General features: G+C 69.6%; 78 protein-coding genes, 4 tRNA genes and 1 pseudogene. 27 read left to right on the plus strand and 56 right to left on the minus strand.

Features of this window, described 5'->3' with window-relative positions:
- Positions 1-41: 41 nt before the first annotated feature.
- The 11 genes from N788_RS04550 to N788_RS04600 all read right to left on the minus strand — a co-directional run bounded on the left by N788_RS04550 (position 42) and on the right by N788_RS04600 (position 7,201).
- Positions 42-117: transfer RNA gene (locus N788_RS04550), tRNA-Thr, on the minus strand.
- 35 nt (positions 118-152) lie between these two features.
- Positions 153-226: transfer RNA gene (locus tag N788_RS04555), tRNA-Gly, on the minus strand.
- Between the two features lie 31 nt (positions 227-257).
- Positions 258-343: transfer RNA gene (locus tag N788_RS04560), tRNA-Tyr, on the minus strand.
- Positions 344-415: 72 nt separating this feature from the next.
- Positions 416-1,507 (minus strand): redox-regulated ATPase YchF, encoded by a 1,092-nt coding sequence (gene ychF / locus N788_RS04565; RefSeq protein ID WP_034221593.1) that lies wholly within the window; start codon positions 1,505-1,507, stop codon positions 416-418.
- Positions 1,508-1,522: 15 nt separating this feature from the next.
- Positions 1,523-2,104, minus strand: coding sequence for an aminoacyl-tRNA hydrolase (gene pth, locus N788_RS04570; RefSeq protein WP_034221595.1), 582 nt, complete (start codon positions 2,102-2,104; stop codon positions 1,523-1,525).
- 51 nt (positions 2,105-2,155) lie between these two features.
- Positions 2,156-2,842 (minus strand): 50S ribosomal protein L25/general stress protein Ctc, encoded by a 687-nt coding sequence (locus N788_RS04575; protein ID WP_034221597.1) that lies wholly within the window; start codon positions 2,840-2,842, stop codon positions 2,156-2,158.
- 133 nt (positions 2,843-2,975) lie between these two features.
- Positions 2,976-3,932: a ribose-phosphate diphosphokinase gene (locus tag N788_RS04580; protein WP_034221599.1), complete on the minus strand. Its 957-nt coding sequence runs from the start codon at positions 3,930-3,932 to the stop codon at positions 2,976-2,978.
- 48 nt (positions 3,933-3,980) lie between these two features.
- A tRNA-Gln gene (locus N788_RS04585) sits at positions 3,981-4,058 on the minus strand.
- Positions 4,059-4,083: 25 nt separating this feature from the next.
- Positions 4,084-4,944, minus strand: a complete 861-nt coding sequence (ispE, locus tag N788_RS04590) for a 4-(cytidine 5'-diphospho)-2-C-methyl-D-erythritol kinase (protein WP_244444087.1) — start codon at positions 4,942-4,944, stop codon at positions 4,084-4,086.
- Positions 4,941-5,552, minus strand: coding sequence for a lipoprotein insertase outer membrane protein LolB (gene lolB, locus N788_RS04595; protein WP_034221602.1), 612 nt, complete (start codon positions 5,550-5,552; stop codon positions 4,941-4,943). Before lolB ends, ispE begins: the two co-directional genes overlap by 4 nt.
- Positions 5,549-7,201, minus strand: a complete 1,653-nt coding sequence (locus N788_RS04600) for a tetratricopeptide repeat protein (protein WP_034221605.1) — start codon at positions 7,199-7,201, stop codon at positions 5,549-5,551. The genes lolB and N788_RS04600 overlap by 4 nt, the downstream gene beginning before the upstream one ends.
- Before the next feature lie 104 nt (positions 7,202-7,305).
- Here N788_RS04600 and hemA point away from each other — a divergent pair, with 104 nt between their 5' ends.
- Genes hemA through ppk2 form a run of 4 tightly spaced genes read left to right on the plus strand, consistent with a single transcriptional unit; the run spans position 7,306 to position 10,926 of the window.
- Entirely contained in the window at positions 7,306-8,577 is a 1,272-nt protein-coding gene (gene hemA / locus N788_RS04605; protein WP_034221732.1) for a glutamyl-tRNA reductase, read from the plus strand.
- Positions 8,555-9,640 (plus strand): peptide chain release factor 1, encoded by a 1,086-nt coding sequence (gene prfA / locus N788_RS04610; protein ID WP_034221607.1) that lies wholly within the window; start codon positions 8,555-8,557, stop codon positions 9,638-9,640. The genes hemA and prfA overlap by 23 nt, the downstream gene beginning before the upstream one ends.
- Entirely contained in the window at positions 9,637-10,158 is a 522-nt protein-coding gene (moaB, locus tag N788_RS04615; RefSeq protein ID WP_034221609.1) for a molybdenum cofactor biosynthesis protein B, read from the plus strand. Before prfA ends, moaB begins: the two co-directional genes overlap by 4 nt.
- Positions 10,159-10,926: a polyphosphate kinase 2 gene (ppk2, locus tag N788_RS04620; RefSeq protein ID WP_034221612.1), complete on the plus strand. Its 768-nt coding sequence runs from the start codon at positions 10,159-10,161 to the stop codon at positions 10,924-10,926.
- Here ppk2 and N788_RS04625 read toward each other — a convergent pair.
- The 6 genes from N788_RS04625 to N788_RS04650 form a co-directional block, all read right to left on the minus strand.
- Complete coding sequence (locus N788_RS04625) at positions 10,920-12,074, minus strand: efflux RND transporter periplasmic adaptor subunit (protein WP_034221615.1); 1,155 nt, start codon at positions 12,072-12,074, stop codon at positions 10,920-10,922. The two genes, ppk2 and N788_RS04625, sit on opposite strands and share 7 nt — an antisense overlap.
- A gap of 19 nt (positions 12,075-12,093) precedes the next feature.
- Positions 12,094-15,195 carry an efflux RND transporter permease subunit gene (locus N788_RS04630; RefSeq protein WP_034221618.1) on the minus strand — a complete coding sequence of 1,034 codons (3,102 nt, stop codon included), beginning with the start codon at positions 15,193-15,195 and terminating at the stop codon, positions 12,094-12,096.
- A 119-nt stretch (positions 15,196-15,314) separates the two neighbouring features.
- The gene (locus tag N788_RS04635) at positions 15,315-16,124 is read right to left on the minus strand and encodes a LytR/AlgR family response regulator transcription factor (protein ID WP_034221621.1); all 810 of its coding nucleotides are present in this window, start codon (positions 16,122-16,124) and stop codon (positions 15,315-15,317) included.
- Positions 16,121-17,203, minus strand: coding sequence for a sensor histidine kinase (locus N788_RS04640; RefSeq protein ID WP_034221623.1), 1,083 nt, complete (start codon positions 17,201-17,203; stop codon positions 16,121-16,123). The genes N788_RS04635 and N788_RS04640 overlap by 4 nt, the downstream gene beginning before the upstream one ends.
- A 97-nt stretch (positions 17,204-17,300) precedes the next feature.
- Positions 17,301-17,843 (minus strand): TlpA family protein disulfide reductase, encoded by a 543-nt coding sequence (locus N788_RS04645; RefSeq protein WP_034221625.1) that lies wholly within the window; start codon positions 17,841-17,843, stop codon positions 17,301-17,303.
- On the minus strand, positions 17,840-19,123 hold the full coding sequence (locus tag N788_RS04650) for a YihY family inner membrane protein (RefSeq protein WP_034221626.1): 1,284 nt from the start codon (positions 19,121-19,123) through the stop codon (positions 17,840-17,842). The genes N788_RS04645 and N788_RS04650 overlap by 4 nt, the downstream gene beginning before the upstream one ends.
- Positions 19,124-19,199: 76 nt before the next feature.
- Between N788_RS04650 and wrbA the strand changes: the two genes are divergently transcribed.
- The 4 genes from wrbA to N788_RS04670 all read left to right on the plus strand — a co-directional run bounded on the left by wrbA (position 19,200) and on the right by N788_RS04670 (position 22,006).
- Positions 19,200-19,793 carry an NAD(P)H:quinone oxidoreductase gene (gene wrbA / locus N788_RS04655; RefSeq protein ID WP_034221628.1) on the plus strand — a complete coding sequence of 198 codons (594 nt, stop codon included), beginning with the start codon at positions 19,200-19,202 and terminating at the stop codon, positions 19,791-19,793.
- Complete coding sequence (locus tag N788_RS13770) at positions 19,790-20,155, plus strand: DUF2069 domain-containing protein (RefSeq protein WP_051924362.1); 366 nt, start codon at positions 19,790-19,792, stop codon at positions 20,153-20,155. Before wrbA ends, N788_RS13770 begins: the two co-directional genes overlap by 4 nt.
- A 23-nt stretch (positions 20,156-20,178) precedes the next feature.
- Positions 20,179-20,667, plus strand: a complete 489-nt coding sequence (locus N788_RS04665) for an asparaginase domain-containing protein (protein WP_034221630.1) — start codon at positions 20,179-20,181, stop codon at positions 20,665-20,667.
- A gap of 67 nt (positions 20,668-20,734) precedes the next feature.
- Positions 20,735-22,006, plus strand: a complete 1,272-nt coding sequence (locus N788_RS04670; RefSeq protein ID WP_034221633.1) for an amidohydrolase family protein — start codon at positions 20,735-20,737, stop codon at positions 22,004-22,006.
- Positions 22,007-22,068: 62 nt separating this feature from the next.
- Here the strand turns inward: N788_RS04670 and N788_RS15050 are convergent, their stop codons facing one another.
- From N788_RS15050 to sufT, 3 genes and pseudogenes are all read right to left on the minus strand, one after another.
- Positions 22,069-22,341, minus strand: coding sequence for a proprotein convertase P-domain-containing protein (locus N788_RS15050; protein ID WP_244444088.1), 273 nt, complete (start codon positions 22,339-22,341; stop codon positions 22,069-22,071).
- 90 nt (positions 22,342-22,431) lie between these two features.
- Positions 22,432-24,201 (minus strand): annotated as a pseudogene (locus tag N788_RS04675) (S8 family peptidase); the annotation flags it as partial.
- Positions 24,202-24,525: 324 nt separating this feature from the next.
- Positions 24,526-25,080: a putative Fe-S cluster assembly protein SufT gene (gene sufT / locus N788_RS04680; RefSeq protein WP_034221634.1), complete on the minus strand. Its 555-nt coding sequence runs from the start codon at positions 25,078-25,080 to the stop codon at positions 24,526-24,528.
- Positions 25,081-25,141: 61 nt separating this feature from the next.
- On the opposite strand from sufT, the gene N788_RS04685 reads away from it, so the two are divergent.
- Positions 25,142-25,576, plus strand: a complete 435-nt coding sequence (locus N788_RS04685; RefSeq protein ID WP_051924363.1) for a hypothetical protein — start codon at positions 25,142-25,144, stop codon at positions 25,574-25,576.
- Positions 25,577-25,635: 59 nt separating this feature from the next.
- Here N788_RS04685 and secF read toward each other — a convergent pair whose 3' ends face one another.
- The 10 genes from secF to N788_RS04735 all read right to left on the minus strand — a co-directional run bounded on the left by secF (position 25,636) and on the right by N788_RS04735 (position 35,671).
- On the minus strand, positions 25,636-26,568 hold the full coding sequence (gene secF, locus N788_RS04690; RefSeq protein WP_051924374.1) for a protein translocase subunit SecF: 933 nt from the start codon (positions 26,566-26,568) through the stop codon (positions 25,636-25,638).
- Positions 26,569-26,625: 57 nt separating this feature from the next.
- Complete coding sequence (secD, locus tag N788_RS04695; RefSeq protein WP_034221638.1) at positions 26,626-28,503, minus strand: protein translocase subunit SecD; 1,878 nt, start codon at positions 28,501-28,503, stop codon at positions 26,626-26,628.
- Positions 28,504-28,559: 56 nt separating this feature from the next.
- The gene (yajC, locus tag N788_RS04700; RefSeq protein WP_152560376.1) at positions 28,560-28,898 is read right to left on the minus strand and encodes a preprotein translocase subunit YajC; all 339 of its coding nucleotides are present in this window, start codon (positions 28,896-28,898) and stop codon (positions 28,560-28,562) included.
- 554 nt (positions 28,899-29,452) lie between these two features.
- Positions 29,453-30,565, minus strand: coding sequence for a tRNA guanosine(34) transglycosylase Tgt (tgt, locus tag N788_RS04705; RefSeq protein WP_034221640.1), 1,113 nt, complete (start codon positions 30,563-30,565; stop codon positions 29,453-29,455).
- Positions 30,562-31,626, minus strand: coding sequence for a tRNA preQ1(34) S-adenosylmethionine ribosyltransferase-isomerase QueA (queA, locus tag N788_RS04710; protein WP_034221642.1), 1,065 nt, complete (start codon positions 31,624-31,626; stop codon positions 30,562-30,564). The genes tgt and queA overlap by 4 nt, the downstream gene beginning before the upstream one ends.
- A 30-nt stretch (positions 31,627-31,656) precedes the next feature.
- Entirely contained in the window at positions 31,657-32,208 is a 552-nt protein-coding gene (locus N788_RS04715) for a DUF7010 family protein (protein ID WP_051924364.1), read from the minus strand.
- Positions 32,209-32,210: 2 nt separating this feature from the next.
- Complete coding sequence (locus tag N788_RS04720) at positions 32,211-32,813, minus strand: response regulator transcription factor (protein ID WP_034221645.1); 603 nt, start codon at positions 32,811-32,813, stop codon at positions 32,211-32,213.
- Entirely contained in the window at positions 32,810-33,943 is a 1,134-nt protein-coding gene (locus N788_RS04725; protein WP_051924365.1) for a sensor histidine kinase, read from the minus strand. Before N788_RS04725 ends, N788_RS04720 begins: the two co-directional genes overlap by 4 nt.
- 46 nt (positions 33,944-33,989) lie before the next feature.
- A complete protein-coding gene (locus N788_RS04730) occupies positions 33,990-34,754 on the minus strand; it encodes an ABC transporter permease (protein WP_034221652.1) in 765 nt (254 codons plus the stop codon).
- Entirely contained in the window at positions 34,751-35,671 is a 921-nt protein-coding gene (locus N788_RS04735; protein ID WP_034221752.1) for an ABC transporter ATP-binding protein, read from the minus strand. Before N788_RS04735 ends, N788_RS04730 begins: the two co-directional genes overlap by 4 nt.
- Before the next feature lie 233 nt (positions 35,672-35,904).
- Between N788_RS04735 and N788_RS04740 the strand changes: the two genes are divergently transcribed.
- On the plus strand, positions 35,905-37,407 hold the full coding sequence (locus N788_RS04740) for an aminotransferase class III-fold pyridoxal phosphate-dependent enzyme (protein WP_034221656.1): 1,503 nt from the start codon (positions 35,905-35,907) through the stop codon (positions 37,405-37,407).
- A gap of 25 nt (positions 37,408-37,432) precedes the next feature.
- Here N788_RS04740 and N788_RS04745 read toward each other — a convergent pair whose 3' ends face one another.
- On the minus strand, positions 37,433-38,614 hold the full coding sequence (locus tag N788_RS04745; protein ID WP_034221658.1) for an FAD-dependent oxidoreductase: 1,182 nt from the start codon (positions 38,612-38,614) through the stop codon (positions 37,433-37,435).
- Complete coding sequence (ubiH, locus tag N788_RS04750; protein ID WP_034221660.1) at positions 38,611-39,822, minus strand: 2-octaprenyl-6-methoxyphenyl hydroxylase; 1,212 nt, start codon at positions 39,820-39,822, stop codon at positions 38,611-38,613. The genes N788_RS04745 and ubiH overlap by 4 nt, the downstream gene beginning before the upstream one ends.
- Before the next feature lie 98 nt (positions 39,823-39,920).
- Between ubiH and N788_RS04755 the strand changes: the two genes are divergently transcribed.
- The 10 genes from N788_RS04755 (at position 39,921) to N788_RS04800 (ending at position 49,151) form a co-directional block, all read left to right on the plus strand.
- Positions 39,921-40,511 carry a hypothetical protein gene (locus N788_RS04755; protein WP_034221754.1) on the plus strand — a complete coding sequence of 197 codons (591 nt, stop codon included), beginning with the start codon at positions 39,921-39,923 and terminating at the stop codon, positions 40,509-40,511.
- A gap of 7 nt (positions 40,512-40,518) precedes the next feature.
- A complete protein-coding gene (locus tag N788_RS04760; RefSeq protein WP_034221662.1) occupies positions 40,519-41,073 on the plus strand; it encodes a cob(I)yrinic acid a,c-diamide adenosyltransferase in 555 nt (184 codons plus the stop codon).
- Positions 41,074-41,075: 2 nt separating this feature from the next.
- Positions 41,076-41,993, plus strand: coding sequence for a histone deacetylase family protein (locus tag N788_RS04765; RefSeq protein WP_034221664.1), 918 nt, complete (start codon positions 41,076-41,078; stop codon positions 41,991-41,993).
- A 75-nt stretch (positions 41,994-42,068) separates the two neighbouring features.
- The gene (gene lptD / locus N788_RS04770) at positions 42,069-44,282 is read left to right on the plus strand and encodes an LPS assembly protein LptD (RefSeq protein ID WP_034221756.1); all 2,214 of its coding nucleotides are present in this window, start codon (positions 42,069-42,071) and stop codon (positions 44,280-44,282) included.
- A 28-nt stretch (positions 44,283-44,310) separates the two neighbouring features.
- On the plus strand, positions 44,311-45,612 hold the full coding sequence (locus N788_RS04775) for a peptidylprolyl isomerase (protein ID WP_034221667.1): 1,302 nt from the start codon (positions 44,311-44,313) through the stop codon (positions 45,610-45,612).
- Positions 45,613-45,615: 3 nt separating this feature from the next.
- Positions 45,616-46,587 (plus strand): 4-hydroxythreonine-4-phosphate dehydrogenase PdxA, encoded by a 972-nt coding sequence (gene pdxA / locus N788_RS04780; RefSeq protein ID WP_034221669.1) that lies wholly within the window; start codon positions 45,616-45,618, stop codon positions 46,585-46,587.
- Positions 46,584-47,408 (plus strand): 16S rRNA (adenine(1518)-N(6)/adenine(1519)-N(6))-dimethyltransferase RsmA, encoded by an 825-nt coding sequence (gene rsmA, locus N788_RS04785; protein WP_051924366.1) that lies wholly within the window; start codon positions 46,584-46,586, stop codon positions 47,406-47,408. Before pdxA ends, rsmA begins: the two co-directional genes overlap by 4 nt.
- Positions 47,409-47,417: 9 nt before the next feature.
- A complete protein-coding gene (apaG, locus tag N788_RS04790; RefSeq protein WP_034221671.1) occupies positions 47,418-47,798 on the plus strand; it encodes a Co2+/Mg2+ efflux protein ApaG in 381 nt (126 codons plus the stop codon).
- The gene (locus N788_RS04795) at positions 47,798-48,643 is read left to right on the plus strand and encodes a symmetrical bis(5'-nucleosyl)-tetraphosphatase (protein WP_034221673.1); all 846 of its coding nucleotides are present in this window, start codon (positions 47,798-47,800) and stop codon (positions 48,641-48,643) included. The genes apaG and N788_RS04795 overlap by 1 nt, the downstream gene beginning before the upstream one ends.
- A 16-nt stretch (positions 48,644-48,659) precedes the next feature.
- A complete protein-coding gene (locus N788_RS04800) occupies positions 48,660-49,151 on the plus strand; it encodes a hypothetical protein (RefSeq protein WP_034221675.1) in 492 nt (163 codons plus the stop codon).
- Here the strand turns inward: N788_RS04800 and N788_RS04805 are convergent.
- Genes N788_RS04805 through N788_RS04830 form a run of 6 tightly spaced genes read right to left on the minus strand, consistent with a single transcriptional unit; the run spans position 49,144 to position 54,359 of the window.
- Entirely contained in the window at positions 49,144-49,632 is a 489-nt protein-coding gene (locus tag N788_RS04805; RefSeq protein ID WP_034221762.1) for a dihydrofolate reductase, read from the minus strand. The two genes, N788_RS04800 and N788_RS04805, sit on opposite strands and share 8 nt — an antisense overlap.
- 14 nt (positions 49,633-49,646) lie before the next feature.
- Positions 49,647-50,441 (minus strand): thymidylate synthase, encoded by a 795-nt coding sequence (locus N788_RS04810; protein WP_034221678.1) that lies wholly within the window; start codon positions 50,439-50,441, stop codon positions 49,647-49,649.
- A complete protein-coding gene (gene lgt / locus N788_RS04815) occupies positions 50,441-51,337 on the minus strand; it encodes a prolipoprotein diacylglyceryl transferase (protein ID WP_034221680.1) in 897 nt (298 codons plus the stop codon). The genes N788_RS04810 and lgt overlap by 1 nt, the downstream gene beginning before the upstream one ends.
- The gene (locus N788_RS04820; protein WP_084695891.1) at positions 51,334-53,199 is read right to left on the minus strand and encodes a cation:proton antiporter; all 1,866 of its coding nucleotides are present in this window, start codon (positions 53,197-53,199) and stop codon (positions 51,334-51,336) included. Before N788_RS04820 ends, lgt begins: the two co-directional genes overlap by 4 nt.
- Before the next feature lie 36 nt (positions 53,200-53,235).
- Positions 53,236-53,958 (minus strand): TerC family protein, encoded by a 723-nt coding sequence (locus N788_RS04825; protein ID WP_034221682.1) that lies wholly within the window; start codon positions 53,956-53,958, stop codon positions 53,236-53,238.
- Positions 53,959-53,975: 17 nt separating this feature from the next.
- Complete coding sequence (locus N788_RS04830) at positions 53,976-54,359, minus strand: diacylglycerol kinase (protein ID WP_034221685.1); 384 nt, start codon at positions 54,357-54,359, stop codon at positions 53,976-53,978.
- Between the two features lie 113 nt (positions 54,360-54,472).
- Between N788_RS04830 and N788_RS13775 the strand changes: the two genes are divergently transcribed.
- Both N788_RS13775 and N788_RS04840 read left to right on the plus strand, forming a co-directional pair.
- Positions 54,473-55,123 (plus strand): DUF533 domain-containing protein, encoded by a 651-nt coding sequence (locus N788_RS13775; RefSeq protein WP_051924367.1) that lies wholly within the window; start codon positions 54,473-54,475, stop codon positions 55,121-55,123.
- A gap of 27 nt (positions 55,124-55,150) precedes the next feature.
- The gene (locus N788_RS04840) at positions 55,151-56,179 is read left to right on the plus strand and encodes a TIGR00266 family protein (protein ID WP_034221688.1); all 1,029 of its coding nucleotides are present in this window, start codon (positions 55,151-55,153) and stop codon (positions 56,177-56,179) included.
- Positions 56,180-56,224: 45 nt separating this feature from the next.
- Here the strand turns inward: N788_RS04840 and N788_RS04845 are convergent, their stop codons facing one another.
- Together N788_RS04845 and N788_RS04850 are read right to left on the minus strand one after the other, a co-directional pair.
- A complete protein-coding gene (locus N788_RS04845; protein ID WP_034221691.1) occupies positions 56,225-56,602 on the minus strand; it encodes a VOC family protein in 378 nt (125 codons plus the stop codon).
- 27 nt (positions 56,603-56,629) lie between these two features.
- Entirely contained in the window at positions 56,630-57,253 is a 624-nt protein-coding gene (locus N788_RS04850) for an RNA polymerase sigma factor (protein WP_051924368.1), read from the minus strand.
- Between the two features lie 67 nt (positions 57,254-57,320).
- On the opposite strand from N788_RS04850, the gene N788_RS04855 reads away from it, so the two are divergent.
- Positions 57,321-57,737 carry a hypothetical protein gene (locus tag N788_RS04855; protein ID WP_034221694.1) on the plus strand — a complete coding sequence of 139 codons (417 nt, stop codon included), beginning with the start codon at positions 57,321-57,323 and terminating at the stop codon, positions 57,735-57,737.
- Here the strand turns inward: N788_RS04855 and N788_RS04860 are convergent, their stop codons facing one another.
- The 10 genes from N788_RS04860 to nudE all read right to left on the minus strand — a co-directional run bounded on the left by N788_RS04860 (position 57,738) and on the right by nudE (position 66,921).
- Positions 57,738-58,724 (minus strand): isoaspartyl peptidase/L-asparaginase family protein, encoded by a 987-nt coding sequence (locus tag N788_RS04860; protein ID WP_034221695.1) that lies wholly within the window; start codon positions 58,722-58,724, stop codon positions 57,738-57,740.
- A gap of 35 nt (positions 58,725-58,759) precedes the next feature.
- The gene (locus N788_RS04865; protein ID WP_034221698.1) at positions 58,760-60,031 is read right to left on the minus strand and encodes an ABC transporter permease; all 1,272 of its coding nucleotides are present in this window, start codon (positions 60,029-60,031) and stop codon (positions 58,760-58,762) included.
- Positions 60,028-60,741: an ABC transporter ATP-binding protein gene (locus tag N788_RS04870; RefSeq protein WP_034221700.1), complete on the minus strand. Its 714-nt coding sequence runs from the start codon at positions 60,739-60,741 to the stop codon at positions 60,028-60,030. Before N788_RS04870 ends, N788_RS04865 begins: the two co-directional genes overlap by 4 nt.
- The gene (locus tag N788_RS04875; RefSeq protein WP_051924369.1) at positions 60,738-62,204 is read right to left on the minus strand and encodes an efflux RND transporter periplasmic adaptor subunit; all 1,467 of its coding nucleotides are present in this window, start codon (positions 62,202-62,204) and stop codon (positions 60,738-60,740) included. Before N788_RS04875 ends, N788_RS04870 begins: the two co-directional genes overlap by 4 nt.
- A gap of 79 nt (positions 62,205-62,283) precedes the next feature.
- Positions 62,284-63,588 (minus strand): sensor histidine kinase, encoded by a 1,305-nt coding sequence (locus N788_RS04880; protein ID WP_034221702.1) that lies wholly within the window; start codon positions 63,586-63,588, stop codon positions 62,284-62,286.
- 4 nt (positions 63,589-63,592) lie between these two features.
- Positions 63,593-64,306 carry a response regulator transcription factor gene (locus tag N788_RS04885; protein WP_034221704.1) on the minus strand — a complete coding sequence of 238 codons (714 nt, stop codon included), beginning with the start codon at positions 64,304-64,306 and terminating at the stop codon, positions 63,593-63,595.
- A 114-nt stretch (positions 64,307-64,420) separates the two neighbouring features.
- Entirely contained in the window at positions 64,421-64,729 is a 309-nt protein-coding gene (locus N788_RS04890; protein WP_034221707.1) for an Mpo1-like protein, read from the minus strand.
- Between the two features lie 26 nt (positions 64,730-64,755).
- On the minus strand, positions 64,756-65,571 hold the full coding sequence (gene mazG / locus N788_RS04895; RefSeq protein WP_034221709.1) for a nucleoside triphosphate pyrophosphohydrolase: 816 nt from the start codon (positions 65,569-65,571) through the stop codon (positions 64,756-64,758).
- Complete coding sequence (gene cysQ / locus N788_RS04900) at positions 65,564-66,379, minus strand: 3'(2'),5'-bisphosphate nucleotidase CysQ (protein ID WP_051924370.1); 816 nt, start codon at positions 66,377-66,379, stop codon at positions 65,564-65,566. The genes mazG and cysQ overlap by 8 nt, the downstream gene beginning before the upstream one ends.
- Positions 66,376-66,921 carry an ADP compounds hydrolase NudE gene (nudE, locus tag N788_RS04905; RefSeq protein ID WP_034221712.1) on the minus strand — a complete coding sequence of 182 codons (546 nt, stop codon included), beginning with the start codon at positions 66,919-66,921 and terminating at the stop codon, positions 66,376-66,378. The genes cysQ and nudE overlap by 4 nt, the downstream gene beginning before the upstream one ends.
- 60 nt (positions 66,922-66,981) lie before the next feature.
- Here nudE and bioA point away from each other — a divergent pair, with 60 nt between their 5' ends.
- Complete coding sequence (gene bioA, locus N788_RS04910; RefSeq protein WP_034221714.1) at positions 66,982-68,358, plus strand: adenosylmethionine--8-amino-7-oxononanoate transaminase; 1,377 nt, start codon at positions 66,982-66,984, stop codon at positions 68,356-68,358.
- Complete coding sequence (locus N788_RS04915; RefSeq protein ID WP_034221716.1) at positions 68,355-69,089, plus strand: 16S rRNA (uracil(1498)-N(3))-methyltransferase; 735 nt, start codon at positions 68,355-68,357, stop codon at positions 69,087-69,089. The genes bioA and N788_RS04915 overlap by 4 nt, the downstream gene beginning before the upstream one ends.
- Positions 69,090-69,139: 50 nt before the next feature.
- On the opposite strand, the gene N788_RS04920 is transcribed toward N788_RS04915, so the two are convergent.
- From N788_RS04920 to pilG, 6 genes are all read right to left on the minus strand, one after another.
- Positions 69,140-69,613: a chemotaxis protein CheW gene (locus N788_RS04920; RefSeq protein ID WP_034221719.1), complete on the minus strand. Its 474-nt coding sequence runs from the start codon at positions 69,611-69,613 to the stop codon at positions 69,140-69,142.
- Positions 69,614-69,635: 22 nt separating this feature from the next.
- On the minus strand, positions 69,636-71,363 hold the full coding sequence (locus tag N788_RS13780) for a chemotaxis protein CheB (protein WP_051924371.1): 1,728 nt from the start codon (positions 71,361-71,363) through the stop codon (positions 69,636-69,638).
- On the minus strand, positions 71,356-77,964 hold the full coding sequence (locus N788_RS04935) for a FimL-related protein (RefSeq protein WP_034221721.1): 6,609 nt from the start codon (positions 77,962-77,964) through the stop codon (positions 71,356-71,358). The genes N788_RS13780 and N788_RS04935 overlap by 8 nt, the downstream gene beginning before the upstream one ends.
- Positions 77,965-78,043: 79 nt before the next feature.
- The gene (locus tag N788_RS04940; protein ID WP_034221723.1) at positions 78,044-80,089 is read right to left on the minus strand and encodes a methyl-accepting chemotaxis protein; all 2,046 of its coding nucleotides are present in this window, start codon (positions 80,087-80,089) and stop codon (positions 78,044-78,046) included.
- Between the two features lie 61 nt (positions 80,090-80,150).
- Positions 80,151-80,711: a chemotaxis protein CheW gene (locus N788_RS04945; RefSeq protein ID WP_051924372.1), complete on the minus strand. Its 561-nt coding sequence runs from the start codon at positions 80,709-80,711 to the stop codon at positions 80,151-80,153.
- A 7-nt stretch (positions 80,712-80,718) separates the two neighbouring features.
- A complete protein-coding gene (gene pilG, locus N788_RS04950; protein ID WP_034221726.1) occupies positions 80,719-81,108 on the minus strand; it encodes a twitching motility response regulator PilG in 390 nt (129 codons plus the stop codon).
- 174 nt (positions 81,109-81,282) lie between these two features.
- Between pilG and gshB the strand changes: the two genes are divergently transcribed.
- The gene (gene gshB, locus N788_RS04955; RefSeq protein WP_034221812.1) at positions 81,283-82,242 is read left to right on the plus strand and encodes a glutathione synthase; all 960 of its coding nucleotides are present in this window, start codon (positions 81,283-81,285) and stop codon (positions 82,240-82,242) included.
- Position 82,243: 1 nt separating this feature from the next.
- A complete protein-coding gene (locus tag N788_RS04960; RefSeq protein ID WP_034221729.1) occupies positions 82,244-83,107 on the plus strand; it encodes an energy transducer TonB in 864 nt (287 codons plus the stop codon).
- Positions 83,108-83,212: the final 105 nt, after the last annotated feature.

Below are 83,212 nucleotides of genomic sequence, written 5' to 3' on the forward strand. Positions count from 1 at the left end.
CCCTTGGACATTAGCGTGTACCCGGTGGATTCAAGGAAAGGTGGTGCTCATGACTGGAATCGAACCAGCGACCTCTTCCTTACCAAGGAAGTGCTCTACCGACTGAGCTACATGAGCGGAATTTTGGGTCGAACGGTGGAACTTCAATCCAATGGAGCGGGAGACGGGAATCGAACCCGCATGATCAGCTTGGAAGGCTGAGGTTCTACCATTGAACTACTCCCGCCCTGCGAAACCGATCTACTGGCCTTGCCGGATGGTGGAGGGAGGTGGATTCGAACCACCGAAGGCGTAAGCCAGCAGATTTACAGTCTGCCCCCGTTGGCCGCTTGGGTATCCCTCCGTCAGGGAGCCCGTAATTTTCATCGCCAAGGACCCAAATGTCAACGCCCTTGGCACACTAATTTCCGGGCGGTCACACGTTGAAGCGGAAATGCAGGACGTCGCCTTCCTGCACCAGGTAGTCCTTGCCCTCCAGGCGCAGGCGCCCGGCGTCGCGGGCCCCGGACTCGCCCCGGTACTTGATGAAGTCGTCGAAAGCGATGGTTTCGGCCCGGATGAAGCCCTTTTCGAAGTCGGTATGGATCACGGCGGCCGCCTGGGGCGCCGTGGCGCCCTTGCGGACCTGCCAGGCGCGGACCTCCTTCACGCCGGCGGTGAAGTAGGTCTGCATGCCCAAAAGCGCGTAACCGGCCCGGATGACGCGGTTCAGGCCCGGCTCGTCCAGGCCCATTTCGGCCAGGAATTCGGCCCGGTCGGCGTCCTCGAGCTGGGACATTTCCTCTTCGATGGCGGCGCTGACCGGCACCACCTGGGCGCCTTCGCGCTCGGCGCGGGCCCTGACCAGGTCGAGCATCGGGTTGTTCTCGAAGCCGTCCTCGAGCACGTTGGCCACGTACATCACCGGCTTGAGGGTCAGCAGGAACAGGTCGCGCACGACCGCCTTGTCCTCGTCCGACAGCGCCAGCGCCCGGGCCGGGGTGCCCTCGTCGAGGCCGGCGCGCAGCCGCGCCAGGACCTCCTTGCGGGCGATCGCGTCCTTGTTTCCGGTCTTGGCCTCGCGTTCGGCCCGGTTGAGCGCCTTTTCGACCGAATCCAGGTCAGCCAGGGCCAGTTCGGTGTCGATGGTCTCGATGTCCGAGATCGGATCCACCTTGCCGGCCACATGCACGATGTCGGCGTGGTCGAAGCAGCGCACCACGTGGGCGATGGCGTCCACCTCGCGGATGTGGGCCAGGAACTTGTTGCCCAGGCCCTCGCCCTTGGAGGCGCCCGCCACCAGGCCGGCGATGTCGACGAACTCGAAGGAGGTCGGGATGACCTTCTGCGGCTTGACGATCCCGGCCAGCTGGGCAAGGCGCGGGTCCGGCACCGGCACCACGCCCGTGTTGGGCTCGATGGTGCAGAACGGGAAGTTGGCCGCGGCGATGCCCGCCTTGGTGAGCGCGTTGAAAAGGGTGGACTTGCCGACGTTGGGCAGGCCGACGATGCCGCATTTGATGCCCATGTGGGGTCTTCTTCCTCAGGAATTGGGGGTGTGCAGGCGCTTCATGGCTTCGGGCAGGCGACCGTCGATCGCCAGCGGCAGCACCGCCAGGGCGTCGTCGATGGCGTGGCGGATGGCCGTTTCGTCGTCCTTGCCGGGTTTGCCCAGCACCCAGGACGTCACCCGGTCCTTGTGGCCGGGGTGGCCGATGCCGATGCGCAGGCGATGGAACTTGCCGTGGCCCAGGTGCTGCATGGTGTCGCGCAGGCCGTTCTGGCCGCCGTGGCCGCCGTCGAACTTGAGCCTGGCCACGCCGGGCGGCAGGTCCAGGTCGTCGTGGGCGACCAGCATCTGCTCGGGTTCGATCTTCCAGTAGCGCAAGGCCGCGGAAAGGGACCGTCCCGACAGGTTCATGAAGGTGGCCGGGCGCAGCAGCCACAGCGTGTGGCCACCCAGGTCGATGCGCGCGGTCTCGCCGTGCAGCTTCGATTCCAGGCCAAAACGCGCACCGGCCTGTTCAGCCAGGGCGTCCAGAAACCAGAACCCGGCGTTGTGCCGGGTTCGGGCGTGTTCGGCACCGGGATTGCCCAGGCCGACGATGAGTCGTAGCGATGACACGGGCGCTGTCCTCTTCCGCCGCCCCGGCCAGGGCCGGGGCGGCGGCAGGGATTACTTCTTCTTCGCCGCGTCGCCGGCTTCGGGCTTGGCGACCTTGGCGGCCGGCACTTCGGCCGAGGCCTCCGGCGCGGCTTCGGCTTCTTCCTCGACCTCGACGCGGGCATGGCGGGCGATCACGATCGCCAGGTCATGTTCCTTGCCGCCGTGGGCCAGGGCCGGGATGGTGACGCCCTTGGGCAGCTTGATCTGCGAAAGGTGCACGATGTCGCCGACGACCAGCTCGGCCAGGTCGATTTCCAGGAACTCGGGCAGGTCCTTGGGCAGGCAGCTGACTTCGACTTCGTTGAGCTCGTGGGTGACCACGACGCCCGCGGACTTGCCGGCCGGGGACTTTTCCTGGTTCACGAAGTGCAGCGGCACCTTGGCGCGCAGGGCTTCGTTCTCGGAAACGCGCAGGAAGTCCAGGTGCAGGATCTGCTGCTTGAACGGATGGCGCTGCATGTCACGCAGCAGGACCTTCTGGACCTTGCCGTCGACGTCGAGGTCGAGGATGGCCGAGTAGAACCACTCGTGCTGGCTGGTCAGCCACAGGTGGTTGTGCTCGATCTGGATGCTCATGGGGTCCTGGTGACCGCCATAAACGATGGCCGGCACGTGACCGCTGCGACGGAGACGGCGGCTCGCACCCTTGCCCTCGTCCTTGCGGCCGGTGGCCGTGAGATTGTGATTGGTAGCCATGTTGGTGTTGCCTTCTTCAGGTGATGCGCCGTGATGGCGCGTTCCGCGATGCCCGCGACCAGGCCCCGCGTCGTTCCCGTTCCGGGAATCGGGCATTGGCGCGAAACGCCGATGCCCGATGCCCCGCCCGGGGTCAATCCACGTACAGCGAGCTCACCGATTCGCCGAAGGCGATGCGGCGAATGGTTTCGGCCAACAGCTCGGCGACGCTGAGCTGGCGGATGCGCGGGCAGGCCCGTGCGGCTTCCGAGAGCGGAATGGTGTCGGTGACCACCAGCTCGTCGAGCTGGGAATTGGTGACGTTGGCTATCGCCGCGCCCGAAAGCACCGGGTGGGTGCAGTAGGCCAGCACCTGCTTGGCGCCATTGGCCTTGAGCGCGGCGGCGGCGGCGCACAGGGTGCCGGCGGTGTCGACGATGTCGTCCACCAGCACGCAGGTCTTGCCTTCGACGTCGCCGATGATGTTCATCACCGTGGCCACGCCGGCCTTCGGGCGGCGCTTGTCGATGATCGCCAGGTCGGCGTCGTCCAGGCGCTTGGCGATGGCACGGGCGCGCACCACGCCGCCGACGTCGGGCGAGACCACGATGAGGTTGTCGGTGCCGTGGCTGCGCCAGATGTCGGCAAGCAGCAGCGGCGAGGCGTAGACGTTGTCGACCGGGATGTCGAAGAAACCCTGGATCTGGTCGGCGTGCAGGTCGACGGTGAGCACCCGGTCGGCGCCGACCGCGGTGAACATCTTGGCGGCGACCTTGGCGGTGATCGGCACGCGCGCCGAACGCATGCGACGGTCCTGGCGGGCGTAGCCGAAGTACGGGACGACCGCGGTGACGCTGGCGACCGATGCGCGCTTGAGCGCGTCGATCAGCACCAGCAGTTCCATGAAGTTCTCGGCGGTCGGCGCGCAGGTCGACTGGATGACGAAGACCTCCTGCCGGCGCACGTTTTCCTCGATCTCGACCTGGCATTCGCCGTCGGAGAACTGCCCCACCTGCGCCTTGCCCAGCGGAATGCCCAGCTGGCGACACACCGCCAGCGCGAGCGGCCGGTTGGCGTTGCCGGTGAAAACGAGCAGGTTTTGCTTGCTCATGGTGGCTGGCTTCCGCGTTGAGGGTGGCAGGACCGGCGATGCGTCGGATGGCTGGGGCGGTAGGATTCGAACCTACGAAATGCCGGGATCAAAACCCGGTGCCTTAGGCCACTTGGCGACGCCCCACCGCTGGATCGTTTCGCTGCAGTCCCTAGGACGAGGACAGCGCCCGGTGCAAGGGCGACACATCCACGCCGCCGGCCACCCAGGCGCGCATTCCCGCGGGAAGGCTTGCCAGTGCGGCCTCGGCGTCGGCACGCGCGTCGAAACGCACGAAACAGCCGCCGCCGGTCCCGGTGAGGGCCGCCGCACCGAAGCGCGCCAGGGTGTCCAGGGCCATGGAAACGGCCTGGAAACGACGACGCAGCACCGGCTCGAAGGCATTCCCGAGGCTAGGGCCCGAAGCGAAGTCGGATATTGTCGCTGCCGGCGCATCCCGGGTCAAATCAGGCGCTTGGAACAGCTCCGCGGTGGGCACGCTGACCCCGGTATCGACCAGCAGGTAGCTGGCCGGCCCCAGGTCCAGCGGGGTCAGCAGCTCGCCCACCCCTTCGGCCCAGGCGCTTCGACCGCGCACGAACACCGGCACGTCGGCACCCAGCGCCAGCCCCAGCACGGCCAGCCGGGCTTCGCCCAGGCCCGTGCCCCACAGGTGGTCGAGCGCCACCAGCACGGTCGCCGCATCGGAAGACCCACCGCCGAAGCCGCCACCGAGCGGTATTTTCTTTTCGACGACGATGTCGACACCAAGGGTGGTTTTCGCCTCTGATTTGAGCAATTTGGCGGCACGAACCACCAGATCCTCGACTTCGGGGACGGCGTAACCTTCGGTCGCCTCGCGACGGACCTGGCCGTCCTCGCGGACCCGCAGCCTGACGATGTCGCCCCAGTCGAGCAGCTGGAAGACGGTCTGGAGCCGGTGATAACCGTCCGGCCGCCGGCCGACGATGCGCAGGAAGAGGTTGAGCTTGGCCGGTGCCGGCCAGGCGCTCCAGTCCCCGCGGGGGGTCACGGAACCTCCCAGGCGTCCACCGCCAGGCGCACCGACGCCTCGTCCCGGCGGGCGAACACCCGGCGCGGACGCGGTGCCGCGTCCGTGGTCCAGTCCCGGTATTCGACGGTCCAGCCCTGCTGCACGATCAGCGCCGGCCGCCCCTCGGGCCCGAACTCGATCTGCGCCGGACCCGGGGCGCGACTGCCGCGCACCCAGTACGCCAGCGCCTGCACCGGGATGTCCCAGCCGGTGGCCTGGGCCAGCAGCTCCCGGGCATCGGAGCCGGCCAGCGGGCCACCGTCCAGGCCCTCGAGCCGGGCCTGGCCGGGCCCGCCCTGCAGGCGCCAGCTGGCCCGGGTGACCGGGGCCGACAGGCGGATGTCGAAGTCCTCGCCGTGCTGGACCCAGTCGATGCGGCCACTGCCGCCCTCGCCCGCCGCGCTGACCGCCAGCCGGCCCTGCAGCTGCCAGTCCGGCTGCGCCAGCAGCGCCGCCTCGTGCGCCGCCTGCGCCGCCAGCAGGCCGGCGTCAACACGGGTTCGGACGGGCGCCGGCGCGCACGCCGCCACCGCCACGACCAGGGCCGCCGGAATGCACCAGCGCCATCGGGAATCCAGGAACCTCATTCACCAGCCTCCAGCGCGCGCTTGAGCGCAGGGTTGTCCGGGTCCAGGCGCAGGCCGCTGCGCCAGATGTCGCGGGCCTGGGCTTTTTCGCCGGCCTGCCAGAGTACCTCGCCCAGGTGGGCGGCTATCTCGGGGTCGCGACGCGCCTCCCAGGCCCGGCGCAGCAGGTCCAGGGCGCTGTCATGCCGCCCCAGCTTGAAATGTACCCAGCCGACGCTGTCGAGGATGGCCCCGGAGCCCGGGGACAGTTCGAGCGCGCGTTCGAGGTAGGGCAATGCCTCCGCCCAGGCCTCGCGGTGCACGGCCAGCGCGTAACCATAGGCATTGAGCGCCTGGTGGCTGTCGGGGTTGTCGTCGAGGATGAGTTTCAGGTCGGCCAGAGAGTCGTCGATGCGCCCTGCCCGCTCGTGCAGCATGGCGCGGGCATAAAGCAGCGCCGGGTCGGCCTCGAATACCTCGAGCGCCCGGCCCAGGGCGGCGAGCGCGTCGTCGCCGCGCCCCCGGCGCTCGAGCAGCTCGGCCTCGAGCAGGTAGGCATCGCGGATGTACTCGCCGTCGGCGGCCTGGTCCACCTGCAGTTCGTGCAGGGTCGCCAGCGCCTGCCCGATGCGGCCGAGCCGGCCTTCGGCACCGGCCCGGCGCAGCATCGCCTGGTCGTGGCCCGGACCGCGCGGCACCGACCGGTACCAGGCGTGGGCTTCATCCCAGCGCAGCAGGCTTTCGGCGAGCAGGCCCAGCAGCAGGCGGCGCTCCGGAGGCGGTGCGGCGTCGAAACCGACGATTTCCGCATACAGCCCGGCGATGGCCGGCCGGCTGCCGTCGGCAATCAGCCAGCGGGCGCGCTGGCGAAGGCTGGCCTCGTCCTGCGGGCCATGCCCCAGGGTGGCGGCGGCGGCGATGCGGTCGCCCAGCAGGGCGTACTGGCGCGCCGCGGCCCGGCGCAGCCCGGGGTCGAGCTCCGCCGGATCGCCCAGGGCGGCCAGGCGTTCGCGGGCAGCCTCGTCCAGGCCCTGCTCGCGCAGCCGCGCCGACTCAAGAAGCAAGGCGCGCGGGTCGTCGGGAAAACGTTCAACGCCCTCGACCACCAGGCGCTCGGCCAGCGGACGGTCCTCGAGCCGGCGGGCCAGGCCGGCCACGGCCAGCCAGCCGCCCAGGGTGGCCGGCATCCGGTCGTTTTCGTAAAGGGCACGCAGCACCTGGCGCGCCGCCGCGGCGCGACCGTCGCGGGCGTCGCCGAGCGCCGAGAGCAGGGCCGGGAAGCCTCCCGGTTTCGACGGGTCCATCAGCACGCTTGCTTCGGCGGTGGCGGCCGCCACGTCCCCCTGGCCCAGTGCCAGCTGGATGGCCGCCGCCGCGGCCTGGTGCGACCCGGGCGCCAGCTCGCGCCAGCGCGCGATCGCCGCCGCAGCCGGCTCGGCCAAGCCGGCCATCAGCGCGATGCGCGCGGCGCGCTCGGCCAGGCCGGGATCCTGCGATCCCTGCGCGGCCACCAGGTAGTGCCGGGCCGCCTGGGCCAGGTCGCCGGCCTGCAGGGCGAATTCCCCCGCCATCACCGGTTCGAGCACCTGGCTGGTGCGCCCAGCCGCCGGCAGCGCTCCGGCCAGGGCCAGGGCAAGGACGGCGATTGAACGGGATTTGCTCCAGGTCATGGGGTTTTGTCGGGCACCGGCTAGACTATGCGCCGGAATCCACGAGAGCCCAGCCCGCCAGAGCTTAGCGCATGGCGGGCCGCCAACGACCCAGCCGACCGCCCATGCCCCTGCTCGCCCTTGGCCTCAACCACCAGACCGCGCCGCTGACCCTGCGCGAACGGGTGGCGCTGGACGCCGGGCAGTTGCCGGCGGCCCTGGACGGGCTGGGCGCGGTGGCCGGCGTCGCCGAAGCGGCGCTGCTCTCGACCTGCAACCGCACCGAAATCTATGCCCAGGTCGACGACGGCCAGGAGGGCGCCGTGGCCGACTGGCTGGCGCACTACCACGGGCTGGCGCCCTCGACGCTGTCGGACTACCTGTACCTGCACCGGGACGACGAGGCCGTGCGCCACCTGTTCCGGGTCGCCACCGGTCTGGACTCGCTGGTCCTGGGCGAACCGCAGATCCTGGGCCAGGTGAAGGACGCCTGGCAGGCCGCGCGCGGCCAGCAGCGCCTGCGCACCCCGCTCGACCGCCTGTTCCAGCAAAGCTTCCAGGTCGCCAAGCGCGTGCGCACCGACACCCGCATCGGTGCGCACCCGGTGTCGGTCGCCTACGCGGCGGTGCGGCTGGCGCGCCAGGTATTCAGCGAACTCGACCGCGCCACCGTGCTGCTGGTCGGCGCCGGCGACACCATCGAACTCGCCGCCCGCCACCTGGTGGATGCCCGGGCCAAGCGCCTGCTGGTCGCCAACCGCACGCTCGAGCACGCCCAGGCCCTGGCCAGCCGGCACGGCGGTTACGCGCTGCCGCTGTCCGAGCTTTCGCGCCACCTGCCCGAGGCCGACATCATCATCACCGCCACCGCCGCGCGCGAGCCGGTGCTGCGCCACGACAGCGTCAAGGCCGCGCTCAAGGCGCGCCGCCACCGCCCGGTGTTCATGCTCGACCTGGCGGTGCCGCGCGACATCGAAGCCAGCGTCGCCGGCCTGCCCGACGTCTACCTCTACACCGTCGACGACCTCGAGCAGGTCATCGAGGAAAACCGCGCCTCGCGCCGCGAGGCCGCCGAACAGGCCCAGGCCATCATCGACCTGCAGGTCGAGCACTACATGGCCTGGTGGCGGGCCCAGGGGCGGCAGGATGCGCTCAAGGCGCTGCGCAATCGCGGTGAACTGGCGCGCGAAGATGCCTTGGCGCGCGCCCGCGAGCAACTCGCCGCCGGCCGTCCGGTCGAAGAAGTGCTGGGCCTGCTGGCACACCAGCTGACCAACAAGCTCCTTCACGGGCCCAGCAGCGCCCTGCGCCAGGCCGCGCTCGACGGCGACCTCGACCTGCTGCGGGCCGCCGAACGCCTCTACAAGGACGACGATGACACCCGGCCTGCGCCGTAAGCTCGAAGCCCTGGCCGAGCGCCACGAGGAAGTCGGCCGCCTGCTCGCCGACCCCGGCGTGCACGCCGACAACGCGCGGTTTCGCAACCTGTCGAAGGAATACGCCCAGCTCGAGCCGGTGGTGGCCGGCCTGGCGGCCTGGGCCCAGGCCCAGCGCGACCTGCAGGCCGCCGAGGCCATGCGCGCCGACCCGGAACTGCGCGAACTGGCCGAAGAGGAAATCCCCGCCGCGCAGCGACGCCTTGCCGAGCTGGACGAATCCCTGGCCCTGCTGCTGGTGCCACGCGATCCGCGCGACGAGGCCAACCTGTTCCTGGAGATCCGCGCCGGCACCGGCGGCGACGAGGCGGCGATCTTCGCCGGCGACCTGTTCCGCATGTACGCACACTACGCCGAGCGCCGGGGCTGGAACGTCGAAGTGGTGTCGGCCAGCGACGGCGAACACGGCGGCTACAAGGAAATCGTCGCCCGCGTCGAGGGCCGCGGCGCCTATTCCCGGCTCAAGTTCGAGTCCGGCACCCACCGCGTGCAGCGCGTTCCGGCCACTGAATCGCAGGGTCGCATCCACACTTCGGCGGCGACCGTCGCCATCCTTCCCGAACTCGACGAAGTGGACGAGGTCGAGGTGCGCGACGGCGACATCCGCGTCGACACCTTCCGCGCGTCCGGCGCCGGCGGCCAGCACGTGAACAAGACCGACTCGGCCATCCGCATCACCCACCTGCCCTCGGGCATCGTGGTCGAATGCCAGGACGAGCGCAGCCAGCACAAGAACCGCGCGCGGGCGATGTCGCTGCTCAAGGCGCGGCTGCTGGACGAGGAACGCTCCCGGCAGGCGGCCGTGCAGGCGCAATCGCGCCGCCTGCAGGTCGGCAGCGGCGACCGCAGCCAGCGCATCCGCACCTACAACTTCCCGCAGGGCCGCATCACCGACCACCGCGTCGAGGGCCTGACGCTGTACGCGTTGCCGCAGGTGATGCAAGGCGACCTGGACGAACTGGTCGACCGCCTCACGCGCGAACACCAGGCCGACGAACTCAAGCTCCTGACGGAGGCCGCATGAGCGCCGGCGCCGACTTCCAGCCACTGTCGCTGTGCGTGCTGACGGTCTCCGACACCCGCGGCCCGGCGCAGGACAGTTCGGGCGATTTCCTGTGCGAGGCGCTGGCCGGGGCCGGCCACCGGCTGCATGAGCGCGCGATCGTGCGCGACGACAAATACGCGCTGCGCGCCATCGTGTCGCGCTGGATCGCCGACGACGAGGTGCACGGCATCCTGGTCACGGGCGGCACCGGTTTCACCGGCCGCGACTCCACGCCCGAGGCCATCGAGCCGCTGCTGGACAAGGCGATGCCCGGTTTCGGCGAGATGTTCCGGGTGCTGAGCTTCGACGAGATCGGCACCAGCACCCTGCAGTCACGGGCCTTCGCCGGCCTGGCCAACGCCACCTTCGTGTTCGCCCTGCCCGGCTCGACCTCGGCCTGCCGGACCGGCTGGGAAAAGCTGATCCGGCCCCAGCTCGATGCGCGCACCCGGCCCTGCAACCTGGCCGGCCTGCGTTCGCGACTCCGGGAGTCCTGAATGAAACGCAAGGAATACGAAAAAGCCCTCGAACCGCTGCAGGTCGAACTCAACCAGGTCGCGCGCTGGCTCGAGCACACCGGCAAGCGCCTGGTGGTGCTGTTCGAAGGCCGCGACACCGCCGGCAAGGGCGGCGTCATCAACGCCATCGCCGAGACGCTCAACCCACGCCGCACCCACGTCGTCGCGCTGGCCAAGCCCAGCGAACGCGAACTGGGCCAGTGGTATTTCCAGCGCTACGTGCCGCACCTGCCGGCCGCGGGCGAGATCACCCTGTTCGACCGCAGCTGGTACAACCGCGCCGGCGTCGAGAAAGTGATGGGTTATGCCTCGCCCGACCAGGTGAAGGCTTTCCTGCGCCAGGTGCCGGTATTCGAGCAGATGCTGGTCGATGACGGCATCCTGCTGCTCAAGTACTGGCTGGCGGTGGACCAGGCGCAGCAGGAAGAGCGCTTCGCCGAACGCGCCAAGGACCCGCTCAAGCGCTGGAAGCTGTCGCCCATCGACATCAAGGCGCGCGAGAAATACGCCGACTACGGTCGCGCCCGCGACGCCATGTTCAAGGCCACCCACCGGCCGAAGGCACCCTGGACGGTGGTGGACTTCAACGACCAGAAGCGTGGCCGACTCACGTTGATCCGCCACCTGCTCGACCAGTTGCCCGACCACCCCGTGCCGCGCAGCCGCATCACCCTGCCGCCGCTTGGGAAGAAGCCGGGCAAGGAGCGTTACACCGGGCCGGTAAAACCCATCGCGACGGCCTACTGAGCGATCGCGCCCGCCAGGGCATCGCGCGAAAGAGCCCGGCCCACCGACACCGCCACCCGTTGGCCGGGCTGCAGCCGCTCGGCGCCGCGAACCACGAGGCTATCGCCGGGACGCACTGCCCCCTGCACCTCCACCAGGCCGTCCTGCGTCGCACCCAGCTCGACCGGCAGGTGCTCGGCCACCTGGTCGTCGCCCACGCGCACCACGTGGCTGCCGCCGGCACGCATCACCACGGCGTCGCGCGGCACCGCCACCACGTCCCGGGGTTCGGCGCTGGGAACACCGAGTTCCACGGCGCTGCCGACCACCAGGCCCAGGGCGTCAAGTGTTGCCTGGTCCGGTGCAACGCGAAGCTCCAGTTGACGGGACGCGTCGTCCCCGACCGGCACGAGCGTCTGCAGTGGCATGACCCGGGTCTCGCCACCGTGGCGAAGGCTCACCGGCACCCCTTCGCGCAGTTGCGCCGCCAGCGTGACCGGCGCCCGCGCCCGGACTTCCAGTGCCTGCGTGTTCACCAGCCGCGCAACCGGCGCACCGGGCAGCAGGAATTCGCCGCGTTCGACCGAACGCTCCACGACCACGCCGTCGAACGGCGCGACCACGGTGGCCTGGCGCAGGGCCAGCCGCGCCTGCTCAAGCACGACGCGCGCGGAAGCCAGGTCCTGTTCGCGCATCTTTCGCTCCGAGACGGCCTGGTCCAGCTGGGCCCCGGATATCCCGGCCGCGGCCACCAGCGCCTGGTAGCGCTGCTCCTGTCTGCGCGCCAGGTCCAGCTGCGCGCGCAGGCGATCGTGCTCGGCGATGGCACTGCGCTCGGCCAGGCCCAGCGCAGCGGCATCCATGCGGGCCAGCGCGTCGCCACGACGCAGCCTCGTGCCTACTTCGGCCACCGAAACCACGCGACCGCCGATTTCGGCCGCCACGCGGGCATCTTCGCGACTCGCGACACTGGCCGGCGCCCAGTGCAGTGGCGCGAACGCCAGTTCGACAGCGGCGGCGACATCCACGGGTGCCGGCGGTGGTTCCGGTGCGGCCTGGTCCTGCGACTGCGTCCGCAACGGCAACAGCAGTGCGGTGGCGGTGGCGGCGGCGGCAAGCACCAGCAACGGCAGCCGGAGGGGACGGGCAAGGGCTGACAAGTGGGTCATGGTTCGGCTCCTGGGTTCATCAGGCGGGATGGGCAGGCGCGATGTCCCGACCCGCGCCGGCCGGCAAGGCGGCACGCGCCGGCCTTTCGAAAAGGCGCATCAGCGCCGGCACCAGCACCAGGGTCAGGAGCAGGCTCAGTGCGACGCCACCCACGGTCACCGCGGCCAGCCCGCGGTAGATCACCGCGCCGGGCCCCGGGTTGATGGCCATCGGCAGTGCGCCCACGACGCCGGTCAGGGTGGCGATCAGGATCGGGCGAAGGCGTTGCGACAGGGCCTGCGCAAGGGCGTGGTCGATATCGAGCCCGGCGGCCTGGCCGGCGCGCGCCTGCGCGACCAGCAGGATGGCGTTGTTAATCACCATTCCAAGCAGCATGATGAACCCGATCATCGACAGAAGATCCAGCGTCTGGGTGGTGAAGACCGACACGACCCGCAGCGCGAGCACGCCGCCGAGCACGGCCATCGGCAGGGTCGCCATCACGAAGGCGCTGTCGCGCAGCGAACGGAACAGCGCGGCCATCAGCAGGAACAACACCAGCAAGGCCATCACGAAATTGCCGCCCATCGAGCGCACGACTTCGCCCAGGCGGTCGGCACTACCGGAGATTCGCAGGCCGGCGTCGGGCGGCAGGGCTTCGCGCAGGGCCGGTACGATGTCCTGCTCGACGACCGCCAGCGCCTGCTCCAGCGAAAGCGTGGCGGGAGGATCCACCGTCAGGCTGACCGTTCGGCGGCCGTCCACGCGGCGCAGCTGGTTGGGCGCCAGGGTCGTCTCGACGGCGGCCAGTTCGGCCAGGCTGAGCACGCCGCCGAACGGCGTTGCCAGGGGCGCCGCGGCAAAGCCTTCGACGGGCGAATCCTCGTAGTCACGTCGTGAGCGCAGCACGATGGGCAGGCGGCGTTCGCCGTCGAAGTGTTCGCCCAGCCACGCGCCCTGGCCGAGAACACGCACCACCGTTCCAAGTTCGGGTCGGCGCCAGCCGACTTCCGACAGCCGCCGGTCGTCGGGCTGCACGCGAAGCTCCGGCGCGGCGCCGTCGGCGTTCGGCCAGGCCTGCACGTTGGCGCCGGGGAACCGATCCGCGAGAAGATTGCGTCCGACCTGGGCCGCACGAGCGAGCGCCTCGCCATCGCCGTGCTGGAGGTGGATGGAGATGGCGCGGCTCGATCCGCCGAAACCACCGAACAGGTTGCCTTCCGCCGTGAACGCCCGGGTGTCGGGCAGGCCCGAAACCACCTCGTCTCGGACGACCGACTCAAGCGCGCCGATCTGGCTTTCGTCCACGACGCGGGCACCCAGGGTGCCGCCATTGGGCCACAGGCTCAGGTACCAGTTGCTCAGCTGAGGCGACTTTTCCCCGTCCATGTAGGGCCGCATGCGTTCGACCAGGATCGGGCGGATTTCGCGATCCACCGCAGCCGGGCTCATGCCGGGCGGCAGGTTGAACCAGACGTCGATCGCGGCGCGCTTCACTGGTGGCAGGTAATCGAGGTTCGGCATCAACGCCAGCGCGCCCAGCACCGGCGCCAGCACGCCGCCGAACACCCAGCCAAGTTGGCGCCGGCGACCGGCGGTCGCCCGCATCAGCCAGTCGGCGGCCCGCGCATACCCGGCCGCGGGCTCGGCGCGGGTGGTGGCGTGCAACCAGCCGCCCGCCGCCGCCGGCAGGACCGTCAGCGCCACAAGAAGTGAGATTCCGACCGCGATCGAGATCGTCAGCGCGAGATCGGAAAACAGCTGGCCCTCGACATCGCGCATGAAGATCACCGGCAGGAACACCGCCACCGTGGTCAGGGTCGAGGCGAACAGCGCACCGCCGACCTGGCGGGTGCCCTCGAGCGCAGCCTGCCGGGCCGGCCTGCCGGCCTCGCGCAGGCGCACGATGTTTTCCGCCACGACGACGGCCGCGTCCATCACCATGCCCACGGCGAAGGCCAGGCCGGCCAGGGAGATCACGTTGAGGCTGCGGCCCGTCAGCTGGAGCACGATGAACGTGGCCAGCAGGGAAATCGGGATGGCGCTGGCCACCAGCAAGGTGGCCCGGGCATTGCGCAGGAACCACCACAGGCAGGCCACCGCCAGCGCCACGCCAGCCAGCAGGCTGCCCGACAGCAAGCCGATGGCGCGATTGATGAACACCGATGCGTCGAAACTCTGTTCGATCGCGAGGCCCCGCGGCGCCAGTTCCTGTTCGCGCACGTCGGCCACCGCCCGCTTGACCTCCTCCAGCACCGCCAGCACGTTGGCGCCACTCTCACGGCGGATGCGCAGGCCGATGGCCGGATTGCCGTTCTGGTAGGAAAAAAAGACCTGCTCGGGTGGCTTGACGCCGACGGTGGCGACGTCGGCCAGTCGCACCGGGCGACCGTCGCGCCAGGCCAGGATCAACTCGCCCAGCTGTTCGGGCGGATAGCGGCCCGCGAACCGCAGGGTGTATTGCCGGCGACCGGCATCGAAGCTCCCGCCCGAGACGTCGGTGGCGCGCCCGGCGACTTCGGCGATCTGGGGCAGCGTGACCCCCAGTGCAGCCGCCCGGACCAGGTCCACCTCGATGACCAGTTCATCGGCACCAACGCCGTTGATGTCGATGCCGGCAACGCCATCCACAGCCATGATGCGCGGCACGACCCGGTCTTCGACCAGGCGCCGGTAGTCGCCGATGTCCCCCGGCGTACCCGGCAACTTCTGGACGAAAAAATAGGTCAGCGACTGGTTGGCGTCGTCCGAGCCCAGGGACACGCGCGGCGGCGTCGCATCACGGGGAAGCGGCTGCAGCCGGTTCAGGCGCGCGAGGATCTCCACCAGCGCGGCCTGCATGTCGGTGCCGACGGAGAACGTGAGGTTGATGACGCTGAAACCGGCGTTCACGGTCGAGTCCATCTGCTCGAGGCCCGGAAGGCCGTCGAGCACGGTTTCGATGGGTTCGACGATTTCCGACTCCATTTCCTGCGGCGATGCCGCGCGCCAGGCCGTGGTGACCGAGGCCTGCGGCCGGTCGATGTCGGGAAACAGCTGCAGCGGCAGGTCCAGCAGCGCCAGCAGGCCGAACAACATGACCAGGGCGACCGCGACGGCAACGGCGGCGGGGTTGGAAAGCGATGCCTGGGTGAGTTTCATAGCGGCGTCATGGGTGGCGACGCCGGCACTGTGCGCGGGTGCCGTGGCCACGTCGTATGACGATCGTCACGACTCGCGCCGAGCCGTTCGTGGCATGCGCCGGGCCGTTACCCGACGCCCTACTTCAGCACTTCGATGCGATCGCGATAGCTGCGCGAAAGCTTGATCTCGTGGCCGCAGTCCAGCGTGAGGAACTGCTCGCCGTTCAGGTGCGGGCGCAGGGCAACCACGCGCGCCGCGTTGACCAGGGTGGAACGATGCACGCGCGGGAACTCGCGCGGATCGAGCCGTGCCTCGAGTTCGCGCATGGTCGCGCGCAGCACGTAGGTTTCGGCATCGGTGTGGATGCACATGTAGTCGCCCGCCGCGTCCACCCAGCGCACGCTGGCCAGGTCGATGCGAAGGGTGCGGTGGCCGTCGCGGATCGCAAGCCGGTCCTGCCCCCCGAGACGGCGCTCGCCGGCGCCCTGGAGGGCTTCCTCCAGGCCAAGCTCGGGCTTGCCGCTCATGTCGCCCAGCAGCTTGAGCAGCCTGGCGCAGTGGTCCTGCGCGTCGCGCTGGCCCAGCTGCTCGCGCACGCGGAACAGCGCCTGGTGCAAGCGGCTGTCGTCGACGGGCTTGAGCAGGTAGTCCACCGCACTGGCTTCGAACGCCCGGATGGCATAGTGGTCATAGGCCGTGACGAACACCACCAGCGGCATCTGCGTCGCCGGGATCGCCCGCAGCGTGCCGAACCCGTCAAGGCCCGGCATCTGCACGTCCAGGAACATCAGGTCCGGTGAATGCTCGGACACCGCCTTCATCGCCGCGCCGCCATCACCGCACTGGCCGACGATCCGGATGTCGGCCTGCTGGGCCAGGCGCAGCTCCAGGCCCCGACGGGCCAGCGGCTCGTCGTCGACGATCAGCGTGCGGATCGGCCGGTTCATTCCCGCGGTGCCCCGCCGGTTTCGTAGGGCAGCCGTAGCTCGACTTCCAGCCCACCCTCTTCGCAGGCCCGGACCTTCACCGCCTGCGCATCGTCGTACAGCACGCGCAGGCGCTCGCGGGTATTGGCCAGGCCGACGCCGGTGCCGTTGCCTTGCCGCCCGTTGGCCGCGGCATCATCGCCGGGCCCGTTGTCGGCCACAGCCAGCACCAGCGTGTCGCCGTCCCGGGACGCACGCACCCGCAATCGTCCGCCGGACACGCGGCGAGAGATGGCGTGCTTGACGGCGTTTTCGACCAGCGGCTGCAGCAGCATGCTTGGCAGCAGGGCCGAATAACACGCCGGCTCGACCTGCGTCTCGACGGCCAGCCGTTCGGCGAACCGCATCTTTTCGATGCCCAGGTAGAGGTTGAGCGCATCGAGTTCCTGCTTGAGCGTGACCCGCTGCATGGGGTCGCTGTCGAGCGAGTGCCTCAGGAACGCACTGAGGCCCTGGACCATGCGGTTGGCGACATCGTTCTGCCGGTCCAGCACCAGGGTCGAGATCGCATTGAGCGTATTGAACAGGAAATGCGGGTTGAGCTGGTAGCGCAGCATTTTGAGCTGCGCTTCGTGCGCCATGGCGGTGGCGGCAAGGACCTGGCGCGACTGCTGCTGCAATTGCCGGTAGTACTTGATGCCGGTGTAGAAACCGACCCAGCTCAGCACGACATAGAGTTGCCCGGTACCCGAGGCCAGGTAACCCAGTCCCGACGACGGCCGGCACTGATCGCCGCACCAGTCCAGCACCAGGGTGATGTAGGCCACGCCCATCAACCCCGTGGCCAGGACCACGCAAGCCCCTGCCAGCGGCAGGAAAACACGCAGTGGCCTGCCCCAGCTGCGCTTCAGGACCTGGCGGACCCCCAGGGTCACCAGGAAACCGGCCAATGCAACGCCGAAGCTCAGGCGCCAATAATCAGGCGATTTGCCGTGGGCCAGGGCCTGCAGGTACGACAGGCAGGCGTATCCGAACCAGCCGCCGGTCTGCAGCCACCAGAACAGGCGACGGGTGCGTGGGTCGTCGGCGAGTGGCGGCACGGGCTTGTCCGGGTCAGGGTCGCAGGCATGCTAGCAAGCCAGGCGCCACGGATTGAACGCCCTGGCGCGGACAAACCACGCTTTGGCGCAAGGCCGCTCAGCCGCCGCTGGCAGCGGCGATGTCGGCGGCCAATTCCTGGGAGGTGATCGGGCCCAGGTATTTTTTCGCCACCTTGCCCTGGGGATCGACCAGGTAGGTCATCGGCAGTCCGCGCGGCGTGTCGAAATCGGCCGGCGGGTCATAAACGTCCAGCAGCGCGATCGGGTAACCGGCCGGGTGGTTTTCGAGGAAGGCGCGCATGTCCGCCGGCTCGATTTCCTCGTAGGCCAGGCCGATCACTTGCACGTCCTCGCGGGCGGCGTCGAAGGCCGTCAGGTCGGGGATTTCCTTCAGGCAAGGTTTGCACCAGGTCGCCCAGAAATTGACCACCACCCAGTGCCCGCGCTGCTGGGCCAGGTCGAAGGCACCGTGGTCGAGCGTGTCCACGACCAGGCGCGGATGGCTGGGCATGCCGGGCGGTTCGGCTTGCGCCGGCGCCTCCTCGGCGGGCGCCGGGGCCACGGCGGGCGCCGGCTCGGCGGCAGGCTGGCAGGCGACCAGGGTCGCGGCCAGCAGACAGGCAATCAGGGGAGTCTTCATTGGCGGGGATTATCCGGGTCGGGGGTGAAGAAACTGCCGACGCTGCGGGCCAGCGGTTCCGAAAGCGGTTGCTGCAGGTTGGCCAGGGCGCGGGCGGCGGCCCGGCCGATGGCGTCGTCGTAGCCGGGCAGGCCGTGTATCGGCCCGGGCACGCGCAGGGCCAGGCCTTCATGCAGCTCGCCCAGGCTGACCGCGTCCAGGTCGCGACTGAGCAGCCAGGCGCCGTCCTCCGCCCGGCGCACGATGTTGAGCCGGCTCAGGCCACCGAGCATGCGTCGGAGCAGGTCGTCGGTGAACATCGGCTCGCTCTCCTGCAGCTCAGCCATGTGCAGGCCATGGCCATCGCGGCGGGCCAGGGTCATCCGGCACAGCAGGCGCAGGTAACCGTACATTTCCATGCCTTCGGGCAGTTGCAGGGCCTTGGGCTGGTAGCGGAAGGACGACAGCGAGGCGGCGAAGCTGGCGCCCAGCAGCACCACCACCCAGCTCAGGTACAGCCAGAGCATGAAGATGGGTATCACCGCGATCTGGCCGTACAACTTTTCGTAGGTGGGCACGCCCAGCAGGTAGGCCGCGAAGCCACGCTTGGCCAGTTCGAACAGCAAGGTCGCGAACAGGCCGCCGGCCAGGGCGAAACGCAGCGGCACGCTGCGGTGCGGGATCAGCCAATAGGCCAGGGTGAACACCAGCAGCTCGACCGTATTGGGGAGGTAGCCCAGCAAACGCGTCCCCCAGGTCGTGGCCTCGCCCGACCACACCGGCAGCGAGAACAGGTAGGACGTAACCGCCAGGCTGGCCACCGCGCCCAGGGTGCCCAGGGTCAGCAGGGTCCAGTAGATCAGGAAGCGCAACAACCCCGCGCGCGGCGTCGGCACCCGCCAGACCCGGTTGAAGGTCGACTCGATGCTCCACATCGTCAGCAGCAGCGACACCAGCAGCGCGATCACGCCGGTGGCGGTGAGATCACTTGCGCTCTCGGCGAAGTCGCGCAGCTGGCTTTCCACCACCCGCGCCGAACTGGGCACGAAATTCGAAAACACGAAATTGGTGAGTTGCCCGCTCCAGGCATCGAAGACCGGGAAGGCCGACAGGATGCCGAAGACCACGATCGACAGCGGCACCAGCGCGAACAGGGACGTATAGGCCAGCGCACCGGCGGTTTCGAAGCAGCGATCGTCCAGGAACCGGTTCCACAAAAAGCGCGAGAACGATTGCACCTGTTCGCGCCCCAGACGGTGCCACCATTGCCGGACGGTGCGGGTGATCTGCGGGATCTGCATCGGGCAAGCGTAGCAAACCGGCCGGCGCCTGGATTATCCGCGATAATGGCGCCTCCCCGAACCTGCTGGTGCCCGCATGCCCGACGTCCTCGTCCTGTACTACAGCCGCGGCGGCTCGGTCGCCGCGCTCGCGCGCCAGGTGGCCCGGGGCATCGGCGAAGTGCCCGGCATGCAGGCGCGCCTGCGCACGGTGCCGCCGGTGGCCCCGGTCACCGAGGCCGCGGCGCCCCCCGTGCCGGAGGAAGGCGCGCCTTATGCCAGTCGCGCCGACCTGGACGAATGCGTGGCCCTGGCCCTGGGCAGCCCGACCCGCTTTGGCAACATGGCGGCCCCGATGAAACATTTCATCGATTCGCTGGGCGCCGAATGGGCCTCGGGCACCCTGGTGGGCAAGCCCGCGGCGGTGTTCACCGCCACCGCCACCCAGCATGGCGGCCAGGAGTCGACCCTGCTGACCATGATGCTGCCCCTGCTGCACCACGGCATGCTGGTGCTGGGCATCCCGTTCACCGAAGCCGCGCTCAACAGCACCCGCACCGGCGGCACGCCCTACGGCGCCAGCCACGTCGCCGGGGCCGGGGACGACCCCACCCTGTCCGACGACGAGAAGAACCTGGCGCGGTTCCTGGGCAAGCGGCTGGCGGAAACCGCCCGGAAGCTGCAGGCATGACGCGCGCCGCGAAGATCACCGCCGCCTGCACCCTGGCGCTGTTCGCGCTGCATTTGGCCTGGCGCCTGTGGCTGGTGCCGCCGACCCAGGCCGCACCCTGGATGCTGGCCCTGTGGTTCAGCCTGCCGATCCTGCCGGCCGTGGTGCTGGTGCTGATGCGGCACCGCCGGACCGGGTTCTGGGCCGCGATGGCCGCCCTGCTGTATTTCTGCCACGGCGTGATGCTGGCCTGGTCGGCACCGGACGTCCGCACCCTGGCCCTGGTCGAGGCCGCCCTGTCGGCGGTGCTGGTGCTGGCCGCCAGCTGGGACGGCATGCGTGCGCGCTTCGCTTCCCGCCGCGCCGGCAAGCCGGCCGTATAATCGCGCCGCGAAGGAGAAACCCCATGCAAGAACTACTGGTCGTCACCACCGGCGGCACCATCGACAAGGTGTATTTCGACGACAAGTCCGACTTCCAGGTCGGCGAACCGCAAATCGGCCGGATCCTGCAGGAACTGGGCGTGGCCTTCCGCTTCACGGTCATCCCGATCATCCGCAAGGACAGCCTGCACATCAACGCCGACGACCGCGAGCTGCTGCGCGCGACCATCGCGGCGCAGCCGGCCGCCCACGTGCTGGTGACCCACGGCACCGACACGATGGTGGACACGGCGAAAGTACTGTCGGCGATCCCGGGCAAGACCATCGTGCTCACCGGCGCGCTCAACCCCGCGCGCTTTCGCGGCTCGGACGCCGAGTTCAATATCGGAACCGCCGTCGGCGCCGTGCAGTCGCTGCCACCCGGCGTCTACATCGCCATGAACGGCCGCATCTGGGACCCGTCGGCGGTGCGCAAGAACGTCGCCGCCAACCGCTTCGAAGCCGCGGGCTGAGCTGGCCGCTTAAACCCCCTGGGCGCCATCGGCATCCGAGGGGATCCCGTTCGATGATGGAATCCCCATGCCGGCACCCCGGTTTGCACTGCCCGTCGCCCTGGCCACCTGGCTCGGCGCCGGTTTGGCGGCACTCGCTTCCCTGGCCGCTCCGCCTACGTCCGGGACGGCCTACGAGAATGGCCGCTGGTTCGACGGCGAGCAGTTCGTCGCGGCAACCTGGTACGTCGTCGACGGTCGCCTGACCCGGCAGCAACCCGACCGGCTCTCCGGTCGTGTCGACCTGGCGGGCGGCCATGTCGTGCCGCCCTTCGCCGAGGCCCACAACCACAACCTGCAAAATGCCTGGGGCGTGACCCGAATGCGCCAGGCATACGTGGACCAGGGCGTCATGTACGCGGCGATGCTTTGCGGCGACCCGCTTTCCACGACCGCAGCGCGCGAAGCCCTCGGGCCTTCGCCCGGTGTCGACGTCCTTTTCGCCAGCGCCTGCATTTCCAGCGCCGACGGCCATCCCCTGCGGATGGCGCGCCAGCAGCCCGATGGCAGCCTTGCCCCGGTCCAGGACATCCACGACAAGAGCTACATCGTGATGGATACGGTGGCGGACATCGAAAGGAAATGGCCGCTGGTGCAGGCGGCCGCGCCGGATCTGGTGAAGGCGATCCTCGTGCATAGCGAGCGGCCCGAACACCGGACGGATCCGGCCATGCATGGCATCAATGGCCTGGAGCCGGCCCTGCTCGCCCCTCTGGTGGAACGGGCCCATGGCGCCGGCCTGCGCGTGGCCGTGCACACCGAGTCCGCCGCCGACTTCGACGTGGCGGTGCAAGCGGGTGTGGACTGGATTTCCCATTTGCCGGGATACCGGTTCTGGAAGGATCGGGACGAAAGCGACTATCGCCTCGACGACGCGAGCATCCGACTGGCCGCCGAACGCGGCATCGTCGTCATCGCCACCGCCAACCAGGCCGTCGACGCGGCTCGCGGCGATGCCGGCGCGCTGGCGCGCGTGCAGGCCCTGCAGCGGGAGAACCTTGGGCGCTTGATGGAGGCCGGGGTGCAGATTGCCATTGGCAGCGATGCCTTCGGCGGCACCAGCCTGGTCGAGCACGCGTACCTTCGGGACCTGCAGGTGATGGACGACGCGGCACTTCTTCGCGCCCTGGTGGAGACCACCCCGCAATTGCTCTACCCGCAGCGCAAGATCGGGCGATTCGAGGAAGGCTACGAGGCCAGCTTTCTGGTGCTTGACGGGGATCCGCTCCGCGATCCGACGGCGCTTTCCCGCATCCGCGTCCGCGTGCGCGCCGGTGAGCCGATGCCCGCCCAACCCTGACCCCGGACAAAAAGACCCCGGCGCAAGGCCGGGGTCGAAGGGGTCTTGCCTGGATCAATGGATCAGAAGGTGACCGACCAGCTGTTGATGTAGCCGGTGTCGCCGCGGGCGTTGTCGTTGACGCGCAGCTTCCAGGTACCGTTGAGCGACTCACTCGACAGGTTCACCGTGTAGGTACCGATGATGTTGTCGGAGCTGCCGCCGCTACGGTTGTGCAGGTTGTAGGTCGAACCATCCGGGGCCACCAGGTCGACCTTGAGGTCGCCGATCCAGGTGTGGCGGATGTCCACGGCCACCGAGGCGTTGTTCGGGGCATTGCCGCTGCGACCGGACACCGAGATCGGGCTCTCGACCGTGGAACGGTCGCGGATCTGGTAGTCGCCGGTGTTGCTGTAGGTCTGCGGCTGGCTGCCGCCGCCCTCGCTGTAGTCACCGACCAGGCTGACGCCGGAGAAGCTGCTGTAGGCCTTCACGCGCACGTGGTAGGTGCCGGCCGACGGGGCTGCGATGGTGCAGGTCTCGTTGTTGCCGTTGAGGTACGGACGGCAGACGTAGGAGCTGTCGGTCGGCTGGCTGCCGAACTGCACGTAGAGATCCGCGTCGCCGCTGCCACCGGACATGTTGAACACCAGGTTGCTGGCACCCGACGGGACCGACAGCGTGTAGTACAGCGAATCACCCTGGCTGGCCGACAGGCCGGTCACGGCCACGCCCTTGGTCAGCGAACCGCCACCCGGCGGCGGCGGGGGCGGCGGCGGCGGCGGGGTGCTGCCACCGGCGAGGGCCACCAGCGCGTTGGCGTCGATGATGCCGGCGCCGCAGCCACCCGAGCACGAACCCGACAGCGGATAAGCGGTCGACTTCAGGTTGGCTTCCACCTGCGCCGGGGTCCACAGCGACAGGCCCAGGGCCAGGCGGCGGCTCTGCGCCAGCGCCACGGCACCGGCCACGTGCGGCGAGGCCATCGAGGTACCGTTGTAGGACGCGTAGGACTCGCTGCCCGGCGTGGTGCTGCCGCTGTTGAGCGTGGACAGGATGCCCGAGCCCGGGGCCGAGACGTCGATCAGGCTGCCGTAGTTCGAGAAGCTCGAACGCGAGCTCGAACTGGTGACCGAAGCCACGGCGATCACGTTGTTGCAGCTCGCCGGCGAGAAGTTGGCGACGTTGGCGCTGCTGTTGCCGGCCGCGACGACCACCGTGGTGCCACGGCTGACGGCGCTGTTGATCGCGTTCTGGGTCAGGGTGTCGCAGCTGCCGCTGCCGCCCAGGGACATGTTGATGACGTCGGCGGCGGCGGCGGCGCTCAGGGTCGGCACGCCGGAGACGCTGCCGCCCGAGGCCCAGATGATCGCGTCGGCGATGTCGGAGGTGTAACCACCGCCCCGACCCAGCACGCGCACCGGCATGACCTTGGCGCCCCAGGCGGTGCCCGCGACGCCCTTGCCATTGTTGGTGACCGCGGCCACGGTGCCGGCGACGTGGGTGCCGTGCCAGCTCGAGCCATTGCCGCCGTAGTAGTCGCCCGGATCGCTCGGGTCGGAGTCGCGGCCATTGCCGTCGCCGGCCACGGTCGGGTCGTTGATGAAGTCGTAGCCGCCCTGGATGTTGGCGTTCAGGTCGGAATGGCTGACATGGCCGGTGTCGAGCACCGCGACGATGATGCCGCTGCCGTTGGCGACGTCCCAGGCTTCGTTGGCGCGGATGCCGGCGTCGGCGTCGAAATAGCCCCACTGCTGGCTGTAGCTGGTGTCGTTCGGCGCCAGCGTGTGCTGCAGCAGGCGGTCGACCTGCACGAATTCGACGTTGGGGTTGGCGGCGATCTGGCGCATCAGGGCCTCGGCATCCGCAGCACCCAGCTTCTGGGTGGTGGAGATGACGTCGGCACCCAGCGACATGCGACGCAGGTGGCGCGCAGCCAGCGGCTTGGGCGCGCGGGCATCGCCACGCTGCAGGCGGTTGGCCTGGATGACCTGATTGGCGCCGACGGACGCGGCTTCCAGCGAACGACGCAGGGCGGCGGGGTTCTGGGCTTCAGGCGCGTTGTCCTTGAACTTCACGACGAAGCGGTCGAACTGCTGGCCCGGCTCGAGGCCGGCGGTCTGGACCTGGGCGGCAAAGGAAGAACCGGCGAGGGCCAGCGAAGTGGCCGCGACGATTCCGCGCAGGCGGAGCTTGCGAGAGTTATTGCTCACGATTTTTGGTTCCCCGAAATGGTGATTGCAACGAAGGCCGCTGGGCGGCCGTGCTTGCATCCATGCCCCGGGTCCCCTGGGACGCCCTTCCCTGCCGGGCCATGCATGGCCTCGAATAAAGTGCAGGAAGGACCTACCACCCGGATGTGTGACGAACATCTCAACTTCGTGACACGTCTTCGAACCTAGCGTGACGAAAGTCATGGGTCAAGCGGTCGCGCAGCAAAAAACCGACCGTTTGTCGGCCAGCTTTCGATCCGTTAGGGAATGCCTACAAAGCGCGTCAAAGGACAGGATCACTGTCCCGACGTGAAGACCCGGGCGCGATCAGAAGATGCCGGTCTCGAGCCGGGCGGCGTCCGACATCATGGTCTGGTTCCAGGGTGGATCGAAGACTAGGTCGACGTCGGCTTCGACGATGGTCGGCACCTGCTCGACCTTGTCGCGCACGTCCTGCACCAGGATGTCGCCCATGCCGCAGCCGGGCGCGGTCAGCGTCATGCGGATGTTGACGATGCGCTCGCCGTCGCCGTTGCGGCCCAGGTCGCAGTCGTAGACCAGGCCCAGCTCGACGATGTTGACCGGGATCTCGGGATCGAAGCAGGTGCGCAACTGGTCCCAGACCAGCTTCTCGACCTCGGCGTCGCCGGCGCCTTCGGGCAGCTGCAGGGGCGCCGGGCGCTCCTTGCCGATCGCGTCGGCGTCGGGGCCGGCGATGCGGAACAGGTTGCCGTCGACGAACACGGTGAACGAGCCACCCAGGGCCTGGGTGATGTAGCCGGCGGTGCCGGCGGGCAGGGTCACCTGCTCGCCCTGGGGCACCATGACGGCGGGGCAATCACGCTCGAACTTCACGGGTTCGCTGGTTCGCGAATAACTCACTTGGGTATCGCCTGGCGGGAATCGCGGCTATTTTAGCCCGCCCTGGCACCCGGAAAGTGATTTGAGCCTGACGCAGCGTTCCCGAACCACCCTTGCCCTCGCCATTGACTGGCTGTTGCCGACCCTGGCCTGGATCGCCGGCGTGCTGGGCATGGTGGCGCTTTGGACCGCCGTGTCGCTGGCCCTGCGCAGCCCGAGCGGCTGGCTGGCGCTGGTCGCCGCGGTGGACCTGGCCCTGCTGCTGCGGCTGGCGGCGATGCCGCCGGGCCGCTGGCGGGCCGTCGCCGCCGTCGCCGGGACCGCCCTGGCGATCGTCCTGGGCTACTGGTTCCATGCGGCGATCACGATGGGCCTGATGCTGGGCCTGCAGCCGGTGGAGTCGGCCCTGCGCCTGGGGCCGGTGCTGGCCGGGGAGCTGATCCGCCAGGCCACCAGCTACTGGGACCTGGCCTGGGCGGCCATCGCCCTGCCCCTGGCCTGGAAGCTGGCGCGCTAGACGCCCCACGAAAAAGGCCCGCACCAGGCGGGCCTTTTCGGCTGCGTCGCACCCCGGGGTCAGGGCCGGCGCGCGAGCTCGGCTTCGACGTCGGCCTTGGCCTTGGGCATCAGGTCCTGCTTGGTCACGCCCAGCAGCAGCAGGATCGGGCAGGCCAGCAGGATCGAGCTGAGCGTGCCGATGATCACGCCGATCATCTGCGACTCGGCCATGCCCTTGAGCGAGTGGCCACCGTAGACGTACAGCGCCAGCACCGTCAGGAAGGCCACGAACGAGGTGATGATCGTGCGCGACAGGGTCTGGTTGATGGACCGGTTCAGCACTTCCTTGGGCTCGAGCTTGTTGAGCAGGCGGAAGTTCTCGCGGACGCGGTCGAAGACGACGATGGTGTCGTTGATCGAGAAACCCATCACCGACAGGATGCCGGCCAGCACGGTCAGGTCGAACTCGTGCTGGGTGATCGCGAACCAGCCGCAGACCACCAGCACGTCGGCCATCGTCGCCAGCACGGCGGCGATGGCGAACTTGAACTCGAAGCGGACGGCGATGTAGGCCAGGAATCCCAGGGCCACGAAGATGGTCGCGTAGATGCCGTTGAGCGCCAGTTCGTTGCCGATCTGCGGGCCGACGAAGTCGCTGCGGATCACCTGGCCGGGATTGTCCGGCGTCTGCGCCACCGCGAGGATGGCCATGCCCGACTGCGCGCTGTTGTCGGCGTCCTGCGGCGAGGCGCCCTCGGCCATTTCCGGCGGCTGCAGACGGATGACGATGTCGTTGCCCGAGCCGAAGGTCTGCACGATCGGGCTGTCGTAGCCCGCGGCGTCCAGGCGCGAACGGATGCCTTCGACGTCGGCCGGCTTCTCGAACTCGATTTCCACCAGCGTACCGCCGGTGAAGTCGAGCGCGTAGTTGAAGCCCTTGGTCGACAGGGCGACGACGGAGGTGACCATCATCAGGACGAACGCGGCGACCGCGAGGTGCCGGAAGCCCATGAAATTGATCTTGGTATTGGACGGGAAGAGTTCCACGCCGTCTCTCCTGGAGTTCGTTTAGATCGAGACCTTGGCAAGCTTCTTGCGCTTGCCGTAGATCAGGGTGGCGATGCCGCGCGAGACGGAAACCGCGGTGTACATCGAGGTGATGATGCCCAGCATCAGCGTGATGCCGAAGCCGCGGATCGGGCCGGAGCCGAACACCGCCATCGCCAGGCCCGCCAGCAGCGCCGTGGTATTGGCGTCGGTGATGGTGCCCGAGGCCTTGTCATAGCCGTTGGCGATGGACGCAAGCGGCGTATTGCCGTTTCGCAACTCCTCGCGGATACGTTCGTTGATGAGCACGTTCGCATCCACCGACAGGCCCACGGTGAGCGCGATGCCCGCCAGGCCCGGCAGGGTCAGCGTGGCACCGATGATCGACATCAGCGCCACCACCATCAGCAGGTTCAGCAGCAGCGCCAGGTTGGTGACGATGCCGAAGGTCTTGTAGTAGATGAGGAAGAACACCAGCACGAACATGAAGGACCAGAACACCGCCTGGGTACCGGCGGCGATGTTCTCGGCACCCAGGCTCGGGCCGATGATGCGTTCTTCGATGATCACCATCGGCGCCGCCAGCGAGCCGGCGCGCAGCAGGCGGGCCAGGTCGGTGGCTTCCTGCTGGCTGTCCAGGCCGGTGGTCTGGAAGTTCTTGCCGAACACGCCCTGCAGGACCGCGGCGTTGATCACTTCCTCGTTGACGCGGCTGGTGATCACTTCCTTGCCATCGACCATGCGCACGTCGGGGATGGTTTCGATGTAGACCGCGGCCATCAGCTGGCCGACGTTCTCGCGGGTGTGCGCCAGCATCCGGTTGCCGCCGGAGCTGTTGAGTTCGATCTGCACCGCCGGCCGGCCGCTCTGCGGGTCCGGGCTGGAGGTGGCGTTGACCAGCTGGTCGCCCGAGACGATGACCCGGCGCGAGAGCAGGATCGGGCGGCGGTTGCCGGCCGCGTCGAGATCGCGGCTGTAATACAGGCGCGCGTTGGGCGGCACGACGCCGGTCGCGGCGGCCTGCTGGGCCTGGTTGCCGTAGTCGATGACGTGGCGGTATTCGAGGGTGGCGGTGGCGCCGATCAGCTTGCGCGCCTCGGCGGTGTCCTGCACGCCGGGCAGCTGCACGACGATGCGGCTCTCGCCCTGGCGCTGGATGACCTGCTCGCCGACGCCCAGGCTGTTGATGCGGTTGTCCAGGGTGGTCCGGTTCTGCTCGATCGCCCCGTCCATGATCGACTGGACCAGGGTCGGGGTCAGACGCGCCAGCAGGCGGCCGGGCTCGGATTCGTCGACTTCCAGCTGCAGCTCCGGCGCTTCGCGCTGGATCGCCGAGAACACGGCGCCGACGTCTTCCGGGTTCTTCAGCACCACCTGGATGCCGTCGGCGGTGCGCGAGACGCTGGTGTAGGCAAACTTGCCTTCGCGCAGCACGCCCGAGATCTCATCGGCGAAACCATTGCTGCGCTTGTCGATGGCGGCCTGCTGGTCCACTTCCAGCAGGAAGTGCACGCCGCCCTGGAGGTCCAGGCCCATGGACATGGCCCGGGCACCGAAGACCGACAGCCAGTCGGGCACGGTGGACGCCATGTTCAAGGCCACGGTGTAGTCCTTGCCCAGCGTGTCGCGCAGCACCTCGATGGCGCGGGACTGGCCGTCGGCGTCCTCGGCGCGCACCACCAGCCGCTCGCCCTCGATGGCGACGGACTTGGCGGGAACCTGCTGCTGGTCGAGCGCCGCACTGACGCGCAGGACCAGGGCCTCGTCGACGGTGCTGCCTCGGTTGGCCGCGATCTGCACCGCCGGGTCCTGGGGATACAGGTTGGGCAGGGAATAAAACGCGGAAAGGGCGATCAGGATCGCGGCGAGGACGTACTTCCAGGTGGCGTACTGAAGCATGGGCGACAACCGTTGGCGGCCCGATCAGGGCCGAGGATGATTCGGATGGGGGCGGTTCAGGCGGACTTCAACGTGCCCTTGGGCAGGACCGCGGTGATGGCGCCACGCTGGATCTTGATGCTGACCTTGTCGGCGACCTCGACGGTGACGAACGACTCACCCAGGTCCTCGATGCGGCCGGCCATGCCGCCGCTGGTGAGCACTTCGTCGCCCTTCTGGAGCTTGGCGACCAGTTCGCGGTGCTCCTTGGCCTTCTTCATCTGCGGGCGCAGCAGCAGGAACCAGAAGACGACGAACAGCAGGATCAGCGGCAGCAGGCTCATCAGGGGGTTGCCCTGGGCGGCGCCACCGGCCTGGGCGGCCGCGGGGGAAACAAACAAATCGAGCAGGTTCATGGACTTGCGTATCCAGTAGAAAAGACCAGCGGGCAAGTATGCCACAGCCCGGAGCGCTCCCCCTCGGGGGGCTTGAGTCCCAAAGCTCCGGGCCTTGCCCGTCGGGCAAGCAGGGCTTGGGATCGTGGTGCCTTCGCGGGTGGAGGCAGCGTGCAGTCGCCCTGACCGACACGCCGCAAGTACCTCCATGTAGGCTCTTCGTCGACGTCCTTGTCTCCGAAGGTCGGCCAGGGCGACTGCACGCTACCTCCTCGAAATGACGTCGTGGCCGCCGGGCAAGCAGGCGGGAAGCCACCTTCGGAGACGACTGTCGGCATCCAGTGAGTGCCGCACCCCTGGCACTTCGACGCGAAGCGTCGGGCTGGCAACCTGCGGCCCGTGATGGAGTGGGAGCGACCCGGCCGTGAGCTAGTCATGGATGACGCTTGGTCCCGGCCGGGCGGCGAGGACGTAGCGTGCGCGGCGGCGCCTCCGACGAATGCCCCAAGGGCCGCCCTGCTTGCCCACAGGGCAAGCCCAGGGACTTGGGACTGAAGTCCCTCCCGCAGGCGGGGTCAGTCGGGAGCGCGGGCGGCGTGGAAGGCGGCGCGGAAGTCCTGGAAGCGGCCGGCGTCGATGGCGGCGCGGATGTCGCGCATCAGCTGCTGGTAGTGGTGCAGGTTGTGGATGGTGGCGAGCATCGCGCCCAGGATCTCGCCGCAGCGTTCGAGGTGGCGCAGGTAGGCGCGCGAGTAGCCGTTGGCGCAGGTGTAGCAGGTGCAGCCTTCCTCGATCGGACGCACGTCGTTTTCGTACTTCGCGTTGCGGATCTTCACCTGCCCCCCGCGCACGAAATAGTGGCCAGTGCGCGCGTGCCGGGTCGGCATCACGCAGTCGAACATGTCGATGCCGCGCGCCACCGCCTCGACGATGTCCTCGGGCCGCCCCACGCCCATCAGGTAACGCGGCTTGTCCGCCGGCAGCTGCGGGCACAGTGCGTCCAGCGTCGCCTCGCGCTCCTCGGCGGGCTCGCCCACCGCCAGGCCGCCCACGGCATAGCCGTCGAAACCGATGTCGATCAGGCCGGCCGCCGAGCGGGACCGCAGTTCCGGCCAGGTGCCGCCCTGGACGATACCGAACAGCGCCGCGTCATTGCCTTCGTGGGCCCGCTTGCTGCGCTCGGCCCAGCGCAGGCTCAGCTCCATCGACGTCCGGGCCACCGGTTCGGTCGCTGGGTACGGCGTGCATTCGTCGAAGATCATCACGATGTCCGAGTCCAGCGAACGCTGCACCTGCATGCTCACTTCCGGCGACAGGAACACCTTGGCGCCGTCGGTGGGCGAAGCGAAGGCCACGCCCTCCTCGCTGATCTTGCGGCGCTTGGCCAGCGACCAGACCTGGAAGCCGCCGCTGTCGGTCAGGATGGGGCCGTTCCACTTGCAAAAGCCGTGCAGCCCGCCGTGTGCCTCGATGACCCGGGTGCCCGGCCGCAGCCAGAGATGGAAGGTATTGCCCAGGATGATTTCCGCGCCCAGCTCGCGCAGTCCTTCGGGAAACATCGCCTTGACCGTGCCGTAGGTGCCCACCGGCATGAAGGCCGGCGTTTCGACCGTGCCGCGCGGGAAGTGCAGCCGGCCGCGCCGGGCGGGACCGTCGTTGCCCAGGGGCTCGAAGCGCATCCGGCTCATGCCGGCTGGTCCGGGAACAGCAGCATGGCGTCGCCGTAGCTGAAGAAACGGTAGCGCTCGCGCACGGCATGCGCGTAGGCGGCCAGCACGCGCTCGCGCCCGGCGAAGGCGGAGACCAGCATCATCAGCGTGCTTTCCGGCAGGTGGAAGTTGGTGACCAGGGCATCGACGGTGCTGATGCGATGACCGGGGAAGATGAAGATGTTGGTGTCGCCGGCGTAGGGTTTCAGGGCACCGTCGCGGGCCGCGGTTTCCAGCGCCCGCACCACCGTCGTCCCGACCGCGACCACCCGCCCGCCGGCCGCGCGGGTGCGCGCGACCTGCTGGCACAGATCGGCGCCGACGTTGAGCCATTCGCTGTGCATGGTGTGTTCGCGAATCGATTCGACCCGCATCGGCTGGAAAGTGCCTGCGCCGACGTGCAGGGTGACGTGGCCGAATTGCACGCACTTGGCCTGCAGCGCCGCCAGCAGCGGCTGGTCGAAATGCAGCCCGGCGGTGGGCGCCGCCACCGCGCCGGTGTGGCGCGCGAACAGGGTCTGGTAGCGCTCGAGGTCTTCGCGGCCGGCCTCGCGCTGGATGTACGGCGGCAGCGGCATGCGACCGGCGCGCAGCAGCAGTTTTTCCAGCGGTTCGTCGGTCAGGAAGCGCAGGCGATAGAACTCGCCCTCGCGGCCCAATACTTCCAGCGTCGTGCCTTCGTCCAGGGTGATGCGGCCTCCGGGCTTGGGCGACTTGCTGGCGCCGACCTGGGCCAGCACCTCGTGCCCGCCGAGCAGGCGCTCGAGCAGGATCTCGACGCGGCCGCCGCTGTCCTTGGTCCCGAACAGGCGCGCCGGGATCACCCGCGTGTCGTTGAAGACCAGCAGGTCGCCCGGCTGCAGGTATGCCGGAAGATCGCGGACATGCCGGTCCTGGTAGCCGGCGTCGCCCGGCGGCACCACCAGCAAGCGGCTGGCGGAGCGTTCGGCGAGCGGCGCCTGCGCGATCAGCTCGGGCGGCAGGTCGAAATGGAAGTCGGACTTCTTCACTGGAAACCGATGCAGCAGCGGGGGCGGCATTATCGCCGGGAAGGGCGGCCGCGGGTTGAATCAGCGGGCCGACCGGACCCATTGGCGATGGCTTGCCAGGCAAATGATGCCAAAAACCGCCTCGACCACCGCTCCCGCCAATGCGCCGGCGAACGCCGTGGCGTTCAACGGGGCCAGGACCATACCCGTGCCGGCAAGCGCCAGGCCCAGGACCCAATAGAGCCGCATGCCGTAAAGGGTGGCGAACACAAGGTAACGGCCACCGATGATCAGCAGCATGGCCGGAAAGAACAGGCTCGGCTGCCTGGTGCTGAGCAGGTAGGCGATGGGCAGGCAGAAGATGAGCCAGAAGGTGCTCGCCCCGGCCAGCAGGCCCAGCGGGTTGCCCTTTTCGTGCCCGCCGCGCGAACCCAGGAGCTTGCACAGGAGCAGGCCAACCGGATGGATGAACACCCCTCCGACCAGAAGCGCCCAGACTGCCTTCTCGGGAGAGGCCAGCAACGCCACTCCCGCTGCGACGAACCAGGCGAGCGCGGACGCCAGGATGCCGGTGGCTCCGCTGTAATAGCCCTGCCGCATATCGGACTGCGCATGCGCAACGGTCATCGTCATGTTCAAAGCCATCCTTTCGCCCTCGCCACCCTGTAAGCCTCGATTCGGTTTTCGGCGCCAAGCTTGCCGATCGCCTCGGAAAGATAGTTGCGCACCGTGCCCTGGCCCAGGTGCAGTCGTTCGGCGATGTCGGCGGTCTTGACGCCCTCGCCGGCCAGCCGCAGCACCTGCCGTTCGCGCTCGGTCAGCGGGTCGTCCTCGCCCCAGGCGGCCACTGCCAGCTGCGGATCGATGGCCCGGCCACCGGCGTTCACCTCGCGCAGGGCGCGGGCCAGCTGCGCCGACGGCGCGTCCTTGAGCAGGTAGCCGCGCACGCCGGCATCAAGCGCCCGGCGCAGGTAGCCGGCGCGGGCGAAGGTGGTCAGGATCACCACGCGGGTCGTTGATTGCGCCGCCTGCAGTTTGATCGCCAGGTCCAGGCCGGTCATGCCGGGCATCTCGATGTCGGTGACCAGCAGGTCGGGACGATGGGCCTGCACCGCCTGCCAAGCCGCGTCGCCATCGCCGGCTTCGGCCACGACCTCGAGGTCGGGTTCCAGACCCAGCAGCGCCGCCAGCGCGCCGCGCACCATGCCCTGGTCTTCGGCCAGCACCAGGCGGATCACGGCGACGGCCCCTGCAGGGCGAGCCGCGGCAGGCTCAGCACCAGGCGCGTGCCGGCGCCCGGCGTCGAGTCGAAGACCAGTCCGCCCCCCAGGGCGGCGAGGCGTTCACGCATGCCGGCCAGGCCGGTATTGGGTTCGATGGCGCCACCCCGGCCATCGTCACTGATGCCCAGGCGCACGCCCTCGGCGTCGGCACTGAGTTCGACGTCGACGCGCCGGGCGCGGGCATGGCGCAGGATGTTGGTGACCGCTTCGCGCAGGCCCAGGGCCAGCACCGACTCGGCTTCGGGGGTCAGCGCCACGGGGGCGATGCGCTGGTCGAGCCTGACGTCCGCCGACAGCAGCGCCAGCCGCGCCGCCGCAAGCTCGGCCAGCAGGCCGGTGGCGCGGATGCCGACCACGGCTTCGCGCACCTGCGACAGCGCCTGGCGCGCAACCGTTTCGACTTCGCCGATCTGCCGGCGGGCCGCCGCCGGATCCTTGTCCACCAGACGCCCCGCCAGTTCGCTCTTGATCGCGACCAGCGACAGCGTGTGGCCCAGCAGGTCGTGCAGGTCGCGGCCGATGCGTTCGCGTTCGGCCATCGCCGCCAGGCGGGCGACTTCCTGCTGGGTCAGGCGCAGCTCGGCGTTGCGACGGGACTTCTCCCGCGAATAGAGGGTGCCCGCCAGGACCAGGCCACCGATGATGGCCGACATGCCGCTCCAGGCAAGGGCCAGCTGGGGCCTGGGCATCAGCCACCAGAACTCGGCCGCCAGCAGCGCCATCAGTCCAGCCGCCACCACGATGGCCAGGCGCGGGCGGAAGGCCCAGCCGACCATGCCGCAGGCGTAGATGAGGAAGGTGTGGCCGCCGGGGTTGAAGGGCACCAGGCCATAGCCGACCGCCGCGACCCCCAGGGCCAGCCAGGGCCGAAGCGTCGGCGAGGCGCGATAGAAGCCGAAGTGCATCGGCAGGAACACCGCGATCGCGACCACGCTGGCCACCAGCAGCCGGGAGACGCCGACCGGCGCGAAAGCCAGCGGCAGGAACACGAAGACCAGGTAGGCCAGCGTCACCCACGGGCTGTCGTGGATGTCGTCGCCGTTCGCCGGCTTCGGCCTGCTGTCTGTGTGTACGAGCGCTGTCATTGGCCGAGACATTATCGGATTTACCGGTGCAAGCGCCGGCGGCGGCTCAGAGGCGGCGCAGCCGGTAGGCGGCGACCACCAGCAAGAGCACGGTCGTGGCGGCCAGCACCGTCGCGTGCAGCAGGTAGTTGACGCCCTGGACCTGGCCGATGACGCCCAGCGCCATCTGCGCCAGGTGGTAGGCCGGCCACACCACGGCCAACTTCTGCACCAGCGCCGGGAAGACGAAGATCGGCATCCACAGGCCCGACAGCACCGACATCGGCAGGTAGATCAGGTTGACGATGGCGACCGCGGCCTGGCCTTTCACCAGGGTGCCGATGAGCAGGCCCAGCGCACAGAAAGGCGCGGTGCCCAGCAGCAGCACCGACAGGAGCTTGAACCACACCAGCGGTTCGATCCGCACGCCGCCGAAGCCGATCGCGGCGATCGACAGCAGGCAGACCACCGCCAGCCCGAACACCAGGCTCATGGCGATCTTGGCCAGGAAGTAGGCGAAGGCCGGCATCGGCGAGACCCGCTTGAGTTCGAGCAGGCCGCGCTCGCGTTCGATGGCCAGGCCGACGCCAAAGCCGAACAGCGCCGGTCCGATGACGCCGAAGGCGCCATACGTCGCCAGCAGGTAGGCGGACTTCTCGTAGTCGCCCCACTTGCCCGGCAGCAGGATCGCGAACAGCACGTAGAACACCACGGGAAACGCCAGCGACGGGATCGCGAAGGCCGGCGTGCGAAGTACGCCCAGCAACTCGTACCAGGCTTCCAGCGCGTGGATGCGCCAGGCCGACGGGGCGGGAAAGGGGGTCGTGTTCATGCGGCGTCCTCCAGCGGGGCCTGGGCGGTGATCGAAAGCACGGCGTCTTCCAGCGGCAGCGGCCGCACTTCCAGTTCGGACAGCGCCGGATCGGCGGCGAGCCAGCGGCGCAGCACGGTTTCGGCGTCGCGGCTGAGCAATTCGACGCGACCGTCGTGCTCGCGGGCGGCGTCCACGCCGGGCCATGCGCCGAGTTCGGCCAGGCCGAGGCGGCTGCGCGCGATGATGCGCTTGCCGTCGGCGCGCGCCTTGATCTGGGCGGGACTGCCTTCGGCCAGGACACGGCCGGACGCCATCAGCACGATGCGGTCGGCCAGCGCGTCGGCCTCTTCCAGGTAATGGGTGGTGAGCACGATCGCGGTACCCTCGTCGCGCAGCCGCCGGATGACCTCCCAGAAGGCGCGGCGTGCCTCGACGTCCAGGCCGACCGTGGGCTCGTCGACGAACAACAGCGGCGCGCGACCGCAGATCGCCAGCGCGAACTGCACCCGCTTCTTCTGGCCGCCGGACAGGGCGCCGTAGGACCGCCGGGCCAGGTCGCTCACCCCGGCCAGGGCCAGGGTGTCGTCGACATGGCGCGGCGACGGGTAATAGCTCGAATACAGGCGCACGTGTTCGGCGACGCGCAGGGTGTCGGTCAGGTCGCCGTCCTGCAGCATCACGCCGATGCCGCGGCGCACATGGGGTTGGCGCGGATCGGCGCCGAACAGTTCGACGGTGCCGGCGTCGGCGCCGATGCGTCCGGTCAGCAGGCCCAGGGCGGTGGTCTTGCCGGCGCCGTTGGCGCCCAGCAGGGCCAGCACTTCACCGGCACGCACGACCAGGTCCACGCCGGACAGGGCCTGCACCGGACCGTAGGACTTGCTGGCGCCCGCCAGGCGGGCGAGCACGGGTCGATCGGATCGTGAAGCAGTCATGGCGGACTCCTGGATGGCCTGGCGCCAGTCTTCGCGTCCGCCGCATCCGGGGGCAGTGGCGGCCGTCAGCAAGCGCGGGTGACAGCTGTCACCCGGCGCCTCCGGTTTCAAACGCACGGGGGTTACGCGGCCCCCTGCGCGGTGGTAATATCGGCCCCAAGTCTTTGATTTTCAACGCAAGACCCGACGCGCGAGGGCCTTCCTCGCGTTTTGTTTTGGGTCCGGAGAACGCCATGAACCTGCTCGAGATCCTCAAGCCGCTGCGCAGCCGCGCCGGCACCGTTCGCACCCCTGGCCTCGACGACGCCAGCCTGCAGCGCCTGGGGGCGCGATTCCCCGAGCTGGTCGAAGCCGCCAAGGCTGCCGCCGAGGCCCACGCCGCCCTGGCCACCGAGTTCGCCGACCTGTTCGATCTCGACGAACAGGCCCAGGTGGAGGCCGTGCAGGCCGGCTTCGTCAACTTCTATCCCGACGACGCCGTCAATCCCTACGTCGCCCTGGCCGCGCGCGGCCCCTGGATCGTCACGCTCAAGGGCGCGGTGATCCACGACTCCGGCGGCTACGGCATGCTCGGCCTGGGCCACACGCCGGCGCCGCTGCTGGAGGCGATGTCCCGGCCGCAGGTGATGGCCAACGTCATGACGCCGTCGCTGTCGCAGCTGCGCATCGTGCGCGCGCTGCGCAAGGAAATCGGCCACCGCCGCGATGAATGCCCGTACGCGAAGTTCCTGTGCCTGAACTCGGGTTCGGAGTCGGTGTCGCTGGCCGGCCGCATCGCCGACGTCAACGCCAAGCTGCACACCGACGCCGGTGGCCGCCACGCCGGCAAGCGGGTCAAGCGCGTCGCCGTCAAGGGCGCCTTCCACGGCCGCACCGAACTGCCGGCGCTGTACTCGGATTCCTCGCGCAAGAACTACCTGCAGCACCTGGCCAGCTACCAGCACCACAACGACCAGCTGCTGGTCGTCGAGCCGTATTCGGTCGAAGGCCTCAAGCAGGTCTTCGCCGACGCCGACGCCAATGGCTGGTACATCGAGGCGATGTTCCTGGAGCCGGTGATGGGCGAAGGCGACCCGGGCCGCGCCGTGCCGCCGGAGTTCTACGCCGCCGCGCGCGAACTGACCAAGGCCCACGGCACGCTGCTGCTGGTCGACTCCATCCAGGCCGGCCTGCGCGCCCACGGCGTGCTGTCGATCGTCGACTACCCGGGTTTCGAAGGCCTGGAAGCGCCGGACATGGAAACCTATTCCAAGGCGCTCAATGGCGGCCAGTACCCGCTGTCGGTGCTGGCGGTGAACGAACGCGCCGCGGGCCTGTACCGCAAGGGCGTGTACGGCAACACCATGACCGCGAACCCGCGCGCGCTGGACATCGCCGCGGCGATGCTGGGCCAGCTGACGCCGGAACTGCGCGCCAACATCCGCGACCGCGGCCAGGAGTTCCTGGACAAGCTGGCCGCGCTGCGCGACGAACTGGGCAATGGCCTGATCACCAAGGTCCAGGGCACCGGCCTGCTGTTCTCCTGCGAACTCGACCCGTCCTTCAAGTGCTTCGGCGCCGGTTCCACCGAGGAGTACATGCGCGAGCGCGGCATCGGCGTCATCCACGGCGGCACCAATTCCTTGCGCTTCACCCCGCACTTCGCGGTCACCAGCGAGGAAGTGGACCTGGTCATCGACAACATCCGCCAGGCCCTGCTGCACGGTCCCCGCAAGACCCAGGCCGCTGCAGCCTGAAGCCTGAAGACGCCGGACTGAAAATCTAAAGTCCGGCGGCGCGCCGCCACAGCATCCGGGTGAGCGGCGGCAGCCGGCCGGCCAGGCCCAGGGCGTGGCCGCGCAACAGGGTCGGCGCCAGGACGTCGTTGCTGAAGACGCGATTGATGGCGTCGAATGACCACGCGGCCAGCGTGTTCTCGCTGTGGCGCGTGCGCGCCCATCGCGCCAGGCGATGCGGCGCCGCGATGTCGACGCCCCGCGCCAGGGCGCGCTGCCATTCGACCCGGAGCGCGGCGACGTCGCGCAGGCCCAGGTTCACGCCCTGCCCCGCCAGCGGATGCACGACATGGGCGGCGTCACCGGCCAGCACCACGCGGCCGGCCACCAGCTTGTTGGCCAGCTGACGGCGCAGCGGAAAGGCCACGCGCCGCGAGACCGAGGTGACCTCGCCGAGGCGGGCGTCGAAGGCGCGCGTGAGTTCGCGCCGGAAACTTTCTTCGTCAGCATCGAGCAATCGCTGCGCTTGCGAATCAGGCAGGGTCCAGACGATCGAGCAGCGGCCGTCGGCGATGGGCAGGAAAGCCAGCGGGCCCGTCGGCAGGAAACGCTGCCAGGCGGTGTCCTCGTGCGGGCGCTCGGTGCCTACATAGGCCACCAGGCCGCGCTGGCCGTAATCGTGGGCCTGGGCCTCGAGCCCGGCGCAAGCGCGCACCTTCGATGCCGCGCCATCGGCGCCCAGCACCAGCCGGGCATGCAGCACGGTGCCGCTGGCCAGGTGCACGGTGGCAAGTGATTCGTCTTGTTCGATCGTGGCCAGGCTGTCCGGGCAAAACCGGTGGATGCCGGCCTCGCGACCGCAGGCCGCCCACAGCCGGTCGACCAGCAACGCATTTTCGACGATGTGGCCCAAGGCCGGCCGGCCGAAGGCGTCGGCGTCGAAACACAGTTCACCGCCGCCGGCCGCATCCCAGACGCGCATCCTGCGGTAGGGATGGGCCCGGGCCGCCCGGATGCCTTCCCACGCGCCCAGATCGTCGAGCAGGGCGGCGTTGTCGGGCGCGAAGGCATATACCCGCAGGTCCGGCGCGGCGGCGTCCCAGTCCGACGGCGCATGCGCCTCCACCAGGGCCACGCGCAGGCCGTCCCGGGCCGCGGCCAGCGCAGCGGCGGCGCCGACCACGCCGGCACCGACCACGACCAGGTCGAACGGGTCGCGCCGACTCACGGGCGCGGCCTCGACAGCGCCGGCACGTCGCCGCGATAACCCATGGCCCCGGCCGCCAGCGGCGCTGCCAGCCCGGGCAGGTGACCCAGCGCCACCAGCCCCAGCGAGCGCAGCACGTGCATCGGGAACCCATCGTTGGCGGTGGCGCGCGCCAGGCCGTCACTGAAGGCCAGCGTGCGTTCGCGGTCTTCCCGCCGCGACGCCGCGTAGGCAGCCAGCCGCGCCGGCTCGCCCGGGTCGCCGCCGTCCAGGCGCTGGGCCAGTGCCAGCGCGTCGCGCAAGCCAAGATTGAACCCCTGCGCACCGATCGGATGGATCGACTGCGCGGCGTTGCCCATCAGCACCGCGCGCGGCGCGACGATGCGGTCGGCGACGATGCGCGCCAGGGGGTAGGCACTGCGTTTGCCAACCCGGCGCACGCGGCCTGCGCGCCACCCGAAACGCTGCTGGAAATAATCGGCGTAGGCGGCGTCGTCCAGCGCCAGCACGGCTTCGGCCTGCCCGCGCGCCACGGCGCAGATGGCGCCGTAGTGGCCACCGGCCATCGGCAGCAGGGCCACCGGGCCCTGTTCGGTGAATCGTTCCCAGGCGGTGCCGTCCGGCGCACGGTCGGTGGCCAGGCTGCAGACCAGCAGCGTCTGGCCGTAGTCGTGTTCATCCGTGCCGATGCCCAGGGCGGTTCGCGCCAGCGACCGGTTGCCGTCGGCGGCCACCAGCAGCTTCGCGCGCAGTGCCTGGCCGCCGGAGGTCGGGTCGAGCTGCACGCGCGGACCGTCGGGGTCCGGCGTCACCGCGACGACGGTGGCCGGCCGGTGGCGGACCAGGCCTTGCACGCCGGCCAGCCGGGACTCGAGGGCCTCGCCGAGCTCGCGTGCCAGCACGACGCCGCCGAAGGCCTCGTGGCCCATCTGCGCGGCGTCCAGGCGCACGGCGCCGAAGTCGCCGGCCCGGCTGACGTGCACGCGCCGAATCGGTGCCGGCGGCGTCGCCAGCCTCGGCAGGATGTCCAGCGACGCCAGCGCGTTCAGACTGGCCGCCGCCAGCGCCAGCTTGCGCTCGTCGAAACCCGGGGCGCCGCTGGCCGGGGCACTGGCCTCGACCTGGCCGATGCGCCAGCCGCGACCGTCGAGCGCGCAGGCCAGCGCGCTGCCGACCAGGCCGCCGCCGAGGATGAGGATGTCGTGGTCGAAGCCGTCGTCGCGTGGCATGCCGCGCATGATACGCGCCCTCGCCCGGGCGCCGACGATGCCGCGGCAGTTCCGTTAGAATGCCGGCCTGGCCGCTGCCCTGACGGAATCCTTTGCCCATGACCTCGATCACCCGCCCCCGCCTGGCCCTGTTCACCGTGCTTGCACTGGTGATGGCCGCCACCCGGTTCAACCACTTCGGCATGGTGCCGGATGCGTCCTGGGCGGTGTTCGCGCTGGGTGGCTTCTACCTGGCCGCCAATACGCGCTGGGCGTTCCCGGCGCTGATGGTGCTCGCGGTCGCGGTCGATTACGTCGTCATCACCGGCACCGGCGCCAACTTCTGGACCCACTACTGCGTCTCGCCCGGCTACTGGATGCTGCTGCCGGCGCACTTCGCCCTGTGGGCGGCGGGCGCGGGCCTGCGCAAGTTCGGCCAGGACAAGCCGCTGCGCGTGCTGGCAGGCCTGGCGCCGGCGCTGTTGCTCGGCGTGGCGACCTGCCACCTGTTCGCCCAGGGCGGCTTCTACTGGCTGTCCGATTCGGTGGCCAACCCCAGCGTCGCCGGCTGGGCCAAGAACTACGCCGACTGGTTCATGCCCTACCTCGGCACCACCGCCCTCTACGTCGGCCTGGCCGTCGTCGTGCACGCGCTGGTGAGGGCTGCGCAGCGCATGGCCGCCGCACGCGCCGGCGGCCTGGCGGGCTGAACCCGCGATGGGCAACCGCCTGTCCAAGATCTACACCCGCACCGGCGACGACGGCAGCACCGGCCTGGGCGACGGTACCCGGGTGGCCAAGGACTCGGCCCGCGTCACCGCCTACGGCACCGTGGACGAAGCCAACAGCGCGATCGGCGTGGTCCTGGCCTGCGACATCCCCGACGACATCCGCCACGTCCTGGTGGCCGTGCAGCACCAGCTGTTCGACCTCGGCGGCGAGCTGTGCATCCCGGGCCATGCGGCCATCCACGACGCCGACATCGACCGCCTCGAAGCGCACCTGGACGGCTTCAACGCCGAACTGCCGCCGCTGAAGGACTTCATCCTGCCCGGCGGCGGCCTGCCGGCGGCACACTGCCACATGGCACGCACCATCTGCCGTCGCGCCGAGCGCGAAACCGTGACGCTTTCGCACCACGATGCCGTGCGTCCGGAAGCCATCCGTTACCTCAACCGGCTCTCGGACCTGCTGTTCGTGCTCGCCCGGGTGCTGGCGCGCGCCAGCGGCCACGGCGAGACGACCTGGAACCACGAGCGCCGCAAGGGCTGAGCTTGCTGCTCTACACCCATCCGGCCTGCCTCGCCCACGACCCCGGCCCCGGGCATCCCGAATGCCCGGCGCGGCTCGAGGCCGTGCTGCACGCCGTCCGCGCCGCCTACCCCGAGCTGCCCTGGCGCCAGGCGCCGGCCGCCACCCGCGATGCCCTGCTTCGCGTCCACGACCCGCACCTCCTGGCGGCGGTGCTGGACGAGGCCGGCCTCGGCCCCCACCGCCTGGATGAAGACACGGCGCTTTCGGAAGGCTCGTCCGAAGCCGCCCTGCGCGCCGCCGGCGCGGGCGTCGCCGCCGTTGATGCACTGATGGCCGGCGACGACGTACAGGCGTTCTGCGCGGTCCGTCCGCCCGGGCACCACGCCACCCGCACGACCCCGATGGGCTTTTGCCTGTTCAACGCCGTGGCGGTCGCGGCCGCGCATGCGGTACACGCGCACGGCCTGCAGCGGGTGGCGATCGCCGATTTCGACGTGCACCACGGCAACGGCAGCCAGGACATCTTCGCGGACGACCCGCGGGTGATGTACCTGAGCTCGCACCAGTCGCCGCTGTACCCCAATTCCGGCGACCCGGCAGAACGCGGCGTCGGCAACCTGGCCAATGCCGTGCTGCCGCCCGGCGCCGTCGGTGCCGACTTCCGCCGCGTCTGGCGCGAGGACCTGCTGCCACGCCTGGAAGCGTTCGCGCCGCAGCTGGTGCTGGTCTCGGCGGGCTTCGACGGCCATCGGCTCGACCCGCTGGCCGACCTGTCGCTGGAAGCCGCCGACTACCACTGGCTGTCGGCGGAACTGGCCGGGGTTGCCCGGCGGCACGCCGGCGGACGCCTGGTTTCCCTGCTTGAAGGCGGCTACAGCCTGTCGGCGCTGCGGGCCTGCAGCGTCGCCCATCTCCAGGGCCTGCTCGCGCCAGGCTGAGCCCCGGCGCTGCGACCGTGTTGCCCCGCCCGGCGGCATGGGCGAAGCTATCGCGTCTTTTCCCCGGATGTCCCCGTGCGCCGCCCAGCCCTTCGCCTGCTCCCGATCTGCCTGGCCATGGCCTGCGCCGCGCGCGCCCAGGACCCCGCCCCGCCCGCCTGGGAATTCTGCCCCGACACCGGCACCCTGCCGCTGTATCGCCCGCTGCCTGCCGAGGGCACGGCGCCGGCGGATCCGGCCACGGACGTCAGCGCCCTGCACCTGGACGTCAGCGAACAGGAAGTCACCGTGCTGACCGGCGAGGTCGAACTGATTCGCGGCGAGCAATGGCTCGGCACGGAAAAACTGACCTACGACCACGGCAAGCAGACCTTCCAGACCGGCGGGCCGGCCCGCTACCAGGACCGCGGCCTGCGCCTGCACGCCGCCCGCGCACGTGGCGACCAGCGCGCCGACGTGGTGCAGCTTGATGACGTGGACTACCAGTTCAACCAGCAGGCCGGCAACGGCCGCGCCGACGCCATCGAGCTGCGCGGCCAGCAGGGCACGCTGACCGGCGCGATCTATTCGACCTGCCCGCCGGCGCAGCGCCAATGGGAATTCCGCGCCAGCCGCATCGACATCGACCAGGCCGAAGGCCTGGGCACGGCGCGCAATGCCACCCTGCGGGTCGGCGGCGTGCCGGTGCTCTGGCTGCCCTGGGTGCGCTTCCCGACCGACGACCGGCGCCGCACCGGCCTGCTCAGCCCGACCATCGGCTACGACGACCGCAATGGCTTCGAGTACGAACAGCCGATTTACCTCAACCTGGCCCCGAACTACGACGCCACCTTGTCGCCGCGCTGGTTGTCCGACCGCGGCCTGATGCTGGGCGCGCAGTTCCGCTACCTGGGTCCGCGCGACGCCCGCGGCGAACTCAACGGCACCTGGCTGCCCGACGACGACCTGGCCAAGCACGACCGCGGCCTGCTGCGCTGGCGCCACGACGACCGGCTGAACCAGCACTGGAACCTGCGCGCGAACATCAACCACGTCAGCGACGACGAGTATTTCGTCGATTTCGGCGACTCCCTGCCCAACTCCAGCATCACCCTGCTTGAAAGCTCCCTGGGCGTGTACGGCCGGGGCCTGGGCTGGGACGCCAGCCTGCAGGTGCAAAGCTGGCAGGTGGCCAGTCCGCTGCTGCCGGACGCGGCGGCACCCTACCGCCGCCTGCCCGAAGCGCGCCTGCGCTGGGCAAGCCCGTTCGCGCGCTGGTTCGAAGCCGGCGTGGACGCCGAGGCGGTTCGCTTCGAGTCCGAATTCCGCGACGGCGGCAACCGCCTCGACCTGATGCCCTGGGTGCAGATGCCCCTGGGCGGTGCCGCCTGGTTCGCCACGCCGCGCCTGGCCTGGCGCTACACCGCGTATTCGCTCGACCAGTCCCTGGTGCCGCCCGGCGGCGACGACAACCCCGATCGCAGCCTGCCGGTGATGAGCCTGGACATGGGCGCGTTCTTCGAGCGCGACTTCGGCTTTGGCGACGGCCGCTACGTGCAGACGCTCGAGCCCCGGCTTTATTACCTGAACGTGCCCTACCGGGACCAGGACGACCTGCCCCTGTTCGACACCCGCCCGCTGACCTTTTCCTGGCCGGGCCTGTTCCGCGACAACCGTTTCGCGGGTGCCGACCGGGTCGGCGACGCCGACCAGGCCACCGTGGCGGTCACCAGCCGCGTCCTCGATGCCGACAGCGGCCGCGAATTGTTCAGCTTCGGCCTGGGCCGCATCCATTATTTCGACCCCCCGCGGGTGACGGTGCCCGGCGGTCCGCTGTTGTCCGAGGAGGGCTCGTCCTGGGTCGCCGAGGCCAGCGTGTCGCCGACCGACCGCTGGTCGCTGGGCCTGGCGCACCAGTGGGACCCGGACAGCGAAAGCACCCATCTGTCGGCCGTGCGCAGCCAGTGGCGTTTCGGCCAGCGGGGGCTGGTGAACGCCTCGTACCGCTACCGCGCCGACCTGGTCGAGCAGGCCGACCTGTCCTTCGTGCTGCCGATCCGCGAGCAGTGGACCCTGCTGGGCCGCTGGAACTATTCGCTGCGTGAACGCCAGAGCCTGGAGGCCCTGGCCGGCATCGAGTGGAAGAGCTGCTGCGTCGCGGTCCGGGTCCTTGGCCGCCGCTACGTGCGTGAATTCAGCAGCGAGCAAAGCACCGGCATCTATCTTGAGATCGAGCTGAACGGCGTCGGCAGCTTCGGCCGCGACACGGGCCGCCTGCTCGATGATGCTATTCTCGACTATTCCCGTTGATACCCGTGGCGCCGGAGCCCCAGACTGCATGAACAAGGTTTTCACCCCCTTCCTGGCCGCCCTGCTGGCGCTGTCCACCGTCCTGGTCCCGGTCACTGCGCCGGCCCAGGAAACCACCCCGATCGACGGCATCGTCGCGGTCGTGGATGAAGACGTCATCCTGCGCAGCGAACTCGACCGCGCGGTCGCCAACATCACCGCCCAGTACGCCAACCAGCCGGGCCAGCTGCCGCCGCGCGACGTGCTCGAACGGCAGGTGCTCGACCGCCTCGTGCTCTCGCGCCTGCAGCTCGCCCGTGCCCGCGACTCCGGCATCCGGGTCGCCGACGGCGAACTGGCCCAGGCCATCGAATCGGTCGCCGCCCGCAACCAGATGAGCCAGGACCAGCTGCGCGCGCGGCTGGCCCAGGACGGCCTGAGCTACGACGAGTTCCGCAGCAGCCTGCGCGACGAGCTCCTGCTCGAGCGCCTGCAGCAGCGCTACGTGCAGAGCCGCGTCCAGGTCAGCGAGGCCGAGATCGACCAGCTGCTGGCCGTGCGCGAGATCGGCGGTCCGGAAGTCCGCCTGGCCAACATCATCGTCGCCCTTCCCGACGGCGCCAACGCCGAGGAAGTCGCCACCGCCCAGAAGAAGGCGCGCGACATCAAGACCGTCGTCGAACGCGGCGACATCGACTTCGCCGCCGCCGCCATCCGCTTCTCGGATGCGCCCAACGCGCTCGAGGGCGGCGACATCGGCTGGCGCACCTTCGACGCCATCCCGCCGGCCTTCGTCGGCCTGATCCAGCAGCTGCAGAAGGGCCAGATCTCCGAACCCATCCGCGGCCCGGGCGGCTACCAGCTGATCCAGCTGGTCGACACCCGCGAGGCGGGCGTGCAGACCATGACCGAGTTCAACGCCCAGGGCATCCTCATCCGCGCCACGCCGACGGTGCCGTCCGAAACCGCCCGCCAGAAGGCCGAGGCGCTGCGGGCCCGCATCGTGGCCGGCGAAGACTTCGGCAAGCTGGCCCGCGAGCACTCCGAGGACACCATGAGCCGCAACGATGGCGGCGACATGGGTTGGTTCCCGGTCAACGCCTGGGGTACGTCCGTGGGCAACCAGCTCATGCAGCTCCAGGACGGCGAAGTGTCCCAGCCTTTCCAGAGCGAAGTGGGCTGGCACATCATCAAGCGCCTTGGCTCCCGCGAGCAGGACGTCACCGAACAGAACCGCCGCAACCAGGCCCGCGAGATCATCGCCCAGCGCAAGGCCGAGGAAGAGTTCGAACGTTTCCTGCGCCAGCTGCGCGCCGAAGCCTTCGTCGAGAGCCGCCTGACGGGCGCCTGAGCCATGCGACCGCGGCTGGCCCTGGTTCCGGGTGAGCCGGCCGGCATCGGTCCCGAACTCTGCGTCCGGCTGGCCCAGCGTCCGCGCGAGGCCGAGCTGCTGGCCTATGCCGACCCCGACACCCTGCTCGCCGCCGCGGCGGCGCTGGACCTGCCGCTCCGGCTCAAGCCGGCCGGCGAGACCAGCGGCCCGGGCGAACTCGCGGTCGAGCCGGTGCCGCAGCAGCGGCCGGTACGCTTCGGCCAGGCCGACCCCGCCAATGCCGGGGCCGTGGTCGCGGCGCTGGAACGGGCGGCCGCCGCCTGCCTGGCGGGCGATTGCCACGGCCTGGTCACCGGCCCGGTGCACAAGGCCAGCATCAACCAGGGCGGCATCGCCTACACCGGCACCACCGAACTGCTGGCCCGCCAGGCCGGCGTCGACGTGGTGATGATGCTGGCCAGGCCGGGGCTTCGGGTGGCGCTGGCCACCACCCACCTGCCGCTGCGCGACGTCGCCGATGCCATCACCCGCGAAGGCCTGGCCCGCTGCCTGCGCATCACCGATGCGGCGCTACGCCGGGATTTCGGCATCGCCAGGCCGCGCATCGCGGTGCTGGGCCTGAACCCGCATGCCGGCGAGGACGGGCACCTGGGCCGGGAGGAAATCGACACCCTCATCCCCTGCCTGCAGGCGCTGCGCGCCGAAGGCCTGGACCTCGAGGGGCCGCTGCCGGCGGACACGGCCTTCCTGCCGGCGAAACTGGCCGGCTTCGACGCGGTGCTGGCCATGTACCACGACCAGGGACTGCCGGTGCTCAAGCACGGCGGCTTCGAGCAGGCGGTGAACATCACCCTGGGCCTGCCCTACCCGCGCGTGGCGGTCGACCACGGCACCGCACTCGACCTGGCGGGCAGCGGCCGCGCCGACCCGTCCAGCCTGTTCGCCGCCGTCGACCTGTGCAGCCTGCTTGCCGCCCGGAGGATCCCCGCATGAGCCACTTCAAGGCGCCGCCGAAAAAGAACCTGGGCCAGCATTTCCTGACCGACCGGCAGTACATCGACATGATCGTGCTGGCGGTGGATCCGCAGCCGGGTGACCGCCTGGTCGAGATCGGCCCCGGCCAGGGAGCAATCACGTTCCCCTTGCTTCGCCGCCACGGCGAACTGACGGTGATCGAGTTCGACCGCGACCTGATCACGCCGCTGATGGAAGCCAGCGAAGGCGTGGGCCGCCTGACCGTGATCCACAAGGACGTGCTGCAGGTCGACTTCGGCAAGCTGGCCGCCGACGATGGCCATGCCTCGGGGCAGATCCGGCTGGTCGGCAACCTGCCCTACAACATTTCCTCGCCCATCCTGTTCCATGCGCTCGAGCACGCCGGCGCGGTGCGCGACATGCATTTCATGCTGCAAAAGGAAGTGGTGGACCGGATGGCCTGTGGCCCCGGCAGCAAGGTATATGGCCGCCTGGGCGTGATGCTGCAGGCCTACTGCAAGGTGGAATCCCTGTTCGACGTGCCGCCAGGCGCGTTCAGGCCGCCGCCGAAGGTCGATTCGGCCGTGGTGAGGCTGGTGCCGCTGCCGGCCGGCGAGGTCGGCATCAGCGACCACGCCCTTTACGCCCGCGTCGTGCGCGACGCCTTCGGCCAGCGCCGCAAGACCCTGCGCAATGCCCTGCAGCAGGTTTGCAGCAGCGCCGACATCGAAGCCGCCGGCCTGCGTCCGGACGCCCGCGCCGAACAGATCGCGGTGGTCGAGTTCAAGCAACTCGCCAACTACCTGTCGGCGCTGCCCCCGGAGCGCCGTACTGCGTAGAATGGCGGCATGGATACGCCCCAGCACGCCATCCAGGTCGTCGTCGCCACCCGATTCCTCGAAGACCAGTCGATTCCCGAGGATGACCGCTACGTCTTCGCCTACACCATCCGCATCGAAAATGCCGGCGACGTGCCGGCGCGCCTGATCAGCCGTCACTGGGTGATCACCGATGCCAACGGCAAGGTCCAAGAAGTCCAGGGCGAAGGCGTCGTCGGCGAGCAGCCGTGGCTGCGCCCGGGCGAGAGCTTCGAATACACCTCGGGTGCCGTGCTCGAGACCCCGCTGGGCACCATGCACGGCACCTACGAAATGCTGGCCGACGACGGCACCCGTTTCGATGCCGAGATCTCGCCCTTCACCCTGTCCATCCCGCGGACCCTGCACTGATGGCCACTTACGCCATCGGCGACGTCCAGGGGTGTTACGACGCGCTGCAGCGCCTGCTGGAGAAAATCCGCTTCGACCCGGCCGTGGACCGCCTGTGGTTCTGCGGCGACCTGGTCAACCGCGGCGGCCAGTCGCTCGAAACCCTTCGCCTGGTGCACTCCCTGTCCATCCACAGCACCATCGTGCTGGGCAACCACGACCTGTCCCTGCTGGCGATATCCGCGCGCCGCGAGGCCGACCAGCGCAAGGTCAATCCCGACCTTCAGCGGGTGCTGTTCGCCGAGGACACCGAAGTGCTGGTGAAGTGGCTGCGCCAGCAGAAACTCTTCCACGTCGACCGTACCCTGGGCTTCGCCATGGTGCACGCCGGGCTCGCGCCGAAATGGACGCTTCCGCTGGCCGAGGCCCGCGCCCGCGAAGTCGAGGAAAAACTGCGCGGCGACGGCTTCAACAAGCTGGTCAAGAACATGTACGGCGACAAGCCGGCCTGGTCGCCGAAGCTGGCCGGCCCGGATCGCCTGCGGGCGATCATCAATGTCTTCACGCGCATGCGCTACTGCACCCCCGGCGGCCGCATCGGCTTCGAGGACAAGGGCCGCCCCGGCACCCAGCGCCCCGGCGTCTACCCGTGGTTCGAAGTGCCCGGCCACGCCGAGCGCGAACTGCCGGTGGTGTTCGGGCACTGGTCCACTCTGGGCCTGTTCATGGGCCTGGGCGTATACGGCATTGATACCGGCGCGGTCTGGGGCGGCAAGCTGACGGCGCTGGAGCTGGGCCCCGAGCTGCGCCTGCACCAGGTGCCGGGCCGAAACCCGCCCGACAACACGCCGCGCGGCGACGACTGAAACAAAGGAGAACCCCATGACCCGTAGCCTGATCTTCCTGCTGGTGGCCTCGCTGGCCCTGCCGGTCCTGGCCCAGACGTCCAATGCCCCGCAAGGCGACGCCGTCGCCCGCGTGAACGCACTCAAGGCGGCGGTCGCGCCCGGCAAGCAGATCTTCATGGCGCGCCAGCTGCAGCTCTCGAACGAAGAAGACGCCGCTTTCTGGCCGGCCTACGATGCCCACCAGGCCGAACTGGCCAGCCTGGAAGAGCGTCGCGAGCGACTGCTCGCCAGGTTCCAGGAGCGTGTCGCCGCCGGCAGCGCCGACGCCGGCGACGTCGAGGACCTCGCCGAGGAGATGCTGGCCCTGGAAGCCGACGAAGCCGACCAGCTCGAATCCACCTTCGCCCGCCTGGTGCGCGCCGGACTGGCCATGGAAAAAGCCGTGCGCTACATCGAACTGGAAAAGGACCTGCGGGCCCTGCGCCACTTCCAACGCGGCGACGATGCCGCCTACGTCTTCAACTGACCGGACGACGCCGGTAGTCGACGAAGTCGAAGGCCCACGCGTGGCGCGCGTCGGCCGCGTGGGCTTCGCGCCCCACGACCTCCCAGCCGGCCGGGTCGAAGCCAGGAAAGTAGGCGTCGGCGTCGGGCACCACGGTATGCACGTGGGTCAGGTGCAGGTGGCTGGCACGGGCTAGCGCCAGGGCGTAAACCTCGCCACCGCCGATCACCATCAGGCTGCCCGGGCCGCCGGCGGCCAGCGCTTCGTCCAGCGACGCCACCGCCACCATGCCCTCGAAGGGCACGCGTCCGGAACGGGTCAGCACCAGGTTCAGGCGCCCCGGCAGCGCACGGCCGAGTGATTCGGCGGTCTTTCGGCCCATCAACAGCGCCTTGCCCAGGGTCAGCGCCTTGAAGCGCTTGAGGTCGTCGGGCAAGCGCCACGGCAACTGGTTGCCGCGACCGATGCCACCGGCGCGGTCGAGCGCCGCGACCAGGCGCAGGTCCGGGCCGCCGGTCACACCGCCACCGGGGCCTTGATCGCCGGGTGCGGGTCGTAACCTTCGATCATGATGTCCTCGAACTTCATCTCGAACAGATCGGTGGCCGTGGGTGCGAGCACCAGCCTCGGCAAGGGCCGGGGTTCGCGCGCCAGCTGCTCCCGGGCCTGGTCGACGTGGTTCGAATACAGGTGGGCGTCACCCAGGGTGTGCACGAAGTCGCCGACGGCCAGGCCGCAGTGGCGCGCGACCATGTGGGTGAGCAGGGCGTAGCTGGCGATGTTGAAGGGTACGCCCAGGAAGATGTCGCCCGAGCGCTGGTAGAGCTGGCAGCTGAGCCTGCCGTCCGCGACGTAGAACTGGAACAGCGTGTGGCAGGGCATCAGCGCCATGTCCGGCAGCTCGGCCACGTTCCAGGCGCTGACGATCAGGCGGCGCGAGTCAGGATTGCGCTGGATCTGCTCGACCACCTGGCGAAGCTGGTCGATTTCGCGACCGTCGCTGCCGGTCCATCGCCGCCACTGCTTGCCGTAAACGGGACCCAGTTCGCCGTCGGCATCGGCCCACTCGTCCCAGATGCTGACCTTGTTCGCGCGCAGGCTGGCGATGTTGGTCTCGCCGCGGATGAACCAGAGCAGTTCGTGGATGATCGAACGCAGGTGCAGCTTCTTGGTGGTGACCAGCGGGAACCCTTCGGACAGGTCAAAGCGCATCTGCCAGCCGAACACCGAACGCGTGCCGGTGCCGGTGCGGTCGGATTTTTCCGCGCCGTGCTCGAGGACGTGGCGAAGCAGGTCGAGATAGGCGCGCATCAGGCTTTACCTTCCAGGGGCGGCGGCGGCAACGGAGCCAGCACCGGCGAACGCCGCGACAGCCAGAGCAGGAACAGCCCCAGCGCCACCAGCGGCAGCGACAGCAGCTGGCCCATGGTCAGCCAGTCGAAGGCCAGGTAGCCCAGGTGGGCGTCGGGCTCGCGCACGAATTCCACCGCGAAACGGAACAGGCCGTAGCCCAGGGCGAACAACCCCGACACCGCGTAGCGCGGTCGCGGCCGGCGCGAGTAGACCCAAAGCACCAGCCCGAGCACCAGGCCTTCGAGCGCTGCCTGGTAGAGCTGCGACGGATGCCGCGCGAAGGCGTCCAGCGCGCCGCTGGCGTGCAGCGCGCGCAGCTGTTCGGCGGGCAGCGCCGCGTACTCGGCCGGCAGGCTGGACGGAAACACCACGCCCCAGTCGCCGCCGGTCGGCTTGCCCCAGAGTTCGCCGCCGATGTAGTTGCCCAGGCGGCCAAAACCCAGGCCAGCCGGCACCAGCGGCGCGACGAAGTCCATGGTGTCGAAGAAGTGCAGGCGATGGTGACGGGTCCACCACGCGGCCGCCACCAGCACGCCCAACAGGCCGCCGTGGAAGCTCATGCCGCCCTGGTTGATCATGAACAGCATCATCGGATCGGCCAGGAAATCCTGGAAGGCATAAAACAGCACGTAGCCGATCCGGCCACCCAGGATGACGCCGAGCATGCCGTAGAACAGCAGGTCGCCGAAGCCGTCTTCGTTGACTCCCGGCAGGCGCCCTGCCCGCACCCGGCGGCGTCCCAGCCACCAGGCGGTGAAGAAAGCCAGGGCGTACATCAGCCCGTACCAGTGGATGCCATGCGGCCAGAAGGGCAGCTGCAGGGCCAGCGGATCGATGGTGTGCAGGATCGTCATGCGTCTAGTTTGCCGGTCGCGTCCGCCCGGGTCGATGCCTCGTCGTCCCCGGCCCCTCCCGGCGCCGCTTCCGCCTCGCGTTGATCGCGCTCGGTGGCGGGATCGACCAGCGCACCGACCACCCAGCCGGCCTTGGGCTCGAGCGGCACGTCCTGGGTTTCGAACATCAACCGGTCGCGGTCGCTGATGGCGAACAGCCGCAGCGGCGGCTCGTCGTAGCGCGCCGCGAACTCGTCCCAGCCGAACGACTCGCCCAACTTGGTGGTCTTGATCATCCAGCCGGCGGCGAGGCGTTTGTCGAGCTCGCCATGGGTGATGCCCTCGGCGAACAGGGCCGGCGCCTGGATGGGCGCCGCCAGCGCCTGGCGCGGCGCTTCGCCCGGGGCAAGCACGCGCAGGCGAAGCACCCGTCCGGCGCCGAATTCAGGCCGGAAGCGCACGCAGGCCAGGGTGTTCATCTCGCCGCGGGTGGACATGGCCAGCAACCAGCCGAAGGCGTTGAAATCGACCGTGCGCTCGGCGTGCTCGGAGGCCGGGTTGCCGTAGAAGGTCTTGAGCCCGGCCAGGCGGGCCGCCGCCAGGCCGCTCCAGTCGTCGTCGGCAAGCAGGGTCCGGAAGCCGGCCTTGTCCAGGGCCTGGCCGATGGCGCGGGCCACCGGCGTACTGCCGACGACCAGCACCTGGCGTGGACTCGGCGCGGTGACCTTGAGCCACTGCGCCAGCCGGCGGGAGGTGGCGCTTTGCACCAGCACGGTGCCGATGATGATCAGGAACGTCAGCGACACCAGGGTCTGGGCGGCGACCGGGTCGTCGGCCTCCATGCGCAGCGCGAACAGGGCCGACACCGCCGCCGCGACGATGCCGCGCGGCGCGATCCAGGCAAGCAGCGCCCGCTCCGGCCAGCGCGTGGTGCCCCCCAGCGTGGAAAGCAGCACCGCCAGGGGGCGCACCACCAGCATGGCCGCCGCCAGCACCAGCAGGCCGGTGCCCAGCAGCGGCAATCCCGGCCACTGCAGGCGCGCCGCCAGCACGATGAACAACATCGAGATGATCAGCGTCGAAAGGTGTTCCTTGAACAGCTGGATGTGCTCGACATCCACGCCGCGCAGGTTGGCCAGCACCATGCCCATCACGGTGACGGCGAGCAGCCCGCTTTCATGTGCCAGCAGGTTGCTGGCCGCATAGGCGACCAGTACCCAGGCCAGGGTGCCGTAGTTGTGCAGGTATTCGGGCAGCCATTGGCGACGCAGGACCGTCGCCAGCACCCAGGCTCCGGCGGCGCCGACGACCGCTCCGGAGGCCACGGTCCAGGCGAACACGCCCCAGCCGCCGTTGCCGCCGCCCAGCATCAGCGCCTCGAGCACCAGCACCGCCAGCAGCGCGCCGATCGGGTCGATGATGATGCCTTCCCAGCGCAGGATGCTGGAGATGCGCTCGTTGGGTCGCACCGCGCGCAGCATCGGCATGATCACCGTGGGTCCCGTGACGCAGGTGAGCGCACCGAACAGCAGCGCCACCGGCCAGGCCAGGTCGGCCAGGAAGTGCGCTGCCGTCGCCAGGCCGAGCATGGTCACGATCGCGCCGACGCTGACCAGGCGCAGGATGGTCGGCCCCAGGCCGCGGATCTCGCCGAAGCGAAGCGTCAGGCTGCCCTCGAACAGGATCAGCGCCACGCCCATGGACACCAGCGGGAACAGGAATTCCCCCAGCATCGCGTCCGGGTCGAACCAGCCCAGCCCCGGCCCCAGGAGGATGCCGGCCGTGAGCAGCAGCAGGATCGCCGGCAGGCGCAGCCGCCAGGCCGCCCACTGGCACAGGAAACCGAGCAGGAGCAGCAGGGTGAGGAACAGGCCGGTGGACATCGGGACTCCTGGTCGGGACGACGACTGGCCGGGTGGTCAGCCCGGCCTTCGGCGTTTGCGCTTGGCGAGGATGTTCAGCGCCTCGACGCCGGCCGAGAAGGCCATGGCGAAATAGAGGAACTTGCGGTCGATATGGAAATCGAAGCCGTCGGCGACCAGCGCCACGCCGACCAGGATGATGAAGCTCAGCGCCAGCATCTTGACCGTGGGGTGGCGGTCGATGAAGTCGCCGATCGGGTTGGCTGCGAACAGCATCACGGCCACCGCCATCAGGATCGCGGCCACCATCACCCAGCGGTTGTCGACCATGCCCACCGCAGTGATGACCGAATCGAGCGAAAACACGATGTCGATGATGGCGATCTGGGCGATGACGTAACCAAACACCGCCGACGGCTTGGTGCCGATGTCTTCCTCGTCGGACTCGCCCTCGACGGTGTCGTGGATTTCCATGGTGCCCTTGACCAGCAGGAACAGGCCACCGGCGATCAGCACCAGGTCGCGCACCGAGAAGTCCATGCCGAACAGCGCGAACAGGTTGTTCTGCATGCTCGCCAGGAAGGCCAGGGAAAGCAGCAGCGCGATGCGCGTGAGACAGGCCATGGCCAGCCCGAAGCGTCGCGCCCGCGGCCGCTGTTCCGGCGGCAGCCGGCTGACTGCGATCGAGATGAACACGAGGTTGTCGATGCCAAGGACGATCTCGAGGGTCGCGAGGGTCAGCAGGGCGATCCAGATTTCGGTGCTGAAGATCCAATCCATGTTCTGCGGGTACCGGTTCAGTAATAGCGGGGTGCGAGGATCAGTGCCCAGCAGGCAATGACGTTGAGGTCGGCCAGGAACACGGCCGCCGAGCCCATGTCCTTGGCGCGGCCGGCGAGTTCGTGATGCTCGACGCCCCAGCGGTCGACGACGGCCTCGACCGCGGAGTTGAGCACCTCCACCACCAGTACGAGCATCATCGAGCCCACCAGGATGGCCCGCTCGGCGCCGTCGGCCCCCAACCACAGCGCCAGCGGCGCCAGCAGCAGGAACAGGTAGACCTCCAGCCGGAACGAGGACTCGAGCATCCAGGTGGCGCGCAGGCCCTTGAGGGACCAGGTGAACGCCCGCCAGACCCGGAACGGGCTGCGGGGCGCCAGGCTGTGGTAGCTGTCGGCCATCAAGGGTTTACCAGGCTCACAAGGTCGCAATTCTGCCATACCCGGGACTTTCGGCCTTGTGCGGCTGTCCGGGCACCCGCACCATTTGCCTGTCCCCTCGTCAGGAGTCCCGCATGTTCAACGCCGAACGCCTTCTGGGCCAGCTGCTCGGCCAGGCCATGGGTGGCCAGCTGGGGGGTCGGAAGAACAAGCGCCGCGGCGGCCTGGGCCTGCCCGGCGGCGGCCGGATGGCGGTGGGGCTGGGCGTGCTTGGCGTGGCGATGGCCGCCTACGAACACTACAGCCAGAAATCCACGGCCAGCGCGCCGCAGCCAGTGGCCGCGCCGGGCGCGGCGACGGCCCTGCCCCCACCACCGCCCCGCGCCGCCGCGGTCCCGCCGCCAGCGCCGCCCGCGGCCGCCGACCCCGGCCTGCGCACCGAACAGGCCATGCACCTGCTGCGCGCCATGGTCACCGCGGCCCATGCCGACGGCCTGCTCGATGCCGACGAGCGCGCTGGCATCCTCGACCGTGCCCGCGCCGCCGGGCTCGATGCGCAGGAGCTGCACATGCTCGACGCCGAGATGCGGGCGCCGTTTACCCTTGAACAGCTGGTGGTGCGCACGCCCGCCCCGCTGCGCGCCGAAACCTATGCCGCGGCGCTGTTGGCCATCACCGCCGACACCGACGAAGAACGCGCGTTCCTCGACCGCCTCGCCAACGCGCTGGAACTCGACCCCGCCGCCCGCCGCGACCTGCACGCGCGGCTGGGCCTGGACGCCTGACCCCACCCCCCTTTCAGGAGACTTCGCATGCACCAGTGGTTCCTCAGCTACAACGGCCAGCAGATGGGTCCGCTCGACCAGGCTGCCGCCGTCGCCCAGGCCACGAAGGATCCCAGCGGCCACTGCTGGCGCCAGGGTTTCGCCGAATGGATCCCGATCAGCGCCTGCGCCGAACTGCGCGCAGAATCCGCGCCCGGCGGCCAGCTGGCGCCGACGCCGCCGCCGGCCGCGGCGATGGCCTCGACCGGCCAGCGCGCCGACGTGATCGACTACCGCATCTTCGGCGAGGACATGCAGTTCGTCGAAGTCGAGCTCGACCCGGGCGAAAGCGCGGTCGCCGAGGCCGGTTCGATGATGTACAAGGACGCCGTGGTGAACATGGAGACCGTGTTCGGCGACGGCTCCTCCGGCTCGGCCAGCGGCGGCTTCATGGACAAGCTGGTCGGCGCCGGCAAGCGGCTGATCACCGGCGAGAGCCTGTTCACCACGGTCTTCAGCCACGCCGGCGCCAGCGGCAAGGCCAAGGTCGCGTTCGCGGCACCCTACCCCGGCACCATCGTGCCGATGACGCTGTCGAACTACGGCGGCACGATCATCGCGCAGAAGGACAGTTTCCTGTGCGCGGCGCGCGGCGTGCAGATCGGCCTGTTCTTCCAGAAGAAGGTGATGACGGCGCTGTTCGGCGGCGAGGGTTTCATCATGCAAAAGCTCACCGGCGACGGCCTGGTGTTCGTGCACGCCGGCGGCACCATCATGGAACGCGACCTGCAGCCTGGCGAACGCCTGGACGTGGACACCGGCTGCGTGGTGGCGATGACCAGCACCGTCAACTTCGACATCAAGCCGGTCGGCGGCGTGAAGTCGATGCTCTTTGGCGGCGAAGGCGTGTTCCTGGCCACGCTCACCGGCCCGGGCAAGGTCTGGCTGCAGTCGCTGCCGTTCTCGCGCCTGGCCGGCCGCATGATGTCGGCCGCCTACCAGAAGGGCGGCAGCAAGGGCGAAGGCTCGGTGCTGGGCGGGCTGGGCGGCATCATTTCCGGCGACCGCGGCTTCTGAGCCCGGCGGGCACGGGACCGGCGCCAGCGCCGGTCCCGCTGCCGGCTATCGGCGCCTGGACGCGCCGGCCGCCTGGTACAGGCTGAGCACGTTGCGGTCCGGGTCGACGAAGTCCAGCGACAGGCCGCCGTCGGGTGCCTCGCTGACCGGCACGACGATTTCGACGCCGCTTGCGGCCAGGGCTTCGGCATAGTCATCGATGCCGCCATCGAGATTGAACACGACCACCGGACTGTCCCCCGCCCGCACGCTGCGGACGATGAACACCAGGGTGAGGTCGCCGACCTCACCGACGCCGAACGGACCGTCGTGGCCGTCCACGGCCTGCACCGGCAAACCGAGCGTGTCGCGGTAGAAAGCCAGCGCGCGCTCGAGCTGGCTGACGAAGAAAACGATGGCGCCGACCTTGCAATCCTGGAGCATGGGAGTCCTCCTTTTTGGTTTTCCCGCCTAGTCGTTGCCGCCGGGGCCGGGTTTGTGAGCGCCGCGGTGGATCACCAGCAGGTGCCCGTCGGCGTCGTGGGTGCCCAGCCCCGGCCGCATCGCGACCACGGCCTGCAGGGCCCGGCGCACCAGCCCGAACTGCAGCTCGACGCTGCGGGCCGGGTCGCGCAGGTAGGCCAGCGCCGTCGCCTCGGCCCGCTGCGCCGGGGGCAGTTCGCCCAAGGCCTTGCGGATGCGGCTCAGGCGCTGGCGAAAGGCGGTATCGGCGATGCCCAGGATCCAGCGGATCTCATGCGCATCCAGCCCGTGCAGGGCCAACACCGCCACCCGCCGGGCGGCGGGCGGCAACACCGCGAGCAGGGGTAGCGACGAGACCGGATCCGCCGGCGGGGGCGGCACCTGGTCATCGCCCCCGGCGCTGGCCGCCTGTTCACGCCGACGGCGGCGGGCGCCGCTGCGCGCCTGCAGCGCCGCAAGATTGCGCAGTGTGCCTGCCAGCCAGGCCGGGTCGTCGCGACCGGCCTCCAGGCCCGCCAGCAGGGTTTGCTGCACCAGGTCCTGGGCTTCGTCGGCGCGGCGCACGTGGCGCCTGGCCAGGGCCAGCAGGCTTTGGTAGGCGGGGACATCCATGGCACGAGTCTGGCAGAGCCCGGCCGGACCGGGCGAACGGCCCCGGCTTTTCGACTAGTCTTGGCGCATGACCGACCCGACCCCGCCCCTGCCCACCCCGTCCGACGACCACCTGCGGCTGCTGGCGGTCTTCCATTACGTATTCGCCGGCTTCGCGCTGCTCGGCATGGGCTTCCTGGCCCTGCACTACGGGTTCATGACCCAGGTGATGGACAGTGCGCACTGGCAGGACCAGGCCAATCCGCCGCCGGAGGGCTTGTTCGACGTCTTCGTCTGGTTCTACGCCGTGATGGGCCTGATGTTGCTGCTGGGCCTGGTACTGAACGTAATTGCCGCGCGTTCGCTGCGTGCCCGCCGGCGTTGGGTGTTCTGCGCGGTGGTGGCGGGCCTGAACTGCCTGCAGTTCCCGGTGGGCACCGTGCTGGGGGTGTTCACCCTGGTGGTGATCAACCGCGCCGACGTGCGGGCCAGCTTCCGCGACTGATCATTCGTCGCGGAAGATGGCGGTGCCGCGGCTGCCGTCGGGCTTCACCCAGCCGCGATACATCCCCGAAGTGTTGAAGGGCATGGCGATGTTGCCCTGGCGGTCGAGCGCGATCGCGCCGCCGTCGCCGCCCAGCTCGGGCACGTCGGCGTTGATGACGGCGTCCGCCGCCGTGGCAAGCGCGTCACCGCGATACGCCAGGCGCGCGCAGATGTCGTGCGCCGCCGCCGTCCGGATGTAGAACTCGCCCCAGCCCGTGCCCGAGACGCCGCAGCCGTCGTCGGCCCAGGTGCCCGAGCCGATGATCGGCGCGTCGCCGATGCGACCCCAGCGCTTGTTGGTCATGCCGCCGGTGGACGTGGCCGCGGCGATGTGGCCGTGGCGGTCCAGGGCCACGGCGCCGACGGTGCCAAAGTAGGTCACCGCCAGCGCGGCCTGGCCCGCCTGCTCGCGCTGGCGGGCCTTTTGCAGCTGCTCGCGCCGGCGTTCGGTGTCGAACCACTGCGGCGCCACGCGCTCGATGTCGGCGTGGTCGTCGGCGAACTTTTCGGCGCCCGCCCCGGCCAGCATCACGTGCGGCGAACGCTCCATCACCGCCCGCGCAAGCAACACCGGGCTGCGTACCGTGCTGACGCCGGCGACGGCGCCGGCCCGGCGGGTGTGGCCCTCCATGATGGCGGCGTCGAGCTCATGGCCGCCGACGGCGTTGAAGACCGCGCCCTTGCCGGCGTTGAACCAGGGCGACTCCTCCAACACGCGAATCGAAGCGGTCACCGCGTCCAGTGCGCTGCCACCTTCAGCCAGGACGGCGTTGCCGGCGTCGAGCGCGCGGTCAAGGTCGGCACGCACCGCTTTTTCCTCGTCGGCCGACAGCGCGCTGCGCTCGATCACGCCAGCGCCGCCATGGATAACCAGGGCGGTCGGGGGTTCGGCCGCCCAGGCGGGCGCCGCGACGAAAGCAAGGGCGAGCAGCAGCGATCGGGACATGGCGTCGGACACCTCGGGCCAGGAAAGGCCCCAGTCTAACCCTGGTGGCGAAGCGCCTCGATGGGATCCAGGCGCGCCGCCTTGCGTGCGGGGTAGAAACCGAAAAACAGCCCGGTCGCGACCGAAAAACCAGTCGCCATCGCCACCACCTGCAGGTCCAGCTGCACCGGCAACGCGCCGAACTTGCTGGCCAGCAGCGCGCCGGCCACGCCCAGGGCGATGCCGATCGCGCCGCCGCCGAGCGATATCAGCATGGCCTCGGCAAGGAACTGCATCTGGATCTCGCGCGGGCCGGCGCCGACGGCCATGCGCAGGCCGATCTCGCGGATGCGCTCGGTCACCGAGACCAGCATGATGTTCATGATGCCGATGCCGCCGACGATGAGCGAAATGCTGGCGACCGCGCCCAGCAGCAGCGACATCAGGCGCGTGGTCTGGGTCCGGGTGGCGACGATCTCGGCGATGTTGCGCACCGAAAAATCGTCCTCGGCGCCGGGGGCGATGCGGTGGCGCTGGCGCAGCAGGGCGTTGATTTCCTCTTCCACGAAGTCCAGGTCCGAGGCCCGCGCCACGCCCACCGAGATCCGGCTGACCAGGTCGGCGCGGCGCGGCGTGGTGCCGCCCGAGGCGGCCTGGGTGGCTTCGATCGCGGTCGCGGCGGTCAGCCGGCGGCGCCCGGTTTCCAGCGGCACCAGCATGATGTCGTCCGAGTCCTGCCCCCAGCTGCCCTGGCCCTTGGACGCCAGCACGCCCACCACCTTCAGCGGCACGCGGCCGAAGCGGATCGTGGCGCCTATCGGGTCGCTGTCGCCGAACAACTCACGACGCACGGTTTCGCCCAGGATGACCACCTTGCTGGCGCTGCCGTAGTCGCGCGCCGAAAACCCGGCGCCGGAGGCCACATCCCAGTCGTTGACCGGGAAATAGTCCGCGTTCACGCCTTCCCAGCGCGTCGACCAGTTTTTCTCCGCGTACACCACCTGGCCGCCGCCCGAGACCTGCGTGGCCACGTACTGCACGCCCGGGATCTCGTTGCGGATGGCCTCGGCGTCGTCGTCGGTCAGGCTGGCCTGGCTGCCGGCGCCGCCTCGCGCCGGGCCGCGCGAGGCGCCACCGAAGACCTCCAGCCGGTTCGAGCCGAGGCTGGAGATCATCTTGTCGAGTTCGCTCTGGGTGCCCTGCCCCACCGACACCATGACGATGACCGCGGCGATGCCGATGATCACGCCCAGCGCGGTGAGGATGCTGCGCAGCCAGTTGCCGCGCAGCGAGAAGGTGGCCGATCGCAGGACGTCGGTGAGCGTCATTTTCCCTTCCCCGGGGCCTGCCAGCCCTCTTCGTGCAGTTCGCCGTCGTGCATCACCACGATGCGGCCGGCGTGTTCGGCGACCGGCCGTTCATGGGTGATGATGACGATGGTGCGGCCACCGGCCTGCAGCCGCTCGAACAAGGCCATGATCTCCTCGCTGGTGTGCGAGTCCAGCGCGCCGGTGGGTTCGTCCGCCAACAGCAGCGGCGGCTCGTTGATCAGCGCGCGGGCGATGGCCACGCGCTGCTGCTGGCCGCCCGACAGTTCGCTGGGGCGGTGGCCGGCGCGATCGGCCAGGCCGACCTGGGCCAGCACGGCGCGCGCCCGCGGCTCGCGGTCGGCGACCGGCACGCCGGCATAGACCAGCGGCATCATCACGTTTTCCAGCGCGGTCTGGCGCGCCAGCAGGTTGAACCCCTGGAAGACGAAACCGATCTTCTCCAGGCGCAGCCGGGCACGGCCCGGCGCGTCGAGGGTGGCGACGTCCACGCCGTCGCACAGGTACTGGCCGGAGGTCGGGGTATCCAGGCAGCCGATGAGGTTCATCATCGTGGACTTGCCCGAACCCGAGGCGCCCATGATCGCCAGGAACTCGCCGTGCTCGACCCGCAGGTCGACGCCGCGCAGCGCCACCACCTCGGCCGGAGTGCCCTGCGAATAAACCTTGCCCAGGCCGCGCGTCTGGATGATCGGGTGCCGGCCGGTCATTCGGCCGGGCGCTCCTGCCCGATGATGACCTGCTGGCCCTCTTCGGCGCCCGTCACCTCGGTCATGGTGCCGTCCGAAACCCCCAGCCGCACCGGCACGCCGCGCACGCCGCCGCCGTCCGCGAGCACCCAAAGCACGCCACGGCGCGCCGTGGCCAGGGCCTTTAGTCCGGACTCCCAGCGTGCGCGCTGGTTTTCATCGAGGCTGGCCACGAAGGCGGCGAAGGTCTGGTTGAAGGCCTCGACCATGCGCGCACGCGCGCCGTCGTTGGCCGCAGGACCGCCACCGGGACCGCCGGGTCCCTGCGCTCCGCCCGCGCTGTTGGCCGCGGCGCTGCTGGCGCGCGCCTGGGCGCGCTCGCGCATCGTGTCCAGGGCGGCGTCGAAGGCGGCCTGCTGGGAAGCATCGAGCTTCAGCTCCTGCGCCAGGGCCGGCAGGCCCTGCAGCAGGTTGCCGCGGCCACTGGTCTGCGTTTCCACGGGCGGCGCGTCGGGCGGCGTGTAGCGCAGGGCGGCATTGGGCACGCGAAGCACGTCCTGGCGGCTGTCCACCACGATCTCGGCGCTGGCGGTCATGCCCGGCAGCAGGCTCAGGTCGGCGTTCTGCACCTGCACCACCACCGGGTAGGAAATGACGTTGGAGATGGCCGTCGCCGCCAGCCGCACCTGCCGCACCTCGCCCGTGAACTGGCGGTCCGGGAAGGCATCGACGGTGAAGGACACGCCCAGGCCCTCGTGGATCTGGCCCACGTCGGCCTCGTCGACGCTCAGGTCGATCTGCATCTGTGCCAGGTCTTCGGCGATCTGGAACAGCACCGGCGTCTGGAAGCTCGCCGCGACGGTCTGCCCTGGCTCGATGTCGCGCAGGAGCACGACGCCGTCCACCGGCGCACGGATCACCGTGTATTCCACGTCCAGTTGGGCATTGTTGACCGCCGCCAGGCGCTGCAGCACGGCCGCTTCGGCCGACACCACCCGCGCCCGGGCCTGGTCGCGGGCCGCCAGGGCCAGGTCGGCTTCGCTGCGTGCGATCAGCTGCCGGTCCAACAGGTCGCGCTTGCGGGTGTAGTCGGCCTCGGCATTGGTGAGCGTGGCCCTGGCCTCGTTCACCGAGGCGCGCGCGCTGGCCAGGTCGGCCTGGGCCTGTTCAAGCCGGGTCTGGAACGGGGCCGGGTCGAGGCGGGCGATCGCCTGGCCCTTGGTCACCCGGTCGTTGTAGTCCGCCAGCACCTCGATCACCTGGCCCGACACCTGCGAGCCCACGTCCACCGTCGTGGTGGCGCGCAGCGTGCCGGTGGCGGAGATGACCACGCGCACGTCGCCACGGTCGACGGCGGTCGTGCGGTAGGTCCCGGTGGCGTCGCCGCCGCGCCCGGCGAACCACCAGATCGCAAGCCCGGCCACGGCGAGCAGGGCCAGGATGACGAGCAGGCGGGGGAAACGTCGGCGTTGGGCGGCGGGCATCGGGACTCCGGAAAATCAGGGAAACGACAATCCTGGGGTAAACGCCGGTGGACCAGAATGGTTGACCGGGTTCTTTTGCTCAGGGACGGGGGCCGCTACGTGGAAACACCAGGGTGGCGGTGGTGCCCTGGCCCGGCCGGCTTTGCATGCGCACCGGCCAGCCATAACGCTGCGACAGGCGCTGGACGATGGACAGGCCGACGCCCTGGCCTTCCTTGCCGGGGTTGTTGCCCCGGTAGAACGGCTCGAAAATCCGCGACAGCACCACGTCGTCCATGCCGATGCCGGTGTCGGAGACCTCGATCTCGCCGTCCCTCACCACCACCACCACCTGCCCGGCGTCGGTGTAGTGGCAGGCGTTGCGCAGCAGGTTGCCCAGCATCACCGACAGCACCCGCGGCGGCGCGTGCAGCTCGAAGGTCTGTTCGATGCGGCACTCGACCTTGACGGGCTTGGAGCCGACCAGGACGCGCGCCTTTTCCACTTCGTCGAGCACGACCTCGGACACGTCGAAATCCGAATCCGGCAAGCCGGTGTCGCCCTCGCGCGCCAGGATCAGGAAGGCCTCGATCAGCGCTTCCATGTCGCGGCCCGCGCCCTGGATCCGGCCCAGGGCCTTGCGCGCCGTCGGCGACAGGCTGTCGTCGCCGGCCATCATGTCGCCGGCGACGCGGATGACGGTGAGCGGCGTGCGCAGTTCGTGCGAGGCATCGCGGGTGAAGTCCCGCTCGCGGTGCACGAAATGTTCGATGCGGCTGGCGAATTCATGCAGCGACTGCGCCAGCACCAGGGTCTCGCCCTCCACGTCGGTGGGCAGGTTCTCCGGGCTCAGCAGCGCCGGCTCGGGCTGCTTCGGGTCCCAGCGCTGGACCTGGGAAGCCAGCCAGATCACCGGCGACACCGCGCGCTTGGAGGCGCGATAGGTCGTCCAGGCGATCACGTAGATCACCACCAGCACGATCGCCAGTGGCGCCATGCCGAACCAGAACGCCAGGCTGTCCACCTGTTCCTGCTTGAACAGCAGGTACAGCCGGTGGCCGTTGCGGTCCTGGTCCACCAGCACCAGCGACCCACCCTGCGCCCGCGGCAGGGCGTGGAATCCCGGCGCGAGGCCGCGGATGGTCGCGGGCACCTTGCTGGCGTCGGCGCCGGCCGGGAGCAGATAGCCGGTCATGTTGTAGGTGTCGGGTACTTCCGCGCCCGGCCTGGCCTGCAGGCGCTGCCAATAATGCGCGGCCTCTTCCTGCAGCGCCTGCTGGATCAGCACGTGCTTGAGCACGGCCGAGGCGCCGTAGACGCCCAGGACCGCGGCGAAGCTGATCGCCGCGGCCTGCAGGATGAAGGCGGTCCAGATCTTGCGCCGCAGTCCCTTGCGATGCGGCACGTCGTCAGCTCGCCGGGGGCGCGTCGAGGTCGGCGATGCGATAACCCGCGGTCTGCACGGTGTGCAGCAGCGGACGGTCGAACGGCCGGTCGATGGCCTTGCGCAGGTTGTACAGGTGGCTGCGCAAGGTGTCGGAATCGGGCAGGCCGTCGCCCCAGATCTCGCGCTCGATGTCGCGGCGGGTGACCACCCGCGGCGATTCGCGCATCAGGATCGTCAGCAGGCGCAGGCCAATGGGCGAGAGCTGGATTTCCTGGCCGGCGCGGGTGACGCGCAGGCTGGCGGTGTCGAGCACGAGGTCGGCCACCTTGAGCACCTCGGCGCTGACCTGGCGGCGATCGCGGCGGATCAAGGCACGCACGCGGGCCTCGAGCTCCTGGATGGCGAAAGGCTTGACCAGGTAATCGTCGGCGCCGGCTTCCAGGCCCACCACCTTGTCGTTGAGCGTGTCACGGGCGGTCAGCATCAGCACCGGGGTCGATTTCTTGGCTTCGTTGCGCAGGCGGCGGCAGACTTCCAGGCCGTCCATGCGCGGCAGCATCAGGTCGAGCACGATGACGTCGTAGCTGTTGTCGGTGGCCAGGCGCAGGCCGTCCATGCCATCGGTGGCGTAGTCGACGCCGAATCCCTTGGATTCAAGGTACTCGCCAACCATCTCGGAAAGGTTCCGGTTGTCTTCCACCACCAGGATCAGGCCGGCCGGGTCATCGCGTCGCATGGGGGTCTCCTCGAATGTGAAGATGATGTCTTCAGCTTTGTGAAGATTAAACCCCGGGGCCGGTGAGACGGATGTGAAGCCCGCGGCAAGCCCGCGTCAACGCGCCCGTTTTGCTCAGAAACGGATCTTGCCGGTCAGCATGTCCTTGAACATCACCCAGTCGCCGGCGAAGGAATAAAACGGGTGCTTGAAGGTGGCCGGGCGATTGTGTTCGAAGAAGAAGTGGCCGACCCAGGCGAAGGCATAGCCGCTGACCAGGGCTCCGAGCAGCCACCAGGCATTGAGCGTGGCGATGGCGGCGGCGATGAAGCCCAGCGCCACGCAGCTGCCGACAAAATGCAGGCGGCGGCAGGTCGGGTTGGCGTGTTCGCCCAGGTAGAAGGGATAGAACTCGCGGAAGCTGTTGAATCCGGATCCGCCCATGACTCGGCTCTCCTGTGGGAGGGACTTCAGTCCCGATGCTTTTCTTCTGCCTTGGCGCGGTTCCAGTAGGCATCCTGCGCTTCCAGGGACAGGCTGGAAAGATCCACGCCCTCCCCGGCCGCCAGCTGCTCCATGCGCCGGAACCGGCGCTCGAACTTGGCATTGGCCCGGCGCAGCGCGGCGCCGAAATCGACCTTGCCATGACGCGTGAGGTTGGCGACCACGAACAGCACGTCGCCCAGTTCGTCCTCGAGGCGGTCGCGCGCGGATTCGTCACCGGCGGCGACGGCGTCGAACTCGACCCGCACCTCCTCGATTTCTTCGTGCAGCTTGGCGATCACCGGCGCCGGGCCCGGCCAGTCGAAGCCAAGCGTGGCCGCACGCTTTTGCAGCTTCACTGCCCGCTGCCATTCGGGCAGGCCGCGGGTGATGCCGGCCAGCACGCTGGTGTCCTGGTCACCGCCGGCCGCGCGCTCCTGCCGCTTGAGTTCCTCCCAGTTGGCCAGCTGCGCCTCGGCATCGGCCTGGCAGGCGGCGTCGCCGAAGACGTGCGGGTGCCGACGGACCATCTTGTCGTTGATGGCGGCGGCGACGTCGGCGAAGGCGAAGTGACCGGCCTCCTCGGCCATGCGCGCGTGGAAGACCACCTGCAGCAGCAGGTCGCCCAGTTCATCGCGCAGGTCCTGCATGTCGCCGCGCTGGATGGCATCGGCGACCTCGTAGGCTTCCTCGATGGTGTAGGGCGCCACGGTCGAGAAGTCCTGGGCGACGTCCCAGGGGCAACCGCGCTCCGGGTCGCGCAGGCGCGCCATGATCGCGAGCAGGTCGTCGATCTCAGCCATGCCCGTTCTCCTCCCGCGCAGCCGCGTCCAGCCAGTCGCGCCAGGGCAGCGAGGCGTCACCGAGCGCGATGAAGTGCGGGTTGAGGATGTTCTCCTTGCGGTTGTAGTCCAGCGGCGTGCCGTCCAGCCGAAGCACGGCGCCCCCGGCGGCTTCGAGCACGCACTGGGCGGCCGCGGTGTCCCACTCGCTGGTGGGCCCGAAGCGCGGATAGACGTCGATGCGCCCTTCGGCGATGCGGCAGAACTTGAGCGACGAGCCCAGGCCATGGCGCTCGGTGTCACCCATGCGTTCGAGCGCCCGGGCGGTGCGTTCGTCCAGGTGCGAGCGGCTGGCGGCCACCCGCAACGGCGACGTCGCCGGCCGGCGGGTGCTGACGGCGAGGTCGCGGCCGTTCTCGCGCAGGAAGGCACCCCGGCCGGCTTCGGCATGCAGCAGGTAGTCGAAGACGGGCGCATACACCACGCCCAGCACCGGCCGGCCGTCTTCGATGAGGGCGATGTTGACGGTGAACTCGCCGTTTTTCTTGACGAACTCGCGGGTGCCGTCCAGTGGGTCCACCAGCCAGTGCCGGGACCAGGTGCGCCGCAGGTCCCAGGCGATGTCGGCGTCCTCTTCACTGAGCACCGGGATGTCGGGCGACAGCCGGCGCAGGCCTTCGACGATGATGCGGTGCGAGGCCAGGTCGGCCTGGGTCAGCGGGGAATCGTCGTCCTTGGTCTGGACGCTGAAATCCTTCGCATACACGGCCAGGATGGCGTCACCCGCCTCCCGGGCCAGGCCGATGCAGGCCTCCTTGAGTCCACTCACCCCCGCTCCTTCAACAGTTCGCGCACGATGAACAGCGAGGCCAGGGACCGGCCTTCCGAACAGTCCTCGCGCAGCATCAGGTCGCCCAGGCGGTCCAGGCGCCAGGGCACCACTTCCAGTTCCTCGGGTTCGTCCCCGGGCAAGCGCTCCGGATAGAGATCCTCGGCCAGCACCAGGTGGATCTGGTGGCTCATGTAGCCCGGCGCCAGCGTGATCGAACGCACCCGCGTCAGCTTGCGCGCGCCCATGCCGACTTCTTCCTTGAGCTCGCGGTCGGCCGCTTCCTCGACGGTTTCGCCCGCGTCCATGCGGCCCTTGGGCAGGCCCAGTTCGTAACGGTGGGTGCCGGCGGCGTACTCGCGCACCAGCAGCACCGTGCCGGGGTCGGGCACCGCGGCGATGATCACCGACCCGTGGCCGCCGCTGACCAGGCGCTCGTAGCGCCGGCGCTCACCGTTGCTGAACTCCAGGTGCAGGATTTCCCGGCGACCGCTCTCGAGCGGCTGCTCCTCGCGGTCGTGGATGGTCGGCAGGGGTCGCATGCAGGGATTCTAGCCGCTCCGGCGTTGGACAGGCGGGCCCGGGGGCCGGATCATCCGCGCATGGACAAACTTGCCCCCTTCGACCGCCTGGACGCGGCGGCCTGGCGCGATCGCGACCTGGCCTCGGTCTGGCACCCCTGCACCCAGATGAAGGAACACCCCGGCACCCTGCCCCTGGTGCCCATCCGCCGTGGCCGCGGCGCCTGGCTGGAGGGCGTGGACGGCAAACGCTACCTGGACGCGGTCAGCAGCTGGTGGACCAACCTGTTCGGCCATGGCGAACCGCGCATCGCCGAAGCCATCGGCGCCCAGGCCCGCGAGCTCGAGCACGTCATCTACGCCGGTTTTTCCCACGCCCCGGGCCTGGCCCTGGCCGAGGCGCTGCTGGCGCTGGCACCGCCGGGGCTGTCGCGGGTCTTTTACGCCGACAACGGCTCGGCGGCGATCGAAGTGGCGCTCAAGATGAGCTTCCACAGCCATCTCAACCGCGGCGACGCGCAGCGCACCCGCTTCATCGCGCTGGGCAACGGCTACCACGGCGAAACCATCGGCGCGCTGTCCATGGGCGACATCCCGCTGTACCGGCGGGTGTACGCGCCGCTGCTGCTCGAACCGATCTTCGCGTCTTCGCCCGACGCCTACGACGCTGCCCCGGGTGAAACGGCCGAAGCCTGCGCGCTGCGCCGCGCCGACGAGCTGGCGGCGATCCTGGAGGCCCATGCCGGCACGGTCTGCGCGCTGGTGCTCGAGCCGCTGGTGCAATGCGCCGGCGGCATGCGCATGTTCCATCCCGCCTACCTGCGCCGCGCCCGGGAACTGTGCGACGCCCACGGCGTGCACCTGATCGCCGACGAGATCGCGGTCGGCTTTGGCCGGACCGGCACGATGTTCGCCTGCGAGCAGGCGGCGGTGAGCCCGGACTTCCTTTGCCTGTCCAAGGGCCTGACCGGCGGTTTCCTGCCGATGTCGGCGGTGCTGACCACCGCCCATGTCTACGAAGCCTTCCTGGACGACTCACGGGAACGCGCCTTCCTGCATTCACACAGCTACACCGGCAACCCGCTGGGCTGCGCCGCGGCGCTGGCAACGCTGTCAATCTTCGAATCGGACGACACCCTGGCCCGCAACCGCATCACCGCGGCGCGCATGGCCGAGCTGGCGGCACCACTGGCGACGCATCCGAACGTCGCCCAGGTCAGGCAGACCGGCATGATCCTGGCGATCGAGCTGGTCGCCGACCGGCGCACCCGCCAACCCTTCCCGGCCAGCGATCGGCGCGGCCTGCGCGCCTACCGCCACGCACTCGAGCGCGGCGTCGTGCTGCGACCGCTGGGCGATATCCTGTACTGGATGCCGCCCTACTGCGTCGGCGAGGAGGAACTGGCGCTGCTTGCCGACGTCACCACGACCGCGATGCAGGAGGCCTGCCGGCCATGAGGACGACCCGCTGCCACGTCGACCAACCGCTGGCGCCCGGCGCCGTCGCCACCCTCTCCGAGCTCGCCACCGGGCACCTGGTGCGCGTGCTGCGCCTGGGGGTCGGCGATCCGGTGTTGCTGTTCAACGGCGACGGCCACGATTTCGCCGCCCGCCTGGTTTCGGTCGGCAAGCGCGGCGCCGAGGCCGAGGTCATCGACGCCCGTCCGGTGGCGAACGAGTCGCCCTTGCGCATCACCCTGGCCCAGGGCATCGCCCGTGGCGACAAGATGGACTGGGTACTGCAAAAGGCCACCGAACTGGGGGTCGCGGCGATCAGCCCGGTGCGCACCGAACGCACCGAGGTCAGGCTCGACGCCGAACGCGCCGGCAAGCGACTGGCGCACTGGCAGGGTGTCGTGGTCTCGGCCTGCGAACAAAGCGGCCGCGCGCGCCTGCCGGCCCTGGCCGACCCCGATTCCCTGGCCAATTACGCCGCCGCGGAAAGCGCCGACGTGAAGCTGGTGCTGGACCCGAACGCAAACCTGGGCCTGGGCGACCTGGCCCTGCCCGCCGCCGCCGCGGTCGCGCTGCTGGTCGGTCCCGAAGGCGGGCTGTCCGAACGCGACCTGGCCACCGCGCAGGCGGCCGGGTTCAGGGGCTTGCGATTGGGCCCGCGCATCCTGCGCACGGAGACGGCGGGACTGGCCGCGATCGCGGCGCTCCAGGCGATCTACGGCGACCTGGGCTGAGCTTCACTCCCGGGGGCGCCCCGGGGCGCCCCGGCGACAGGCTTCCGGGATCAGGCCGCCTGGGCCTGGTCGAGCGCCTTCTGGATCAGCAATTCGACGCTGAGCAGGTCCGGCACCACCGCCGGGTCGTCGTTGAGGGTGACGCGGGCGTGCACGCCCAGCGGCAGGTCCTTGATCTCGTGGGATTGTTTCAGGGCCTGGGCCGACACCGTGACCAGGCGCGGGAAGCCCTGCGAAAGCACGGCGAAGAACGGCAGCTTCGCGTTGCCACCCAGCGCCTTGAGCACGGCGACCTTGGCGCCCATCTGGCCGCCTTCCTCGGACCAGCCGGTGAGTCGCGAGAACGACAGCAGCGGCAAGCGCCAGCCACGCCAGCGAACGCGTCCGAGCAACCATTCGGGCGCATTGGCCAGCACCTCCGGTTCGGAAAAGGTGATGACCTCGGCCACGCTGGCGTTGGGCAGCAGCAGGCGGCCGCCAGTCACCGAGATCAACACGCCGCGGATATCGCGCTGGGCGTTCATGCCATTCCTCCGGAAAACATCTTCAATGCCAGCGCGCGACGACGCGCGCGGCGAGTTCGGCGGGCGCGCCCGAGGCGGCACCCGCCTGCGCCACCGCCTCGGCGGCGCTGGGGTCGAAACAGCCGGACGGGTCCTGGGCCAGGACCAGGCCACCGGCCGCGTGGATTTCGATCACCGCCGCCACCAGGGCCGGGTCGGCGCCGCTGAGCACCAGTACCCCGCTTTCGGCCGGGAGCAGTGCGTCCAGCACGTCGGCCAGGCCACCGCTGGCGAAGGCGAGGTTGTTGCCGTCGCGGCGCGCGCCCATGCCGGGCGGCAACACCACGACGCGGCCCGGGAAGGCGAGCTTGCCTTCCTGGGCGAGATCGATCGGCATCTGGCTGGCCTTGGACAACTGGCCGACCAGGCGGTCGTGCTTGCCGGTGTCCAGGTGCTGGTAGAGCAGCACCGGCAGCGGCAGGTTGACCGGCAGCGCCGCCAGCAGCTGGCGCACCGCATCCGGGCCACCCAGTCCGGCCAGCACCAGCAAGGCGCCGGCATGCATGGACTGGCTGGGCGCCGCGTCCTGTTCGGCCAGGCTCAGGCGGCTGTTGCGCGGCGGCGGGGTCTCCGACACCGGGGCGAAGGCGACTTCGACGGGTTCATCGGGCGGGGCGTCGTCCATCGGCGCCAGCTCCAGGTTGCCGAAGCCACCGAAGCTGCTGGTGCCGGCCGCGGGCGCGGGCGCCGGAGCCGGCGGCGAGGCGGCCGGTGCCGATTCCGCTGGCGCCTGCGCATCGGGTTCGTCGAAGCTCAGGTCGAACGTGGGATCGGCGGGCTGCTGGCGCTGGTCGTTGGCTTCGAAGGCCTCGAGCTGCGCGGCCAGCGCCGCGACGTCGTCGTCGAGGGCGTCGGCCGGCGGTGCATCCTCGTCGCTGAAGCTGGAGAAGTTCACCGGGCCGTCGGCGAGCTCCATGTCGGCGAGCAGGGGCTCGTCGCCAGGCTCGTCCGCCAACCGGAAGTCCTGGGGCGCGTCGTCCTGCAGGCGCGGCAGGCTGTCTTCGTCCTCGAGCGACAGGCTGTCACCGAAATCCATCCCGGCATCCTCATCGGCGCCGTCATCGGCCGGGGGGGCGGGATCCGAGTCGCCGCCGCCGGCCAGGGCCTGTTCCAGGCCACTGAGGTCCAGCTCCAGGTCCAGGTCGACCTCGTCGGACGCGCCGGCACTCGCCGACGACGCACCGTCATCGGATCGGGGCTCGTCCGAGAGCTTGGGCTCGGCGGGCACCCATTCGGACAGGTCGACGGACTCGGAAGCGTAATCCTCGAGCCGCTCACCGGCCATGACGTCGGCGGGCTTGGGCGGCGCACCCGGCTCCATCCGCGAGAAATCCATCTGCGGCAGCGGATCGGCACCCCCGGGCATGGGCGGCAAGACATCGGTGCCAACCAGTTTGGCCGCCAGGTGACGGGCCCAGCGGGCCAGGTCCCAGCCATCGAGTTCGCGGGTGACTTCGGCGTCGTCGTAGAGGACCTGGACCCCGGGCTGGGCCAGCAGGTCGTCGAAGCGCTCCAGGGCATCTTCGATCGCCGGCTCCAGGCTCACCAGCACCACGCGCGGGGAATGACCCGCCACGTCGGCCGGGTCGAGCTCGGACGGGTCGCCTTCGGCCACCAGGTCGGCACCCAGCTCGGCCAGGGCCCGGCGAAGCTGGTCGCGGGCATTGCCCGGCCGGGCAAGCAGCGCGACGCGCACCGCCGCCTCAGCCATCGACCTGCTCCTGCTCCATGCCCAGCATCTCGAACACGTTTCGCATCAGTTCGACTTCCTGGTAGGGCTTGCCGAGGTAACGGTTCACGCCGATGTCGAAGGCGCGTTGGCGGTGCTTCTCGCCGGTTCGCGAGGTGATCATGATGATCGGCACGTCCTTCATGCGGGCGTCCGAGCGCATGTTCTGCGCCAGCTCGTAGCCGTCCATGCGCGGCATTTCGATATCGAGCAGCATCAGGTCGGGAATGACGTCGGCCATCTTCTCGATGGCATCGATGCCGTCCTTCGCGGTCAACACCTCGAAGTTGTGGCGTTCGAGCACGCGACCGGTGACCTTGCGCATGGTGATCGAGTCGTCCACCACCATCACCATCGGGACGCGATGCACCTTCGCCGGGGTCGCGGCAGCCGCGGCCGCGGCTTCCGCGGCGTGGTCCACCGAGGCCTGGCGGCGCACCAGCGGCGCGACGTCGAGGATCACGACCACGCGGCCGTCACCCATGATGGTGGCGCCGAAGATGCCCGGGATCGAGTTGACCTGCGGACCGACCGGCTTGACCACGATTTCCTTGCTGCCCAGCACCTGGTCGATGCAGATGGCGGCGCGCAGGTCACCCGAGCGTGCCAGCAGCAGAGGCATCTGCAAGCTGTCCTGGGCCTTGGCGGTGGAATGGCCGATGAGCCGGCCCAGGTCGTGGATGGCGTAGGACTCGCCGGCGTAGGTGAAGCTGGGTTCGCCGCTGGCGAGCTGCTTGTCGAGCTCTTCGCGATCGATGCGGCCCACGCCCTGCACCGAGGCGATCGGCACCGCGTAGCTGGTTTCGCCGATCTTGACGAACACCGCCTGGGTGACCGCCAGGGTGAACGGCAGCCGGATGGTGAAGGTGCTGCCCTTGCCCTGCTCGGAGTCGATGATCAGCGTGCCGCCGAGCTGGCGGATTTCGCTGTAGACCACGTCCATGCCGACGCCACGACCGGCCAGGCGGCTGACCTGGGCGGCCGTGGAGAAACCGGTTTCCAGGATGAAGCCGTACAGCGCGTTGTCGGAGACTTCGGCGTCGGCCTTGAGCAGGCCGCGTTCGATCGCCTTCTTGCGGATCGCTTCCTTGTCCAGGCCGCGGCCGTCGTCGCTGATCTTGAGCACGACTTCCGAACCTTCGCGCAGCACCTGCACGCGCACCGTGCCTTCTTCGGGCTTCTTGGCCTTGCGCCGGTCTTCCGGCGACTCCAGGCCGTGGGCAACGGCGTTGCGCAGCATGTGTTCGAGCGGCGCGGTCATGCGGTCGAGGACGTTGCGGTCCATTTCACCGCTGGCACCGTCGACCTTGAGGTTGACCTGCTTGCCGGTGTCGGAGCTGGACTGGCGCAGCACGCGGCGCAGTCGCGGCACCAGCGCGTCGAAGGGCACCATGCGCGTGCGCATGAGGCCTTCCTGCAGGTCCGAACTCACCCGCGACTGCTGCAGCAGCAGGGTTTCGTACTGGCGCACGAGGTCGTCGAGCGATCCCTGCAGGCTGGTCAAGTCGGCCGCCGACTCGCCCAGCGAGCGCGACAGCTGCTGCTGGGTGGTGAAGCGGTCGAGTTCCAGCGGATCGAAGGTTTCTTCGCTGGTTTCGCCTTCGCGCTGGTAGCGCGCGATGATCTGCGCCTCGGTTTCGATGTCGAGCTTGCGCAGCTGGTCGCGCAGGCGGCTGGTGGTCTGGCCCAGTTCGCCCAGGTTGCTGCGGAAGGCACCGAGCTGCTGCTCGAGTCGGGCGCGGTAGATGGCGACTTCGCCGGCGTAGTTGACCAGGCGGTCGAGCAGGTCGGCGCGGATGCGGACCTGTTCCTGCGGGGCGCGCACGCCCGAACCGTCCTCTTCCTCGCCCAGGCCCTCGATGGGCGCGGACAGCGGGGCCATGCCGCCAACGGTCGGTCCGCTGGCAATCTGGGTGGCGCGGTTGATCGCCGCTTCCTCGGCTTCGGCCGCCTTGCGGTCGAGCGCGGTTTCGCGCGGCGCGGCCGGCGCGTCGGGCGTGGCCGCCTTCTCGGGCGTGGCGTGGCCGGCATCGAGGGGCTTGCCCTTGGCGAGCGCGTCGATCTGGCCGATCAGGTTCGCCGGGAGCGCGATGGCCTTGCGTTCACCGACGCGGGTGACCATGACGTGCAGGCGGTCGAACGCGCGTTCGAGCACGACCACGCCAGCCGGATCGAGTTCGCGGCGGCCTTCGGCCACGACTTCGAGCAGCGACTCCATGGCGTGGCCCAGCTCGCCGACCGGGAAGATGCCGGCCATGCGGGCACCGCCCTTGAGCGTATGCAGGTCACGCTGCAGGCCGACCACCAGTTCGCGGTCGGACGGGTTGTCGCGCAGCTCGGCCAGCATGCCGTCGGAATGGTCGAGCAGGTCTTCGGATTCTTCCAGGAAGATGTCCAGCAGCTCGACGTCCAGGTCGCTGGTGTCGAGCGCGGCGTCGGGATCCTCCGCGTCGATGGCCAGCGGGACCTGGGCACGCGAACCGGTGTCGGAAGCCACCGCGGTCTCGACCTCGGGCTCGACGACCTCGGGCTCGACGACCTCGGGCTCGACGACTTCGGGCTCGACCACTTCGGGTTCGACGACCTCGGGTTCGGCGACCTCGGGTTCGGCGTCTTCGGATTGTTCTGTTTGATCGGCTTCCGGGACCTGGCCTTCGGCGGGCGCGCCGTCGGGCGACGTCGCGGCTTCGAGCTCTTCGAGCGACATGCCGTAGAGCTCGTCGACGGAGGCGTCCCCGGACGAAGCTTCATTGGCCGCTGCCTCGGCGGCGGCAGCCTCTGCAGCGGCAGCCTCTGCGGCGGCGGCTTCTGCGGCGGCGGCCTCGGCGGCTGCTTCTGCCGCGGCGGCTTCGGCGGCTGCCAGCGCGGCGGCTTCCTCGGCCAGCCTCGCCTCTTCAGCCTGGCGTGCTTCCTCGGCGGCTCGGGCCTCCTCAGCCTGGCGCGCTTCTTCGGCGGCGCGCGCTTCTTCGGCGGCGCGGGCCTCTTCGGCCTGGCGGGCCTCTTCGGCAATGCGCGCTTCCTCGGCGGCACGGGCTTGGGCTTCGGCAGCCTCGGCGGCGGCGGCTTCGGCGGCAGCGGCTTCCTCGGCGGCACGGGCGGCGGCTTCCGCCGCCTGGCGGGCTTCTTCCTCGGCCGCCTGGGCGGCGGCTTCTTCGGCGGCGCGCGCCTGGGCGGCTTCGGCCTCGCGGGCAGCCTCCTCGGCGGCGGCCGCTTCGTCGGCAGCCTGGGCCGCGGCAGCTTCCGCTGCTTCGGCTTCGGCCGCGGCCTTCAGGGCCGCCTCGGCGGCCTGCACGTCTTCGTCGGAAATGGACTCGCCGGTATCGGCTTCCGTGACCGACAGCATCGGCGCGGCGTCCGCGTCCGGGGTGGCTGCCGCGTCCGCGAGGAAGGCTTCGAGCGAAATGCGCTCCGATTCCGGGCTCTCCGCCGGCATCTGGACGTCGTCGCTGGCCTCGGCGGCCGGCTCGTCGAAGCTGGGCAAACCGGACAGATCAGGCGCTTCCAGGGCAACGGCGGTGGGCAGTTCGCCCGTGGCGTGGCCATCTTCCGGCCCCATCGGGGACATCGGCGTGGTCGCTTCCGGCATCGCGTCGCGCAGCGCCACCAGGCGCGCGGCCAACTCCGGATAAGCGGGCAGCGCGGCCCCGGGCCGCTCGAGCACGTCGACGGTATCGCGGATGGCGGCCGCCACTTCGGCGACGGCGGCGACGCCCTCCTGGCCCGGCACCACCTGCGCCGCCAGCGAACGCTTGAGCAGGCCTTCCAGCGGCGAGGTCAGGCTGGTGAGCACGGTGACCTCGGTCATCGCGAACGCGCCGTTCATCGTATGCACCGAACGCAGCAGCGGATCGCTTACCGGCTGCGGACCCTGGCTTGCGCAGCTGGCCAGCCAGGCGTCGATGGTTTCCAGATGGCCCGCGACCTCCGGCTTGAGGATTTCGAACAGCACCGGGTCGATGGCGAAACCCGACTCCGTGGACGGCGGCACCTGTGGGCCGTCTTCGGCCGGAGCCTCGACCACCGGCTCGGGTGCGGCCGCCTCGGCATCCTGCGTCGCGGACCCGGCCTGCGGCGCGTCGGTCGCGACGACCGGTGCCTCGGGCGCGGCCGCAACGGCGACCGGCTCGTAGAACACCTCTTCGCCAGCCGCCACGCGGTCGGCGATGGCTTCGATGCCACTGAGGTCGGCGTGGACGGTTTCACCCTGCAGCGCGGCACGCAGCAAGGGCAAGGTGTTGAAGGCATTCTCGATCAGCGACACCACCGCCGGGCTGGCGGCACGGGTGCCGTCGAGCACGCGGTTGAGCATGGACTCGACCTTCCAGCTGAACTCGCCCAGGGTCTTGGCGCCAACCAGGCGGCCGCTGCCCTTGAGGGTGTGGAACACGCGGCGGATCGGCCGCAGCTGCTCCATGTTGTCCGGCTGCTTGCGCCAGTTGGGAAGGATCTGCTCGAGGCTGGCGATTTCCTCCTGGAACTCTTCGAGGAAGACTTCGCGGATCTCATCGTCGATCTCGTCGCTGGCCCCGTCGAAACCCGGGATGGCCGGCAGGCCCGCCGCGGCGGACGCCGACTCGGCGGCGGATTCGGCGACCATCTCGACGGGCGCTTCGTGCTGCGGTTCCGGCTCGGGATCGCTGGCCGGTTCCGACGCGGTCTCGGCGTGCGCCGGCAGCGGCTCCTGACCGGCGGCCGTGTCGCCGGCCGTCAGTTCGGCCGGGAGCTCCAGGTCGATGCCCAGATCCGGGAACTCGGGCGCCTGTTCCTCCGGCGCGGGAGGCGGCGCGACCGGGGTGGCGGGCGGTTCGGGTTCGGCGGCGGCCACGGCGGCGCTGGGCACCGTCGATGCCGGCGGCGCCAGGTCTTCGGCCGGCAGCGGCCAGTAGCCGAGCGACTCGAGGTTCTGGCGCGCGACTTCGAGGATCTGCTCGCGCTTCGGGCGACGGTCGCGCAGGGCCTCGAGGAAATACTCCAGGCTGGCCAGCGCGTCGGCCAGGCGGTCCATCTGCTGGCCGTTGGGAACACGGCGGCGACGCAGCAGTTCGTTCTCGCTGAACTTGCGCACGGCGGCGAGGTACTGCGGTGCGTCCTGGATCTCCAGGATGCGCAGGGCGCCGGCGACTTCCTCGAGCAGGCGCGGCACGTCCGCCAGCTGGGCGTGGTCCCAGTGGGTTTCCACGAAGGCGACGAAACACTGCCGGGCCTGGGCGAAGTTGGCGATGGCCTCCTTGACCAGCACCTCCAGCACCTGGCGAGCCTCGCTGCCGGGCAGCAGGCGTTCGGTGCTGGCGGCTTCTTCGTCGGCCGGGGCTTCGGCTTCGCCCAGTCGTGCCACCTGGTCGTCGAGCGAGGCTTCGACGTAGAGCAGCGCGCCGGCGATGTCGAGCAAGGCCGACTCGTCGGCGGCACGTTCGCCGCTGGCGATGGCATGGATGGCGGTGCGCTGGTCCTGCACGACCCGGCGCGGCACGCCCAGGCCGAGCATGCCCAGGGTGTCGGCGACGCGGTCCAGGGCCTCGGCCTGTTCGCCCAGGTCGCCCGAATTGGCTTCCGGCGTGCGCAGGTGCAGGTCGAGCGCGTCCTTGACGCGCAGGAGGTCTTCCTTGATGGCGCCGGCGACGGTGGACAGCAGCGCCTTGTTGCGTCCGCTCAGGCTGCCACGGGCGTGGGCCAGTTCGGACTCGCTGGGCATGTACTGGCCCAGCCCGAAAACTTCGCGGATCTCGCCGATGCGGCCACCTTCGGTGGGTGCATGGGCGACGAAATAGAGCAGCTGCCGGGTCAGTTCCAGCGGCGGATCGCTGCGGAAGGCGGCATCCCCGCCTTCGGCGAGGCGCTTGATTTCCTGTTCGACCTTGGCCAGCGCCTGCTTGAGCGGCTTGCTGGCCTCGAACGCGCCCTTGGCGAGGGCGTCGAGCGTGCCGGCGGCGACCCAGAACAGGCGGCGGGCGTGTTCGGCGTCGGTGATCGGCACCAGCTGTTCGCAGACGTCGGTGAGGTCGCGGATGGTGTTGGGGCTGTTGTCGTCCTTGAGCCAGCGCAGCAGTGCCGACTGGAACAGGCCACGCATGCCTTCGGCGCGACGGCGCATTTCTTCGGCCGACAGCGGCTCGGCCGGGCCGGCGGCGGACGCCGGCAGCGGCCGCGACAGGTCGGGCGAAAACAGCACGGACTCGGACAGGCCCTTCTCGCCGCGCGGTTCGCGCAGTTCGTTGAGCAGCGGCAGCAGCACGATCGGGATGTCACGGTGGCCCGACTGCAGGCGCTCGAGGTAATCGGGCAACTGCACGATGCCGCGCATCAGCGCGGCGTAGCCAATGTCGCGGTCGGCGACCTTGCCTTCCTGAAGCGCTTTGGCCAGGTGCTCCATTTCTTCGGCCACCATGGCGGCGCCGTAGAGCTCGACCATGCGCAGGGTGCCCTGCACCTGGTGCAGCAGCGACGAACACGCCTGCAGCTGCGCCGGGTCTTCGCCTTCCTCAACGTAGGCCTCGAGGGCCTGCCGGGCCTGGCGAAGGGTTTCGTCCAGTTCCGGCTTGACCCAGGTGAGCGTGGTGAAATCGATGTTTTCGTGCAGCCTCATGCCGAGGTCCTGTCTAGGCAGGGACGTCCGGGGGGACGGCCATGCCGGTGTGTGGCCAGGGGCGGGCCGGGGAGGATGATCAACCCGGCAGCTTGAAGTCGGCGACCGAACGACGCAGGTCGGCCGCCAGCTGCGCCAGGTTTCCGATCGACTCGGCCGTCTGGTTCGCGCCCTGCGAGGTCTGGGTGGTGATCTCCTGAATCACGGACATGGTGGCCGTGATGTTGGTCGCCGCGGTGGACTGCTGGCGCGCCGCCTGGGAGATGTTCTGGATGAGGTCCGCGAGATCGTTCGACACCTTTTCGATCTCGCCCAGGGCCAGGCCCGCGTCCTCGGCGAGTCGGGCACCGGCCACCACTTCCGCGGTCGTCTGCTCCATCGAGCTGACCGCTTCGTTGGTATCGGACTGAATGGTCTGGACCAGGGCCTCGATTCGCTTGGTGGCGTTCGAGGCGCGTTCCGCGAGTCGCTGCACTTCGTCGGCCACGACCGCGAAGCCTCGGCCTGCTTCACCGGCGGAGGCCGCCTGGATGGCCGCGTTGAGCGCGAGGATGTTCGTCTGTTCGGAGATGTCGTTGATCAGTTCAACGATGGAACCAATTTCCTGCGAGCTTTCACCCAGTCGCTTGATTCGCTTCGAGGTTTCCTGGATCTGGTCACGGATGTTGTCCATGCCCTGGATCGTCTGGCGCACCACTTCGGCGCCCTTTGCGGCGATCTGCACCGAGCGCTGGGCCACGTCGGCCGATTCGGCGGAGTTCTTGGAGACCTCGTCGATGGACGATGCGATTTCGTTGATCTGCGCCGAGGCGCTGGTGATCTGCTGCGCCTGGTGTTCCGCGGCTTCGGCCAGGTGCATGGCGGTTGCCTGGGTTTCCTGGGCCGAGGCGGCCACCTGCACGGCGGTTTCGTTGATCGTGCCGACCAGTCGTCGCAGCTCGTCGACGGTGAAGTTGATGGAGTCCGCGATCGCGCCCGTGATGTCCTCGGTGACGGTGGCCTTGACGGTCAGGTCGCCTTCGGCCAGCGCGCCCATTTCGTCGAGCAGTCGCAGAATCGCTTCCTGGTTGCGCTGGTTCAGTTCCTGCGTGGTCGCGGCGCGGCGGCCGAGGTCGCGGAAGATGGTGGCCAGCAGGCCGATCAGGGCGACGATGACGCCGATGCCGCCGCCGATGGCGAAGTAGTTGTTCGGGAAGATACGCTGGTAGTTGATGCTGTCGAAGCTGGAGAACAGCGCCTGGCTGTTTTCAAGCAGCACGTTCGACTCTTCCGAGATCTGGGTCGCCGCGCCCTGCACTTCGGCCAGGTCGGCGGACGCGCCCAGGATGATGTCGAGGTCGGTCTGGGCTTCGGCCCAGAGTTCCTCGGCCACCGCCAGGTTGTCCTGGCCGGCCTGGGTGGTGATGCGCTGGTAGCCGGCGTCGGGGTTGCCGTCGCGGAAGCCGTCGAGCACCGAGGAGAACACCGTGGCGTCGCGCGAAAGCGCGTCGGCCGCGGACACCGTGCCTTCGCCGCCGGCGATGATTTCCGTCACGCGGCGCGACATGCGGTCGGCGAGCACGATCTGGCGGTTGGCGATGGATATCTGCGAGGCCGGGGCGTTGGCGTCCGACAGCGAGCGCACGACTTCGTCGAGCTGGAAGGCCAGTCGCGGCACGCGGGAGATGAACTGCCCGGCCGTATCGGCGAGGTTGAGCACCTGCTCCTCGGAAGCGTTGATGGTTTCGGCCGCCTGGGACATCGGCTCCCAGGTGTCGGTCACCTTCTCGAGCGCACTGGCGACGCCGCGGGAGTTGGGGTCGTCTTCGTAGCCGGGCACGCCTTCGGTGGTCGACCCGGTGCGCAGGGCGGCGACGATTTCGTCGACGCGGGCCTTGGTCGCCTTGAACTCGGCGAAGGCGTCGGCGTTGCCGTCGACGGCCTCCTGGGCGTACTTGGCCAGCTGCTGCGAGAGCACCTGCAGGTCCGCCGTCAGGCCTCGGGCGTTGTTTTCCTGCTCGTTGAGGTAGCCGGCGTAGATGAAGTTCGCACCGAACAAGGCCAGCGAGATGATCAGGATGATCGTCCAGAACCGGATGCCGAAGTTGGTGAACCTGTCGGTGATCGAGCGCGAGTTAGTGCTCATGACTGAACCTCATCCCCTGAATTAAAAGACTGCTGCAAAAATTTGGCTTCGTATGACCGCATCAGGCCGTGGCCTGGCGGAATTCGGGGGTGCGGGTCAGCAAGGACATGCTGAACACACCCCAGGTCTGGTCGGCCAGCTGGTAGGCCTGGCCGATGAAATGGCCGTAGCGGCCCTCGATGTCGCCGGCCGAGTCGGCCCGATGCGAGTCGTTGAAGGTTCGCTGGCCAAAAAGTTCGTCGATGGTCACGGCGACGTTCCCGCCGGCCTGGCGCACCACCAGCACGCGCTGGCCTTCGTGCACGACCGTGCGCTCGCCTTCCAGGAACATCTTCAGGTCGACCACCGGCAGCAGGCTGCCGCGGACGTTGGCGACACCCATCATCCAGTTCTGGGCACCCGGCACCGGCGTGACCGGCGGCAGCGGCAGGATTTCCACGACTTCGTCGAAGGACGACACCAGCCGGCGCTTGCCCAGGCGGAAACCAACGCCGCGCCAGTGGCCCGGCGCCTCGACCATTTCAGGACGACCGGCCTCATGGGCCAGCGAGCGCTGCTCGTAGTCGAGCAGGACCTCGAACGGACCCGGGCGCTTGTTCTGCGATGACGAGTGTTTTGCCATGGACTGCTCAGCCACCCGGGACGTAGGTGCGGATGGCCGAGAGCAGCTCATCGCGGGTGAAGGGCTTGGTGAGGTATTGCTCGGAGCCGACGATGCGGCCGCGCGCCTTGTCGAACAGGCCGTCCTTGGAGGACAGCATGATCACCGGCGTCTGCTTGAACATCTGGTTGTTCTTGATCAGGGCGCAGGTCTGGTAGCCGTCCAGGCGCGGCATCATGATGTCCACGAAGACGATCTGGGGCTGGTGGTCGGCGATCTTGGCCAGGGCCTCGAATCCATCGGTCGCCGTCACGACGTCGCAACCCTCCTTCTTGAGCAAGGTCTCGGCGGTCCGCCGGATGGTCTTTGAATCGTCGATGACCATGACCCGCAAGCCGGCCAGGCTGTTGTCGTCCATCTCACTCCCCATAACGATGCTGTCCCTGGCAATACGGGCCTCCGGGAAGCCCGCAGAATGACAGCTTATATCCCAGCCAACACGGAATGTGTCAAGCCGGAGGCGGATTGCGACGGGGATCACACCCGTGCCCTGATACGCTAGCAGCCCCTCAATACGACGATGCAGACGCCGATGTCCCTGGACGTGGCCGTGGTGATGGACCCGATCGGAAAGATCAAGATCGGCAAGGATTCCACCTTCGCGATGCTGCTGGAGGCCGCTCGCCGTGGCCACCGCCTGCATTACGTGCAGCCGGGCGGCCTGTGGCTGGACGCAGAGCGCGCCATGGCCCGCGTGGCGCCGCTGCAGGTGCGGGACGACCCGGCCGGCTGGTTCGAGCTCGGCCCCACCGTCTCGCGGCCCCTGGCGGCCCTGGACGTGGTCCTGATGCGGACCGACCCCCCGGTGGACGCCAACTACCTGCACGACAGCCATGTCCTCTCCCTGGCCCAGTCCCAGGGGGTCCTGGTGGTCAACGACCCGGCCGGCCTGCGCGACCTGAACGAAAAACTGGGCGCCCTGCTCTTCCCGCAGTGCTGCCCGCCGACCCGGGTGGCCCGGGACCCGGCGGTCCTGCGGGAATTCGTCACCGAACACGACCAGGTGGTGCTCAAGCCGCTGGACGGCATGGGCGGACGCTCCATCTTCCGGGCCTCGGCGGCGGACCCGAACCTGAACGTGATCCTGGAGACCCTGACCCAGGGCGGCCGGGACCTGGCCCTGGCCCAGCGCTTCATCCCGGAAATCAAGGACGGCGACAAGCGCATCCTGCTGGTCGACGGCGAGCCGGTGCCCTATTGCCTGGCCCGCATCCCCCAGGGCGGCGAGTTCCGGGGCAACCTGGCGGTCGGCGGCCGCGGCGAGGGCCGCCCGCTGTCCGACCGCGACCGCTGGATCGCCGCCCAGGTGGCGCCCGAGCTCAAGCGGCGGGGCATGATCTTCGTCGGCCTGGACGTCATCGGTGACTACCTGACCGAGGTCAACGTCACCAGCCCGACCTGCATCCGGGAACTCGATGCCCAGTTCGGCCTGAACATCGCCGGCCTGCTCTTCGACGCCATCGAGGCCCGCCGGGCCGCCGCCCGGGCCTGAGATGGCGCCCCGGCCCGTCACCGGCCCCGGCGACCGGCTCAGCGCCACCCTGGCGCTGTCGGCGATCCTGTTCGGGGTGCTCATCCTGGGCGTGGGCTTCGCGCTGGACCCGCCGGCGCCGGTGGCACCGACCCTGGACGTGATCCTCACCGAAACGCGCAGCGAGACGCCGCCCGAGGACGCCGACTTCATCGCCCAGGCCAACAACCAGGGCGGCGGCGACAGCGAACGGGCCGAACGCCCCCGCGAGGAACAGCTGGCACCGGTGCCCAAGCCCGAAGAGGGCCTGGCCCCGGAGCCGCTGGTGGCGCAGGCGCCACCCCCGGAACCGGAGCCGGTGCCCCGGCTGCTGAGCAGCACCGGCCCGAGCGAACAGGTGCTGCCGGCACCCGAGGACCAGCGCGACACCGAAACCGAGCCGCTGCCGACGGGCCGGGAGTTGGTGGAGCAAAGCCTGGAAATGGCCCGGCTGGCGGCCGAGATCGAGCGGCGCCAGCAGCTGCTGGCCAAGCGGCCCAAGCGCAAGTTCGTGTCGGCCAGCACCAAGGAATATGAATACGCAGCCTACCTGCGGGCCTGGGTGGCCCGGGTCGAGCGGGTGGGCAACCTCAACTACCCCGAGGAGGCGCGTCGCCGGGGGCTGTCGGGGCGGCTGGTGATGACGGTGGCGGTGCGCCGCGACGGCAGCATCGAGAACGTGCTGCTCAACAGCTCATCGGGCCTGGGCATCCTGGACCAGGCGGCGATGCGCATCGTGCGCCTGGCCGAACCCTTCCCGCCCCTGCCGCAGACCGCGGAACAGGTGGACGTGCTGCACATCACCCGCACCTGGCAGTTCCAGAACGGCAACGTCCTCTCCGACTGACCCCCGCCCCGACGCCCAGCCCCCTGTAGGAGCGCCTTCAGGCGCGAAGCTTTTTTCCGGGCTTCGGGACCTTGGTTTCGCGAGGCTGTACGAGGCGACCGGAGG

The organism is Arenimonas donghaensis DSM 18148 = HO3-R19 (assembly GCF_000743535.1).
Taxonomy (GTDB): Bacteria; Pseudomonadota; Gammaproteobacteria; order Xanthomonadales; family Xanthomonadaceae; genus Arenimonas; species Arenimonas donghaensis.

Bases quoted from the DNA above. Each gene is read 5' to 3' on its own strand.
- N788_RS13775 (WP_051924367.1), top strand. From the start codon at position 54,473: ATGTTCAACGCCGAACGCCTTCTGGGCCAGCTGCTCGGCCAGGCCATG.
- N788_RS04850 (WP_051924368.1), bottom strand. From the start codon at position 57,253: ATGGATGTCCCCGCCTACCAAAGCCTGCTGGCCCTGGCCAGGCGCCAC.
- ppk2 (WP_034221612.1), top strand. From the start codon at position 10,159: ATGAAACGCAAGGAATACGAAAAAGCCCTCGAACCGCTGCAGGTCGAA.
- secD (WP_034221638.1), bottom strand. From the start codon at position 28,503: ATGCTTCAGTACGCCACCTGGAAGTACGTCCTCGCCGCGATCCTGATC.
- lolB (WP_034221602.1), bottom strand. From the start codon at position 5,552: ATGAGGTTCCTGGATTCCCGATGGCGCTGGTGCATTCCGGCGGCCCTG.
- N788_RS04760 (WP_034221662.1), top strand. From the start codon at position 40,519: ATGGGCAACCGCCTGTCCAAGATCTACACCCGCACCGGCGACGACGGC.
- N788_RS04845 (WP_034221691.1), bottom strand. From the start codon at position 56,602: ATGCTCCAGGATTGCAAGGTCGGCGCCATCGTTTTCTTCGTCAGCCAG.
- N788_RS04855 (WP_034221694.1), top strand. From the start codon at position 57,321: ATGACCGACCCGACCCCGCCCCTGCCCACCCCGTCCGACGACCACCTG.
- N788_RS04865 (WP_034221698.1), bottom strand. From the start codon at position 60,031: ATGACGCTCACCGACGTCCTGCGATCGGCCACCTTCTCGCTGCGCGGC.
- mazG (WP_034221709.1), bottom strand. From the start codon at position 65,571: ATGGCTGAGATCGACGACCTGCTCGCGATCATGGCGCGCCTGCGCGAC.
- N788_RS04915 (WP_034221716.1), top strand. From the start codon at position 68,355: ATGAGGACGACCCGCTGCCACGTCGACCAACCGCTGGCGCCCGGCGCC.
- N788_RS04740 (WP_034221656.1), top strand. From the start codon at position 35,905: ATGAACCTGCTCGAGATCCTCAAGCCGCTGCGCAGCCGCGCCGGCACC.
- N788_RS04630 (WP_034221618.1), bottom strand. From the start codon at position 15,195: ATGAAACTCACCCAGGCATCGCTTTCCAACCCCGCCGCCGTTGCCGTC.
- N788_RS04580 (WP_034221599.1), bottom strand. From the start codon at position 3,932: ATGAGCAAGCAAAACCTGCTCGTTTTCACCGGCAACGCCAACCGGCCG.
- ubiH (WP_034221660.1), bottom strand. From the start codon at position 39,822: ATGCCACGCGACGACGGCTTCGACCACGACATCCTCATCCTCGGCGGC.
- prfA (WP_034221607.1), top strand. From the start codon at position 8,555: ATGACACCCGGCCTGCGCCGTAAGCTCGAAGCCCTGGCCGAGCGCCAC.
- ychF (WP_034221593.1), bottom strand. From the start codon at position 1,507: ATGGGCATCAAATGCGGCATCGTCGGCCTGCCCAACGTCGGCAAGTCC.
- nudE (WP_034221712.1), bottom strand. From the start codon at position 66,921: ATGCGACCCCTGCCGACCATCCACGACCGCGAGGAGCAGCCGCTCGAG.
- apaG (WP_034221671.1), top strand. From the start codon at position 47,418: ATGGATACGCCCCAGCACGCCATCCAGGTCGTCGTCGCCACCCGATTC.
- wrbA (WP_034221628.1), top strand. From the start codon at position 19,200: ATGCCCGACGTCCTCGTCCTGTACTACAGCCGCGGCGGCTCGGTCGCC.
- N788_RS04935 (WP_034221721.1), bottom strand. From the start codon at position 77,964: ATGAGGCTGCACGAAAACATCGATTTCACCACGCTCACCTGGGTCAAG.
- N788_RS04725 (WP_051924365.1), bottom strand. From the start codon at position 33,943: ATGACAGCGCTCGTACACACAGACAGCAGGCCGAAGCCGGCGAACGGC.
- moaB (WP_034221609.1), top strand. From the start codon at position 9,637: ATGAGCGCCGGCGCCGACTTCCAGCCACTGTCGCTGTGCGTGCTGACG.
- N788_RS04625 (WP_034221615.1), bottom strand. From the start codon at position 12,074: ATGACCCACTTGTCAGCCCTTGCCCGTCCCCTCCGGCTGCCGTTGCTG.
- N788_RS04600 (WP_034221605.1), bottom strand. From the start codon at position 7,201: ATGACCTGGAGCAAATCCCGTTCAATCGCCGTCCTTGCCCTGGCCCTG.
- N788_RS04795 (WP_034221673.1), top strand. From the start codon at position 47,798: ATGGCCACTTACGCCATCGGCGACGTCCAGGGGTGTTACGACGCGCTG.
- N788_RS04940 (WP_034221723.1), bottom strand. From the start codon at position 80,089: ATGAGCACTAACTCGCGCTCGATCACCGACAGGTTCACCAACTTCGGC.
- queA (WP_034221642.1), bottom strand. From the start codon at position 31,626: ATGCCGCCCCCGCTGCTGCATCGGTTTCCAGTGAAGAAGTCCGACTTC.
- N788_RS04775 (WP_034221667.1), top strand. From the start codon at position 44,311: ATGAACAAGGTTTTCACCCCCTTCCTGGCCGCCCTGCTGGCGCTGTCC.
- N788_RS04920 (WP_034221719.1), bottom strand. From the start codon at position 69,613: ATGAACGCCCAGCGCGATATCCGCGGCGTGTTGATCTCGGTGACTGGC.
- N788_RS04635 (WP_034221621.1), bottom strand. From the start codon at position 16,124: ATGAACCGGCCGATCCGCACGCTGATCGTCGACGACGAGCCGCTGGCC.
- N788_RS04820 (WP_084695891.1), bottom strand. From the start codon at position 53,199: ATGTCCACCGGCCTGTTCCTCACCCTGCTGCTCCTGCTCGGTTTCCTG.
- N788_RS04665 (WP_034221630.1), top strand. From the start codon at position 20,179: ATGCAAGAACTACTGGTCGTCACCACCGGCGGCACCATCGACAAGGTG.
- N788_RS04810 (WP_034221678.1), bottom strand. From the start codon at position 50,441: ATGCGCGCCTATCTCGACCTGCTTCGCCACGTCCTCGAGCACGGCGCG.
- secF (WP_051924374.1), bottom strand. From the start codon at position 26,568: ATGGGCTTCCGGCACCTCGCGGTCGCCGCGTTCGTCCTGATGATGGTC.
- N788_RS04730 (WP_034221652.1), bottom strand. From the start codon at position 34,754: ATGAACACGACCCCCTTTCCCGCCCCGTCGGCCTGGCGCATCCACGCG.
- N788_RS04890 (WP_034221707.1), bottom strand. From the start codon at position 64,729: ATGGGCGGATCCGGATTCAACAGCTTCCGCGAGTTCTATCCCTTCTAC.
- N788_RS04715 (WP_051924364.1), bottom strand. From the start codon at position 32,208: ATGACGATGACCGTTGCGCATGCGCAGTCCGATATGCGGCAGGGCTAT.
- N788_RS04945 (WP_051924372.1), bottom strand. From the start codon at position 80,711: ATGGCAAAACACTCGTCATCGCAGAACAAGCGCCCGGGTCCGTTCGAG.
- N788_RS04735 (WP_034221752.1), bottom strand. From the start codon at position 35,671: ATGACTGCTTCACGATCCGATCGACCCGTGCTCGCCCGCCTGGCGGGC.
- N788_RS04755 (WP_034221754.1), top strand. From the start codon at position 39,921: ATGACCTCGATCACCCGCCCCCGCCTGGCCCTGTTCACCGTGCTTGCA.
- N788_RS04800 (WP_034221675.1), top strand. From the start codon at position 48,660: ATGACCCGTAGCCTGATCTTCCTGCTGGTGGCCTCGCTGGCCCTGCCG.
- rsmA (WP_051924366.1), top strand. From the start codon at position 46,584: ATGAGCCACTTCAAGGCGCCGCCGAAAAAGAACCTGGGCCAGCATTTC.
- bioA (WP_034221714.1), top strand. From the start codon at position 66,982: ATGGACAAACTTGCCCCCTTCGACCGCCTGGACGCGGCGGCCTGGCGC.
- N788_RS13770 (WP_051924362.1), top strand. From the start codon at position 19,790: ATGACGCGCGCCGCGAAGATCACCGCCGCCTGCACCCTGGCGCTGTTC.
- N788_RS13780 (WP_051924371.1), bottom strand. From the start codon at position 71,363: ATGGCTGAGGCGGCGGTGCGCGTCGCGCTGCTTGCCCGGCCGGGCAAT.
- gshB (WP_034221812.1), top strand. From the start codon at position 81,283: ATGTCCCTGGACGTGGCCGTGGTGATGGACCCGATCGGAAAGATCAAG.
- N788_RS04575 (WP_034221597.1), bottom strand. From the start codon at position 2,842: ATGGCTACCAATCACAATCTCACGGCCACCGGCCGCAAGGACGAGGGC.
- pilG (WP_034221726.1), bottom strand. From the start codon at position 81,108: ATGGACGACAACAGCCTGGCCGGCTTGCGGGTCATGGTCATCGACGAT.
- pdxA (WP_034221669.1), top strand. From the start codon at position 45,616: ATGCGACCGCGGCTGGCCCTGGTTCCGGGTGAGCCGGCCGGCATCGGT.
- N788_RS04875 (WP_051924369.1), bottom strand. From the start codon at position 62,204: ATGCCCGCCGCCCAACGCCGACGTTTCCCCCGCCTGCTCGTCATCCTG.
- yajC (WP_152560376.1), bottom strand. From the start codon at position 28,898: ATGAACCTGCTCGATTTGTTTGTTTCCCCCGCGGCCGCCCAGGCCGGT.
- N788_RS04650 (WP_034221626.1), bottom strand. From the start codon at position 19,123: ATGCAGATCCCGCAGATCACCCGCACCGTCCGGCAATGGTGGCACCGT.
- lgt (WP_034221680.1), bottom strand. From the start codon at position 51,337: ATGACGATCCTGCACACCATCGATCCGCTGGCCCTGCAGCTGCCCTTC.
- N788_RS04670 (WP_034221633.1), top strand. From the start codon at position 20,735: ATGCCGGCACCCCGGTTTGCACTGCCCGTCGCCCTGGCCACCTGGCTC.
- tgt (WP_034221640.1), bottom strand. From the start codon at position 30,565: ATGAGCCGGATGCGCTTCGAGCCCCTGGGCAACGACGGTCCCGCCCGG.
- N788_RS04960 (WP_034221729.1), top strand. From the start codon at position 82,244: ATGGCGCCCCGGCCCGTCACCGGCCCCGGCGACCGGCTCAGCGCCACC.
- N788_RS04885 (WP_034221704.1), bottom strand. From the start codon at position 64,306: ATGCGACGCGATGACCCGGCCGGCCTGATCCTGGTGGTGGAAGACAAC.
- hemA (WP_034221732.1), top strand. From the start codon at position 7,306: ATGCCCCTGCTCGCCCTTGGCCTCAACCACCAGACCGCGCCGCTGACC.
- N788_RS04825 (WP_034221682.1), bottom strand. From the start codon at position 53,958: ATGGATTGGATCTTCAGCACCGAAATCTGGATCGCCCTGCTGACCCTC.
- N788_RS04860 (WP_034221695.1), bottom strand. From the start codon at position 58,724: ATGTCCCGATCGCTGCTGCTCGCCCTTGCTTTCGTCGCGGCGCCCGCC.
- N788_RS04830 (WP_034221685.1), bottom strand. From the start codon at position 54,359: ATGGCCGACAGCTACCACAGCCTGGCGCCCCGCAGCCCGTTCCGGGTC.
- N788_RS04870 (WP_034221700.1), bottom strand. From the start codon at position 60,741: ATGACCGGCCGGCACCCGATCATCCAGACGCGCGGCCTGGGCAAGGTT.
- N788_RS04645 (WP_034221625.1), bottom strand. From the start codon at position 17,843: ATGAAGACTCCCCTGATTGCCTGTCTGCTGGCCGCGACCCTGGTCGCC.
- N788_RS04840 (WP_034221688.1), top strand. From the start codon at position 55,151: ATGCACCAGTGGTTCCTCAGCTACAACGGCCAGCAGATGGGTCCGCTC.